This window comes from Absiella sp. AM29-15 (assembly GCF_003434225.1).
Lineage (GTDB): Bacteria > Bacillota_I > Bacilli_A > Erysipelotrichales > Erysipelotrichaceae > Hoskinsella > Hoskinsella hominis.
The window spans coordinates 1-115,343 of the sequence record NZ_QVFL01000005.1 but is presented as its reverse complement, the minus strand read 5'-3'; the positions used below and the strand labels follow the sequence as shown (position 1 = coordinate 115,343).

Here is a 115,343-nt window from a genome sequence, read left to right as displayed (position 1 = left end):
AGTTCTAGCAAAAAGTCAAATACTTTTTCTTCTTCATAAAAATTGAACACATCCGAATCAAATGACACTTTATCTAAAATCAACCTTGCAAATTCAAATCCTAATTCTCTTTTTAATATTTCAACCTGATTTCGTAAATCACCATTTAATAATTTAGATAAATTTCCTAAATTACAAATATTTTTCCAATATGGATTTAATGCCTGTACTTCAAGGTTTTCAATACAAACTTTATGTATACAATCACTAATCTCAATATCTTTATTTTGTAAATATTGCTGCACATCTTCTTTCAAAGCGAATTTCTCTTCGTGGTAAGATTTATCTGATTTTTTTATACGATAGTCACTTGGTTTCTCTTTATATTTCTGTACAAAAGCCTTTGTAAATGATGTCACATTAGGAAAGCCATTATCAAGAGCAATTTTTATAATTGTATGATCTGTATTTAATAAATCTTCATGCGCACTTTCTATTTTCACTTCATTTAAATACTTTAAAAACGATACTTTAAATGTTTCTTTAAAATATTTTGAAAAATACTGGGGCGTTAATCCAAAATATTCTGAAACATCAACTAAAGAAATATTATTCTGATAATTCATTTTTATATAATTCTCTATTTGATCTTTACGATTTTCTTCTCCTGTTAAACGTATTATATATTCTGTGAAATCCGTTGATAATAATGCTAATAAATCATAAGCATATTTTTCAAAGAATAGTTTTTCATAATTTTCTTCAAAGGAAGCATTAATCAAAGAATCTAAAAGCTTTCTTAATCTGTCAAAATTATCATATTTATTTTTCATTGTATTACAACGTATTTTATGCATTTGACTGGATGTAAGTTTTAAATAATCCCTTTCGTTTATTTCAATTCTTGCCATAATTACATGATTGCCAGATATTTTATACCTTTGTGATTTGTTCAAAACGATGATATCTTGCTTCTCCATTATAAAAGATTCATTTTGAATGGATATATTGACTTTTCCTTTTAATAAGTAAAAAAGAGTCATCACTTTTGCTTGTTCTGCTTCTTCTATACTACTAAAAAACCTTAGATTTATAATTGACATAGAATTCATCCTTCTCTCTTAATATTAAGGTATCAAAGTAATTCTTATTCGTCAATTCATAATTATAAAACTAGTATTATTTCCTACTCCCTTACCCAATTCATCTATCATCTATGATAAAATAGAAGAAAGAACATGACAGGAGGGAAATCAATGGATTTAAAAGAAAGCTGGATAGAGGAACAGGCAGTCAATGCGAGTGCCTTAAAGAATGGTAAAGCTATCTATCAAAGCGGAAAGTTTATAAAGCTGTATCATAGTCCGGATGATACATTTTATATGGGAGAATGCAGTGGCAGTGGTAGTAAAAACTACATAACATCTGCGGATTTTCAGGATGCCTCACATCCTGTTTTTCGCTGTAACTGCCCTAGCCGACAGTTTCCATGTAAACACAGTATTGGCCTTTTATACGCTATCATGAAAAGTAAAGATTTTGAGGTATGTGAAATACCTGAGGATATCATAAAGAAAAGAGAACGCTTGAATAAACGTAATCAGCCAAAGGATGAAGAAGAAAACAAAGCAGCTAAACCAAAAAAAGTAAATAAAACAGCGAATAAAAAACGCTGGAACAAGCAGCTGGAGGGTCTTGGAATGTGTGAAACCATGCTGCAGGATATCACAAGAATGGGAATTGCGGCATTTACCAACAGCAATTTAAAAGATTATGAAGCAATCGCAAAACAGATGAATGATTACTATCTGCCAGGTATACAGCGCCAGATTCTCATGTTGATTTATGAAGCCCACTGTGCCCAGCAGCAAAATGCTGTATATGATGGTGTCATCGCCCAACTGGTACAGTTACATCAAATTGTAAAGAAAGCGAAATCCTATTTAAATAAGAAAATCAATGAAGAAGAAATCACACAGGATGATAAAATCATGGAAGAATTGATTGGCCATGTATGGAATCTGAATGAATTGAAAGAACAGGGTTTTTATGTGGAAAACCAAGAACTGATTCAACTTGGTTTTCGTGCTGAATACAACGAAGCTTTACAAGAGTTTGTGGAAGAAGGCTTTTGGTATGTGCATCCTTTACAAGAGCTTCATAAAACTATCAATATCCGTCCTAAAAAAGCCGCAAAATATATCAAAGAAGAGGATAGTTTCTTAGAAAAAGTAATTGTGCCAACCTTATACTTATATCCACAAAGCGGTAATGGCCGGATTCGTTATGATGAAGCCTTTACCACAGAAGAGATACAACCACAGGACTATCTCAATATCATGAATATCGCAAAAAATGATTATGAACAAATCATGAAAGAAGTGAAAAACCAGCTAAAAAATCCGCTTGCTCATAAAGAACTTGCCATGGTAATTCGCTATGAGGAAATCCGCCAGCATAAAGATGATTTTGTGATGGTAGATGCGAGTGGCAATATGTTGACGTTATCCTCTATGAAGGGCAGTTCTTTACATGCTTTTACCAGCCTTCCTGAAGAAGGTCTGCTTCATCATCAATGTGCTCTTGTGATTTTTTCCTATGATCATAAAACACATCAGCTATTGGCAAAACCAATGAGTATCATCAGCAGCGAACATATCGTTCGCCTATTGTATTAGGAGGTGGACAAGCATGTTGAAACAAATTTTATTAGAATTACAAACTCGTTTACAAACTGGATTAATTGCTGGTAGTAATATATTATTAAGTGATGAGCGATTATCCACCATCTTACAAAAGGTAGATACACTGGCCGCAAAATCACCTGTCTTTCAAAAATTGTCTGCTTTATGTAAAGCCATCTTTGAAGATCAAGCACATTTAGAAGCTAACATTTTAGAAGCGCTGTCCTTCTTGGATGCCTTGTTAATTACACAGGCAGACTGGAAATATGAAGAAGAAACCCAAAGCATTTCTATCCTTACGGAAAAAGCTTATACCAATATCAAATACTCACAATTGAAACCATTGATTCAGGCATTATCCACTACCGGCAGTGGCCGTTATGATATTGTACATTCTACATGGCTTCGTCATCCTGAATTATTTCAGGACTATCGTTTACTTCCCTATGTGATTCAAGACTTAGGTGATACCTATGCTGAGCTTGCGGATTTAAATGAAGAAATTTTAAAATACTGTGGAAAGAAAATTGTCCCACTATTGAAAGATGGATTCGATCCAACTGGTAAAAAAGAAATGTTGAGAAGAATCAAATTAATCGTACAGCTTGGTGGTAAAGAGGAAAATGCATTCTATTTAGAAATGTATCCATTGGCACAGCCTGCCATTCAAAAAGAAATCGTGATGGGCTTATCCTGTGATGATAGTAATCGTGATTATCTGATGCATATCGCAGATAGTGAAAAAGGTAAATTAAAAGAAGCTGCATTACATGCCCTTAGCCGTATTCGTGATGATGCGGTAGATGAATATCTACTCACAAAAACCAAGAAAAACAAGAAATTCTTAAACTATGCTTTATATTCTAATCATGAAGAAATCATACAAAGCCTATGTATAACTGTAAAAGAACAACTGGAATATCTCATGAAGAATCCACAACTCACTACATATGATGAAGAGGATGCATTAGAAGAGTTGCTTTCCCTTCTGGCCTACAAAACCGGGGATACCATCATGGAGCTACTTACCTGGATCATGGATCATGACCAGCCATTATGGGAAATCAGAGATTCGCATAAACATCTTTTCAAAATCACCCGTAACTTTGAAAATATTCACCCAATCAACTTTATGCACCCGATTGTGACACCTTTAAAAATATCAGAATATGTTATGGAAACTTTATTTCACACCTATCTGAAATATCGAAGTGAAGATATTATTTCTATGATTGAAGCCTTATATAAACAATATCCACTCATCGCCACACCTGTATATGCACGTATGTTATTCTTAGAAGATTATGCACACGCTTATGATCGTCTGACACAATGCATCGATGTCAAAAAAGCAAGAGAATTATATGCAGATATATGGAAGTATGTTGTGTATGATGAGGATAAGAAACAATATGTATTTAAAGTAAAGCTTTTAAGTGATGCCTTAAAACAGGATACGATAGAAATTCTATTAGGTGATACCTTAGATATGCGCTGGATAGAGTTATTATTGGATAAAAAGACTGTCACAAAAGGTATTTTCAAGAAGAATGAAGAAATCGTTTATGGTCGTGAACTGCCTTTATGCAGCCGCATTATGGTTCAGCTCGCAAATCTTGATGATATGGAATTAAAAGATATCATACTTCCATACTTTGAAAAAAATAAGCATACCATCTGCCATATTTATGTCAAAAAATTATATGGTCTTCCTATCGCCAATGATCTTACCACATATCTAAAAGGTGCGAAATGCAATCAATATGAAATCGTAGCCATTACAGAAAGTTTCTGTACAGCAGAAGAGGCTTTTCATGTATTACACGCCCTGTTATCCCATTTGAAAAGTAAAAATGCCAACAACCGGGAGTATTATTATATCGAAAGTGCCATTCACGGTATTGAAGAAAGTGAGGAATATTAATCCATGGATAAACAAGAATTTCAACGCCTGAGCGCAGAGATGCTTTACCAATTAGAATTAGATACTTTAATCGCCAATGAAAAATACCCCATTCCGCAAGGATGGAAGATGTCACCACGTTCTGTATTCACGTATATATGTGGTGGAAAAAGCGGTGGTATGAAAATCACGCCAAAATATATTGGTAATGATCGCTTAGTAGAAATTGCGATTGCGACTCTGGTCACTGATCGTGCTTTATTGTTGATCGGAGAACCTGGTACTGCCAAATCATGGCTAAGTGAACATTTATGTGCTGCCATCAATGGTGATTCTACCAAAGTCATTCAGGGTACTGCTGGTACCAGTGAGGAAGCTATCCGTTATTCATGGAACTATGCCATGTTAATTGCGAAAGGTCCAAGTGAGGAAGCATTAGTAAAAAGTCCTTTACTACATGCAATGGAAACTGGTAGTATTGTGCGTTTTGAAGAAATCAGCCGTTGTGCCAGTGAGGTACAGGATGCATTAATCTCAATCTTATCTGAAAAACGTGTATCTATCCCGGAATTAAATATGGAAATCCCAGCAAAAAAAGGATTCTCCGTAATTGCCACTGCTAATACTAGAGATAAAGGTGTTAATGAGATGTCCGCCGCATTAAAACGTCGTTTTAATATCGTTGTCTTACCAGCGCCAAAAGATTTAAAAACAGAAATGGAAATCGTTGAACAGCGTGTTTCACAATTATCTGAATCGTTAGGTCTTATGGCAAAAGTACCTGATCAGGATATCATTGAACGTGTTGTCACAATCTTTCGTGAACTTAGAAATGGTACTACTTTAGATGGAAAGCATAAAGTAAAAACAACCTCCGGTGTACTGTCTGCCGCAGAAGCAATTTCACTTTTAGCAAACAGTATGGCACTTGCCGCAAGCTTTGGTGATGGAAAAATACGCGCACAAGATGTTGCCGCAGGACTTCAGGGTGCTATCGTTAAGGATGAATCCAAAGATGCCCTAGCATGGAAAGAATATCTGGAAAACATATTAAAGAAAAAAGGAATATCCTATTATGAACTCTATCATGCATGTATGGAGTTAAATAAATAATGGCGCATATCTTTGGTATACGACATTTATCACCTGCGTCCTCCCTTCATTTATGTGCATATCTTGAACAGATCCATCCTGCATATATCTTGATAGAAGGACCAAGTGACTGTAACGATATGATAGAGGATATCACACAGGATCAATTACAACCGCCATTTGCGATTATGGCATATACAACAAGCTCTCCGATTCATTCTATTCTATATCCATATGCGAAATATTCCCCTGAATACGTCGCCATGAAATGGGCAAAAGCCCACAATATACCTTGTGCTTTTATGGATCTTCCAACATCTGCATTTCTTTCACTCGATACAAAAGATGACACAAGGCAGGATTATGTAATTGATCTGGATATGGATGCCAATGATCAATGGGAACGTATCTTTGAACATGAAACAAACAGTGATGCTTTCCAAAAAGCCGTTACATTATTCGCACATAATTTACGTGAAATAAAACCTGCGGATGAATTTACTTTATTACGTGAAGCATACATGAACACAACCATCCAAAAGCTGGTCAAACAGGGAATCCATGAAGATGATATTGTTGTAGTGTGTGGAGCTTTTCATATAGAAGGAATCATGGAAGCAAAAGTATTACCAGATGCACAATATGAAAAACTACAAAAGGATATCTCTAATACCACACTGATGCCCTATTCTTACTTTCGATTATCATCCTTATCTGGATATGGTGCTGGTAATAAAGCCCCTGCGTATTATGAATTATTATGGGATTATGCGAAAGATGGACACATGGAGCAATGTGCCTATGCTTATTTATCCAAGCTTTCCCTGTATCAAAGGGAGCATGGATTTAACTGTTCTACAGCACAAGTTATAGAAGCTTTACAATTAGCGCAAAGCTTATCAGCTATGCATCAGGAACAGATTCCTTCCCTTCAAGATTTAAAAGATGCGGCGATTACCTGCATGGGATATGGAAATCAGGCTGAACTTATGGAAGCCTTTATGGCATGTGAGATTGGCACCACGATGGGTTATCTTCCCAAAGGTATGTCAAAGACAGCCATTCAAAATGATTTTTATACACAGTTAAAAACTTTGAAACTGGAGCGTTTCAATACCATGAATGCCAATACACTAGCATTAGACTTACGTGAAAATACAAGCGTCAAATCAGAAGCGTCTGCCTTTCTAGATTTACGCCGTTCCTGTTTCTTACATCAATTGCGCTTTCTAAACATTCCATTTTGTGTGCTGCAGCCAAATACCCAGCAATCCGCTGACTGGAAGGAAATCTGGGAATTAAAATGGAGTAGTGAAGCAGAAATTACATTGATTGAAAATTCTTTGTATGGAGAAAGTGTCGCCTATGCGGCTCAGTTTTCCATCAAACAAAAGCTGGCAGATGCCACTAGTATGAATGCATGCGCTACTTTAATGGAAGAAGCATTCCTGTGCGGCCTTAATGATAGTATGTCACATGCCTTAGAAGCAATACAAAAACTTGCGATAGATTCCTCATCCTTTGAAGATATCGTAAAAACCGCAAAACGATTAAGTTATATCATGCGTTTTCATACCTTACGCCGTATGGAAAATGATGCCATAGAGCCATTATTTCATCAATTATTCTATCGTGCCATTTTATTATGTGTAAGCAGCTGTCAATGTGACGATAAAGTATCGCATAATATCATGGAAGGTTTAAAAACCATCAATGATTTATCTATCCAGCATGATCACTACATGGAAGAGGAATGGATTCAGGTATTAAATGAATTATCCCTTCGTGATGATATCAATCAACTGCTCAGTGGCTATGCGACGGCTATCCTTTTAGAACGTGGCCTTCTAAAAGAAGATGAATTCCAGCGTATTGTGATTTATCATGTATCCCATGGTGTTCCTGTAGATATCGCAGCGAACTGGTTTGAAGGCTTTATGATGAAAAACCACTATGCGCTCATTGCCCGTTCTTTTATCTGGAAGCAATTAGATGATTACATCCAAGAACTAGAGGATGATGATTTTTTACGTGCTTTGTTGTATTTAAGAAGAGCTTTCAGCACGTATAGTGCTAAAGAAAAACATGAAATTGCGCAAAACCTGGGAAGCTTATGGCATCTTGACCAGGACAGTGTTGCGGAAATATTAAATACAGAATTAAAGAAAGAGGAACAAGATCTTTTAAATGAATTAGAAGATTTTGATTTTGGTGATTTCTAATGGAACAAAATAAAGAACTAACCCGCTGGAGAATGATTCTTGGCGAAGATACCCAGCAAGATTTTGAAAGTATGCAGGAAGGCTTTTCTTTAACCGATCGTGATATTATGATGGATACAGCACTTGCGGCAATCTATGGTGGAGAAGGAAGCCAAAACCAAATGGGTGGTGCTGGAAAAGGTGCCAGCAGTCCGCACATCACAAAATGGATGAAGGATATCCGTACCCTCTTTGATCCAGAGCTTGTGAAAGTTATCCAACAGGATGCCATTGAACGTAAAGGCTGGAAACAATTATTGATGGAACCAGAATTACTCGAACAATTAGAGCCGGATATCGAAATGGCAAGTATGTTGTTAACACTAAAAGATATGATTCCATCCAAATCTAAAGATCAGGCAAGAGCATATATCCAGAAAATTGTGGATATCATAAACAATCAGATCTCCTCAGACTTAAAACGCAGTGTACACGCAGCCCTTCAGAAAAAAGAGCATTCTCCTTTACCAAGTGCTGCTGCCATCGACTTTCCCTATACAATACGAAAGAACCTAAAACACTATTCCAGTGATCTACAAACCATTATCCCTGAACGTGTCTACTTCTTTGATCGTAAACAAAAAAGTAATCACTGGCATGTTATTCTGGATATTGACCAAAGTGGTTCTATGTCTAGTTCTATCATGTATTCTTCTGTGACTGCCTGTATTCTTGCGAGTATGAATGCTGTAAAAACAAACGTTGTGGCCTTTGATACGACCATTATGGATCTCAGTGACTTATGTAATGATCCAGTTGATTTATTATATGGCTTTCAATTAGGTGGTGGTACTGATATTCATAAATCCGTGAAGTATTGTGAACAGCTAATCGAAGAACCAGATAAGACGATTTTCTTCTTGATTTCCGATCTTGAAGAAGGTGGCAATCATGCAGGATTATTACATCGTATGCAGGATATAAAAGACTCTGGTGTTCTGGTTGTATGTTTATTGGCCATTCAGGATGGTGGAAAACCATACTATAGTCAAGATATGGCGCAAAAAGTTGCCAATCTTGGCATCCCATGTTTCGCCTGTGCACCAGAAAAACTGCCAGAACTATTACATGCAGTTTTACAGAAGCAGGACTTATCCCAATTTATGAAAAATTAGGAATTAAAATGACAAAGGAAGATATACAGATTATAGTTTTACTAGCATAGGAGAATTTCAAGTGTTATTTTAGAGAAATTATACGAGGAGAAAATTATGGAAAAAATTGTTACAGTAAAAAATTTGTCTAAATCTTATGGAAAACAACTTGTTTTAGATGATATTTCTTTTGAAATATATAAAGGCGAGATTGTTGGCTTCATAGGGCCTAACGGTGCTGGTAAAAGTACTTTGATGAAATGTATGTGTAATCTGATTAATATTGATGCCGGCTCCATTAATATATGTGGATATGATTTAGTGAAAGATAGAAAAAACGCTCTGAAAAAGCAAGCCTCATTGATCGAAGGACCTGGCCTTTTTCTTACTATGACCGGGTTACAAAACATAAAATTATTTGCCAGCCTGCATGATGTATCTAAACAAAGATTACAAGAAATGATTGATTATAGCAGATTAGGAAAACATATAAACAAAAAAGTATCAGAATATTCATTAGGGATGAAGCAGCGTTTAGCCTTAGCTATTGCTTTGTTAAGCGAACCAAATTTTCTTATGCTAGATGAACCAATGAATGGTTTGGATCCAACAGGTATATTTGAGTTGAGAGAAGAATTAAGAAATATGGTGAATAAATATAACATGGCGCTTTTAATATCCTCACACCAATTAAATGAGATTGAGAAAATTGCGGATAGAATTATCTATTTAGACCATGGAAAAATAAATGAAGTAGAGAAAAATTCTACGACAACCAAATATATTATCAAATTAGATAAGGCATTAACAAATTATAATAATGATTATGAGTGTATGGCAATTGATAATCTATCCTATCAATTTACGATTAAGGATGAAAAAGAATTATCTCAATTAATTCAAAATTTGGTTTTACAAAAGCTGAATATTTTGGATGTGATAAAAATAGAGGATGATTTAGAAGATGAATATTCCAAAATCTATGAGGTAACAAAATGACACAGCTATTTAAATATGAATTAAAAAAGTTTATTTATAACAAAAAAAATATTGTTGTGGTGCTTGCTACTTTACTATTTCTTGGTATGTTCATTGCATATAATGATTACCAAGATCAGCAATACCCAAATAAAATGTACACTGAAATGACAAATGCAAGTGTATATTCCTCCAAAATGGTTAAGAATATAGAAACTTCAATGAAATATATGGAGGAAGGAACGAAAAAAGAAGAGTTTAAACAACAAAAAAAATTTTGGGATAATCTATCTACATCCTCTCTGATTTTATCATCAGGATACATGAAAAAGGACTACAAAAATGAAGATTTTGTTAAGGAACAAATCGAATGGTATCATCTGGTTTTAGATGGAAGAAAGAAAAATTATGATTTAGATCCAATTAGTAGATTAACAATCAGGACGATAAAAGAGCAAATACAGAAAGACCAATACATTGTGGATAATCATATAGAAATAATGAATAGTCCATATTCATGTAATTCATTAAATCTATTTAATCTTTTATTTTCTGATTATGTTGGACTATTCATAGCTTTTCCATTTCTCTTATTAGTTTTTGACATAGTAGCAATAGAATTTGAAAATAGTAGCTATAAATCACTATATACTTCAAATTATTCACGTTCAACTATCCTAATTTCTAAAACTATTTTTATTGGTTTATTAATCATCGCATATATTGCAATGATTAGTAGTGTCTTTTTCATATCCGGATTTAAATTTGGATTTGGAAATACTATTTATCCATATGCCGTTTATCCAGAAATTTATCCTTTCTATCAAGCTGTATTTCTTATGTTAGCTATATTTGTTATGGCACTGATGTCATTATCTGCAATAACAATCTTCATATCATATTGGACTTTCTCTTCTTCTGTCACGTTAGTTACTATATTATCATGTTATATGATGGTAATTGTCTTTCAACAAATATTAGATTATCGTTGGTTATATCCATATATTCCACTTTGTTATCCATTTAATAAAGATATCATCCAATATCATGGAACAATACAAAGTATTATAATAGGATTAGCCATGTCATTTGTGTTCATAGAAATAAGTATAAGATCCTTAAAAAGGAAAGATATTACTGTATAATCATAAAAATGAGTAATTACTGATATCCAAAATGGTAGAATTAAAAAAAGCATCTGTTATCACTTTAAGTAAACTGCAGAAGCTAATGGAGGGTAAGAAATGAGGGAATTTATTAAATTTGAAATATTGCGTAATATGAAAAGAAAAGAAGTTAAGTTAATCATATTTATCTTATTTATGTGTGAACTTATACTAATGATAACATTGTACAATAAATCTTCTAATGAAGATGTTTACAGTGCTTCATCGGATTGGGTTGCAACAGAATCGTATTTTGTTTTAAATGCTTCTCCAGATTTATTAAAACAAGGGAAAAAAGACGTTCAGAAATTATCAGAAAGTCTTTTGTTATATTCTAAATATGAACAAGATAAAGATTGGCAGAATATGTATCTAAAAGCAATGGAATATAATAGTTACTATGGACAAGTTTTTTCTTATTATCCTACAGATTTTAGCGAGTATTATATAAATTCAGATCGTCTTGAACAAATAAGAGCAAAATATGATTTTCCATCAATTAAATCTTATGGTAAAATTTTAGATCCATACGCAAATGCAGCAGAAATGTTTTCTTGGCCACTTCATGAATTAACTTATTTTACTGAACTATATGAAAAAAATCTAGTTCCTATGACTTATTCTTATGTGGATAGTACTACAGTCTTTTTACAGATCTTACGAAACATATTAGTTTATGCCACACCAATTTTAATTATATTATTATTTTATAATGATCGAAAAGAATATCATGATATGGGAATTGATAAAACTATGATGGTAATTCCAAAAGCAAGAAACAGATTTATTTTTGGGAAAGTTGTTGCTAATTCATTGATTATAATGATGATAATATTTGGGCCTATATTGTGTTTTACTTTAGTTTTAGGCATATTTGATCATTTCCAAAATTTATCTTATCCTTTATTCGCAAATAAAGCAGGTATATCAAATATACATTATTCTTTCTTTCCAAATTTATATAATTTAGGAACTTTACAAGAATCTATTGAATCAGGTGTAATGACGAACTTTGGATTGACATATACAAGTATAAATATGCTGTTTAATCCATACATGGATTTCATTCCCTTATGGCAAGGAATTTTATTAACGCTTATTTTATATATTGCTTTGATATTTTTGTATGTTCAAATCAATATGTTTATCACAAGATTAATTAAGAATCCAAACTTAGCTTTAACGATTAATATAGCATTAATTCTAGCATTGATATTTATATCGCCATTAACTTCAATGGAATTCATAAATTCTTTTAATCCATTGACATATAGAGATCCGGGTATGAATGTTATGGGAACGAGCTATTATCCATGGTCATTAGGTATGCTTGTCATCTTCAGCTATAATATCATTTTATATTTAGGTAATAGAATAGTTTTTGCTAAAAAGTATTATGGATAATCATTAGAGATTATAAAGTAGAAAATTAAGTCCTCTCGCCTATTGTTCACAATGATCAATGCACTAAAGTTTCGATAATGATTTCCTTAATTTCTTATCTATGAGATATATTATTTCAAATTGGATGTAGAAAAAAATCCTCAAATCGAGGATTTTTTTATAAACCACAAGCATATCTTCAAAGAAAAAAAGTTTTCCACATTTCTTTTTCTGTCATATCTTAATCTTCCTTATTTATAATATAATACATATTCCTCAAAAGCTTTTTTAAACTCTGTACATCTTTTCTGTGATAACGGAAGAATAGATCCATTGGCTATGATAATCTCTTTATTTCTTATTGCTTGGCTTCATTGCGCTTTACATGGAAACAACACACACATCATACTGCGCTTTATATATAAATTTGTTATATTTTACTTTGCGTTTTATATATAAAATAACCGTTTTTATATTGCGTTTTACCTCATGAAGATATATAATCAACTTGAGGTGATAGCTGTGCTATTTAAAAGAAAGATATATCAGAAATTAATTGATTGGAAAAATAATGCTGCTGGAGAGAAAGCTCTGATGATAGAAGGTGCTCGTAGAATTGGAAAATCCACAATTGTGGAAGAATTTGCGAAAAATGAATATAAAAGCTATTTATTGATTGATTTTAATGACGCAAGTGATGCTGTTAAGAATGCTTTTTCTCTTTATTTAAATGATTTAGATACTTTTTTCATGATATTAAGTGTAGAATATAATGTTCAATTATATCCAAAGGAGTCCATCATTATTTTTGACGAAGTACAACAATTTCCTAAAGCACGTCAATCTATAAAAAAACTTGTAAAAGATGGCCGTTATGACTATATAGAAACTGGATCGCTCATATCTATAAAAGAAAATGTTAAGGATATCACGATTCCTTCTGAAGAACGAAAATTGAAGATGTATCCTTTAGATTTTGAAGAATTTTGTTGGGCATTGAATGAAACAATGCTAGTTGAATATATAAAAAAATGTTATCAAGACCTCAAGCCTTTAGATGATACTTTGCATCATAAAGCTATGCTTCTTTTTAAGCAGTATATGCTGGTTGGTGGTATGCCAATGAGTTTATCTAAATACTTAGAAAATAATAGAAGTTTTATAAGTTCAGATGAAGAAAAACGGGATATTCTAGCATTATATCGAGATGACATAAACAAAATTCAAGCGAAATATCGTACAAAAGTTTTGTCCATTTATGATCAAATACCATCATTTCTATCACAACATGAAAAACGAGTACGCTTATCTAATATCGAATTGAACTCCGCTTTTCCTATGTATCAGGATACATTTTACTGGTTAGGTAATTCCATGATTGCCAATGAGTGTTTTAATTGTAACGATCCTAATGTTGGTTTAGCTTTAAATGAAGATCGTACCTATGTTAAATGTTATATGGGTGATACTGGTTTACTTGTATCTCATGCATTTAATGAAAAAGAAATATCCGATGGTCAATTATACAAGCAGATATTAAATGATAATTTATCCATCAATGAAGGTATGTTATTTGAAAATGCAATTGCACAATGTTTAGTAGCGAACAACTATCCTTTATTCTTTTACACAAAGTATAACAAAGAAAAGCATAGGAATGATATCGAGATAGATTTTATTATTTCTAATGGTTCTAAGACAAAACCAAAAATTCATCCTATAGAAGTAAAATCTAACAAAAAATATACAACAACATCTCTTGAAAAATTTGTTGAATTATATTCAAAGAGAATTGGTACTGCTTATATTATTCATACCAAAAACTTATCTGTGAAAAATTCAAAAATCGTTTGTATTCCAGCATATATGACATTTTGTTTATAGACTTAGCCTATAGAAATATAGGATTGGTTAGTATTAGATGAATATAGTGAAAAACCTTACTACATACAATCCTATAGAAACAATCCCAATTCACAAAAAAGTCCTTCACAATCATAGTGAAGGACAATACTTTCAACCCAACCATTTATATACCACATATCGGTCAGTGGTAAACTTTTACACTCTCTAAATTTTGTCTGCCTTTTTCTATTTACGATATTGATCCAACAAATCTTTTAAATCCTTCCCTTCCTCATGCAGCTGATCCATGGTTGTATCTCCTACTAGACTTCCTCCATCAATCACAATACAGCGATCCGCAATTGTTTCAATTTCTTCAATGTTATGTGTAGAAATTAAAATGATGGTATCTTCATGTAATTGTTCAATCAATAATTTAATCGTATCTTCTTTTGCGTATACATCCAATCCATTAAAAGGTTCATCTAAAACAATCAGTTTCGCATTCATCGCAAATCCTGCTGCAATCTCTGTTTTCATTTGTTGACCCTTTGAAAACTCTTTTATTTTTCCACCATCGGATATTTCAAACTTTGTTAATAGTTCATCATATTTGTTTTGATCAAAATGAATATAGTAATCCTTTAAAAAACTTCCATATTCCTTTGCGGACATATTCGGCATAAAACTACCTTCTTCACTGATGAAAGCCACATCCTGATATTGATCATAAACAGGTTTCTCATTCCATGAAATGCTACCGTTATCAATTTGAATCAAATCTAATATAGATTTCAACATAGTAGTTTTTCCACTACCATTTCTTCCAAGAATTCCAGTGATTTCTCCCTCCTGAAACTGTATGGATAAATTTTTTATACCTTTTCCATTTGTATATGTCTTACTCACATTATCTAATATTAGCATTATTTTTCCTCCAATTTCTCAAATGTTCCAAAATCCATCAAGCCATTCATATACGCAATTGACATATCGTAAGGGATGATGATATCTGTTTGATATAAGCAGGTATTACCTTCATATACAGCTAGTCGCCATCCTTGTTCATTTGGCAGTAGACCATTCACATATAATTTTCCATTCCATAACAGAATATCATGTACTTTGTTTACATCAAAATTAATATCATATAAAATTTCTAAATCATCTGCATCAATCAATACCAGCTTATCTCCTGTGGACATATACAGAACGTTATCCTTTTTTTGTATATATGTGCTTTGATCAAATGCTGTTAACCTTCCTTTCACGGAGATTTCTTTTATCAATGTTCCATCTGTTTGATACATTCCCAAATATATATTTTGCTTATCATGACTTGCGATATATAAGATATCATCTATAAACTGATTGGTATCATAAATTCTGTTTACAGGCAGTTTTGTTAGTTTTTTGACTTTCTTTTCACCTTTATTATAAGTGATATCATAAATATAATTATCACCTTTCATTGCTTCATTGGTAATTGGCGCAAAGATATAAGATTCTTCATTGATCTGATATAAAACATCCTGTCGAACTAGTTGAAGGTCATATGTTTCTTCCCCCTGATCCATCGCAAGATGCTCACGCTTCCATTCTCCAGCAGAATACATAATCATATAATTTTCATTACTGTAATCGGTTAAGTCAGTGAAAAATTTATAATCATTCGCATTTCTTTGCCATTCATAACCTACCAATGCTTCACTCAGACATTGTTGTGTAGGATTACATCTTTCTCCTTGATAAGTTTTTCCTTTATCACTTTGATATAATATATAAGCATCTAAATCTTCATATAAACGCTTCCTTGTATAGTCATAATGATTAGAAAATTTTTGGCTTTCTTTGTGATGTGTGGTATTTATTCTACCATTTTTTAATGTGAATTCCGTCATATTTTTTCCTATTTTATAAGAGGCATGGAAGCTTACTGGTGCTAATTCCTCACGATTTCCTTGTTCATTTTGAAACTCTAATGTCAAACTATGCGTCATATAGGAAGATGAACATAAATAAACCAATAATCCAATGGCAATAATACCAGAAAATACAACTGTTTTTTTCATGATTTCACTTCCTTTTTCTGCCTGAATATTTGTTTTAAAGTGATATAAGAATAACCCCAAGCAGCGATATAAAACATCATATGAAAGATCACAGAATAATCTGAATATTGCCAACAAAATTGAATTTGACAAAAATCTAAGATGATCACAGGGATTACGAATATAAATTTTTTCAACTTAAAACTAATCGTAAATACATAGCACTGTATTCCGATATTCATCCATAACATGAGATTTCCGATTAAATTTAAACGTTCATATGGAAGCATCGATTTAAAAATCACATTATCCCAGCTAGTAAGTACAATTTGATTGACACTGTGTATACCACTGATCATCAAATATAATAACCAGCTAAAATAAAATACTAGAAACAATCCAATAAAGGTAATCATATGAAATATTAACTCACTCCACATATAGGCTTTCTTTTCTGGCAACAATAAAATACGTTGATAAGTTTCTGTTTTAAATTGTTTAGATATCCGTCGTATTTGTATGATCCATAATGCAACCACACTTACCACTACAAGCATCAAATAGGTATAACTGTAAACCTGTTGCGTAAAACCAAGTGCCATCATACCCATGGCAACGATAATATAAAAGATAGAAATCGCTTTGATACTATGCCTGCTTGTCTGTTCCATAATCGTAAATATCTGTTTCATATGAACACCTTCTTCCACATGTTTCCTCTGCCTTAACGATATCACAGTTTATCTAAATACAGTAGTCAATTTTCAAATTTATTCCTTAGTTTAAAAACTTTCCATGTTCTTTTATTTTGCTTATCGTATGATCCATTCGATAAGGCACTTTGATTTCCCCTTTATAAACACATGCACTGCCCTGATATGCCTGTAGATACCAGCTTTCTTCCTCACTGCCTTTGGTCAAGAGATATAGTGTATCATTTACATATGTTAGATCATACATTTCCTGTTCAATCGTTATGGCATCTGTAGTTTTCATATGATCCATATCAATCACTCGATACTTCGTTCCCATTTTCCAAATCACATGATGATTTCTTACATACATTTCTGTAAGTGTATCGCCTTTGTGATATTGATAATCTATCTTCATTTCTTTCACCAGCGTACCATCTGTTTGATATACTGTGATATACAAATGGGTATCATCGTGTGAAAATACATATAATTCATTATCTGAAATCTCCATGGTTTCATATAAACGATTTTTAGGAAGTTTTGTGATGGCAGTGACTTTATTTTCTTGGTTTTCTTTCAAATTGATTTCATAAATCTCATTTTGTCCAGTGGCATGCTGGTCCATTGGCGGCATGAAATATATCGTATCTTTTCTTTGATAAACACCACGTCCTCTATCTTCTTTATTATCTTGAAAATACAAACCACGATGAATGTCTTTTATCTTATCTTTTTCTATACGATAACCCTTTGTCACAGAATCATTCACTTTACAGGTTGCCATATATTTTTTCAGTTGATATTCATCATTGCTGTTATCAGAAATACTTGTTGTTACAATTGCCTTTTGTTTATCATTGGGATCAATAAGTGAAACATCTAAGCGATATGATAATGGGTATGATGCTATATTTTCATCCTGAATATCACAATTTTGATAAGTATCTCTCCAATTATCACTTAATAAATAACTTTGATCATCCTTCATTTCATAGGATTTATCTCCAATGACTTCATTTTTACCATTATATAGGTTTTCATAAATGGTGGAATCTGTGGTTTGAATATGATACTGAAATTTACTGCCTGATGCTTGGATATCAATATCGCGCTGTCCAATTTGATAGGCTATTTGATAATTCAGAGAATCTAAAACTTTACGATTGCCTTCTAAATCATTCAATTCCATTTCAAATTGTTTAACTTGTGTACCTGATAACCACATACAACATAGAAACATAATTAAAGATATTAAAATAAATGCAACATATCCGGCCTTTTTCATTCTGACACCCTCTTTCGATTCAGGTTCATGAATTTTCTCATATGATAGAAATCATATAAAATTACGCCTGTAATAAATACTATAATAACAAAAAACATAGTTTCATCCACCGTATTCATATTGAATATCATCTCATATGATACAAAGATTGTTGGAAATACTGAAATCGTATTTTCTTTCAAAGCGATAGATAAGGAAGTCGCAAGGGTCTGGAATGCGAATAGCATGACATAAACAATCATCAAAGCAATATTCCAAATATTATCCATAAACAGAAATGAAATGGAAATCGTGGACCATGTCGCAATAATGAATTCATTACTGTTTGTAATACCCAATATCATATATGCATAAACAAACCAGGAAAAATAAAGACATACGAATAAAAACATATAGGATGCTAGACAAAACAATAATTCACTCACAACAAATGCATAGGATTTCACTGGCAACAAGCGTAATCTTACAATAGCACCATCTTTCATCAATTCATTGATTCGATTAAAATGCACCTTCATAATGATCAATAATCCTGCCATCAAAATGATATCAAACAGCAATTGATTATCTGCGAATAAGGCGATTGACATGATAACCACAACGCAAAAGATTGGATAAATCAAGCATAATTGTTTCATACTTTTTGCGCAATTCTGTTCCATCATAAACAGTATATCTTTCATTTTTCCACCCGCTTTCTTTACGCATACATGCGTTTTGGATACCAGATATTTTTCATGTATATACAATACGTGATACACAATAGTGCTGAAATCCCCAACATAGTAAAATGGTGGTAACATAATACCAATGGAAATATGGTAATACAAACTAGAATATCTTCTATCCGTTGTTTATGAAGCAGTCTGGATACCGCAAACACATGGCACCACATCGAAGTCGCAAGCAGCCATAGTAACATTTCCCCAGAATGACGCAAATTCATTACCAATATTTGAGCGATATAGCCATTCGATGATACAGCTTCCTGATAAAACATCTCCAGTTGTGCTGGTGTTACTTTCGTCTGATATTGTTCAATGGTAGATATTAAATTCAGCTTTAATATATAATGTATAAAGACGTAACAGCATACCAGCAACAGGAATACCACAATTGTATCTGCGATAAACCATGCATACTGATGTTTCCTTAAAAACATAAAGCGTTTCTTTCCACTATCATAGTCACGATACAACAAATATGCGAACGTTACGATATTTGAGATCATCACAAACAACAGATAAATGATCGATTTTGTGGTAAATGCGATGCTTTCTATTTCATTTATTGGCTGATCCTGCATATATGGCTTTAGTGTCCATTCTAATAGCACTGTTTTTTGTAGTACACAAATGACACCAATTACGACTCCCCATACCAGAAACATGATCCAATCTGTTTTTATTCGATGTACTATCGCTTTCCACATGTGTATCCCCTCCTTCATCTTTTAAAATCCATCCTAAAGCCTAAATTTTGATCATATGTATATCCACCACCATCTAATTTGTATAATTCCCATTCATAGATGCTTCCAACATACAATAATTTGCTTTTCTCATATACATAAATTCTCGCATCTGTTTCCTTTTCCTTGATGTTTTGATACCTTCCTAGCAAATAAAGTTTTCCATCTTTATAATACATATCCTGAATATAGCTTAATTCGTCTTGAAATGAATCAACGATTTTTCCACGATCTGCGTCAATCACATATATCGTTTCATCGATTTTTATATTAATATATTGATTGTTTTGCCTTAAGCTAATAAAAGATAAATCATCATAATCACAATTCTCTATACTTTCTATTTTTAATTCATATTGCTTATTCCCTTGTAAATCATAACCAGTGAAATACCAGTTTGGCTTATCATAGGAAACAACAATCAATAAATCTTTATTTCTTAATAATACAGAATCATTTCGCTGTGGCAGTTTCACAAACTTTTCAGCTTTAAAATCTTTGATTCGATAGATATAATTCTGTCCACTTCGATGATTATTTATTTCTGGCATAAAGTAATACGCACCATCCGACATAGGAATCGCAACACATACATCAAAATCATAATGATCTGTTGAATCATTTTCCTTTGCATATGTTTGATCATCTCTACCATCTTTTCTCTTTAAATATAAACTCAAGCTATCATCACTGTGCTCTACAATATCTGTACGAATTTCAGTTACTTTCTGACCATTCATATAATATACAAGTTGCGCTTCATCAATTTTTTGTTGATAAGATGTACTTCCATCAGCATTTGTTTCTAGCCATGGATTCGATGTTTCTTTGCCAATTCTATCTATATCCACACCTTTTATATCATCATAAAGCCTTGGATTCAGTACATCATAAGTAGGACTTTCCTTTACAATCTTTGTGGAAACATGTGCATCCTTTATACTAGCTTTTAAATAAGATTGTTCACCAGCATGTGTATATTCGATTTCCATATTCTTTAATACATCACGATTCCCTTGGATATCTTTTATTTGAAAATCTGCAGTTTGACTTTGATAGTAGAAATATCCCAATGAAAAACATCCACCTAATAAACCAACACATAGAAAGCTGATTAATTTTTTCATCGTTTCCACCATCCTTTTCCACCTAATAATGTATTCAAAAGATATAAGCTAATCCCAAATGCCAGTAAGATGATAAACCATACATATGATTGATCTATAAAAAACCACATCACTACAAATATCAATATAATAAGTGCAGGCAAGACATATTCCTTTTTCACAAACGCAATACAAACGGTTGTAGATTGAAGGCTGAGAAATAACCAATAGCCTATTATTGTACATAGCTGAATAAAATCAGAAGAAAACACATAATATAACAACTGATTATCTAATGCGGAAGATAAGTAAAATATTTCTCTATGATTGGCTATATTTAATGGGTATATCTGGTAAATGATTATCCAGCTAATGAGTTCTCCAATTATTAACAATCCAAAAGATGCGAGCATAAACAAGCATTCACTTTTGACAATGGTACTTCTTTGTTTAGGAAGAAGGAATATACGATTCCAGGAACCATGCGCATAGGAACGTTTCATTCTACGATATTGAATATAAATCAAACAAATACATGCCAATATCATAAATTTCTTAAAGTAAAGTGAATTCATAAGATTGTAATATTTAGAAAAATATGAATATATCAAGTTCGTTATCATCAATATCATACTGATTATAATGGTTGGTATCATGCTTTTTTCACATGTTTCCTTCATGATTGCCATGATTTGTTTCATCGAAATCCCTCCTTTTTTTATTTATGAATCTAGAAACTCAATGTCATGAAGTCCTCCTTTGGACATATCATTGATTGCTTGTATTACTCCATGATAGACTTCTTTATCATGTTCATAGACTTTAATATCAAGTACCTTACTTGTTAAATTGATTGCATAAAATCTGCCATTTTGATATGCTGTTTTTATCAGATTTTGTCGATTTATAACCTTACATTCATCTACAACTTTCATGGCTTTACAATCAAATGCATAATATGTTGTATCATCATTTAAAACGATGTAATGATCTATGAGCTGATTATTAATACTATAAATATTCTTGGTTGGAAGCTTTGTTTTTTGATTAATAGCGCTATTTTCATCAAATGACAGCATATACATTTCTTTGGTTTTCTTTTCAGATGCTAACACAAACAATTGTTGGTTCATAACATAATAGTTCATATATTCATATTGATCATCCAGCTTCGCAACTTTTTCTGCAATCAGCTTATCATCCTTCGTCATCACTTTATATAAATAAACATCTCCACTGACATTACCTGAGTTATTTGGGATAAAATAATATTCATGGTCTTTTATTTTCTTTAATGTGAATGTGAAGTGTTCATATGCATTTGGACGTATGATTGATAAATTTGTTGTATCGTTGTTTATGATCGTTTTTTCTTGATAGATTTGATATCCTTTTTTTGATACATCCTTTAAACCTGTTTCTAAAATAAATGAATGAAATGAAGAACCGCTTCCTGAAATTCGGTAGTTTATATTTACTTCATCTATATCTCTTCGATATAATTTACAATCATCCTCTGAACAAGCAAAGGTATCATCCTTGACTTCTTTCCATCCATCATTATTTTTATCATCATAAACTGGTTCTTGGTCTGCGTAAAGGATTTCCTCATGATCGTTATAATTTACAATTTGATAAGTCACTTCTTGATTCTTATAAAGAACATCTATTGCTTTAGGTGTATTGAAAGTAACCTTCATTGTAATATCATTTAATACATCTGGATTCCCACTCATCGTATGAATTTTAAAGTCTGCATGCGTGTATACATATTGTAAAGAAGCATATCCCAGCAACAATAATACAATGGATGAAATGATAAAGTATTTTGTTTTTTTCATCATGCATTCCTCCTAACTCTTAGCCATTTTGCCAAGAAGTAATAATTCATACATATAAACAAGAAACACATCATAATCATTACCCAGTTTTGAAACTGAAGAACACACAACACTGCGATGATACCCATTCCCAAATTTAATAACGCAATCCCAGTTTTAGACCAGGCATGTGAGCAAAATGTATAAAATACGATAAGCATTGCCAGCATGTTTAAAACGATTAGCATTGCTAGAAATCCCTGTATTTGAATAGGCGCCAATACAGAAAGCAAAGGACTATTTATCACAGTAAAGAATAAGGCATTTACAGAATATGCTGATTCAAAAATCCACATAGAACAAATCCATGATAAATAACAGGTCACAATCAACATGAATAATGATGATGACACAAATATTAATTCACTCCATAACAAGCTATAACGCTTGATTGGTAATATTCTCATTCTTTGATATGCCCCATCTGCCACAATGCTTTTCATTCGTTTATCGTGTATGATCAAAATGACTGCGAGCATTATCACGATAAGTATCGTCCATAGAAATTCATCCATATCCAAAAGGAATGTTCCTAATATGAATCCTATTATATAAGTGATACATAATGGTTTTAGTGATTTTGCACATGTTTGTTCAATTAATTGGAATGTTTGTTTCATATGGGTGCCCTCCTTTCTTTTTATTCTAAATTTGCAGATACATCCACATAAGAATGGTTTGTATATACTTGTGAATCTGTTTTACTCTCTAGCTTCATAAGTCCTCTATATAATTCTTTATTTCCTTTTATTGCGATGATTTCCATATTTGTATAGGATACATTCGTTTCTTCCACATAGCCATATATTTTTGCCACAAAATAGAATGTGTTATCTTTATATAAGATATCTTCATATCTAAATCTTACATTTTTATTATTATCTGATTTTTCAACCGTTTCTAGACTACATTGATCTAAGATCTTCATTGTATCCATATCCACAATATAACAATTATCTTCATCCATAATACTGATGATATGATTATGGATAAATATATAATTAATCCTCTTGTCAGATAATTTTACTTCCTTAAGGAAGTTTCCTTTTTCATCATACTTTTGAAAATAATAATCACCTTGCTTTTTCACAATCATATATAGCTTATGATTGTATGTGTAAAGTTTTAATTCCTTTTGATGTTCAGGCAGGCTCGCTAGTTCTTCATAATACGCTTTTTCATCTTGTATATAAATACGATAAATATGACTGGTTCCTTTGGTATACGCATCACGATATGGCACAAAGTAGTAATCATCCTGATCTTGTACGATAAGATTAGTATCGTTATTTGAATAAGCATATATATTATTTTGATCATGTAAGTCCTGAAGCCTATAAATAGAATTTGTACTTTCATCATATAATTCTTCTATGATTTCATAATCATCATTGGAATACATTGTAAGTTCAGGATTGATGGTTATGTTCATAGGATGATAATTTTGATTATTATAAACAGCCAATCCAGTAGGTAAAAAGATTGTATAAACCATGTCTGCTTGTGAAACTGTTCTGTTTTTATATTTATCTTGTTTCTTCCATTCACTATTGGCTTTTGCGTTTTTGTAATCTATATATACACTTACAGAATCATCAAAACTGAGATCTTTCATCATCTTTATATTGCTTTTTTTATCAATATTGGTATGCATATTTCCCTTTTCAAATGTAAGACTCGCATGTGATGAATTTTCATATCTTTGTGTATTAATTTTCATATTCACTTTAATATTCTGTAAAGCAGATACATCCCCATGAATTGTTTGATATTCCAAATCAGGTTGATGATAAAGTATCGCAAATGTAATTGTACTCATTAAAATCAATACAACTGAAACAATCATAAACACTCTTACTTTTTTCATTTTGATTGCCTCCTTACGCCAAAGGCTGATTTCAATAATTGATAAGCGATAAACCCTATCATCATATAAATAAGCATTAAGATAAAGCTTCCAAACAAATATTCCATAAAAGTAACAATGACAAGAATAAATAATAAGATAACAGAAATACCACAGTTTTTACTATCCAAGGCGATTGAAACATGAAGAAATGTAAATACAATCGTTATGATACATACAACAATGATCATCATCACCAAGTGTGTTAAAGAAAATGGCATAAAGAAGAATGCTGCTTGATGATCTAACAAATAAAACCAGAATGTATTCCCCTGGAAGTAAATATGATCTTTGATAGGAAGATATAAAACTGATATTACCAGCTGTTGTACAACAATCAATAACGCATAGGATACACCAGTAAAAAGTAATTCACTGTGTAAGAAAGATTTTCGATTCATAGGAATTAACCGTATACGATTGATTGCGCCATCTTTGATTAAACTATTCAGACGATGTACATGGATACGATTTACAGCTATAAATCCAATAGCCATCAGAAAATAATAAACCAAAGCATCTGAATCAGGATTCATTAATCCTAGAGTGCATTGCACAATAAATAAAATGATATAGATAATACATAAATGCTTGACACTTTGATCACAAGTATTTTCCATATATTTAAACGTTTCTTTCATAATTTCCCCTTTCTGTATTACATCCATAATACACCTCATATACAAAAAAATTAATCTTCCCAATACTTTGTCAGTAATGCGATCACTTGTTGGAAGTTCATTCCACTATTTTTACAGTTTTGTATAAACTCTTTAATATCTGATTCTACAAATTCATTTCGTATCTGGTTTATAATTTCATCATTGACCACAATCACGCTTTTTACATTGCTGATGGTACGAATAATACCTTCTTCTTCTAGCATTTTATAGGCTTTTTGAACAGTATTTGGATTGATGGATAACTGTGTAGCAAGTTCTCGACGACTTGGTAATTCCTCATGATCTTTAATTTCATTCATCAGGATGCGCTGTTTCATGTAACGACATATCTGAATATACACTGGCTCCTTCTTATGTAGTTCCATTGAGTGAAAGGATATCATCATACCACCTCCTTCAACTGTATTATGGCACTAATACACTTAACTGTCAATAAAATTATAAAAATAAAAGATTTTTATATTTTTTCTTGCATGAGATGCGTATGTTTTGGATAAATCATAATGAAAAGTTCTTAAAGTTTTCATTAAAGAATTAAATCTAATATAACATTTATTATCCATTTTTTACATAAGTTATAATCTGACGTAAATCTTCTTCATTACAACATTGATCTGTGATATATAACCCAATGTTTAAAAAAGACTTTTTCACATTTAATACGAGTACAAGCTCATGTTCATTTATAACAATTGATTTTTTTCTATTAATTTCTAATATTCCTTTGCTTTGTAAATCAATATTATTTTCGTTTAAATTTATGATAGCGCTTTTATCATTGTATTTTTTAAATGAAACAATTGCATATAAATAATGTGCCATGACTATTATGATCAAACACACAAATATAAAAATGAAATTAGAATCTTTCATGACTCTACTGAAATATGAAGAAAATAATATATGAAATATTAGATAAATAAAACATAAGATTTTTACAACCTTAAGAAACGGTAAGCAAGAATCAAAAAAGAGTTTAGAAAATGGTATTAATTCCTTGAAGTTTTTATATACTAATTTAATTTTCATAATAACCTCCTATATAATATAATCTGCATGTTAATTATATTCCTAAATTATATATTTTTCTATAAACAAAAAAAGCTGTTTTCACAGCTTTTTTACTATCCAATAGAATTAATGATGGCTCTTGATAACAATGGCACAATCTGATTTTTTCTAGATAAGATATCTTCTTGGAAACTATGCGTTTCCCCATCTTTATCAGGGAATGCTTCCACAACTGTTTTTTCAAGTTCTCCGGATGCATAGAAGATAGAACCATTTTCAAGGATACTTGTAAATGCCACAACTAATAAATCTAATGCTTTCGCATTCACAAAATCATGCATGGCTGCTTTTAATTCTGTTTCTATTTCTCTTGCTTCAGATACCTGATAAGCAATAATCTGAGCGATAGCCACAGCTTTCCCGTCAATTTCAAAGCGTTTGATATCCTGATTTAATAGCTCATCCATTGATTTATTGGAAATGTTGCTGCTGACTTTAAAGATTTCTTTCGCAAATACATCAATATCAAGTTCTGCGATATCTGCCAGAACTTTTGCCATTCCCATATCTTTTTCTGTTGTGGTTGGCGATTTAAATTTCAATGTATCTGAAATGATAGCCCCTAGTAGCAGACCAGCTGTTTCTTTTGGAATACTCATCTGATTTTCCATATACATAGAAGTAATAATGGCAGCTGTACTTCCAATAATTTCATTACGGAAGAAAATAGGACGGTTTGTCGCAATATCACTAACACGATGATGATCAATGACCTCTAATAAATCAGCTTTCTCAATACTTTTTACAGATTGGGAATATTCATTATGGTCAACTAAGATTACCTGCTTATTGTGCTGATTCAGGATATGATAACGAGAAACATAACCGCAAAGCTTGTTGTCATCATCTACGACTGGATAACTGCGATATCTTGATTTCAACATTTTCTTTCCAACTTCATCCACAAATTCGTTGATATTGAAGCTGACAAGATCCGTTTTCATAATCAGTTTCACAGGTGGTGCAAAGAACAGATAACGTGTTGTATTCATTGTTCCATGCCCTGATCGAACAATTGGACAATGGAACTGTTTTGCCATTTCTAATACTTCATCGGCAATTTCTTCTGTCCACACAACCACTAACATTCCTGCGCCTTTCGCAATGGCAGTAATCTGTGCATCCTGATCATTTCCTACAATTACCATACGATCTTTTAATTCATAATTACGAAGGCGTGTTTCCGCAATCGCAATGATACTGACTTTTCCATTAAAATGACGCTTAGGATCATCATATATCACAGAACCATTAATTGTTTTCGCAATATATTCTGTCGGCGTTTCTTTCAATAATTTAATAGACAATGCGGTATCGCCCAAACCAATGGTTGCGACATCAGAACGAGTAACCATACCCATCAATTTCCCTTGTGTGTTCACAACACCAAATGACTGCTTATTCTCGGATGTCATAAGCTCTAATGCTTCTTTGATGGTCGTTGTTGGCGAAATCGTTAATGGATCATCAATTTCTATTTCATCAAGTGTAGCTCTGGCATCTTCAAACAGCATTGGTTTTTCAATATGGAATCGATCTAATAAATATTGTGTTTCCGCATTGATATCTCCTAAACGACATGGAATTGCATGAACGCCTTTGCGTTCTTTAAACTGTGCATAAGCAATCGCAGAAACAATTGAATCTGTATCTGGATGGCGATGTCCAGTTATATAGACAGTTTTATTTTTTTTCATGGCATCTACCCCTTTTAGTACGTTTTAATTATAGCGAAGATGATAAAAAAAGCAATTCATATTACTAAGAAGTTTTTCAAATTTGTCATGAATGAAAGATATCCTCCATTTCATATCAAATGAACTTCCATATTTTGATAATTTTACTATGATCACACAAGCATGATTCATTATAAAAAGGATTGAATTGACATCAATCCCACTAATCTTAAAACCAATAATCTTCTGGACGTTCTCTACAAGGTGTCCTTCCACTTACTGAACATACATTGGCTAGACCACGATCACCGCTCCATCCACAGCCCCATGAGAAATCTGCGCCGGAAGTATTAAAATAATTAATTGCATCCGCTACACTCATTTTCCCAAGATTAAACAACTCCACATGCGCATGTGGACCACTTACATTTCCACTTGCCCCTGTTCTGCCAAGCAGCTGTCCTTGTTTAACCTCTTGTCCTGCATGAACCATAAAATCTTCATGTGCCATATGTGCAAAACTAACAGCATAAGTTGTGCCATTAACCTGTGTAAGGAACATAATCGTATTCGCTCCACCTAATGGCCAGCCAATCATATGATTCAGATACCCATCGTATGTTCCATAAGGGTTTGCGGCAAACAAGATGATTCCATCCGCAGGTGCCACAATGGCTGAACCTACACCAACGCCAAAATCAACGCCTAAATGTACACCGCCGCCAAAGCTTGCAGGATAATACCAGGTACCGGCAGATAAGCCCCCATTAATTGGACTCATCAAGCCATTGCTTGTATGATGAATTGTTCCACCACTTCCACTATTCGTGGAATTTTCTTTATTATAATCAATTTTCTGTGCTACAGATGTATTAATATGTATCATATTATTCTGTAAAACTGATGCATCCGCCTTCACATTACGTACTTTTTCATATAAATCCGCTTCCTGTTTACGATATTGATTTAACAGTTTCTCACGACTTGCTTTTAATTTTTCCTGACTTTTCTTATTCTTTTCATTTTCAACTTTCGCATCTTCTTCATTCTGTTTCAAACGTTGTTTTTCGTTCTTATCTAAATTTAATTCCTCTTTTTCTTTCTGAATTTTTTGAATCTCAATCTGATCATTATCCGTGATCTTTTGAAGTCCTTCTACCTTACGAATCAAATCCATTAAATCCTTTGCGCCCATTAATATTTCAATATTTTCATTCGTTCCAACATGTACCTGATCATTTACCATTCTGCTTTTGATCAGCTTATCTCGTTCCTCAATATTCTTTTCTTTTATTGCGATATCTTTATCAAGTTTCACAATCTGACCAGCAATCTTTGAAATTGTCGCTTCATTTGCTGCGACTTGCTTATCTAAATCTTTTATGATATCACTTTGTTGATTTACCAGTTTTTCTAATTCATCAATATTATCTACAACTTTTGCACTCTGATTTTCTAATTTACCAATTTCATTTTCTACATCGGATTGCAATCCCTGGTAATATTTTTTAAACGCTTTACAAGCTTGTGCCTCTTCCTGTGTTTCCTGGGAAATAGAACATTTACTTAACCATTCATCTTCATTTCCAGCAAAATCATAAGCATATATATGTGATGTACCCAAACATACAAACAAACTTAATCCTGTCATAACACAAAAAAACTTTTTCTTCATCAAAACACTCCTTTCTAATTTATGTATTTCTTTTCTTCTTTATTATATCACTAAGAAAAAATATAAAAAGACTACAATTTCTGTAGTCCTTTACCTTATAAATTCAACATCCTTTGTAGACAGGAAAATACATGCTTATCATGCAGGGTCTTTTCAATACGGATACACCCACGACGATAAGATTGTATCTGTTTCTTACGGTTTGCAACCATGAACACGGGTAGAAATGTTGGATTACAATATTTCAATTTCCTTGCTTCTACGCCATCATGTATTGGTGTGCCACCTACAATTCGACATGCATAAACGTATTGTTTATCATTCATGGAGGGTCGTAAAAATTCACCAATCAAATAGTCAATTTCTACATCACATCCAGTTTCTTCCTTAACTTCACGCAAAACACATTCTTCCAATGTTTCCCCCTTTGCCTGACGCCCTCCTGGTAAATCCCACAAAGGAAAATCTTTTCTTTTCACAAGTAAAATATCGTGTTTTTCATCTTCTATCACCGCAAAACATCCAACTGTATTTCTCATATCACATCACCCGGCTATTAGTTTAACACTTGTGAAGTGCCTCTTTCTTAAGTTTATATTACGAAATATGAACAGTTTTGAAATATTATGCGAATGAAAATTAAAGATATAAAAATAAACTTATGTATATCGTCTTTAAGATAGGATATTTTATATATGATCGTATAATCTTATACATCCATTTAATAATATAAATATGATACATATGAAGGATATAGTAAAAAACATAAACTATGAAAATTCACAATCAAATAATCAAAAATTAACTTTTCACTATTTAGAAAACAGATTGAAACATTTCTTCATCACTTTTTTCCAATAGTTTTCCCATTTTATACAAACTTTTAAAATAATTTGATTAGTTTCTCTATTTTATACAAACTTTTGAAATTATTATCTTACTTTATGTATACCACCTATTCTACAGATAATGAAATCATTGATTATACCATTCAATATTTAAACTCACCAAATTATCAATTGAATTATATTCGTACAAGATGAAATAACTTATCAAAAAATCATGCTTATCATAAGTGTGATTTTTTTATTTGATAAATAAGCATTGCTTATTCAAACTCATATATTATAATAGAAGTATAAGAAGGTGATTCATATGTTAACGTATATCATCATTATAACAATCGTTTTTCTCTGCGGAATTTTCTTTCATTTTGAATACATAAGCGCCTACTACATGCTCGCTTCTTTCTTTTATTTATATTATCAAATTGACCATGATCGTTATACTTTCAAAGAGTATCTTACATATATGGTGCCATTCACGATTATCGCATTTTTGCTGTATGTTATCGCTATACAAATTACACATACCGTACAGTTCAATACAACGATTTCAGCCTTGTCCATGCAGTTGTTTTTTATGATCAGCAGCATTCTTTTGAAAAGACAATTTCGAATGTAAATGAAATGCCAGCTGATATATCATATAAAAAATCACGATAGAATAATCTTCTCATATCGTGATTTTTTTATAATCAATACGATTACACCTATCGTATTTTATTTCATCATCGTTATATAAACTTAGTCCTTTTTCAGTACTAAAATATATTTTTGCTTACTGCTTCTTGGTTTATCTGGAATTGTCATTTCTAAAATCCCCTGTTTAATCAAAGCATTTAAATGCTTAGAAGCAAAATTTTTTGCGTCCTTAAAGCCACAATATGCAGCTATTTCTTTTCTACTATGTGGAACTCTGCAATATGAAATAATTTTTTCTCTCAACTCAACTTGGGGGTTGACTTGGGGGTTGACTTGGGGGCGGAGTTGGGTGTCATTCTTCATATTTTTTTATATATCCCTCATCTTCTTTATATTGTGTTGCAATATATTTTTGATTACTACTATTTGGTTTATCAGATATAGTCATTAACAAAATACCTTGATTTACCAATGGTTTTAAATGATTAATAGCAAAACTTTTTATATCTTTAAAGCCACAATATGCAGCTATTTCTTTTTTACTATGTGGAACACTGCAGTATGAAATGATTTTTTCTCTCAGTTCAACTTGGGGGTCAACTTTGGGGGTATCTTGGGGGGTATCTTGGGGGGTATCTTGGGGGTATCTTGGGGGTATCTTGGGGGTATCTTGGGGAGAAACTATAAATATCTCCCCAAGATACATTAAACAGTATTCACCAAAATATTATGCTTACCTTATCCAATACTATATTTCACTTAATCCCCTCTTTTCTAATGACACACGCATTTTCCTGTTATAAAATATATAATGTAAAACCAAAACGGCATATCGGCAAACTTTTTTCCTTAATTGCCGGAATGCTACGGTAAATCATAACAAGCTACTGAAAGCGCTTTGATGCTATAATGCAAGAGGAAACAAGGAGAGGAGGATAACACTTCGTTTCATTTCAGTATACAACCTATGGGGGGACAAAGATAACGATCGTATCTACCTAAATGAAAAAGAAAGGTGTGTCAAAACATGAAAAAGGCTTTAATTATTTGTGCTGCTGGTATGTCATCTAGTATGATGGCCGCAAAAACTACAGACTGGTTTAAAACAAACAACAAAGATTATGAAATGGATGCTGTCAGTGTGACAGAAGGTCAAAAGATGATTGAAACAAGCGATTTCGATTTATTCTTAATCAGTCCACAGACAAAGATGTATCTAAAAAAATTCCAGGCAACTGGTGAGAAAGTAGGAAAAAAAGTTGTTCCTATTCCACCACAAGCATATGTGCCAATTCCTTCAGGAGTGAAGAATTTAGCTGAATTTGTCTTGAAAGAAATGCCTGAATAGTGACCTCGTGAAAGAAAAAGAACAAAATCTACTGTTACAGCTTTTTGAAAATCAGGATCATTTCACGACAAGCAAAGAGCTATCTGAAATCTTATCTCTATCTGAACGAACGGTGCGCACATATATTCATAACCTGGAATCCATTGTAAAAGAAAATGGTGCTGAAATCATCGCCAAGCAGGGCTATGGCTACAAGCTTCAAATGATACGCCCCATGCAATTTGAAATGTTTCTGAATAAACATCAAATACAGCATGTTGGTGAAAATGAAAAGAAGGCAGAACTGGAAACATCTTTAGATCGACAAAACTATATCTTAAACAAAATGCTCATCGAAGATGAACACGTCTTTTTAGAGATGCTTGCGGATACCCTTTATATCTCACGTTCTACTCTTACAAAGGATATGAATGTCATTAAGAAGATGCTGGAGCCTTATGGGTTGAGTATTGTCAGTAAACCAAATTATGGTACATGGATACAGGGAGAAGAAAACGATAAACGCTGTTTTATTATGAATTATTTCTTTAAAGGATCACGATTTAATTCCATTCAGGAATATATGGATCACACGAATTATTTTGATGATATTCCAACGGAAAGCTTCATTTTAGTCATACTAGATGAATGCCGAAAAAATCATATTAAGTTATCTGATGTGATGATTCAGAATGTATTAATGCATTTAACATTAAGCATCAAAAGAATAGAAAAAGGATTACAATTAAATACATTCACACTAGATACAGAGTTTATAAACAGCATTGAATATCATACTGCCACAAATATTATTCACCGCCTAGAAGACGATTTTAAGATTCAGTTTCCAGAAGAAGAAATTGCATATCTTACCTTACATCTTGGCGCAAAAAACAATCATCCGCTACATGAACCAAATGTTGTCATGGAAAAGGTGGAACAACAATTAGATACAATACTTAATCAAATGGAAGAAGAATTGGGAATCTTTCTGACAGATGATATGTTGTTGAAAAATTGTTTGATGGAACACCTTCGTCCAATGTTGATTCGTGTACATCAGGGAATTGTTTTAAAAAATCCATTATTAAATGAAATCATGTCTGAACACAGGGATGTTTTTGATGATACCAAAATGTATCTTTCTACGATGCCATGTCTTGAAGGATGTGAAGTATCGGATGATGAATGGGCGTATTTGACATTACATTTCATGGCTGCAATCGAGCGTTTACAAGAAAGAAATAAGCTTCAGGTATTAGTCATTTGTTCAACTGGTTATGGTAGTGCGCAACTATTAAAATGCAGGATTGAAAAAGAATTTAGTGAACATATCCATGTCGTTACAGAAATGGGCTATTTTGAGATGAACGAAAAAGCTTTACAAGGAATTGATTTGATTATTTCATCTGTCAATCTGGATTCAGTAATCTTTGGCATACCATTTTTACATGTATCCGTATTCTTAAGTGATCAGGATAAAGCTGCAATTCGCAAGTTTATTGATGATACATTATCTAAAAGAAAACATATCGAAGAAAGTTATGGTAAAGAACTTTCTATCAAAGAGAAAAAAGAAGTCTTTGATACCTATATTCATAAAGAATATTTTCAAGTATTTCAAGGCGATATCACATTTGAAAGCATTGTATCCACATTAATCAAACGTTTGAGCTATCAGGAAAAAGAAAGCTATACCAAACATATGCTGGATCAAATCAAATTAAGAGAAAACATGGGTTCTATTATATTCAGTGAAACCATTGCAGTACCACATCCTGCAATACCAGTAGGACGTATTGCCTCTATTGCTGTTGGCTTAGTGCCAGATGGTGTAGCATGGAGTAAAGATGTACCCAATATCAAAATTGTATTTTTACTTTCTCCATCCTATCTAGGAAATCAAGGAGTAAAAACTATGACCAAAGCAATTATTCGATTGATTGATATGCCAGAGGTACAAAAAGAACTTCTGGAATGTCCAAAATTTGAAGAATTCAGAAAAATATTTTTAAATCTTATGTAAGAAAAGGAGGGATATCATGGCAGTAATGGAGGAATCCCAATCACAGCTGGTTGCTTTTAATATCATATTACACAGTGGTTCTGCACGTACTAGTATTCATGAAGCCTTGGCTTGTATGCGAGAAGGTAAGTTTGCAGAAGCAGAAGAAAAACTGGAAGAAGCAGATAAAGAATTGGTCTTAGCCCATCAGGCACAAACAGATTTATTACAGGAATTCAGCCGTGGCACTACCATTGAAATACAGATCATCATGGTGCATGCTCAAGATCATCTGATGACAACCATGACCTTGCTGGAAGTCGCTAAGGAAATGGAACATTTATATAAACGAGTATAAGAAAGGTGAGAACGATGTCAAAAAATAAAAAGGTAAATCAAACATCCATAGAAACACAAAAGAAATTAAGCAGCTTAAAGAATATGTATTTTAACCGCTACCTCATGGTACGCTACTTTCTGGCTGTCTTTGTATTCTCTAATTTCTACTGGGCGCTGTACACACAGGGGCAATGGATTATGGCGCTTCCCTGTACAATGTTGTTATTGGCAGTGAAACCATGTTTTGATGTAATTCGTTCCTATGGGGAAACAAATATCGATATGAAATGGAGTACCATCTATTTCCGTACACAACTGGGAGTAAATATTGTAGCGGGGATTTTGATGTGGACAGGGATGTTTCATGATTTATTTCCTTTTTTAAGTGACATCATGACTTCACGTATCATTGCATCTACGATTTTATTGATTGGTGGTATCATGGCATTTAGCTGTATCAAACGATTAGATAAAATCGAGCGTAATGAAGATAAACAATATCAACGAATAATGCAGTATGAAAAAGCATTAAAACTGCATCTATAGTAAAAAGGAGAAAACATTATGTCAAAAGTATTTGATTTTTTAAAGAAATATCTGATGGGACCAATGGGTAAATTATCAACGTTCCAGTTTGTACGTGCCATCATGGCAGCTGGTATGGCATCTATACCATTTACCATTGTTGGATCTATGTTCTTAGTATTAAGTGTTATACCACAGGCATTCCCTGTTTTACAAGGAATCTGGGATGCTTCCTTTGTGAAATTTAACGATTTATATATGATAGCAAATCACTTTACCATGGGTGTGCTTGCGATATATTTCTGTATCATCATGGGGTATGAATTAACTAAGATCAAAGCAAAAGAAAACGATTTAAATCTTGACCCTTTAAATGGTGCAATGTTAAGTTTAATGGCATTCTTATTCACAATTCCTGAGCTTACCATTGATGGTGGTATGATGAAGCTTGTACAAAGTATCACAGATTCTGAACATGTATTCAATGGTATCCGTTTAGGTGACTTCGCTACACGTTTAGGTACAGAAGGTATCTTTACCGGTATCCTGATGGCAGCCTTAGCTGTATGGTTGTATTCTTTATGTGTGAAAAAGAACTGGACAATTCGTATGCCAGAAGCTGTACCTGCTGGTGTTAGTAAATCATTTACCGCATTGATTCCAGCTTTCGTTGTTGCATTTGTGGTATTAATCATCAATGCATTATTGGTATTAACTGGCTATGATATTTATAAAATCATTCAGATTCCATTTAGTTTCGTAACCAATGTCACAAATACCTGGTATGGTATGATTATCATTTACTTCTTAATTGGTGCATTATGGTGTGTTGGTATCCATGGTGCTACTATCATCACTTCTTTCACAAATCCTATCGTTTTAGCAAATATGGCACACAACTTCGATGCTGTACAATCTGGCAGCGGACAGATTTATGCATATGCTGGTGAATTCAATAACTGTTATGTTACGATCGGTGGTTCAGGCGCAACTCTTGGACTGGTTATCTTCATGGTATTTATGGCAAAATCTGAACAGTTAAAAGTATTAGGAAGAGCTTCTATTGTACCTGCATTCTTCAATATCAACGAACCAATCATCTTTGGTACACCAATGATTTATAACCCAAGTTTATTGATTCCATTTATCCTTGCGCCAATCGTTAGTTCTTTGATTGCATTCTTCGCAATCGATACAGGACTTGTCGCTCCAATGATTGCACAGGTACCTTGGCCAACACCTGTTGGTATCGGCGCATTCTTAGGTACGGCTGGTGATTTCAAAGCAGTCATTCTTGCCTTAGTTTGTATTACAGTCGCTACCATCATTTACTTCCCATTCTTCAAAGCTTATGATAAGAAGCTATATAAAGAAGAACAGGGACAAATAAGTGCTGAATAAATAATATCAGGAGGATAGCATATATCCTCCTATCAAAGTAAAATAAAGGAGAAAATTGTATGTTACATAAAAACTTAAAACCATTTCCGCAAACCTTTCTGTGGGGTGCCAGCACTTCTGCCTATCAGGTAGAAGGTGCCAATCTGATTGATGGCAAGGGTCCATCTTGTCAGGATATCAAACAAGTACCAGAAGGCACATCCGATTTAACCGTATGTGCTGATCATTACCATCGTTATAAAGAAGATATCGCTTTAATGGCTGAAATGGGATTTAAAGCTTATCGTTTCTCTATCTCATGGTCAAGAATTCTTCCAGAAGGTACAGGTGATGTGAATCCAAAAGGAATAGAATTCTATAATAACCTGATTAATGAATGTTTATCTCATAACATCCAGCCAATTATTACAATGTTTCATTTTGATATGCCTGCGAAACTTGACGAACGTGGCTCTTGGTCAAATCGTGAATCCGTGGATTGGTTCGTGAATTTTGCGAGAATCTTATTTGAAAATTATGGCGATCGCGTAAAATACTGGTTAACCATCAATGAACAAAACGTTTTAACATTATCAGGTCCTGTGATTGGAACACTTCATATTCCGGAAGGATGTACAAATGAGCTAAAAGAAATCTATCAACAGAATCATCACATGTTAGTGGCACAGGCAAAAGCAATGGCATTATGTCATGAATTATTGCCAGATGCGAAAATCGGACCTGCGCCAAATATTTCACTTGTCTATCCAGCAAGCTGTAAACCAGAAGATGTACAGGCTGCCCAAAACTTTAATGCCTTAAGAAACTGGTTGTATCTGGATATGTCTGTATATGGTGTATATAATAATCTGGTTTGGGCTTATTTAGAAGAACATGATGCATGTCCAGAATTTATGCCAGGTGATGAAGAAGCACTAAAGAGTGGACACCCAGATTTTATTGGTTTTAATTACTATAACACGGCAACAGTCGCTGCTAGTGATGGCACAGAAATCAGTGATGTACATGCCGATCAGCAAAATGCGCAGGGTATCGCTGGACTATATCGCGCCTTCCGTAATCCAAATCTTCCAAAAACAGAATTCGGATGGGAAATTGATCCTATGGGCTTCCGTGCAACGATTCGTGAAATGTATTCCCGCTATCGTCTGCCTATGATCGTTACAGAAAATGGTCTAGGTGCTTATGATAAATTAACAGAAGATGGCAAAGTACATGATTCTTATCGTATCAAATATTTAAGAGATCACATTGAACAAGTACAGTTAGCAATTACTGATGGCTGTGAAATGTTAGGTTATTGTCCATGGTCTGCATTAGATTTAATTTCTACACACGAAGGTATGGTGAAACGTTATGGTTTCATCTATGTTGATCGTGATGAATTTGATTTAAAAACATTAGATCGTTATCGTAAAGATTCTTTCTACTGGTATAAGAAAGTTATCGCCAGCAATGGTTCTGATTTAAGTGATTAGTTTATAAAATGCCAATCTGCATAAGGTTGGCATTTTTTTTATATTTATATTTTAATATTTTTATTGGCTAAGATATATACCTCTAAATCCTTTAATGCTTTCTTCATTTCGTTATTTGAAATACGTACTTTATAATAATCCATATCTATTTTCTCTACTATTGTTAAGTAGCCTAAATGGATAAATAATGTCCAAAACGTTTGATCCTTCATCTCCTCAAGATATGAAGTTTCTAAATCTGTATGCACATGAATACTGCCCTTTGTGATTAATGTTTCATTATCAGCCCTAACATATTCTGTACAAGCATTCATTAGCTTATTTATTGTTGTGTCACTTATTGTATTTATCCAATAAGAAGTCAACACCCTGTCGTTTACGTATTTACTAATGGACAATGGATTATATACATCATATCCACCAATTCTATAACCACCATACATTTCTTTTACTTCCTTTGTGAGTTGTAGATTGTAATATGCTAATAAAGCTTTTGTTTCTGATTCAACAAAACCAAAATACTGTCCATATAATTTTTTATCAACGCCATATACACTAATATTATTCAATCCTCCAAAAATATTTGCTCTTGGAATTCCTTGTATACCCGTTAGAAATGCTTTGTCTAAATACTTATTTCCTTTTAGTGCAGTGGATAATAAGGTAGATAAAGCATTGTGTATATCCTCATAATATCCTTGACTGTTTGCTTCCATAAATGGTGTGTCTTATTCATCGATAAACAAGATAACTCTTTTACCAAAATAGTCATATAATAATTGGCATAGTAATTGAATAGAATCATTGATTCCAATGAGATTTTCATCCGTTGTTTTCTTTAATTCCTTTATTGTAAATTCAATAGTTGATTTATCCAGCTTATTCAATTGTTCGATTATAAAATAGTACTTGCGATATTCTTCTAATATTGTTTTTTTCAACATTCTTACAAAATTCTTTTTACTACCTTTTACATCTTTGAAACTTATAAAAATCACAGGAATTTTGTTTATAAGCTCTGCTTTATCTGATCTCATAATATTTGTGTCTTTGAATATATTCTTACTATCTTTTGTGATATCTAAAAATTCTGCCATCATGGACATATTTAAGGTTTTCCCAAAGCATCTTGGACGAGTGATTAATGTGACTTTATCGCCATCATCAAGAAAATCTTTGATCAATAATGTTTTATCTATATAATAGTGATTTTTTTCTATGAAGTTACGATAATCTTCAATATCTAATTCCTATTGTTTTTTCCATCTAATCCCTGACTTTCTTTATCTTTATATAGCTATTATAACATACATCACTCTTAAAAAGTTGAACAGTGTAGTATTTTCTCTTATAAAAATTACCTGATAAGCTATGTCAATACGGCAAATTTATATAACCAAATCCCCTATTTTCAACATTATACTTATCCTATAGAAACGAGAGGGATTAGGATGAAGAAATATATAGTAATTATGTTTGGATTCATAATTGTAGGATTTGGATGTGCATTAACAATAAAAGCAAACGTTGGTATGGGCGCATGGGATGCTATGGGGAAATCTATTGCGAATATCATGAATATTGAAATTGGTACTGCTGGTATCCTATGCAACTGTATATGCGTATTTGGACAGTTATGTATATTAAGGAAAGACTTTACACTTCGTCATCTCTTACAGGTTCCTTTCTGTATGTTACTAGGCCTTATCGTGAATTTTGCGACAGATATAGTCTTTACATTTGAAACATCTTCCTTGCTTGGTGGAATCGTTTTATATCTTATCGCAAACACGATATGTGCTCTAGGAGTCTCTATGGTCATGTTAGTAAACAAAGTGACCATGGCATTAGAAGGATTATGCATGGTGGTATCTCGTATTTTTCCAATTGAATTCCATAAGTTAAGACAACTTGTAGATGTGCTAAGTATTCTTATAGTTTTTTTACTTACTTTCATATGCCATATACCTTTATCTGTTGGTTTGGGGACTATCATCGGTATGATTATTTTTGGCCCTACACTTGGTGTATTCATGAAGATTCTTCATCCTATATTTTTGCATTATGATCTGATAGACAAAGTTGTGGAAAGGCAATTTGAGACAACTTAATAGCGGACTTTGGGTTTAATTTTAAATAATAAATTTTTTTAAATATATGGTTTCTTTTTACACTATAAAACGTTATAATAAGCAAAAGGGAGTTGATTATATGGATATAGAAAATCTAATTGGTGAAGTCACAACTTATGATAAAAAACAGGCAGTTGAAAAAAGAAAAGTAAAAAGTTGGCTGAAAAGTGTAAGTGCTTTTGCGAATACATTGGGAGGAATACTAATCTTTGGAATTGATGATGAAGACCAAGTAATTGGCTTGGAAAATGTGAAAAAAGATTCAGAGTTTATTAGTCAAAAAATCAAAGAACGAATTGATCCAATACCACAAACTAACATGCATATAAAACAAATAAATGATAAAAACATCTTATTATTAGAAGTATTTAAAGGTGAGGAAACTCCATATTATTATGCAGGTGATAATGTCATGGAAGCCTATCTTCGTATTGGCAATGAAAGTGTTGTGGCGAATGCCACAGAATTGAAAAGACTCGTATTAAGAGGAAAAAACAGCTCTTTTGATTCCTTAAGTTCTGTTTATAGATTTGATGATTTTGCATTTTCAAAACTTAAAGAACGGTTTAAACAGTGGACACAAAAAAGTTTTGAAGACAAAATGTTTTATTCCTTTCATATTGTGGATGCAAATGGTTATTTGACAAATGCAGGTGCCATCATCGCAGATGAATCTCCAATCTATCAAAACAGATTGTTTTGTACAAGATGGAATGGTCTTACAAAAGCTGACGGGATCATTGATGCATTCGATAGTGATGAATATCATGGCAGCATCATCTCTTTACTTCGTGATGGTGAAGATTTTATCAAAAGAAACACAAAAACCATGTGGAAAAAATCTCCTTTTTCCCGTATTGAAATGCCTGAATACGTATACCAAAGTACATCTGAAGCTCTTGTGAACGCACTAATCCATCGTGACTACATGACAATTGGAAGTGAAGTACATGTGGATATTTTTGATGATCGCATGGAGATTTACTCCCCTGGTGGAATGTTAAATGGAAGTTCTATTCAGGATTTAGATATTCGCTATATTGCTTCTGAAAGAAGAAATCCTGTACTTGCGGATATTTTTAATCGTCTTGGATTTATGGAACGTCAAGGAAGTGGATTAAGCAAAATCATTCACGAATATGAGCATCAGAAAAACTTCAAAGAAGAAAAAAGACCTGTTTTCTATTCTGATCGTACACAGTTTCGTGTTATCTTACCAAATCTAAATTACCAAGATATGATACAATATGAAGAATATCATTATCCTGATATTGATACAAAGATTCATGAACATGACTTTGGTATCAAATTTGATACCAATTGTGATACCAATGATACCAATCAACATTTAACCCAAAATGAATATCATATTTTGAAATTGATAATTGAAAATCCTCATATTACGCAAAAACAACTTGCGGATATTACCTGTTTATCCATAGCGACAGTGAAACGTAACACAAAAGCTCTTGCAGATAAAGGTTATATCAAAAGAATTGGTAGTACAAAAGGATATTGGTTGATTTTAGAATCATAGCAATAACAATCTAGACGTTAAAAAGATCGTTCCCTATAGAAACGATCTTTTATAATATGCATATATATAATTAGTGTTTAAAGTGACGGCATCCTGTGTAGACCATGGCAATTCCGTGTTCATTACATACATCAATAGACAACTGATCTTTGATAGATCCACCTGGCTGAATGATGGCAGTCACACCTGCTTTTACAGCTTCTTCCACTGTATCTGGCATTGGGAAGAATGCATCAGATGACATCACAGAACCTTTGGCTTTTTCGCCAGCCTGTTCGATAGCGATTCTTGCGGCTCCTACACGATTCATCTGTCCTGCGCCAACACCAATAGTCATATTGTCTTTCGCAAGTACGATAGCATTAGATTTTACATGTTTTACGACTTTCCATGCGAATAATAACTGTTCCATTTCTTCAGCTGTAGGTTTACGGTTTGTGACACAACGCAATTCTTCTTCACTTATTTTCTTATCATCGATATCTTGTACAAGCAATCCATCATTTACATTTGTAAATTTATATGTTGTATCTACTGGAAGTGTTGTATCTAACGTCATTAAACGAATGTTTTTCTTCTTTGACAAAATATCAAATGCATCCGTATCAAAGCTTGGCGCAATGATGATTTCTAAGAAGATGTTCGCAAGTTTTTCTGCGACAGCTTTATTGACTGGTTCGTTGAATGCGACAATACCACCAAAGATAGAAACTGGATCAGCTTCATACGCTTTATCCCATGCTTCTTCAATTGTTTCACCAATGCCTACTCCACATGGATTCATGTGTTTTAATCCTACTGCGGCTGGTTTTCCTTCAAAGTCTTTCAAGATTTCGATAGCGGCATTGCCATCCTGAATGTTATTATAGGAAAGTTCTTTCCCATGAAGCTGTTTTGCATTTGCTAATGAATATTGTGGGTGCATTCCCTTATAGAAAGCAGCACTCTGGTGAGGATTTTCTCCATAACGAAGCTCCTGTACCTTATCAAATGTTAACGTTAATTTTTCAGGATATTTTTCGCCTGTTCTTTCTGTTAGATAATTGGCGATCATTGCGTCATACTGTGCTGTGTGACGGAATACTTTTGCGGCTAATAATTCACGAGTCTTTAAACTTGTTTCCCCGTTTTCCTTGATTTCATTTAAAACTGCATCATAATCATTAGGATCACAGATGACAGGAATAAATTTATAGTTTTTAGAAGCACTACGTAACATACTTGGTCCGCCAATATCGATATTCTCAATGATTTCTTCATGGCTGACACCTGGTTTCTGTACCGTTTGTTTGAATGGGTATAAGTTTACACATACCAAATCGATGTATTCAATACCTAATTCTTTGATCTGTCTTACATGATCAGGATTGTCACGTACACATAACAATGCACCATGCACCTTTGGATGTAATGTTTTTACACGCCCATCCATAATTTCAGGGAAACCTGTGACATCAGAAATACCGATGGTTTTAATTCCAGCAGCTTCCAGTGTCTTTTTTGTACCCCCTGTAGAAATAATTTCATAGCCTAAATCAACTAAGCCGGAAACGAATTCCACAAGATTGGTTTTATCTGATACACTTACCAATGCTCTTTTCACTTTACATTACCTCTTTCTCTTTGTTTAAGTTTTCTGTAATCTGCGCAATGACTTTAGGGAATAATTGATATTCCATGCCATGTACATGTTCTTCCAGTGTTTCTAATGACCATGCAGGATCAATCATAATTTTTTCCTGTGCGATGATTTCTCCAGTATCTACGCCTTCATCTACATAATGTACGGTAACACCTGTAAATTCTGCTTTTGCTTCATATGCATCTAAGATGCCATGTGCTCCTGGGAAATTTGGAAGATAAGCAGGGTGAATATTGATGATGCGGTTTGGATAGTTTGTAAGTAACACTTCACCAATAAAACGCATATATCCGGCTAAAACTATCAGTTCTACATGATTTTCCTTTAAGGTTTTCATGATTTCTGTTTCGTATCCAGCTTTTCCACCATATGCTTTTGGATCTACATAACGATAAGGAATTCCAAGTTTTTTTGCTCGTTCAATGGCATATGCCTGTGGTTTATCCACAATCAGAATGGCACAGTTTGTATCTTTGATTGTGCCATTTTGAATTGCATTGACGATATTTTCAAAATTGGAACCATTTCCACTAGCGAAGATGGCAATATTTACCATTTCACTTCTACCTTTCCACTGTTTGTGACTTCACCAATCACATAGCTTGGTTCATTGATTTCTGCTAATAAGCTTTGAACTTTTTCTACATCAGCTTTATCAACTGCCATCATGAAACCAATACCCATGTTGAATACGTTACACATTTCTTCCATTGGTACTTCACCATATTTTGCGATCATATCAAAGATTGGTTTTCTAGGATAAGCGTTGGTATCAATCACAACACCCTGTCCTTCCTTCAACATACGTGGAACGTTCTCATAGAAGCCTCCACCAGTGATATGTGACATACCTTTGATATCTACTTTATCTAATAAGTGTTTGATTGCTTTTACATAGATTTTTGTAGGTGTTAATAAAACGTTACCTAATTTTTCTCCACCGATTTCATCGTATTCTTTGTGAAGATCAAGTTTTGCGTCTTTTAATAAGATTTTACGAATCAATGAGAAACCATTAGAGTGAACACCTGAACTAGGTAAACCAATTAATACGTTGCCTGCTTCAATTTTCTGTCCATCTAATAATTTGCTTTTTTCAACAGCACCAACACAGAAGCCTGCGATATCATAGTGTTTTACATCATACATATCTGGCATTTCTGCTGTTTCTCCACCAATTAATGCACATTCTGATTGAACACATCCATCCGCAACACCTTTGACAAGCTGTTCGATTTTTGTTGGTTCATTTTTTCCTACTGCAAGGTAGTCAAGGAAGAAGATTGGCGCAGCACCCTGTACTAATACATCGTTGACACACATAGCGACAGCATCAATACCAACTGTATCGTGTTTATCCATTTCAAATGCGATCATTAATTTAGTTCCTACACCATCGGTACCACTTACCAATACTGGTTCTTTCATACCTAATGTAGATAAGTCAAACATTCCTCCGAATGCACCAATGGAATCCATTGCACCTTTGATTTTTGTTCTTGCGACATGGCTTTTGATCAGACGTACGGATTCGTATCCGGCTTCCAGATTGACACCGGCTTCTCTATATTTATCACTCATGTTATTTTATATTCTCCTTTTCAAACTATTTTTCCCAAGAAAGTTTTTCATCTTTCACAGGTTCTGGTTGTTTTTCAGGCTCTTTCTTTAGAGGCTGAGGTTTTACAATCGTTTTCGGTTTTGTTTCTTTTGCTTTTTCTGGTGTGACATACACATTGGTTTCGTTGTTTGGAATACCAGAAAGATTTACATTTCTTGTGACTTTGGCATCATACGTATTTGCTTTTACGATTTCACCTAAATCAATGCCGGTTGTTTCTTTCATGGATTCAAACAATTTCATCATCACGCCCGGTACATTGCCTGCGACTGGATCTATGGCATTTCCTTCGTTGCCGCCAATCACGGTAATCTTATCGATCTTCGATAATGGTTCTGCGATTTTACCAGCAACATCTGGCAATACTTTGATTAACATTTCCGCTACTGCAGCGCCGGTATATTTCTGATATGCTTCGGCTTTTTTATCCATTGCTTCAGCTTCCGCAACACCTTTTGCACGAATAGCTTCCGCTTCGGCTTCACCGACGAGCTGAATACCTTGTGCTTCACGTTCACGGCTGTAACGATCAGCATCGGCTTTGGCTTTTTGTGCTTCCGCTTCTTGCTGAATTTCAAATTTCTTAGCTTCTGCTTCTTTTTGGCGGGTATACAATTCTGCATCCGCTCTTTGCTGTTTCGCAAATTTTTCCGCTTCGGCCTGCTTCTTTACTTCTGCTTCCAGTGCTTTTTCCTTAACTTCTACTTCCTTCGCTTTTAATAGAACTTCACGTTCCTGTTTTGCGATATCCGCATCGGCTGTGGTAACTTCAATGGTTTTACGCTGGTTTTCTTTTTCAATCTGATAAGCAGCATCGGCTGTTGCCTGTTTCATATCTGCGATACGTTTTAATTCTGCTTTCTGCATTGCTAAATCGTTGTTTTTGATAGCAATTTCACGCTCTGCGATAACTCTTGCATCATTTGCCTGACGATCGGCATCGGCTTTCGCAACTGCGATTTCTTTATCAGCTTCTGCTTTGGCAATGGCAGCTTTTTTCTTGATCTGTGATATATTATCAATACCAAGATCATCAATAACGCCATTGGCATCTGTGAAATTCTGTACATTGAAACTAACGATATTTAAACCCATTGCGGCTAAATCCGGCATGGCATTTTCTTTTACCAGCTCTGCAAATTTCTGACGATCAGAAACCATTTCTTCTAGGCGCATACGTCCAACAATTTCACGCATGTTACCTTCTAAAACTTCTCTTGCCACACGTGCCATATAATCAGGTGTCTGATTTAAGAAGTTTTGTGCCGCAAGCTCTAACTTATCGCCATCCGTGCCAACTTTTACATTGACTGCGGCATCTACCTGAATATTGATATAATCAGCGGTTGGTACCATACTGCTTGTTTTTACATCAATCGGAATCAGCTTTAAGCTTAATTTATCCAAACGTTCTAAGAATGGAATTTTAATACTGGCTTTTCCCACAATAATTTTTTTACGAAGACCGGATATGATATAGGCTGTATCAGGTGGTGCCTTTACATATCCGATCGTAATAATCAAAATCAATAGGATCAGCACAATTGCGCCAGCAATATATGGCAATAATGCTTGTAAATCCATAAGAATTTACCTCCTTATTTTTTGAAGTAATCTACACCGTTCTTGAAGATATTCTGAAGTTTTTCACCTTCGATGTTTTTAAACAATCCCTCTTCATAACGTTCGCTGTGTCCCATCTTACCAAAGATTCGTCCATCAGGACTTGTGATACCTTCGATTGCATAAGAACTACCATTTAAGTTATATGCGCCATTCATAGTAGGATCACCATCTAAGTCAACATACTGTGTTGCGACCTGACCATTTTCAAACAGTTTTGCGATCACTTCATCACTTGCGACAAACTTACCTTCTCCATGAGATACCGCAATACTGTGGCAATCTCCTGGTTTAAAGCTTGATAACCAAGGTGATTTATTGCTTGTGACTTTTGTAGTTGCGATGTGTGATACGTGACGGTTAATATTGTTTCTGAATAATGTTGGAGAATCTGCATTCAGGCTTTCGATATCACCATATGGTAATAAACCAGATTTAATCAATGCCTGGAATCCATTACAGATACCTAAGATCAATCCATCATTTTTAAGCAGTGTCTGTACGGCGTTGTTCACTTTTGGATTGCTTAATACATTTGCGATAAACTTACCACTGCCATCTGGTTCATCTCCACTAGAGAATCCACCAACGATCATCAAGATCTGTGCTGTGGCAATCTTTTCACTTAATACATTCAAAGAATGTTCAATGCTTTCTACATTCAGGTTATTGAATACAACGATTTCTACTTCAGCGCCTGCACGTTCAAATTGTTGTTTTGTGTCGTATTCACAGTTTTGCCCAGGGAATACAGGAATGATAACTTTTGGCTTATCATATGTTTGATGAGCTTTCGCATGTGTTTCACTATTGTATTCAGGTGTTGTGATTTTTTCACCATCCTGATCTACAGTCATTGGATAAATCTTGTTGTAACGTTCACACCATACATGGATTGCTTCATCAATATCAATCGTTTCTTCATTAATATGGATATTGTGATCTGCAGTAGTTTTTCCTAACAGAATGAAATCAGCATCTTCAATTGGCGCACTTGTTTCCACGATAATAGAACCAATAGAGATGGAGAACATATCCTCATCACTTGTGACATCTACACCAATTTTATTACCGAAGCTCATCTTACATAACGCTTCAGCGATACCACCAAACTTCACAGTTGCAGCAGATACGATATCCTTATTCAGGATGTGTGCACGTACTTTATTGAAGTTGTTTTTCAACTGTTCATAATCTGGCACCATATTTTCTTTTGGTGTATGTTTTACCAAATACATATAGTTGCCTTCACCCTTTAATTCTGAAGAAATAATATTCTCTGTCTTATCGGTTGTGACTGCAAACGTAATCAATGTTGGAGGTACACAAATTTCATTGAAGGTACCTGACATAGAGTCTTTTCCACCAATGGCTGGTGTTTCAAATGCCATTTCTGCTTCAATCAATCCCAACAATGCCTGCATAGGTTTACCCCATTTTTCAGGATCTGTATGTAAACGTTCAAAGTATTCCTGGTTTGTTAAACGACAAGTTGCCCAGTTTCCACCCAATGCAGTAACTCTGGCAAGTGCTTCTACTACAGAATAAGCAGCCCCTAAATAAGGAGAATATAAAGATACTTCAGGGTTATATCCATGTGTCATGATAGAACATGTATTTGTAAAGCCAAAGACTGGAAGTTTCTGTACACTACCTTCTGTTTCTGTTAACTGATATTTACCACCAAATGGCATCAATACCGTTGATTTACCAATTGATGCATCAAACATTTCAGCTAAACCAATCTGTGAAGCAACATTTGGCTGTTTCAAATCATCTTTGATATTGTTCACGTTTGATTTAAATGGGTTATTATCCACAAGGCCTTCTTTCACAAGAACATCCTGTAAACCACGAACACCATTGGTATTTAAGAAATCACGTGAGATATTCACGATTTCTTCTCCATGGAAACTCATAACCAAACGGTTTTCATCAGTTACTTCCGCTACGATTACACTATCTAAGTTTTCTTCATATGCCAATTGTTTGAATTCTTCAAATTTATCTGCTTCAATCAACACTGCCATACGTTCTTGAGATTCAGAAATCGCAAGCTCTGTACCTGATAACCCATTGTATTTTACAGGTACTTTATCTAAGTCAATTTTTAATCCATCCGCAAGCTCACCAACAGCAACGCTGACACCACCTGCACCAAAGTCATTTGCCTTTTTGATCAGGCGAGTAGCCTCTGGATTACGGAATAAACGCTGTAATCTTCTTTCCATAGGTGCATTACCTTTCTGCACCTCACTAGAACATTTTGTTAAAGATGTATCATTGTGTTCTTTACTAGAACCAGTCGCTCCACCAACACCATCACGTCCTGTAGCGCCACCAATCAATACAACGATATCGCCTTTTTCAGGAGATTTACGGATAACATTTTCTTTTGGAGCGGCACCAACAACAGCACCAACCTCCATACGTTTTGCGACATATCCATCATTATAAATTTCTTTTACATAAGTTGTTGCCAAACCTATCTGGTTACCATAAGAAGAATAACCGGCAGCAGCACCTTTTGAAATTCTTGATTGAGGCAATTTGTTAGGAAGTGCATCCTTGATATCTTTTGTGATATCGCCTGCACCAGTGATACGCATTGCCTGATAAACATAACTACGACCTGACAATGGGTCACGGATTGCGCCACCAATACAAGTGCTGGCACCACCAAATGGTTCAATTTCAGTAGGGTGATTGTGTGTTTCATTCTTAAACATCAATAACCATGTCTGATCTTCACCATCAACATCGACTGTGATTTCGATAGAACAAGCATTGATTTCATCACTGACTTCCATATCATCCAGTTTTCCATTTTTACGCAGGTATTTACCAGCAATGGTTGCCATATCCATCAATGTCATGACTTTCTTTCCACCATGTACATCATTTCTTAATTTCAAATATAAATCATATGATTTCTGAATGGTTTCCTGTAAAGAACCAGCTTCAAACTTCACATTTTGTAAGATGGTTTCAAATGTTGTATGACGGCAGTGATCAGACCAGTATGTATCCAATACTTTTAATTCTGTCATTGTTAAATCACGTTTTTCTTCATTCTTGAAGTAATTTTGTACGTGCTTTAAATCAGCCAGTGTCATTGCAAGGCCTTCTTTATCCATCAATGCCTGTAATGCTGCATCATCCATATCACAGAAACCTGTAATGACAGGAACTGCTTCAATTTCAACATCTTCTTCATAACCTAAGATATTTAAATCTTTTTCACGCATCTCCACAGGGTTAATCAGATATTTTTTAATACCAATGATTTCTTCTTCACTTACATTACCCTCAAGAATAACGATACGTCCACTCTTAATCACTACGTCCTGCTTGTTATTTAACAGCATTAAACACTGTTGTGCACTATCTGCACGCTGATCATATTGACCTGGTAAACATTCATAAGCAATATAAGTTTTACCTGTTAAATCAACATCATCATAAACTTCATCGGTAACAACTTCACTTAATACTTTTTCCTTCAACAATGCCATATCATGATCATCCCCATGGAATACATCATACACATTGTACAGTTCTACACCTGTTAATCCATTCAGATTCAGGTTCTGTTTTAATTCATGAAATAAAGACTTTGCTTCAACACGGAAGGCTTCTTTTTTCTTTACAAATACACGATAGTCCATCTTTTTCACCTTTCTATATATATTGGATATATATTATTCAACTTCAATTACAGAATCAGCTTTTACTTTATCTGCCATAGATTTTTTGAATGCATCTAGTTTTTCAGCCAATGTTTCATCACTTAATGTAATCATCTGGGCAGCAAGAATTGCGGCATTTTTAGCCCCAGCTTTACCAATCGCAACAGTTGCGACAGGAATTCCACCAGGCATCTGTACGGTAGATAATAATGAATCCATACCACCTAAAGCACTTGTCTGAATAGGAACACCAATAACTGGAAGTGTTGTAGAACTAGCTAATACACCACCTAAGTGAGCAGCACCACCTGCAGCTGCGATGATCACCTTGATCCCACGTTCTTTCGCACCTTCACTTAATTTAATGACTTCATCTGGTGTACGGTGTGCACTTAATGCATGTGCTTCAAATGGAATATCAAATTCCTTTAACTGATTGAAGCAAGCTTCCATTGTAGGTAAGTCACTACGACTTCCCATGACGATACTGACGATTGGTTTTCTGTTTTCGCTCATTTGCTTTTCCTCCTATAAAATAAAAAATACATATTGCCTATCTTACCAATATGTACACTAAAAACAGTTATTTAATTGTATTAATATAGCGCATCTTCTTAAGACCATAAGTAAGACCTCCTATAATAATAAAGACGTATTTGCCTGCATACGCAAACAAATACGCCTTCGAACAAAAAGAAAGAGTAATTGTTTGCTTGTAGCCCGCAGATTTACGGTTAGCGGCTAGAAACTTGCCGTCCATATTACGGCATATATACAAGCTAATAGTCAATACATAAGTATTGTACTAAACTTCCTCTTTTATTACAAGCATAAAAGTTACATTTCTTTGGAATTTCTCTATTCTTTTTCTGTTCTTTTCTATTTTTACAACTTTTCCTTATATATTATCGTTTTTTTCAATCATACAAGTACAATTTTCATCTTTTCATCAAAAATTATATTTACCAATAAACATCCTTCTCGCCAATTCGTTGTATCACTTCTTAAAAAATATCATATCCAAAAAAAGGCATATAAATATAAAATTAATTTTCTACATGCAAGTATACATTGCCTCAGTCATTGAAAAGGGTTACAATAATAAAAAGATATATGTAAGGAGGAGTTAAAATGAAATATGCTTATATCAATGGAATTATCCTGGATGGCAGCGAAGATATGGTACCTCAAAAAGGAAAAGTCATTCTTACAGAAAATGATAAAATATTGGGAATTGTAGATAAAGATACTGATCTAAACACCTATCAGAAAATCGATTTAAAAGGTAAATATATCATGCCTGGATTAATTAATTTGCATGTACACTTACCTGGCAGTGGTAAACCTGTAAAAGAAGGTGTAGATAATGGAGAACGTATCAAAAAACTTGCGAAAAATCCAATCGTATTAATTGCTATCAAAAAAATCTGTGAAAAATATGCCAAAATGGAATTGATGAGTGGCGTCACAACCATTCGTACTGTAGGTGGCGCAAAGAATTATGATACAGAAATCAGAAATAAAATCAACGCTGGTAAAATGATTGGTCCTCGTGTATTGGCAAGTAATTATGCGATATCCGTACCTGATGGTCATATGGCTGGTTCTTTGGCCTATATCGCAAATAGCGCTGATGAAGCTGTACAATATGTTAGAAAAATAGCAGAGGATCATCCTGATCTAATCAAATTAATGATCACCGGTGGTGTTTTGGATGCGAAAGCAAAAGGTGAACCTGGCGAATTAAAAATGCCAGCAGAATATGTAAAGGCTGCCTGTGAAGAAGCGCATCATCTTGGTTTAAAGGTCGCCGCCCACGTCGAAAGCCCTGAAGGGGTACGTGTTGCATTAGAAAATGGTGTTGATACCATCGAACATGGTGCACAGCCAGATGAAACAATTCTTTCCTTGTTTAAAGAACGCCACGCATGTCAGGTCGCAACCTTATCACCTGCCTTGCCTTATGCATTATTCGATCGTTCTATTTCTCATGCTACAGAGATGGAACAATATAATGGAAATATTGTATTTGAGGGTATCATCAACTGTGCAAAGGCATGTTTGGAAAATGATATTCCTGTAGGATTAGGTACAGATACTGGATGTCCTTACGTTACGCATTATGATATGTGGAGAGAACTATATTACTTCCATAAATATTGTGATGTATCGAATACATTTGCGTTATATACTGCCACAAAACGAAACGCACAGATTGCGGGCATAGGAAATATAACTGGCTCTATTGAACCAGGTAAGTGTGCTGATTTTGTTGTAACAGCAAACAATCCGTTAGATGATTTATCAGCTTTAAGAGATATTGAAATGGTTGTGACGCAAGGCAAGATTATTGATCAGCCAAAAGTTAAGAAAGACCCTGTAATCGAACAGGAATTGGATAAGTTTTTATAGGAGAACGGTGAATGCCGTTCTTTTTCTATTTTATATATTTCATCATAAACTGTTCAGAATTTTTACCTTTTTAGGATAGACCAATATGGAAAAAATATAACCGGTTATAATTAATTTGCGATTAATTTGATTTTTTTTAGGATTTTTACCTTCTTTTTACGTATGTATATAGTAGAGGGATTATTTACATTTCTCTGGAAAAATTAGAATCTAAAAAAAAACGTAATATTCTTCTGAATATTTTAGATTCTAAATAAAAACATGCTATAATTAGCAAAGGAGGACAATATGAGTAAAACAAATTTAGAAAATTCTTTTATTGAGTTTAAGGAGTATGATAAAAGTTTTAAAAAAGATTTAAAGAAAATTGGTAATACAATCAGTGCTGCTTTAAATTCCATGCACCCAAATCAAACATTCCATTTGTTTATTGGTATTGAAGATGAAACATTTAAAATCACAGGTATAAGTCCAGAAGATATTATTTCATTACGTGATATGATCAATCATAGTTTCCCAAGATCACTTCATCACATAACATTTCATGAAATTAAAGAAAATGAAAAACAGTATCTTAGAATTGATATTACTGGTGATGATTATCCAGTTCCATATAAATCTAATTACTATAAACGATATATGGATGAAACCGTTTTAATGACACCTAATGAAGTAGCTAATTTATATTCGCAAAAGAACAAAAATATTTTAAGATATATGGACATCCCTTTTTCTCCACAAGATTTTAATGCTTTATTTGATAGTTGTGATGATCCAATACTTTTAGAACAAAAACTCAGAAGTAACTTACATATCAAAAAAAACTATATTTCCTCTGATTTATATTATTTAAGCGATCATTTTATTCATCGTATTCATATCTATAATGATATAAATAAAGATGATATCATTATGGACGGATGTTTCATTTCTGTGATTGATGATACACTTGATTATTTTTCTAGTTGTGTTTTTAAATTATCAAAAACTCTTGGTGGCAAAAGAATAAAAATCTTTGATTTGGATATTGAAACAATAAGAGAAATAATTATTAACAGTTTTGTACATAACATCAATTTCCCTGATACAACACCTAGAATTGAAATATACTCCAGTCATATCATTTTTTCATCAGATGGTGAGATTAATAAAAATATAATTGTTTCAGCATATGAGCATGAGTTACCTATTTCCTTTAGAAAAGTAAATAGAAATTTTATCAATATTTTGGCATGTACACAATATATGGAAGCTGCTGGAAGAGGATTTCAGACGTTAATCAAAAAAGCTCATCCTGATTTAGATTTTACTATTTATTGTAAAAATGATATAACTAAAGTGGTCATATATAATAAAAAAATTAGATACAATGAATATATAAAATTAATTGAATTGATAAAGCAATCAAATTCAATAGATATTCAAGAAATAAATGAAGAACTTACTGGTATCATGACTACAGAAAAAATAATGAGTGGCATCTACCTATTAAAACAATTAAAATGGTTAATTATAGATGAGAAAGGACGTGTCATAAGAAATGAGTAAAGTTGATACTACACAGGTTTTTACAACAATACTTCCACTAAAGAATCTAATAGAGGATATTGTGCAAGGAACATGTGACTTAGATGCAAATTATCATCGCCCATATTGTTGGACACCTGCTATGGTTGAAGAATTCCTTCAAGCCCTTTTACAAGGCTTATCTTTCAATCTTTTTATCACTTATCATGAAGATGATCATTATGAAATCATCGATGGCTATCAACGTTTAAAAACTTTATTCATGTTTTATAATGATGAAATCAAATTAAGAAATATCACTTCTAAAAAAATCATTTTGACATATTTAGACGAGTTTAAACATAGTGAAAAAAATGCATGTAAAAAAATTTACAGTAGATATATACAAAGCAATGTAGTTACTAGACTTACATTTTCTTTATTGCCAGAAACTGTCATTGCCAAGTTAAACGCTACTCAAGTTCCTGTTCTCAAAATCAATAGTCACAATCAAGAATCCGCAACATATTTTTATCGACAATATAATGCTTACCAAAAAGAATGCGCACATTTATTATTAAGCCTATCAACCTTTCAAATTTTCAATCAGCCTTTAGAATCTTATGCTGACGTAATCACACCGTTTTGTGAAAAAATACATATCCACTTGCAGATGAAAGATTTCTTTATCATTTTATTCCAAATAATTGGTATTTATGATAACTCTACATTGCGTCTTGGCTGTAAAAACGATGATGTTATCGCCTATATCAATAATCTTAATCAATCAGATCAAACATATATTGCAACACGATTATTTGAAAAAGTTCTTAAAAACATAAAATTAGTAAATCAATCCGATATTAAGGATATTAATCTGAGAAAATCAGGCTTAAAGCTTGTTTTTCTCTATATTATAAAAAAAGACCTTACTTCCTTCGATATAAGTAAAGTCCTAATGAATATTCAAAAAGTACAGAATCAAGCGAAGTACTTCAATACCTCTAAAAACATTGACTTGCATGATGTTTTAAAAACATCTGATGAAAGAAAAATCAACGATATACGCTCTTTATGTTCTTTGTTTAAAGGAATGCATAAAAAACAAGTAGTTGATAACATTTTTCAAAACACCTGTTATTTAATTGACGAATAGAATAAGAGCATGTTTGTTAGCGTTATTTACAAGCATGCTCTTATTTACATTATAAATCTTTTCCGTTTGTTTGAATGACTTGCTGATACCAATAGAAAGAATCTTTTGGCATTCTCTCATAAGAACCTGTACCATCATCATGTTTATCTACATAGATAAAACCATAACGTTTTTTCATTTCACCTGTTGTTGCACTAACTAAATCAATTGGTCCCCACATAAGGTATCCGATACAGTTAACATCATCTTCTATCACTGCTTTTTTCAAAGCTGACAAATGCTGTTTTAAATAATCTATACGATAATCATCATGTACCTTGCCATCCTCACTAACAACATCTACAGCACCTAGCCCATTTTCTGTAATCATGATAGGAAGTTGATATCTTCTATCAATAAAATTTAATAAATAACGAAGTCCAGTAGGATCAATCGACCATCCCCAGTCACTATCTTTTAGATATGGATTTTTCACACCACCAAAGAACGCTTTTTCCATACCTTCTTTTTCTTTGGCAATGCTGACTTCAGATGCATAATAATTAATACCAAGGAAGTCTAAAACACCTTCTTTAAATGCCATTTTATCATCTTCTGTTACATCTAGCTGTATACCTAAACGCTGATATTCACGCAATTTATATTCCGGAAATTTTCCATAACACATCGCATCTATCTGATACAAATCACGTGTCATTCGTTTAAATGATAACATCACATCTTCAGGGTTACAGGAGTATGGATAATTAGGTGTTAATCCAAACACACACCCGATTTTATTGTCTGCATCAATATCACGAGCTAGTTTTACCGCTTTGACACTTGCTACTGTCATATAGTAAGCACATGTCGCAAGTGTTTGCGGTGCATTTTCTAATTCAGAATATTTAATACCTGCCACAAAATATGTAAAGAAATCTGATAATGCCATTTGTGAATCAATATGATTCATTTCATTAAATGTTACCCAATAGTGTACTTTGCCTTTTAATGCTTCAAACATCGTCTTACAATAACGTAAATATAAATCAATGGTTTTACGATTTGTCCAAGAGCCATACTTTCTCACAATCGCAAGTGGCATTTCAAAATGATATAATGTCACAATTGGTTCAATATCATTCTCCAATAATGTATCTACAACGTTTTGATAATATTGGATACCTTTCTCATTAGGCTGTTCATCGTCCCCGTTTGGATAGATTCTTGACCAGTCCACAGATATTCGCAATGTTTTAAATCCCATTTCTTTAAATAACGCAATATCTTCTTTATAGCGATGATAAAAATCAATACCTGTTTCTGATGGATATGTGTATCCAGGGAGTTTTTCATCATGAATCAAACGGTCATGGTGTACATCACCTGATGTCGCAACATCCATCATGGCCAAGCCTTTGCCATCTTCATTCCATGCGCCTTCACATTGATGAGCCGCAATACTGCCACCCCATAAAAAATTTTCATTTAATTCCATATGATTCACCTCTATACAATCACTGTTAAACAGTTTTCCTTTCCTGTAAATATCGTTTCAGTAGATGGTAACACATCCAGATAATCCGCTGTATTTGTGATAACCATAATCACCGTTGTATCATAACCTTCTTTTGTAATTGCTTCAAAATCCGCTTTAATTAATGGTTCTCCAACCTTTACATGATCTCCTTGTTTTACCATTCCTTCAAAATATTTTCCTTCTAATTCTACAGTATCAATACCAATATGAATCAGTACTTCTATCCCATAAGATGTCTTGATACCGATGGCATGGTTTGTAGGAAATAAGCTGACTACTTCTCCTTCTACTGGTGAATGAATGATATTTTCTTCTGGTTGAATGGCAATGCCTTTACCTAATGCGCCTGTGGAGAATGCTTTATCATTTACCTGTGCCAATGCAACCGCTCTGCCTTTGACAGGTACACCAATTTCAGTTTTTGTGAATGTAGAGTTCATTCGTTTTGGTTCTTCTTGCACATGTTCTTCTTGTGGAATACCCAATAGATAAGCAGCAATAAATGCCCCAATAAAGCCAATAATTACTGCCCCTACTGCACAATAGAAATTCATATATTCATTGTTTCCAATAAAAGAAGTAATCCCAAATAATGTTACTGGTGCATAGGATTTGACGCCCATTAATCCACCAAATAATCCTCCAAGACCACCACCAATCATGACAGCAACAAATGGTCTTCTATATTTCACAAATACTCCATAAACAGCAGGTTCTGTAATTCCCATGAATGCACTAAAAGCTGTCGTTCCAAATAATTGTTTTTGTTTTGCATCTTTTGCTTTGAAAAAATATCCAAGTACAGCACCACACACTGCAATATCTGATACAATCCATGCCAAAGTAAATATTGGATCAAATCCTTGCGTTGCATAGAAATTCATATAGATCGGTATGATAAAGTTTCCAGCGCCCATCATAATCAAGAATGGCTGGCATGCGGCATATAACATGACTGCGCTCCAATTTCCAAATGTATTCATCAAGAACTGGAATACCAAATTCAATAAGTCACTCAACCATGTGCCAATAGGTCCAAATAAAGCCAAAGTAATAGGTAGACAAATAACAAGTGTTAAAACTGGATTAAAGAAATATTGTAAGGCTTGTGGCATCAATTTTTCTAATGCTTTTGTTACATATCCCATAAACCATACGCCAAGCAATATTGGAAAGAATGAATTAGAATATGTAATTGTTGGAAGATTTATACCAAATACATTTAACCCTTCAACACCATTGATACCAACTGATAATAAGGTAACAGCAATTGTTACTGCCAAATAAGGACTTGCATGTAATCTTTTTGCGAAAGCCATTGCCATATAAACAGGCAAGAAATAGAATACAGCTTGTCTAAGTGTATCATAAATGAAGTAGGTAGAACTTTCTGGAGAAATTAACCCAGTTAAAGAAACAATAGAAAGTAGTCCTGCAATAATACCTGCGGCCATCATAGGTTCAAGAATTGGATTCATACATTCTGATAATACATCAAGTACAGCTTTAACAGGATTCTTTTTTACCTTCTTTTCTACGCTTGTTTCCAGTCCTAATAATTGTAATAATTCTTCATGAATCTGTGCTACTTGTGTTCCTATGATAATCTGATAAGCTACTTCATTGGATACAACATCAATGACATCTTTCAATGCTTTGATATCATCTGTTTTTGCTTTATTTCTGTCTTTTAATGTAAAACGTAAACGTGTCATACAGTGGACAACTGCTTCAATATTATTTTTTCCACCAACCAATTCAATAATCTGTTCACAAAATTCTTTATATTTCATATAAATTAATTCCTTTCTTCTCTTTGGGTTACACGATGAATATGAAGCATAAGATATGTTTCTTCATCATTTGTTAATTCACTTTGAAATGCATCGCGTACATAAACTCTGATTTTGTTTACACAACTGTACGCTTCTGGATATAAACTTCTGATTTGATTATTTAATTCTTGTTCATCTGAATCATATACATCATGTTTTAACAACCTTGTCACAAAGTATTGTAAGTGTGTGACTAAGCGTATATAATTCATAGAATCTTCATCGAAGTTTATATGAAAATGATACTTGATAATTGCCAGAATATCTCTTACTGTTTCCATTGCTTTTATCTGATGATTTGCGTTGTTTGTGTCATTCTGCAGATTGATGAAATGAAGCGCAATTGCGACAGCTTCATCTGTAGGACAGTCAATATCCATCGTTTTCTGAATAATGGATACTGCATATAAACCAATTTGATAATGCTCTGGATAAAACTTTTTAACTTCCCAGCTAAGCGGACTTTTAATAAACTGATTCTTTTTGATACGCTTAATTGTGAAATCTAAATGATCCAATAATGTTAGGTAAAGATAATCAGATACACATGTTTTGAGTTTTTCTTCTCCAAAGGCAATGATTTGATTTACCATTTGCAAGTACTCATCTTTGGTATTGGATAAAAGAAAGCTAAAGTGTTCTAGTTTATCGTGAGAATCCAGTACATAGGTTTTCTGTATTTCTTCGCTGGTAATTTCCTGTCCTGGTTTCTTTTTAAATGCAACACCTTTGGAATACACAATAATCTCATTTGATCCTCTCTTTACGATAGCAACATTATTGTTCAATATCTGGCTGATTTTCATATTGCAGCTCCTCCTTTCCAGAAAAAAACTCAAATTACATAGGAAAAGCCATTCCAAGTAATTTGAGTTCTGCCTGCATATCAGTAACATACTCAATCTATAGCAGCTTGCTATAGAAGTTTTTTTCTAAATCCATTATATCAAACAAAAGCTCTATTTCAAGCGCTTACATAATTAATTTACCATTTACCATGGTATTTTTAAATAAATCGTGATAGAAAAAAGACCAGTTATATCATAAATATAATTGGTCTTATCAATCACTCTCTAATCTAAAACTTCACCATTCGTTTCAATAACTTTCTTATACCAGTTAAATGATTTTTTCTTATATCTTTTTAAAGTACCGTTACCTTGATCATCTTTATCAACATAGATGAATCCATAACGTTTTTTCATTTCCCCTGTTGTAGCTGAAATTAAATCTATTGGTGACCATACAAAATAGCCTATACAATTTACATTGTCTTCTAATATAGCTTTTTCTAATTGTATCACATGCTCTTTTATATACTCTATTCGGTAGTCATCTTCAACTGTACCGTTTTTTAAAATATCAGCAGCACCAAAGCCATTTTCTGTGATAATAATAGGTTTCCCATAACGGCGATCAAGATAATTCAATGCGTATCGTATTCCAATTGGATCTGTTTCCCATCCCCACTCATTTGATTTTAAGTATGGATTTTTATACCCACCATAAAAGGCTTGTTCAAGTCCTTTTCCATCAAACGAACTAATGCCTGTCATATAATAATTAAGTCCGTAAAAATCTATTGTTCCTAGTTTGAATATTTCTTGATCTTCATCATTAACATGAATTTTAAATCCTTTTTTCTTATATTCTTTCATTTTATAGTCTGGAAACTTTCCATTGCAAAGAGTATCGGCCATAAACAAATCACGATCGCTATCATGTAAAACTTGTAAAGCATCTTCTGGACGACACGTTCCAGCATAAGTAGGTATAAATGCTAAAACACACCCAATTTGATAATCTTTACATATAGAGTGTCCTAATATAATTGCTTTAGAACTAGCAAGTAACATGTTATAGCATATATTTGCAATATCCTCTTCGGGATTTTTTAAATCTTTATGTTCTAGACCACTTACCATATATGATAAAATACTGGACATTTCACTTTTTTGATATGTATGATTTAATTCATAAAATGTCATCCAATATTTTACTTTACCTTTAAATTCAGTAAATAAAGTTTTACAATATTTCAAATAGAAGTTGATCATCTCCTTATTTAACCACGATTGATATTGATTAACTAAATGCATAGGCATTTCAAAATGGCATAAAGTTATCATTGGTTCAATTTTATACTTCAATAATTCATCAATTACACTATGGTAATATTTTAAACCTTTCTCGTTTGGTTTTTCTTCAACTCCAGTAGGATAGATACGGCTCCAATCAATTGATAATCTCAAACTTTTGATGCCTAGTTCAGCAAATAATTTTATATCTTCCTTATAATTGTGATAAAAATCGATTCCCTCATGAGATGGAAAATACTTATCTTTTGGAAGATCTTTCATATCTTTATAAACCTTCCTTGCTTCCTTATTCGTTCCATTACTGACATAATCCATTATTCCAGGACCTTTTCCATCCACATCCCAGGCTCCTTCAAGTTGATGCGCAGCTATTGTTGCACCCCAATAAAAATTCTCATTTAATTTCATATGTATTCTCCTCGTTTAATAGATAATTGCAAAGCAATTGTCTGTTATCGCTAATTGTTTTTTGTTTTCAAGAACTATATCTAAATAATCATTTGAATTCGTTACGACAATTATTACCGTTGGATCATAGCCGGAATCTTTTATGAAATTGAAATCAACTTCACCCAATATATCACCTGTCTTTACAAAATCGCCTTGTTTCACTTTAATATCGAATCCTTTTCCATCTAGCTCAACAGTATCAATCCCAATATGAATTAATATTTCTACGCCATCTTCAGATCTAATCCCTATTGCATGGCTTGTTGGAAATACGGTCACAACTTCTCCTGAAATAGGTGCATATATTGTATGATCCTCTGGAATGATACCGCAGCCTTTACCTAAAGCTTCACTTGAAAAGGCCTTATCATTTAAATCTTTTAATGCAATTATCTTTCCTTTTACAGGGGTTTTTACCATTTCCTTTTGCATTAATGAAATTCCTTCCTCACTATTATGAATTGCTGCATCCTTTTCTACATTATTTTCTGATGGAATGCCTAGTAGATAGGCACTTATTGCTGCACCTATAAATGAAATAGCAACTGCACCAATCATAGCATAGAAATTTCCATAACCGCTATCAGTAATATAGGTAGGTAATCCAAATAATCCACTTGCCATTACATAACTCTTAACATTCATTAAACCTGCAAATAATCCCCCAAGTCCACCACCAATAATTACAGCGATAAAAGGTCGACGATACTTTATAAATGCTCCAAAAACTGCTGGTTCTGTACATCCTAATACAGCACTAAAACAAGTTCCTCCAAATAACTGTTTTTGTTTCGTATCTTTTGTGCGAAAGAAATATCCCAGCATTGCTCCACCAACGGCGATGTCTGAAATTGTAAAAGCTGCCATGAAAATAGGATCGTATCCCATAGTTGTAAAGAAATTCATTACAACAGGGACAACAAAATTACCTGCTCCCATCATGATTAAGAATGGCTGAATTGCTGCATATAGAGCAATCACACTCCAATTGCCAAATGTATTCATAAAGAAATCACAAACTAGGGCGATTCCATCACCAATCCATGTTCCAATTGGTCCAAATAGGAATAATGTAACAGGAAGACATATCGCTAAAACTGTAACAGGTACTAAAAAGAAATGTAAAAACTCAGGAATTACCTTTTTAGTGAATTTCTGAACATATCCCATAAACCATGTTGCTAAAATGATTGGGAAAAATGATGTTGAATAAGTAATAGCAGGAAGGTTTAATCCAAATAGACTTAAATTTTCCATTCCATTAATATTTGACGAAACAAGTATACAGGCAAGAGCTACTGCAAGATATGGGTTTGCATTTAATCTCTTTGCACAAGACATTGCCATGAAAATCGGCAAGAAAAAGAAAACAGCACTTCTAATAGTATCAAAAATCAAATATGTAGGACTTTCTGTTGATATAAGTCCACATAATGTCAGTATTGCAAGAATACCAGCCATCATACCAGCAGCAAGAATCGGTTCAAGTAAAGGTGTCATTGATTCAGATAATAAGTCTAAAATCGCTTTTACAACATTCTTTTTTATTTTCACTTCATTTGTACTATCCATGCCAAGCATACTTAATAACTCCGCATGTACATCATTGACATGTGTACCAATAATGATTTGATAGGATACTTTGTTGTTGACAACATCAATCACCCCATCCATTGCTTTAATATCTTCACTTTTCGCAAGTTTTGGATCTTTTAAAGTAAATCTTAATCGTGTCATGCAGTGAACAACTGCCTGGATATTTTCTTTTCCTCCAACATATTGAATAATTTTTTCATTAAACTCTTTATACTTCATGTTTATTTTCCTCCTGAATCCGTACGATTCGTAACACGTTGCACATGCAGCATTAAGTATGTTTCTTCATCTATTGATAAATCAAAATCGAAATTATCTTTTACATATCTTCTTATTTTTAAAACACACGCATATGCTTTGGGATACATTTCACGTATGTTGGAATTTAATGCTTCATCATTATCTGTATAAGATGAATTTGATTGTATCCTTTGGATAAAGTATTGTAAATGTGTTACAAGCCGCATATAATTTAATGAATTTTCATCTAATTGTATACGGTAATGATACTGAATGATAGATAACATATCTCTTAAAATTTTCATTGCCTGAATTGTATCATCCAATGTTGTTTGTTCGTTTTGTGCATTTACAAAGTGTAATGCAATAGATACTGCTTCATCTTCTGGAAATTCCACATCAAATTGATCTTTTAATAACTTCAAAGCATATTTTCCCACCTGGAAATGATCAGCATAATATTTCTTAACGTCCCATGCCAATGGACTTTTAATGAATTGCCCTTTAGATGCACGTATTAGTGCATAACTCACATGATCTAGTAAGGTCAGATTCAAATAATCATTTATTTTGATATTTAATGATTTCTCACCATATGAAATCACTTCATTTACCAATGCAATAATTTTTTCATCTGTGTTTGCTAAAAGATAACTGAAATGTTCTAACATATCGGAAGAGTCTAATACATATGTTTTTTCAATCTCATCTTCTGCAATTGTTTGCCCAACTTTTTTTCTGAAAGATATTCCTTTTGAATAAACAATAATCTCGTTTTTCCCTCGCTGAACCAATGCAACATTATTGTTTAAAATCTGACTTACTTTCATAAATTCCATCTCCTTTCCAGAAAAAAACTCAAACTGCATAAAAAAGGACAATTTATGCAATTTGAGTTCTGCCTGATCATCAGTAACATACTCTTTCTTGTAGCAACCATTTGCTATAGAAGTTTTTTTCTAAATCCATTATATCAAACAAAAGTGCTATTTCAAGCGCTCACATAATTAATTTACCATTTACTATGGTATTTTTATGGATATAAAACACTAAAAGAAAGGCTAATCATACAATTAATATATCATTAGCCTTCACAATCTTGTTTTAAGATTTTTTCATTTTTTTACTTTTTCTAATACCTTTGATCACAACAAATCCTGTTACACATGTTAAGAAAGAGAAGAAAACAACATGACTATGATCGCCTGTATCAACGGAAGATGAATTTTTATCTTCTGTTTTTTTATCATTCTTTTGTTCCTTATCCACAACCGCATTTGCTTCTTGTTTTTGAAGTTGCTTGATTGCCTGTCGTAAATTAGTAATAGCTGTTTTTACCTCAGCATCATTTGTTTTATTATTTTGAGATATTAAGATAGCTTGTGATAATGCATTCTGTAATTCTTTTAAAGATTTTTCTGTATAAACAGAAGGGTTCTTGATAAGCTCTTGTGCCTGTTGAATGATTGTATTCAATTCATGTTTATCTGTATCTGGCTTAAGCTCCTTTACTTTCAGGTTTTCTTTCGCATCAAATAGTCTTTGATAAGCAGTATTGATTTCATCTAACGTTGCTTTATCTGATTGTAGAATGCCATCTAACTGTGTTTTTGCTTCTTCTAGTGCCTTCCAGCTATCCACTGTGTATTGATTTTTCACAAGAGAAGATAATGATGCCAATAGCTCTTGAGCCTGTGTTTTTGCCTGTTGAATCAATAGTTGTGAGCGAGCCTGTTGTAGCTGTTTGTATAAATCAGATACTGCCTGTTCGCTAGCATTTTCTGGATTTGCGCTCAATTGATATGCTGATGTAATCATTGTATTTATTGCTTCATCTTTTGATTGATTTAAATCTTTTACTTCTTTTGTGATCTGTCCAAGCTTTGATAAGCTATTTGATGATGATCGTTTTTCTAACTGATCCATAGCTTGTAGAAGTTTTTCAACAGCATCATCTATGACTTTTTGTTCAACCTCTGTTGTTTGAAGCAGCGCATCCGCTTCCTCATATGCTTTCTTATAAGGCTCCCAGCTCATCTTTGTGACACTGTTTTTTGTATAACCCTGGGCTTCTTTTTCAAGTGCGGATTGTAGTGCTTTTTGTAATTTTGTTTTATCAAGAACTGGTGTATGTTTCGGTTCAAGTAATGTTTTTGCCTTCTGCAGGCTTGTTAATGTATCATTGATCAATGTTTGATCTGCCTGTTCATTTTTCAATACACCCTGTGCAGTTTCAAGTATTTTTTTAAATTCTATCCAGCTGTCTGGTGTATAATCATCTTCTTGAAGCTTCATGCCTTCCGCAATTTCCGCAGCCAGTTTTGTTTTATCAATCACTAACTGTAGTGCATTTTTTGCCTTTTCCAGTAAAGATGTTGCATCATCAATTTGTTGTTGTGTATCTGCGATTTCATAAATTTTAGAGGCATTTTGGAATGCTGCTTGATATGCCTTTACACTTTCTTCTTGATAAGCATCAAGATTCATATTCAAATACGTTTCCATTTCTTTCTTCAATGCATCATAACTTAATGCTTTTTGTGGTTCTGTCGTAATCTCATAATAATCAAATGATACTTTTGGTTTACTGCCTTCAGGAGCATCACTTGGACAATCTTTCACAACCACTTCTACTTTATGTTTCTCATTAGATAATGGCTTACTTTCAAACACTTTACTTTTTGGTTCACTGCCACTGACTTTGGTAAAGGTAGAGAATGTTCCTTGATTTACCCCATCTATGATGACATCGATATTCGCACCAGCATAACCACCTGATGCTTCTAATTTCATGAAATATAAGGCAAGTTTATTTCCCGTAAATTCAAATGAGAAGCTGCTGCCTTTTTGGATTGTTTCACTGATTGTGCCAAACTCATGTTTTCCTTCATCCCATGTTGTCCAGCCATCAGAATATGTAATACTTTGATCACGATCATCTACTTTTACACAATTCTGTGGCATAACGATTTCTATCGTTTTCTGTGCATATAAATAATGCTCTTTATCTTCCGCTTTGACAATAATTGTTCCTGGATGTGTACATGTTAATACTCCCTTTTCATCGATGGTTGCGATATTGCTAGGTAGTTTTAAATCATTTTCCACAGACCAGGTGATATCCCCTGCACTTGTTCCTGATGGTGTTGTCATTACGCTTAATGGGATACTTGTTTGTTTTGATAGATCTATTTGATCATCACTTATGATACTCATATTTGTTGGGTTTCCTTGACGGAGTATTTCAAATGCATCTAAGGAAATCTTCGCTTTTGTGACTATAAGCTGTGCATGATGAATGCCTTCTGGAAGATTTTTTACTTCATAAAACACTTGTTGTCGCAATGTTTCTGTACTATTGGTATCTATGTTTTCTCCTACTTTTTTACCATCGATATATAAGTCAAACGTATGGGTATTCCCTGCTTTCATGCCTATGACTTTTAAACCATTTCCTGAGAAATAGAAATCTAAAGAGCTTCCATCCTGGTCTGTATATTTTTCTGTGGACATATACTGTCCACCATCTGTCCAGTCACCCCAGCCAGAGGAATAATTTATCATTGGATCACGATCATCCATTTTTACGATATGATAGATATCCTCTGGTTTTATTTCTTTGCTTAATGTACCACTTCTACCATCAGTATCCACAGCAGCGACTTTATAAAAGCCACTGTTTCCATCCATTTGATATGGTGTATGTGCTGTTTCACCAATTTTTTTATATTGTTCGTTCTCATCTTTTTGATAAATATCATAACGTGTTGCGGATGGCATTTCATCAAAGTCAATGAGTATTTTATTTCCATCTGTATAAGCTTTTACATTTTCCACAGCTTTTAAAGGTCGATCAGGAATATTTTCGATAGTATATGTTTCATTTGCGACTGTTTGGAAACTGATTTTTCCATCTTTTTGTGTTGTTTTTACGATATCTCCATTATGTTTTACCACTGCCTGATCAATATTTGGATATGCAATTGTACATTCGTTTCCACTCTTTGATAAGATGGAAGCACTATACAGATTGGAAGATTTCCAATCCATACTTACTTCAAAATTGCCACGAGCAACTAATCCATCCACATGTCCATCCTGCCATTCATCAGCTAATGCAGGCAATAAATTGATATATCCCATATTGCTTTGTATGAGCATCTCTGCTACACCAGAAGTATAGCCAAAGTTTCCATCAATCTGAAATGGTGGATGTGCATCCCAAAGATTTGGATATGCGCCTGCTTTAAAGAATGCTTTGATAATTTCATATGCATGATTACCATCACCAACACGTGCCCATGAATTTAATCGTTGTCCCATTCCCCAGCCAGTCGCATCATCACCTCTTGATGTTAAAGAAACAATGGCAGCATCCAAGTACTTTTCATTATCTACATTGATCAAATCTCCAGGAAATAAGCCTAATAGATGTGACATATGACGGTGGTGTAAATCCGTATTAGGAACACTTCCCAGTGTTGTTTCACTATACCATTCTTTAATTTGTCCACTATCGCCGATTTCGATTGGGTTTAATTTTGACTGGATATCTTTCCATTCTTTTACTAAATCCTGATCAACATCCAATGCCTCTGCGGCTTCAATGCTGTCTTTATATAATTGCCAGATCAGTGATTGTTCATAGGTATTTCCTGCTGTATATGGACCTTGTTCAGGTGAATACGCTGGTACTGTCACAAGTCTGCCTGTTTCAGGATCTTCCCGTAATATTTGTTTATATAATGTAGCTTCTTCTTTCAACATTGGATAAATTTCATTATGTAAGAATTCTTTATCCTGCGTGTATTCGTAGTATTCGTAACAATTTTGAAGAATCCAAGGAACTGCCGCTGGTGACCATCCCCAGCTGAATGCCCAGCCCGGACATGTCCAGCCAAATGGTGTATTCTGGGTATGTGCACTAAATCCATTTTCCGGATGTTCTGCGTCACTTTTTACGCCAAAATAAGTTTCAGCCGTTACTCTACCTGGTTCACGAAGACTATCCACATATTTTATTAAAGGTATGCCACATTCTGCCATATTGGTAACATACGTTGGCCAATAATTCATTTGCAGATTTACATTCATATGATAATCAGAGCCCCATGGAACTTCGTTTTCATTTCCTACACGATCATTCCATACACCTTGTAAATTGGCAGGTAAATCATCTCCTCTGGATGAAGAAATCTGTAAATATCGGCCATATTGAAATAATAAAGTTTCTATATAACGGCGATTTCCTGCATCTGCATTTCCATTGTTGTAGGCAGTCAATAGTTCATCTGTAGTTAAATCTGGCATTGTCTGTCCTAAGTCAAGATGAACACGTTGGAATATATTCTGATAATCTTCTATTCCTGTTTGTTTGACTTGAGCATAGCCTTTTTTTACGGCTGCATCAATTACATTTTTTACACGTTGATTTAATTGATCATCACTTTCTCCTGTACGATATGCAGGATAATCGTTTTTATAGTCCGTTGATGCACTTACAAAAATCGTTGCTTCTGATGCATTTTTTACATATAATTGATCATCTGCTGCTTCTATACTTCCATCCTGTGTTGTTACAGCTAATTGTCCATTTAGCTTCAGCTGATTGTCTTTCATTTTTCCTTGAACGACAATGGTATTATCTTTCACTGTTGTGACAACATCTTTTTGTAAATTCTCGCTTGTTTCATTTTTTACAGGAAATGATACATGAAAGTTTAGTTTATCATTACCTTTTGCGCTTACTTTCATCGCAATTACATCATCTGGATAACTTGCCAGATATTCACGATGATAATCTGTGCCATTTAATGTAAAATCCACAGTTGCTAACGCATCATTTAAATCTAATGCACGTTCGTAATTAGATGGTGTCCCATTTAAACCGAAATCTAAATAGATATCGCCAAATGCCTGATAAGAGCCATATCCATCATGACTGCCAACGATTTTTCCACAAGCATTTGCAGCATCCGGGTCACCATTTAAAAACATATCCTGGACTTTTTTCACATAGTCTGCCATTGGCATTCCATCAACGGTTGTGACATTTCCACCATTGTAATCTTTGCGAGAATCACTTGGTCCTCCTGTCCACAATGTTTTTTGGTTAAATGTTAAGTGCTCTTTGCTAATTTCACCATACACATTGGCACCCATTCTGGAATTGCCAATCGGTAAAGATAACTGTTGCCATCGATCATTTTCCTCTGTTGTGTTAAAACCACCGCTTCTTCCGGGTATGAGTGTTCCCTCACTCACTGGTTCATCAAAATTGATTTTTAAATCCGGTGTAGTCTGATTATCTGTTGCAAGTATTCGCATACTGCTTACTGGTATACATGTGCATACCATGGCACAAGCCAATAAAAAACTTGGCGCTGCTTTTTTTACATATCTTGTTATACCTTTCATTATGTTCTCCTCTCTTAAATGTAACCGTTCTCAAATCGGATTATAACAAATGAAAGAATACTTGTATGTATTTCTGATATGATTAAGCAATCCATATGTAAAATAAAACTATATCTCTAAAATATTAATATTATTTTTTATATATATTTATCGCGCAATATAACAATATATTATAAAAATCCCAGCCTTCTATGTATCTAAAGCAGACTACATATAAAGCCAGGATTCATCTTAAGATTTATATATTATCTCTAAAATATGTTTTGGTACTGCGTGATCATCACAATGTCCAATCACATTCCCTGCGGCTTTCTTCGCGGCATCACTTGCATTTTCTGTTGCGTACGCATGGGTAAATCTACTTAACATTTCAAAGTCATTTCCACCATCACCATAAACAGCAACTTCATCTTCTGCGACATTCAAAAGTTGGGCAAGCTTTGCGACTGCTTCGCCTTTATTTACACTTTTATCTGTGATTTCAAAAATTTCATCCTGAAAAGGTGCGTTGACGACGATATCGCTATGTGCTTGGATAAATGCAGTTAAATCATGATGCAACGCTTCATCCTCTACCCGACAATTGATTTTCATAATCCCCTGTTTTAAGATTTCCTCATCACTTTGTTCATATAAACAATCTTTCATAAATTCATGAATATCTGTTTTACGTAACACCTTTTTCCAGATACTGCGCTTCTCGAATTCTTTTATATGTTGGTCCTTGGAGATTCTAAGAAATGTATGATCTTTTCCGATACACTCAAAATCAATGGTAGGAAATGTCTTTAATATCTTTGCTAGAAAATCCTGATTGAGATAATTTTCATAAATAGAGTTTCCTTTTGGATCAAATATCAATGCCCCATTCATACAAATCGTATATACCCCTCGATGATACATCCCTAACTTTTCTTTCTGATTTCCATGCATATGACGACCTGTCGCAATCGCAAAATAGCGGTTATTTTTTATAACTTGATCCACAGCATCCAAAATCACTTCATCTGTTTCATGATATTTATTTAGTAAAGTGCCATCTAAATCGCACGCAAAAAGCTTTACCATAACATCCTTCCTCCTTTTCATTCAGAGCAATTATATCACTTTTCTATATAATATTATTTTCAAAAGGAAGAAAATTCCATACAAAAAAAACGTATTAGTATGATACCAATACGTTTTCTGTATGCTTATTTACAAGTCATTCCCTGTTTTTCTGATAATTCGATTGTTTTATCAAATGGTGCATCTTTAGAATCACCAAAGCCTAATGTACTAAGTGTAGAACCTTCTACCGTTGCCATATCAATTTTAACAACTACTTTTAAATCTTTTCCATTTGCTTTATATTCTGCGCTAACACCTTTTTTACCATCAACGCCCATTCTGCTTAACATTGCTTTTCCTTCTTTATCCAGATCTTCCTGTGTCATTTGAGAAGCATCTTTTTGTGATACACTTTCTGGAACATCGTATACCAATTCCATTGCGGTAATTTTGTTATCTGTTGCATCAAGTTTGATACTTGCTTTCATTCCATAAACTTCCATAGAACAGGTTTTTGATTCTTTTTTAGGTTCTGATGAGCATCCTGCCAATAATAAAGCAGCACATGCGATTGCGAATAATTTTTTCATAGTTTTCTCTCCTCATTTATTTACAAGTAAATTTAATACCTTCCTGACCCTTTTCTGCGTTTTCTACCGTTTCACTAAGTTTTACATTTTTCGTATTTCCTGTGATGCTGAATTTATTTAACACTTTAGAATCAGCTTTCATCAAATCGACATGGATATCCATTTTCATGCCGGTACCATCAACTTTCACGGTTGCTTTAACGCCTTCTTCATCACCGCTTAAGCCTAACTGTGTCATCACGGTATCTTCCATCACTTTTAACTGGTCTTTATCTACTTTGGAAGCATCAAAACCAAGCATTTCTTCTGAATAAAGATATTGGATATCCATTGTTTTAATGACATCATCTTCCGCATTCATTTTCATAGACATGCGCATGCCCTGATATTCGGTTGTACATGTTTTAGTTTCTTTTTTTACTTCTTTTGAGCTAGAACCACAACCGGTTAATAAAACTGCCGCAAAAAGAAATGCCATTATTTGTTTATGTTTCATTATGTATTTCTCCATCTTCTAAATATAATATTTTTCATTTATAATCATGAAACTTATTTACATGTAGCGCCGTCTGCTTCTCCACTTTTAACTGTTTCACTTAACTTAATATTTTTTGTGTTGCCTTCCATCTTGAATTGTTTCTTCAAAATATCAGTATCTGCTTTTGTTAGGTCAATATTGATTGTCGCTTTCAAATCTTTTCCATCAGCTTTGAATACTGCGGCAATACCTTCACCTTCCTTAATGCCTAATTGAGATAATACAGCATCTCCCATTGTTTTTAAATCATCTTCTTTTAATTTAGAAGCATCTCCATTAAACATAGATCCAGGGAAAACATAAGACATTTCCATCTTTTTAATTACATCATCTTCTGCATCCATCTTAATAGACATTTTCATTCCTGCTTCTTCCATGGAACATGTTTTTGTTTCTTTTTTTGGTTCAGATGAACCACAACCTGCTAATAAAACTGCTGCACATGCGAATGCTAAAAACTTTTTCATAACCATCCCTCTGACAGTATTTTAATCTGTCCCTTTCTATACACATTTATTATACCAAAGGGCTCTTGAAATATCTTCAAAATTGTCGAAAATTGGAAATCCATATCAAAAAGTGGTAAAAAACACTGTCACATATACGTCTTTTCTATTTTTTTCTATAAATTAAATGCCTTTTGTGTCACGTTTTTATTACCTCTAATAGTAATATGGTCCTCTTCTGTTAAATGTCCTAATAAAACACTGCTATGTTCATCATGCAATTTGATTCTCTCTTTAATTGATTTTGCATCATAATTGGCGTAACAATATAAACACTCATGAGGACAACAATTATAATCCCCAATATCTACACTAGCAATACAGCCACAGACTTGTTCTCTGACACCTTTTCCTTTTGGCTTTTCAAATGAATGTCCGATTGCCTGGGTAATATCTTCCATATTCATACACGGTCTTGCTTCAATGCCATACATGGATAAATCTACTTTTTCTGCACAGCTTTGTATATGCATATGATACTTTTGGGCAATTTCCCCAAAAGCCTTTCCAATCATCTTCATCTGTGATTCTTCTAATGGCTGAAGCTTCATTTTAGCCATGTTCTTACGCGTATTTTTATACATATCCACAAAGGAGATAATCACCGTTTCTACATAGCCTTCTAATTGTTTACACAACCGTTCAAATGCACGGCAATGATACTCTATGGTATATACATCGTTTAATAAGATGGGATCATATCTGACGATTACACGTTTAGAACCCAGCTGACTTGACATCTTCTTTATCCCTTCGATAATCGCTTTTTTATCAGGTACTGCCTGTTCAATATCCTTATGATATCCAGTTAATGTGACATGAAATATATAGGGAAAAGGGATTTCTTTTAATCTTGGCAACATAGGCAAAGGATTCTTTGTACAGAAAATAATGACATCAATATTGGCTTCATTCAATATGATTCTAGATATCTGATGTGGATTAAATGGGTTTCTTACATCCACATAGCCTTCTTTTAAACGGTTAAAAAACCAGTTACTAAAATATGCTGGGATGTCACATCGCCCACTTACAAATAAAATCATATCATCACCTCTGGTATTACTATACAAAAGTTTGATACAGAATACAAATGATTGGATTATAAAAAAGAGAAAAGCACTCCGAAAGAGTGCTGAAAGAGAGAGCCTTATAATATGTTTATTTTATAATGAGAAGGGATATCTGGCAGGTGTATCCCTTTTATAAATCACTCATGCTTTTGAAATGTCAGATAAGAAAATGCCTTTACTGCCTCATCATCGGATAGAGGACTGGAAATTCCAATAAAAGTGTTGGTATCTTTTACTTTTTGGATAAAGAATACCTTATCTCCATCAGAATTTGCGTTAAAACGAATAGATGGTACTTCATCTTTAGAATGATCCTCTTTAATGGTTACGCCCTCCATATTTAATGCACGATCACGAAAATTTTCATAATCCGATTGCCTCATAAAATTTCCCTTTAATAACGTTTTATCATCTTTTTTGATAAAGAACTCACCGTCTTTTTGGCTTATTTTATGTCCATCTGACGTATTCAATGTGACATCAACTTTATCACCATTATCGATGTTAAACGTATAACAAAAACTTGTTGTCACATCACATGCACTTAGTCCTGCCAGAATAAGCATACAGAAAAATAAATTCTTAAAAACTCTTTTCATTTAGGTTCCTCTCTTTCTTTACTACGTATGCATTATACCATAAATAGTTTTAGAATGCGTATCACATATCAGTTAGAGGAAACTTTGTAAAAAGGGTCTAAAAACTGTACAATTCGTACCATTTTTAGAGCCAATTTCTATTTTATAATGAATTAAGAATATCTTTCATGCGTTTCGCAAGACCTTTTGTCTTATCAACGCTTAAGGAGCATACCGCAACACGAATACCTTTATTGACTTTTACAGTATAAATATGCTGTGCCATCAATGCTTCATGATAACGATCACGTAATGCATTATCTTCAATCTTCACGGTAACAAAGAATCCTTCCTTATAAGGATAATACGCCAGTCCACAAGCATCTGCTTCTGATGTAAAGATATCACTTCTTTGTTTCAGTAAGTCCACATAATATGCTTTTTCCTTCATATACGTATCATAGTTTTCTGTTGTGACATATGTGAAGTTATCCATAGCAGCATTTGGAACATTACTCCATGTTGCACGAGCTGCTTTTTCAAATACGATTTCTACACCTCTGACAATTTCCTGAGTTTTTCCCAACAATACTGCCGCACCACAACGCAAACCATAAGATGTTAACGCCTTACTACAACTAAACGCAATGACTGCCATTACATTTTCGCTAAATGCATCAAATGTTGCCATATAATCTCTTGAATGAGGTAAATCATATGCATAATCGATATATGCGATATCATTTAATAATACCACTGGTACCTGTTTTCCACATTCATTTAAGAATGCCACAACTTCTTTCCATTCCTCTATCGTGAGTGAATACCCTGTAGGATTGTGACATGGATCATTGATGATCATTAAAAGTTTCTTCTGTGTTTTCATGACTTCCTGACAAGTTTCTTTAAAGCTTGTCAGATTAAAATGATCTCCTTCAAATAATGAATAAGTTTTTACATTCAGATTATCCATGGTTGCCATTAATTTATAAGAACCCCATGCGATTTCTGGAAGGATTACGGTTTCTCCTTCATCCAGAATTTCACTCAACGTGATTGCGACAGCACCAGTTCCTCCAGGTGTTGCGATGACACTATGTGCTAAGCTGCATCCACTAGGTTTTACCACCCAGTTATATACCTGATCACGGAAACTATCATTTCCTACAAAACTGCCGGCATATGCGGCTTTAGTTTCTTTTGGAATATTGTTGTATGGTGTAAATACACTGTCAAATGCAACAATTGTTCCTTCTTCGTTATATAAAGAACCAATGGTCGCATCCACTACATTTTCAGCTCCTACGGCTGCTTTTGCTTCTTTCGCTTTTTTCACAATCGCAAATACTGTATCCTCGATTGGTGTTGTGTTTACCTTACTTTTCACAAAACTCATTTTTCATCCCTGCTTTCTTTTGTATATGCGCCTAATAATTTAACATCTTCACAAACTTCATTCATTTCCATCAACAGCTCCACTACTTTCGTATCCTGTAAATTGCCGTCAATTTCCACATAGAAATAATAAGCCCATGGCTTGTTTTTGATGGATCTGGATTTGATGCTTTCCATATTGAATCCATGTTTGGAAATCACTTCCATTGCCTTTACAAGTGCACCGGCTTCATGCTTTGCGGTAAAGATCATAGAGAAACGATTTCCCTCTTTCACAAGTTTTTTTCCGATAATAATAAACCTTGTTGTATTTTGTTCACTGGTATTGATATCCTCAGCTAATATATCCAGCCCATATAATTCCGCATTTTCTTTAGCGGCGATCGCTGCTTTGGTTTTATCATTTTGCTTTGCGACATATTCTGCCGCAAGTGCTGTGTTTGGATATGGAATCAACTCATATCCACGTCCCTCTAAAAACTGTTTAGACTGGTAAATTGCCTGATCTTTAGAATATACTTGTTTGATATCCTGCAAGGTAGCCCCTTTGACACCCAATAGATTTTGCGATATTTTCAAATCATAGATCTGTTGGATATACACATCATAACGAAGTAAAAGATCCAGCACTTCCCCAACCTCTCCGGTAAATGAATTTTCAAAAGGAATGACACCATAAGCTATTTCATTTTGACATACTGCCTGAAATACATCTTCAAAAGACGCAAAATTTCTTTTCTTTCGATAAGGAAATACTTTTTCACTGGCGATATGGGAAAATGCTCCCTGTACGCCCTGATATCCTACTGTATCATGGTAGATGACAGATTTTTGATAATCCTTACTGATCTTCAGCATATCCTCCATGAACGCTAAATAACTATCCTTATATTTATCTTGTTTGATCAGGCTCATATTACGCTTTAATACATCTTTTTCTCTGCCTGTATCCAGAACATCCATTTGATGCTCCACTTTATATCGTATGACATCTTCTACAGCCTGCATCCGCTGTTCAAAAAGATCAGCCATTTGCGCATCTACTTCATTGATTCGCTTTCTAGCATCATCCAGAAGGCTCATTATACTTCACTCCCTTTTTTCCACCCTATTATACAATAATTCCATGGGTATTCATACAATTTTCAGAAAATTTATGAAAAATATATTTGATAAATTTCAATGGCTTGTAAACACATAGGATATGTGTAGTTGATATTTACCTTTTACGATTCTAAAAAACTATTTCCCGATGATCTGAGAAATAGTTTTTCGTTATACTTCTTTTACATTAATGAAATGATAATATCTTTTCCGCTATCTTGCTATCTGTAATCAAATAGTTAATATAACCGCCTACCAAAGCCGCATGAATCGCCCTTGCTTTATCTACGCCACCAGCAATTGCAATCACATTCTGATTTTTTCGTATCTGGTCAAGCTGGATACCAATGATATTTTTCTCAAGATGATCGTCAATTGGGTTGCCTGCCACATCGAAGAAATGTCCACACATATAGCCAATCGCACCTTTTTTAATCATCGCTTCTTTTGATTGATCATTTAGAAAACCTGCCCATGTTCCAGATAACTCTTTTGCACGGATACTAGCAATTCCGGTAATGATATAATTTAAATGATTAATTTCCTTAAATGCTTGACGTATGATAGGCTCTTTCATCAGTTCTTCTCTTACGATATCGCTTTCTACATATAATGGGGCATACAACATCGTCTGGGTACCGTTATATTTTTCTGTCATCTTACGTACCAGATTGGCGGTATCTAATCCATTATGATATCCCTCCGCAGAACCTCCAGTTAATTGTACAAATCTTACCTTTTTACTGGTTTTAGGTTTCATCTGCTGCACCATCTGATTCAATGTTCTTCCCCAGGAAATACCTACAGAATCACCATCTTTAATCAATCCATCTATGTATTTAGCAGCCTGTTCTCCTAAACGCTTGATAATAAAATCTTTATTTTCATCATTGGATGAATCTGTAATGACAATGGCATCTTTCAGCTGATATTTCTCTTTCAGCATCGTTTCCAGTGTGGTGGATTGTTTCAAAGGATAATTAATTTGTATCTCAACAATCTTTAATTCCTTTGCTTTTTGTAAATAGCGGCACACTTTTGATTTAGAAAAAAACATACGTTTCGCAATGGTTGTTTGTGGCAGATTTTCTTCATAATACATACGTGCAACTTCCGCAATCATGTTCATTTCACTTTCTGAATATTTCTCTTTCATAATGATTTCCCCTTTGGTTATATTGTAACATAACGAGCACAAAAAGAGGCAGCTGCCTCTCATTGAATAAAATCTTCTTCTCGTTTGCTTTTTGGATCAATACAAGCCGGCTGATTGACCTGCCACACTTTTTCCCATTTATCTTCTGTTAATGGCAGTGCCATATCGCCAGTTTCCTTTCGCCATGTTTCCAGTTTTTGTTTCATCATTTGATAAACTTCCTGATATTCTTTTTCCTGTATTACATTGTGTTGCTCCAGTGGATCTTTTGCTAAATCATATAATGCCAGCATACATTTCTCCTTATCCAACATGCCATGCTCCATATAATACTGTTTGGTTGGAGAATTATCGATATTTGATCTATTAATTTTTTCATAATCTCCATAGTAACAAATCAGCTTATAATCTTTTGTACGAACACATCTTGCTGGTTCATAGGATGTATGGAAGTTGATTTCCGCAAACACTGCTTCATCCATTTCTTCATGTAGATTGGAAAATACTTTCGCAAAACTTTTCCCATGATAGCCATCATCTTTTTCTATTCCTAATAAATCACATATCGTTGGCGCAACATCAATTTGAGATACCAATCCCTTTACATGTACGCCTTTGACTACAGCTTTAGGATCTCGCATTATCAAAGCCACATGAATACCTGAATCAAACAGTGTACATTTTGCGAATGGATAAGGTACCCCATGATCAGTGGTAAACATAATCAATGTATCATCATAATGACCAGTTTCTTTCAACATATGAATGATTTTCCCAAAGTTTTGATCAAACATTTCCACTGAACGCATATGTCCTGCATAATCTTTCCTTACTTCCATGGTATCCTTTAAAAACTCTGGTAGATGAAGTGCTCGTAGTTCTTCTTCACTCATATCTATATCCGGATATTCACGATGTGTACTAAAGAAACCCATGGACACAAAGAATGGTTCATTTCTTTCTGTTTTCAGCCATTGGCATAAGGCATCTGTATTATGGGCATCCCATTCCACCAGATCTTTATCTTTATATTCGCTGCAGCTGGTTGTGATATTTTCCTGATAACCAATTTTATCTGCACCTAATTGATGATCTTTATAACGGCCGTATTCATGCTGGATACCACACAACACTGTATGATATCCTTCATGATTTAAACGTTGTACGATATGATTTCCATAATCGTGTATCTCAAATCCTCTATTTCCAAGCCCCAGCATACCATTGGTATGCGGATATCGACCAGTCAATAAAGAAGCACGACTTGGAGAACATGTTGGGGAGCAGCAATATGCTTCATCAAAGCACACGGCATCTTTCGCAAAGGCATCTAAGTTTGGTGTATGGATATGGATATCATAGGGTTGAAAATAGATACCGCTGTCATGTGTATGAATGTATAGGACATTCTTTCTCATTCACTAATTCCTAATGCTTGTATTTTCTCTTTTAATTCTGTTTTTGAAAGAAGATTTTTTAAACCGACAACTTTGGTCTTTTCACGTACTTTAAAGTTTTTAACAAATGCTTCACTGATGATAATCAAATCAAAATCATTTGCGATTGATTGAGCTTCATCAAGACTTGTGTGATGAATCGTTGCCTGTATACCTAATTCTTTTAATACCTGTTGTGCTCTTGTTTTCATAATCTGACTTGTTCCCATACCACAGCCACACGCTACCATAACTTTTAACATATGTTTATTCCTCCTCTACTTCTAAATCAAAGTAATGTTCTTTATTTTTTCTATATTGAATTTGTGGAATTGCCAGCATCAATACGACGCCTAAGATCAATCCTGGAACTGCTAAATATTTCATTAAGATACCAAGTGCAGGCCATAAGGTTGCCCAGTCAAGATTTCCTACATAACCACCGAATTTTGCCATATCGAATAGATATAAAGCTCCGGCACTTCCTAAGATCTGAAGTAATCCAGATCCTACACAAAGGATGATCAACGCTTTGTATCCACCCTTCATATTCGCATATAAACCAATCGTTGCATTGTCATAGAATAATGGAACGAAGCCTGGAATAATCATCAATGGAGATTTAAAGATCAATAGTCCTGCGATGGCAATCATCTGTCCAACTGCACCAAATAAGAAGCCTAATACAACAGCATTTGGTGAACCGAATGCATATGTGGCAGCACAATCGACTGCTGGTAAAGAACCTTTTAATACTGAATTTGAGATACCATTGAATGATTCAATCATTTCACCAACGAACATTCTGACACCTGTACGAAGGATAACCAGATTGACTGCGAAGGATGCACATTTTTCAAAGATATACACAATGAAGGAAATATTAGCCGGGAATGCGGCAGTATCTACACTTCTCAATAAAGGCTCGCCAATGATACATAGAATGATGCCAAAGAAGATCAACATCAACAGTGTTGTGGATACAACATAATCTTCTAAAATCTTTAAGGCGCCTCCCATATTCATACTGTCAACGCCTTTATTTTTATCACCCAGTTTTGCGCCAAATTTATGTGCAATCCAGATACCAAGCATCTGCTGGTGACCTACGGCAAATCCTGCATTTTCGGTTAATTCCTGTGTTGCTTCGACTGTCATATTAGAGAATACTGCCCAATATGTACCAATCAATAAGCCAACTGCGACAATACCCACAAAGTTTTGCAGAGATGGAATTAGATAATATACAATCCATGTTGCTACTGCAGTTTGTGTAACCATAATGTGTCCGGTTGTGAATAGTGTTCTGACTTTTGTGAATTTACGGAAGAATACCAGAACGATATTCCAGATAAATGCGACAAGCAATGTCAACATTGCGAATGATGTAACGACTCCAATACTTTCTAATGCGCTGTTTGCGGCAATATATGCGATATTAGGATCTATAACGGCTGCTTTTAGTTCAAATTTTTGTTGAATTCCTGTAAGAATTGGTGTAATGGTTCCTGCAAGTGCTTTTGCTCCAACTTGAAGGATCATATATCCAACAACTGCCTTAATGAAACCTGCCAGCACCTCATACCATTTCCTCTTTAACAGAATGTATCCTATCATGACGATCAATCCGATAAAGATTGCCGGGCGAGATAAGATGTTGTTAAAAATAACCACCCAGATTTGATTTACGATATCTAACATAGATATTTCTCCTTTCAATATTGTAAGCGCTTATCTGATTCTAATTATAAAATTTAATTCAAATAAAGCAATATTTTTATAATTTTTGCAATTAATTTCATTTTCTGTTTTTATTATCGTGAAATTTTTCTTATATTGGATATATAACTGCAAATATTCCCATTTATAAAGAAGGATATATCTATAGGAAATTGAATTTTTTATCTGGCACATCCTGGTTAGATGGCACTAAAAAAGACCAGTTTATGCAACTGATCTTCTCGCTTTTATAAACGTTTTCCTAATTCGTATGCCTGTGCTGGATAATTTGATGCTTCTATATCTTCACGCAAATACATGCCCAATGCATAAACACTGCCAATTTGTGTCCAGTGCAGATATTTCCATATCGCTTCAAAGTGATGCTTCAATGCACCAAAGGTATCATCATCCGTATCCCCACAAGATGCTAAAACAATTACTTTCTTAGGCATTTCTCTAAGTTTGGTATTATTGGCATAGAAACGATCGATAACGGCTTTGATTTGTGTACTCATTCCAAAGTAGTATAATGGTGTCACAAATACGATAATATCTGATTGAAACAACATGGGATTTAATTTCTCCATTCCATCTTTGAATACACATCCATCATTTCCTTTTCGACATGCATCACATGCAATACATGGATGCACCAGTTCCTCTGCTGCATCATATACGTTGATTTCGTGGCCTGCTTCCTTCGCACCTTGCATAAATTTTTCCATCATTAAGGCGGTGGTGCCCATTTTATGAGGGCTGCCATTTATCATTAATATTTTCATAAGTATCACTTACCTTTCTTCTTAATTTTATCATAACATTTTTTAGTTCCTTTACAAGGTATCTCTTTTATTTTCTGAAATAGATTGTTATACTTAAAATTAGAATAGGAGAGATCATGATGAATATAAATATTATAATTGAATATCATCAAGATGGCTGCATGATATTTTTAGAGGATTTTACAGGTGCATTTACAAGAGGGAAATATGTTGCGGAGGCTTTACAAAAAGTAGAAAAAGAACTTAATACTTATCTATTGTGGAGAGATCATCAACAATTAACTGAATCTATCCAAATGAAAAATATTATTGTTACACAAAAAGAAAAAAGTAATGCAAAAGTCTGTGATGGTGACACTGAAATATTATTCCATAAGGAATTAGAACCATTGACATATGCAGAATATGAATATATGAAAGAGCTAGTACTTCGTTCCGCAAAAGATTTTCAAACATTATATGAAAGCATTCCTGACAAAAATTATTATCGTAATCCTATAAGGAAAACATTTTATGGATTAGTCCCAAGAACTGCAAAAGAAATGTATGAACATACAAATGGTGTCACAAATTTTTATTTGAATGGATTGTATTTACAAATTGATGATCAACATGATCTGTATACCAATCGTGTTCTAGCAATGAAACTATTAGATGAAAATTTTAAATCTTACAATGGAATCGTCAAAACAGTTCGTGGTGAAGCATGGACCATATCTAAAATATTAAGAAGATTTATATGGCATGATCGAATCCATGCCAAGGCTTTGTATAAATTAGGTTGTTTGAAATGGGAAAATCAAATAGAAAATCCATTTTTCTTTGAAAATCTATTAAACAGAAAATAAACAATCGCATTATCAGTGCATATTTTTATAGTAAATAAAAGGCACTTCAAATTGTGCCTTTCATTTGATTGATATAACTTTCATAATGTTTAAACTTTCTTTATTTCTGTATCTTCTATGATATTTCCTTTTTCTATATTTGGTTCAATAAAATGTTGTAAAGAATATTCCCAAAGTGTTTGAGAACCATCTGCCGTATTGCTGTTTCTATTTAATATCTGGCTTAAATGCACACCTTTTTCTTTCCAGGACTTGCCATTCGTTGCAGCATTTAACATGGTAGGTTGAATATTATCCATGGTATGTGCAAACTTTGCTTCCGGTGTAGTACCTTCCTCAAATTCATCCCAAAGTGCTCTTAACTTATCTCCTTGATCACTTGGCAATAAACCAAAAATACGATCAGCCGCCATTAATTCACGTTCTCGCTGTGTTTTCTTTGCTTCTTCATCATATGCAAAGGTATCACCTGCATCAATTTCCACTAAGTCATGAATCAATAACATACTGATGGTTTTTAATACATCAATTTTTTCATTTGCATATTCGCTTAATAACAGTGTCATGATTGCCATATGCCATGCATGCTCCGCATCGTTTTCTTTACGTTTTGCGCCAGTCAAATACGTTTGACGACCAATAAATTTTTCTTTATCAATTTCTCTACAAAATGCAAATTGTTTCTCTATTCTTTCTTTATCCATGAGATACACTCCTTTTTACTGTTAGTTTGATTATAGGCGACATTTCCCACATAATCAAGAAGGAATTGTTTATATACTTGATACAGGCACAACTTGTATATCTCTGTTTAAAGGATAGCTTTTTAGTGTATTACATACAATCACTCGATTTTCAATTGGATACATAGAACCCTCTAATTGTTTAAAGCCTTTCACACTTCCCAGATGAAATGATACACCTTGTTTAATTTCTATTAAAGACATTTTCCCTTCATATAGTAATACTAGATCAACTTCATTTTGATTATTATCACGATAGTAATACGCCTGGAATGGTTGCTTATTATTCAAAAATGTTTTTCTTATTTCATTGACCACAAACGTTTCAAAAAAAGCCCCTGATAAATTTGAAATACGTAGAGTTTCAGGATGGTTCATTTTAATCAAAAAAGTTGCTAAACCTGTATCACTAAAATACATCTTACTCGTTCTTACAATTCTTTTTGCGATAGAATGATCATTATATGGCTGTAAAAAATATATAAGTCCTGTAGCCTCCAAGATGGATAACCAATTCTGAATTGTTTTACCACTGATTCCAAGTCTTCTTCCCAAATCAGCAGCATTAACCTGCTGGGATGTCATTGCGGCTAAATATTCAAGAAAATCGTGGAATTTTATTTTATCTTTGACATTGATGAATTCCGTAATATCACGATCCACATAAGTTGAGATATAATTCTCATAATAATCATTGATTACTTTTTCACTTCGATATAATTCAGGATACATCCCCTTGCATATCAATTGAAAGATTTCTTTTACGTCTAAAGGATTATCATTTTGATATAAACATGCCCTATTTTGTGTTGGAATGTAAATTTCTGTTTTTCTTTGCATTATTTCATCTAGCCCTAATGGCTCCATTTGTATAATACTAGCGCGACCTGCTAAAGATTGTGTTACATTTTTCATAAGGTGGAATGCTTGTGAACCTGTTAGTAAAAACATTCCATTTGCTTCGCCTGTTTCTAATCTTTTCATGTTGACGATTTCTTCAATCACTTCAAATAATATTGGAGCATATTGGACCTCGTCAATGATCAATGGAAAATGGAATTGTTATATTTAAAAATAGCATAAAAATCTAGTTATCCGCATAAAAACTGGACTTATCACACTTTATCAAGGTCAAAACCACTCAATTTACTACTAATTTACTACTTATGAATGAGCTTTGATACGACGATTTATCCTTGAAAAGTGAAGATATAAAGATACTTCCAATAAAATTTGAATATTTAATAGGTAGACACTTCAAAAAATGAGGTGTCTATTTTTTTACCCGATTTTGAAAGGAAGTGAACTTATGAAAACAAAAAATCAAGAATCAAAAGGTCGTTCCCCACTCTTTAAGACCATCAAACATTCATTCAGCCAATAAAAAAGAAAGGATAGGTAAAAATATGGAACTTAAATTTGTGATTCCCAACATGGAAAAAACATTCGGCAATTTAGAATTTGCTGGCGAGGATAAAGTCGTTCAGCGAAGAATCAACGGACGGCTAACTGTCTTATCAAGAAGCTATAATCTCTATTCTGATGTTCAAAGAGCAGATGATATTGTGGTGGTGCTTCCTGCTGAAGCTGGCGAAAAACATTTCGGCTTTGAGGAACGTGTGAAGTTAGTCAATCCACGTATTACCGCAGAGGGCTACAAAATCGGCACTCGTGGTTTTACAAATTACCTTTTACATGCTGACGACATGATAAAAGAATAAAGAAAGAGAGGAAAAATGATGAGATTAGCAAATGGCATTGTATTAGATAAAGACACGACTTTTGGAGAATTGAAATTCTCTGCTCTACGTCGTGAAGTGAGAATCCAAAATGAAGACGGGTCGGTTTCAGATGAAATCAAGGAACGTACCTATGACTTAAAATCCAAAGGACAAGGACGCATGATTCAAGTAAGTATTCCTGCCAGCGTGCCTTTGAAAGAGTTTGATTATAACGCACGGGTGGAACTTATCAATCCCATTGCGGACACCGTTGCTACTGCCACCTATCAAGGAGCAGATGTTGACTGGTATATCAAGGCAGACGATATTGTGCTGACAAAGGATTCTAGTTCATTCAAAGCTCAACCACAAGCAAAGAAAGAACCGACACAAGACAAATAGTCGCTAGGTAGAAAGGAGACTTTTTCGCATGAAACAGCGTGGTAAAAGGATTCGCCCATCTGGTAAAGATTTAGTCTTTCATTTTACGATAGCGTCACTCCTGCCTGTTTTCCTGCTGGTTGTCGGACTGTTTCATGTGAAGACAATCCAGCAGATCAACTGGCAGGATTTTAACCTATCACAAGCAGATAAGATTGACATTCCCTATTTAATTATCAGTTTCAGTGTCGCAATTCTTATCTGCTTGCTGGTAGCGTTTGTATTCAAACGGGTTCGCTATGATACGGTTAAACAACTTTACCACCGTCAAAAACTGGCAAAGATGATACTTGAAAACAAGTGGTATGAATCTGAACAGGTCAAAACAGAGGGTTTCTTTAAAGATAGTGCTGGTCGTACAAAGGAAAAGATAACCTACTTCCCTAAAATGTATTATCGACTTAAAAATGGCTTGATACAGATACGGGTGGAAATCACGCTGGGAAAATATCAAGACCAACTCTTACACTTGGAAAAGAAATTAGAGAGTGGCTTGTACTGTGAGCTGACGGATAAAGAGTTAAAGGATTCCTATGTGGAATATACTTTGCTCTATGACACCATAGCCAGTCGTATTTCTATTGATGAAGTAGAAGCTAAAGATGGTAAACTTCGCTTAATGAAAAACGTATGGTGGGAATATGATAAGCTCCCTCATATGTTGATTGCTGGTGGTACAGGTGGCGGTAAAACTTACTTTATACTGACACTGATTGAAGCCTTGCTTCATACAGATTCAAAACTGTATATTCTTGACCCGAAAAATGCTGACCTTGCGGACTTAGGTTCTGTGATGGCAAATGTCTACTATAGAAAAGAAGACTTGCTTTCTTGCATTGAAACATTCTATGAAGAAATGATGAAACGTAGTGAGGAAATGAAGCAGATGAAGAACTATAAGACTGGCAAAAATTATGCTTACTTAGGTCTCCCGGCACACTTCTTAATCTTTGATGAATACGTCGCTTTCATGGAAATGCTGGGAACAAAAGAAAACACCGCAGTTATGAATAAGCTGAAACAGATTGTCATGTTAGGTCGTCAAGCTGGCTTCTTTCTAATACTGGCTTGTCAACGTCCAGACGCAAAATATTTAGGCGACGGAATCCGTGATCAGTTTAATTTCAGAGTGGCTTTAGGTCGTATGTCTGAAATGGGCTATGGCATGATGTTTGGCAGTGACGTACAAAAGGATTTCTTCTTAAAGCGAATCAAAGGTCGTGGCTATGTTGATGTAGGAACAAGTGTCATATCAGAGTTTTATACTCCCCTTGTACCAAAAGGATATGATTTCTTGGAGGAAATTAAAAAGTTATCCAACAGCAGACAGTCCACGCAGGCGACGTGCGAAGCGGAAGTCGCAGGTGTGGACTGATCTTGCTGGCTGGTGTGGCAATAGCCACGCCAGCACTTAACCCCCCGTATCTAACAGGGGGGTACAAATCGACAGGAAACAGTCAAAAAAACATTAGAAAATCCTTTGGTTACAAGGGATTTACAAAATTTCAGCGTATGTCAAATGGGCTTTAAAAGTTGACATACGCCTTTTTGATTGGAGGGATTTTTACTGAATGAACAAACTTGGTTACAGCATTTAAAAGAAAAACGCTTGGCTTATGGACTATCTCAAAACCGTTTAGCTGTTGCGACTGGTATTACAAGGCAGTATCTAAGCGATATTGAAACAGGAAAAGTCAAGCCATCAGAGGATTTACAGCAGTCCCTTTGGGAAGCTCTGGAACGCTTCAATCCCGACGCTCCCCTTGAAATGCTGTTTGATTATGTAAGGATTCGCTTTCCGACAACAGACGTACAGCAGGTGGTCGAAAACATCTTACAACTGAAACTGTCCTATTTTCTTCATGAGGACTATGGTTTCTATTCTTATTCAGAGCATTATGCTTTAGGCGACATATTCGTCCTTTGCTCCCATGAACTGGACAAAGGAGTTCTGGTGGAATTGAAAGGTCGTGGGTGCAGACAATTTGAAAGCTATCTTCTGGCACAACAAAGAAGCTGGTATGAGTTCTTTATGGACGTTTTGGTGGCTGGCGGTGTGATGAAACGCCTTGACCTTGCCATTAACGATAAGACAGGGATTTTGAATATCCCTGTACTCACTGAAAAGTGCCAACAGGAAGAATGTATCTCCGTCTTCCGCAGTTTTAAAAGCTATCGCAGTGGCGAACTGGTACGCAAAGAGGAAAAGGAATGTATGGGAAACACCCTCTATATCGGTTCATTACAAAGTGAAGTTTATTTCTGTATCTATGAAAAGGACTACGAGCAGTACAAGAAAAATGATATTCCCATTGAAGACGCAGAAGTAAAAAACCGTTTTGAGATTCGATTGAAAAATGAGCGTGCCTATTATGCAGTCCGTGATTTACTCGTCTATGACAATCCAGAGCATACCGCCTTTAAAATTATCAATCGGTATATCCGTTTTGTAGATAAAGACGATTCCAAACCTCGTTCTGATTGGAAACTGAATGAAGAATGGGCTTGGTTTATTGGGAACAATCGTGAACGATTAAAACTAACCACAAAACCAGAGCCTTACTCCTTCCAAAGGACGCTGAACTGGCTATCTCATCAAGTTGCCCCGACCTTAAAGGTTGCGATTAAACTTGATGAAATCAACCAGACGCAGGTTGTAAAAGACATTCTCGACCATGCGAAACTGACAGACCGACACAAGCAGATTTTGAAGCAACAGTCAGTAAAAGAACAGGACGTGATAACAACAAAAAAATAACTCAAATACAAATTCATTGAATATAGAGAGGAGAACATTTTTATGAATTTTGGACAAAACCTTTATAACTGGTTTCTATCAAACGCTCAATCACTGGTGCTTTTAGCAATCGTTGTGATTGGCTTGTATCTTGGCTTCAAGCGTGAGTTTAGCAAACTGATTGGCTTTTTAATTATTGCGATTATTGCGGTTGGCTTAGTCTTCAACGCTGCTGGAGTAAAAGACATTTTACTAGAGCTATTCAATCGCATTATTGGTGCTTAAATAAAACCGTTCTTTTGTGGAATATAAGTGGTTTTCTTATGTTCCGCAAAGGAATGGTACACCAAACGAAGTGCGGTAGGGATTTTTGAATCTCTACAAAGAAAGGACGTGAATATATGGACGATATGCAAGTCTATATTGCGAATTTAGGCAAATACAATGAGGGCGAATTGGTCGGTGCGTGGTTTACCTTTCCCATTGACTTTGAGGAAGTCAAAGAGAAAATCGGCTTGAATGATGAATATGAGGAATACGCCATTCATGACTACGAGTTACCCTTTACGGTTGACGAATACACTTCCATTGGCGAACTCAATCGACTATGGGAAATGGTATCGGAATTACCCGAAGAATTACAATCGGAGCTATCTGCTCTGCTCACTCATTTTTCAAGCATTGAAGAACTAAGCGAACATCAAGAGGATATTATCATTCATTCCGATTGTGATGATATGTATGACGTGGCACGCTACTACATTGAAGAAACGGGTGCTTTAGGCGAAGTACCAGCTAGTCTTCAAAACTATATTGATTATCAAGCCTATGGTCGGGATTTAGACCTTTCAGGAACGTTTATCTCAACCAATCATGGGATTTTTGAAATCGTCTATTAAATCTGTCGGTACATTACTACTGGCAGATTTTCTATTTTACGGGGTGGCTCAATCAGCTACCCCTATTTTTTATGAAAGGATTGATTACATGAAGAAAATACGAAGCTATACCAGTATCTGGTCTGTGGAAAAGGTACTGTATTCTATCAATGATTTTAGACTTCCGTTTCCCATAACCTTTACGCAAATGACATGGTTTGTCGTGTCACTCTTTGCAGTGATGATACTTGGCAACTTGCCCCCTCTTTCCATGATAGAGGGAGCATTTCTCAAATACTTTGGGATTCCTGTGGCTTTCACATGGTTTATGTCTACAAAAACTTTTGATGGTAAAAAGCCTTATGGATTTTTGAAGTCTGTCATTGCTTATGCACTGCGACCAAAGCTGACCTATGCAGGAAAAAAAGTAACGCTTGGCAGAAACCAGCCACAAGAAGCCATTACAGCAGTTAGGAGTGAATTTTATGGCATATCCAATTAAATACATTGAAAACAATCTCGTCTGGAATAAAGACGGGGAATGTTATGCTTACTATGAGCTTGTTCCTTACAATTACTCATTTCTAAGTCCAGAACAGAAAATACAAGTGCATGATTCTTTCAGACAGCTTATCGCACAAAATCGTGATGGCAAAATTCATGCTTTACAAATCAGTACAGAATCCAGCATACGTTCTGCACAAGAGCGTTCCAAAAATGAAGTCACTGGCAAGCTCAAAGCGGTTGCCTATGACAAAATCGACCAACAGACAGACGCTTTAATATCCATGATTGGCGAAAATCAAGTGAACTACCGTTTCTTTATCGGCTTTAAGTTGCTTCTCAACGATCAGGAGTTTTCTATGAAAAGTCTTACCGTTGAAGCAAAAAATGCTTTGTCTGATTTTGTCTATGATGTGAACCATAAGCTGATGGGCGATTTTGTTAGTATGAGTAATGATGAAATCCTGCGTTTTCAGAAGATGGAAAAGCTCTTAGAAAATAAAATCTCTCGTCGTTTCAAAATCCGCAGGTTAGATAAGGACGACTTCGGCTATCTGATTGAACACCTTTACGGACAGACAGGCACTGCCTATGAAGAGTATGAGTACCATCTATCAAAGAAAAAGCTGGATAATGAAACGCTGATTAAATACTATGACTTGATTAAGCCTACTCGCTGTTTGGTGGAAGAAAAACAGCGATATTTGAAAATCCAGCAGGAAGATGAAACCGTCTATGTAGCTTACTTTACCATTAACAGCATTGTCGGAGAACTGGACTTCCCGTCCTCTGAAATCTTCTACTACCAGCAACAGCAATTTACATTCCCGATTGATACGTCAATGAATGTGGAAATTGTAGCGAATCGTAAAGCCCTATCTACTGTCCGCAATAAAAAGAAAGAACTGAAAGACTTGGATAACCACGCTTGGCAAAGTGATAATGAAACCAGCTCCAATGTGGCGGAAGCTCTGGAAAGTGTGAATGAGCTGGAAACCAATTTAGACCAAAGCAAGGAATCTATGTACAAGCTGTCTTATGTGGTAAGGGTATCAGCAAATGATCTTGACGAACTCAAACGTCGTTGTAATGAAGTGAAAGATTTTTATGACGATTTAAGCGTAAAACTGGTACGACCATTTGGGGATATGCTCGGCTTACATGAAGAATTTTTACCTGCCAGCAAGCGTTATATGAATGATTATATTCAATACGTGACCTCTGATTTCCTCGCTGGTTTAGGTTTTGGTGCTACTCAAATGCTGGGGGAAAATGAGGGGATTTATGTTGGCTACAGCTTAGATACTGGACGCAATGTCTATCTGAAACCTGCTCTTGCCAGTCAAGGGGTTAAGGGTTCAGTAACCAATGCGTTAGCGTCGGCTTTTGTTGGTTCGCTGGGTGGTGGTAAATCCTTTGCGAATAACCTTATCGTCTATTATGCGGTGCTTTATGGGGCACAAGCAGTGATTGTAGACCCAAAAGCAGAACGTGGCAGATGGAAAGAAACCTTGCCAGAGATTTCCCATGAAATCAATATCGTCACTCTGACTTCTGATGAGAAAAACAAAGGCTTACTTGACCCTTATGTGATTATGAAAAATCCCAAAGATTCTGAATCACTGGCTATTGATATTCTGACATTCCTTACGGGGATTTCCTCTCGTGATGGGGAACGCTTCCCAATCCTTAGAAAAGCCATTCGTGCAGTAACCAATAGTGAAGTACGAGGGTTGATGAAAGTGATTGAGGAATTACGGGTTGAGAATACGCCACTAAGTACCAGTATAGCCGACCATATCGAAAGTTTTACAGACTATGACTTTGCACATTTATTATTCAGTAATGGTTATGTGGAGCAGTCTATCAGCTTAGAAAAACAACTGAACATTATACAGGTTGCGGACTTGGTACTTCCCGACAAGGAAACTTCCTTTGAGGAATATACCACTATGGAGCTTTTATCCGTTGCTATGCTGATTGTCATTAGTACCTTTGCTTTAGACTTTATCCATACAGACCGAAGCATTTTCAAGATTGTAGATTTAGACGAAGCATGGAGCTTTTTACAGGTAGCACAAGGAAAAACACTATCTATGAAGCTGGTTCGGGCTGGTCGTGCTATGAACGCTGGGGTATATTTCGTGACCCAAAATACAGACGACCTCTTAGATGAAAAACTGAAAAATAACCTCGGCTTAAAATTTGCATTTCGTTCCACTGACCTTAACGAGATTAAAAAGACCTTAGCCTTTTTTGGTGTAGACCCAGAGGACGAAAACAATCAGAAGCGATTGCGTGATTTGGAAAACGGGCAATGCCTTATCAGTGATTTATATGGTCGTGTCGGTGTGATACAGTTCCACCCTGTATTTGAAGAACTGCTCCATGCCTTTGATACCAGACCACCTGTGCGAAAAGAGGTGTAAATGTGAAACCATCAATAGTAAACAGAATAAAATCAAACTGGACGCTGAAACGTCTAGGTAAAGTGGCAATGACAGTGGCTTTCACACTTGTGATTGCCATTTTTCTTTTAGCCATGCTGGGAACGGTGGTTCAAGCTGCGGGCTTGGTAGATGATACGGTCAATGTGGCAAATGAATACAGCCGATACCCACTTGAAAACTATCAACTGGATTTTTATGTGGATAATAGCTGGGGCTGGCTTCCGTGGAACTGGTCGGACGGGATTGGAAAACAGGTCATGTATGGACTATATGCCATTACCAATTTTATTTGGACAATCAGTTTGTATGTTTCCAATGCGACAGGTTACTTAGTACAGGAAGCCTATTCCTTAGACTTCATTTCCGCTACAGCAGATTCCATTGGTAAGAATATGCAGACCTTAGCTGGTGTGAGTGCAAACGGATTTTCAACAGAGGGTTTCTATGTTGGATTCCTCTTACTCTTGATTTTGGTTCTTGGGGTTTATGTTGCCTATACGGGACTGATAAAGAGAGAAACCACAAAGGCAATTCATGCCATTATGAATTTTGTGCTGGTGTTTATCCTATCGGCTTCCTTTATTGCCTACGCTCCCGACTACATTAAAAAAATCAATGACTTTTCATCAGACATCAGTAATGCCAGTTTATCACTTGGCACGAAGATTGTCATGCCCCATTCCGATAGTCAAGGCAAGGACAGCGTGGACTTAATCAGAGATAGCCTGTTTTCCATACAGGTTCAGCAACCGTGGCTACTGCTTCAATACAACAGTTCAGACATTGAAAGTATCGGTATTGACCGTGTGGAAAGCCTGCTCTCCACCAGCCCAGATTCCAACAATGGCGAAGACAGAGAAAAAATTGTTGCGGAAGAAATTGAAGACAGAAGCAATACCAATCTAACCATTACAAAGACCATTAACCGTTTAGGTACAGTCTTCTTCCTATTTGTCTTCAATATTGGGATTTCCATATTTGTATTCCTATTAACAGGAATCATGATTTTCTCGCAGGTACTTTTTATCATCTATGCTATGTTTCTGCCTGTGAGCTTTATTTTAAGCATGATTCCATCATTTGATGGTATGTCAAAACGAGCCATAACAAAGCTCTTTAATACCATTTTGACACGAGCTGGAATCACATTGATTATTACGACAGCATTTAGTATTTCAACCATGCTCTATACCTTATCGGCTGGTTATCCGTTCTTTTTGATTGCTTTTCTACAGATTGTGACCTTTGCAGGAATCTACTTCAAGCTGGGCGATTTAATGAGTATGTTTTCTCTACAGAGTAACGATTCTCAAAGTGTGGGAAGTCGTGTGATGAGAAAACCTCGTATGCTTATGCACGCTCACATGCACCGTCTACAGCGGAAACTTGGACGTTCCATGACTACTCTAGGGGCTGGGTCTGCCATTGTTACAGGTAAAAAAGGACAGTCGGGTTCGGGGAGTTCTGCAAGGACACAAGCAGATCACTCCCGACCAGACGGAAAGGAAAAATCAACACTTGGAAAACGTATCGGTCAAACCATCGGTACAGTAGCTGATACCAAAGACAGAATGGTAGACACTGCTAGTGGTTTGAAAGAACAGGTTAAAGATTTGCCGACCAATGCAAGATATGCAGTATATCAAGGAAAATCCAAAGTAAAAGAGAATGTCCGTGATTTAACCAGTAGTATTTCTCAAACCAAAGCGGACAGAGCCAGTGGACGCAAGGAACAGCAGGAACAAAGGCGAAAAACCATTGCGAAGCGTCGCTCTGAAATGGAACAGGTCAAACAGAAAAAACAGCCTGCTTCTTCTGTTCATGAAAGACCGACTACAAGACAAGAACAATATCATGATGAACAGACCTCAAAACAGTCTAATATTCAGACTTCATATAAGGAATCTCAACAAGCCAAACAAGAGCGTCCAGCAGTTAAGTCCGATTTTTCAAGTCCAAAAGTGGAACGCCAAGGCAATACCGTTCAAGAAAAAACCGTTCAAAAGCCAGCAACTTCAACCACTACAGCAGATAGAACTTCACAACGTCCAATCACAAAAGAACGTCCGTCTACTGTTCAAAGAGTACCACTACAAAATACAAGAAGTAGACCACCAATCAAAACCGCCACCATTAAGAAAGTCGGTAAGAAACCATGAAGTTGAAAACTTTAGTGATTGGTGGTTCTGGATTATTCTTGATGGTCTTCTCACTGCTTCTGTTTGTTGCCATTTTATTTTCAGATGAACAGGACAGCGGAATTTCCAATATTCATTATGGAGGTGTGAATGTTTCCGCAGAAGTGCTGGCTCATAAGCCTATGGTAGAAAAATATGCCAAAGAATATGGCGTTGAAGAATATGTCAACATACTTCTTGCGATTATACAGGTGGAATCGGGCGGTACTGCGGAAGATGTTATGCAGTCCTCGGAATCCCTCGGTCTTCCACCTAATTCATTGAGTACAGAAGAATCCATTAAGCAAGGTGTGAAGTATTTCAGTGAATTATTAGCCAGTAGCGAAAGGCTCAGTGTAGATTTAGAATCGGTTATCCAGTCCTACAATTATGGTGGTGGTTTCTTAGGGTATGTGGCTAATCGTGGAAATAAATATACCTTTGAACTGGCTCAAAGTTTCTCAAAAGAGTATTCAGGTGGCGAAAAAGTGTCTTACCCCAATCCCATAGCCATACCTATCAATGGGGGCTGGCGATACAACTATGGCAATATGTTTTATGTGCAACTGGTAACGCAGTATCTTGTCACAACAGAGTTTGATGATGATACGGTACAAGCCATCATGGACGAAGCACTGAAATATGAGGGCTGGCGATACGTTTACGGTGGAGCTTCCCCGACTACTTCTTTTGATTGTAGCGGACTGACACAATGGACGTATGGAAAAGCTGGAATTAACTTACCACGAACCGCACAACAGCAATATGATGTGACCCAGCATATCCCACTATCGGAAGCACAAGCTGGCGATTTGGTTTTCTTTCATTCTACCTATAACGCTGGCTCTTATATTACTCATGTTGGGATATACCTTGGCAATAACCGTATGTTTCATGCAGGCGACCCAATCGGTTATGCCGACTTAACAAGCCCCTACTGGCAACAGCATTTAGTGGGAGCAGGACGAATCAAACAATGAGAAAGGAAGATTTAATGATGAAATTTAGAAAAAATCAGAATAAAGAAAAACAGATACCAAAGGAAAAGAAACCTCGTGTCTATAAGGTCAATCCTCATAAAAAGGTTGTGATTGCCTTGTGGGTACTTTTAGGGCTTAGTTTCAGCTTTGCGATATTCAAGCACTTTACAGCTATAGATACTCATACTATTCACGAAACAACTATCATAGAAAAGGAATACGTTGATACTCATCATGTAGAAAATTTTGTAGAGAACTTTGCGAAAGTCTACTATTCATGGGAGCAATCCGATAAGTCCATTGATAATCGAATGGAAAGTCTAAAAGGCTATCTGACAGATGAACTTCAAGCTCTCAATGTTGATACAGTACGCAAAGATATTCCTGTATCGTCTTCTGTAAGAGGATTTCAGATATGGACGGTAGAGCCAACTGGCGACAATGAGTTTAATGTAACCTACAGTGTAGACCAGCTCATTACAGAGGGAGAAAATACAAAGACCGTCCACTCTGCTTATATAGTGAGTGTCTATGTAGATGGTTCTGGAAATATGGTACTGGTTAAGAATCCGACCATTACCAACATACCTAAGAAATCAAGTTATAAACCAAAAGCCATTGAAAGTGAGGGGACGGTTGATTCCATTACAACCAATGAAATCAATGAGTTTTTAACGACGTTCTTCAAGCTCTATCCTACAGCGACAGCCAGTGAACTTTCCTACTATGTGAATGACGGGATATTAAAACCAATCGGAAAAGAGTACATCTTTCAAGAACTGGTAAATCCTATTCACAATCGTAAGGATAATCAAGTCACGGTATCGCTGACAGTGGAGTATATCGACCAGCAGACCAAAGCAACGCAGGTATCTCAATTTGATTTGGTACTTGAAAAGAACGGGAGTAATTGGAAGATTATAGAATAACAAATATTGGTACATTATTACAGCTATTTTGTAATCACGTACTCTCTTTGATAAAAAATTGGAGATTCCTTTACAAATATGCTCTTACGTGCTATTATTTAAGTATCTATTTAAAAGGAGTTAATAAATATGCGGCAAGGTATTCTTAAATAAACTGTCAATTTGATAGTGGGAACAAATAATTGGATGTCCTTTTTTAGGAGGGCTTAGTTTTTTGTACCCAGTTTAAGAATACCTTTATCATGTGATTCTAAAGTATCCGGAGAATATCTGTATGCTTTTATGCCCTTTTGGGTTTTTGAATGGAGGAAAATCACATGAAAATTATTAATATTGGAGTTTTAGCTCATGTTGATGCAGGAAAAACTACCTTAACAGAAAGCTTATTATATAACAGTGGAGCGATTACAGAATTAGGAAGCGTGGACAAAGGTACAACGAGGACGGATAATACGCTTTTAGAACGTCAGAGAGGAATTACAATTCAGACAGGAATAACCTCTTTTCAGTGGGAAAATACGAAGGTGAACATCATAGACACGCCAGGACATATGGATTTCTTAGCAGAAGTATATCGTTCATTATCAGTTTTAGATGGGGCAATTCTACTGATTTCTGCAAAAGATGGCGTACAAGCACAAACTCGTATATTATTTCATGCACTTAGGAAAATGGGGATTCCCACAATCTTTTTTATCAATAAGATTGACCAAAATGGAATTGATTTATCAACGGTTTATCAGGATATTAAAGAGAAACTTTCTGCCGAAATTGTAATCAAACAGAAGGTAGAACTGTATCCTAATATGTGTGTGACGAACTTTACCGAATCTGAACAATGGGATACGGTAATAGAGGGAAACGATGACCTTTTAGAGAAATATATGTCCGGTAAATCATTAGAAGCATTGGAACTCGAACAAGAGGAAAGCATAAGATTTCATAATTGTTCCCTGTTCCCTGTTTATCACGGAAGTGCAAAAAACAATATAGGGATTGATAACCTTATAGAAGTGATTACGAATAAATTTTATTCATCAACACATCGAGGTCAGTCTGAACTTTGCGGAAAAGTTTTCAAAATTGAGTATTCGGAAAAAAGACAGCGTCTTGCATATATACGTCTTTATAGTGGCGTACTGCATTTACGAGATTCGGTTAGAGTATCAGAAAAAGAAAAAATAAAAGTTACAGAAATGTATACTTCAATAAATGGTGAATTATGTAAGATTGATAGAGCTTATTCTGGAGAAATTGTTATTTTGCAAAATGAGTTTTTGAAGTTAAATAGTGTTCTTGGAGATACAAAACTATTGCCACAGAGAAAAAAGATTGAAAATCCGCACCCTCTACTACAAACAACTGTTGAACCGAGTAAACCTGAACAGAGAGAAATGTTGCTTGATGCCCTTTTGGAAATCTCAGATAGTGATCCGCTTCTACGATATTACGTGGATTCTACGACACATGAAATTATACTTTCTTTCTTAGGGAAAGTACAAATGGAAGTGATTAGTGCACTGTTGCAAGAAAAGTATCATGTGGAGATAGAACTAAAAGAGCCTACAGTCATTTATATGGAGAGACCGTTAAAAAATGCAGAATATACCATTCACATCGAAGTGCCGCCAAATCCTTTCTGGGCTTCCATTGGTTTATCTGTATCACCGCTTCCGTTGGGAAGTGGAATGCAGTATGAGAGCTCGGTTTCTCTTGGATACTTAAATCAATCGTTTCAAAATGCAGTTATGGAGGGGATACGCTATGGCTGTGAACAAGGATTGTATGGTTGGAATGTGACGGACTGTAAAATCTGTTTTAAGTATGGCTTATACTATAGCCCTGTTAGTACCCCAGCAGATTTTCGGATGCTTGCTCCTATTGTATTGGAACAAGTCTTAAAAAAAGCTGGAACAGAATTGTTAGAGCCATATCTTAGTTTTAAAATTTATGCGCCACAGGAATATCTTTCACGAGCATACAACGATGCTCCTAAATATTGTGCGAACATCGTAGACACTCAATTGAAAAATAATGAGGTCATTCTTAGTGGAGAAATCCCTGCTCGGTGTATTCAAGAATATCGTAGTGATTTAACTTTCTTTACAAATGGACGTAGTGTTTGTTTAACAGAGTTAAAAGGGTACCATGTTACTACCGGTGAACCTGTTTGCCAGCCCCGTCGTCCAAATAGTCGGATAGATAAAGTACGATATATGTTCAATAAAATAACTTAGTGTATTTTATGTTGTTATATAAATATGGTTTCTTGTTAAATAAGATGAAATATTTTTTAATAAAGATTTGAATTAAAGTGTAAAGGAGGAGATAGTTATTATAAACTACAAGTGGATATTGTGTCCTGTATGTGGAAATAAAACACGATTAAAGATAAGGGAAGATACTGAATTAAAAAAATTCCCCCTCTATTGTCCGAAATGCAGACAAGAAAATTTAATTGAAATAAAGCAGTTCAAAGTAACTGTGATTACAGAGCCAGACGCAAAGACGCAGAGCCGATAAAATGAGATTAATACAATCTCATTTTATCGGCTCTTTCCGTTATGTATGGATTCTTTTAATTAGTCTTCGATGTTTCTTGCTTCGTTGATACCGCTGGCTAAAGATTCCATTAAGGATAGTTCTTTGTCTGTAAAGCTATCCATGTATTTCTCTATCTGTAATCGTCGGGTGCTTTTTACCAAGTTATTAGCAGGTAAGAAAAATTCATCAACGGAAACATGAAGTAACGATACAAGGTCATAAAGAACTTGTATGCTGGGGTGTTGCCCTTTATTTTCAATATTAGTTAAGTACCGTGGGTCAATTTCAATCAATGCTCCCACTTGTTCACGAGTTAAACCTCGTTTCAATCGAGCTTCTTTAATGGCTAAACCAAAGGCTCTAAAATCATATTTATCTTCTTTTTTACGCATAGTAGACCACCTCTATACATTTTATTGTTCCTACTGAATTAAAAACAGGTATAGAAAAACGTGTTATATGGTTTATAGGTTTATATTTAATAAAAAGCACTACTAAACGCCAATAAAAAAAACCGTTATATGGTAGTGCTATTTACGCTGTTAAAATATTGTATATTACTTCCAAATGGCGGTTTGTTGGAGGTCAACGTCGCCATGAAGTACATCATATACAATAAATTTCCTTACATTGGGTTCTTGTCAAAAAAAGTCGTCTATCTGCAATAGATAAGTACGTCCACCAATGTGGTTTTATAAATCATATAGATAGAATAACAGAAGCATGTAAACAGAGAAATAAATCTGTTTATATGCTTTTTTGGCTATTCAGAACTTTTTTACAAAGTTTATTTATCAGTAATGCAACAAATCCCCCTTTCACATTGGGACTAAGAGTGAAAGGAGATAAACGAGCAAGGCTCACTTCCTTTCCTAGACAGAAAGGGGGTGAGAAACATGAAACCATCTTCTTTTCAGACCACAATAGAAAATCAGTTTGACTATATCTGTAAACGTGCTATGGAAGACGAGCGAAAGAATTATATGCTTTATCTTTCAAGGATTGCAAAGCGTGAGGTGTCCTTTTCGGATGTTGGCGATTATCTTGTTAGCCAGTTTGCGACAACAGATAACTATTCAACTGACTTTCAGATTTTTACACTCAATGGGTTATCAGTAGGCGTTGAAAATGATTTGTTGAGTGAAGCATTACGTGAGTTGCCAGACAAGAAACGTGAAATTCTACTGCTGTTTTACTTTATGGACATGAGCGATTCAGAAATTGCAGACCTGTTGAAATTGAACCGTTCTACTGTCTATCGGCATAGAACCAGTGGACTAGCCTTAATTAAAAAGTTTATGGAGGAATTTGAAGAATGAAAACACAATATCCTATGATTCCCTTTCCTCTCATTGTAAAGGCAACAGATGGCGATACCGAAGCGATTAACCAGATTCTACATCATTACAGAGGGTACATAACGAAGCGTTCCCTACGACTTATGAAAGATGAATATGGCAATCAAAGTATGGTCGTTGATGAAGTCTTACGTGGAAGAATGGAAACCAGACTGATTACAAAGATTTTGTCATTTGAAATTAAGTAATATCCTCTCTCCTTTCGTGGAAGCGTGCTAAACCATTCCACGCTTCCCGAACAGGGAGGTTTGTTATTCCACCAAAGCATATTGAGCTTTCAATGTGTTTTGATAGGCTAACGAGCCATTGTTCTTTGAAAACTGAATAAAAGTAATCGAATACGTTTCGATAAGAAAAGAGCCAACGGAACTAACCGCCATGACCTATCTTATAAAGATAGCGAGCGATTCATGTTAGTGATCCGAGAAGCAATCTTTAGCAGGATTGCCTGCAACGACATTCTTATCGTGATAATGATACTCCCATACAGTCAATAGTCCGAGCGTGATAAAACCGTCGCAGGCAATGAGTATGGCTACATGAGAACCATGCAGGGGTGGAACTCCCGTGAGCTTTGCTAAAGCTGTTCGATTGCTGGTAAAACAACTTTTATGAAATCCAAATAAGTGATTTGGAAAGGAGGATTTTATGAAGCAGACTGACATTCCTATTTGGGAACGTTATACCCTAACCATTGAAGAAGCGTCAAAATATTTTCGTATTGGCGAAAACAAGCTACGACGCTTGGCAGAGGAAAATAAAAATGCAAATTGGCTGATTATGAATGGCAATCGTATTCAGATTAAACGAAAACAATTTGAAAAAATTATAGATACATTGGACGCAATCTAGCGTCGCCAAAGGGTCTTGTATATGATAAAATAGTATTAAGTCGTATCAAGGCTCTTTCCATAAAGGAAAGGAGCAAATGCCATGTCAGAAAAAAGACGTGACAATAAAGGTCGAATCTTAAAGACTGGAGAGAGCCAACGAAAAGACGGAAGATACTTATACAAATATATAGATTCATTTGGAGAACCGCAATTTGTTTACTCGTGGAAACTTGTGGCTACAGACCGAGTACCAGCAGGAAAGCGTGATTGTATCTCACTTAGAGAGAAAATCGCAGAGTTAGAGAAAGACATTCATGATGGTATTGATGTTGTAGGAAAGAAAATGACACTCTGCCAGCTTTACGCAAAACAGAACGCTCAAAGACCAAAGGTTAGAAAAAACACTGAAACTGGACGCAAATATCTTATGGATATTTTGAAGAAAGACAAGTTAGGTGTAAGAAGTATTGACAGTATTAAGCCATCAGACGCTAAAGAATGGGCTATTAGAATGAGTGAAAATGGTTATGCTTATCAAACCATCAATAACTACAAACGTTCTTTAAAGGCTTCATTCTATATTGCTATACAAGATGATTGTGTTCGGAAGAATCCATTTGACTTTCAACTGAAAGCAGTTCTTGATGATGATACTGTCCCTAAGACCGTACTAACAGAAGAACAGGAAGAAAAACTGTTAGCCTTTGCAAAAGCTGATAAAACCTACAGCAAAAATTATGATGAAATTCTGATACTCTTAAAAACAGGTCTTCGTATTTCAGAGTTTGGTGGTTTGACACTTCCAGATTTAGATTTTGAGAATCGTCTTGTCAATATAGACCATCAGCTATTGAGAGATACTGAAATTGGGTACTACATTGAAACACCAAAGACCAAAAGTGGCGAACGTCAAGTTCCTATGGTTGAAGAAGCCTATCAAGCATTTAAGCGAGTGTTAGCGAATCGAAAGAATGATAAGCGTGTTGAGATTGATGGATATAGTGATTTCCTCTTTCTTAATAGAAAGAACTATCCAAAAGTGGCAAGTGATTACAACGGCATGATGAAAGGTCTTGTTAAGAAATACAATAAGTATAACGAGGATAAATTGCCACACATCACTCCACATAGTTTGCGACATACATTCTGTACCAACTATGCAAATGCAGGAATGAATCCAAAGGCATTACAGTACATTATGGGACATGCTAATATAGCCATGACGCTGAACTATTACGCACATGCAACATTCGATTCTGCAATGGCAGAAATGAAACGCTTGAATAAAGAGAAGCAACAGGAGCGTCTTGTTGCTTAGTAGTACAAATGAATTTACTACTTATTTACCACTTCTGACAGCTAAGACATGAGGAAATATGCAAAGAAACGTGAAGTATCTTCCTACAGTAAAAATACTCGAAAGCACATAGAATAAGGCTTTACGAGCATTTAAGAAAATATAAAAAGATAATTAGAAATTTATACTTTGTTTGTAAGAAATATTTAGGATCTTTTATCGCTATTTTTCTTTGATCAATGTTATCTAATGATACATAATCGAAGTTTTTTTCTTTTACAAATTCATATGCAAGAGTTGACTTTCCAACTTGTCTTGCTCCTGTAATAATGACAACAGGATAATTATTTAATGCAATTTCTACCTGTTTTTTTATAGCTCTTTGATACATAAAAAGCGCCTCCTTTTTCATACAATTATGAAGTGCAACTTCATTTTAACACTTTATTAGGTCTTTGTATACTAATATTTTCTTCCAAAAAAAGTCACACACTTTTATTTCATGATTCATCGTGATAAGATAAAAATTCAATTTTAATTACCTGCCAAAAAAAGTGCTTTAGTTAAAAAATAAGCACTTTTTGTATATTGAAAATTTTCTATCCCTTATTTCGCCATCATATAAATCTTTTCCATATCTTCAATGGTTAGCACTTTAAACTTTCCAATTGTACGATTTTCTTCAAAACTACATTTATATGAAAGCTCTTTGATTTCCTTATCAGTAATATCTCTATTTAAAAGTTCATGAAGATTAATTGGCATGTCAATTTCTTTAAAGAATTTTTCGGTAGCATCAATTCCAGCCAAAGCAGCCTTTATATCATCAGCTTCATGAATATCCCAAACATTTCTAGCGTATCTAGCAAATCGTTCAGGTTTTTCTTGATATACATATCTTGCCCAACTTACCCAAATTGCTGCTAATCCTGCTCCATGTGCAACCTGGAACATCCCACCTAATTCATGTTCCAATTGATGACAAGCCCAATCGCCATATGTCCTGCTGCCTGTTATGTCATTATGAGATAAACTTGCAGCCCACATTACCTCAGCTCGTGCATCATAATCATTAGGATGATCTTTCAGTATTTTAGCATTCATAATGACTACTCGCATCAAACTTTCTGCAAATTGATCATTTAATTCTAATGTTTTCACTTTATTAAAATATCTTTCCATTGTATGCATCAGAATATCGGTACAACCACTTTCTGTTTGATAATTAGGTAATGTGTATGTCAATTCTGGATTAAGTATAGCAAACTTGCAAATACCTAATTCATGGTTTAATGCACGTTTATAGCCACCTTCTTCATTTGTGATCACACTAGAATTACTCATTTCACTTCCTGTTGCAGCTATAGTTAATACAACACCAACAGGTAAACATGCTTTTGGCTCTTTCTTGCCTAAATAATAATCCCATACATCCCCTTCATTCATAACGCCATATCCAATTGCTTTAGCGGAATCAAGAACACTTCCTCCACCTACAGCTAGAATAAAATCAATATTTTCTTCCTTACATATTGAAATACCTTCTCTTACTTTAGATAATACTGGATTGGATACAACTCCTCCTAACGTAACATAATCAACGTTGTGTTCTTTTAATGAATTACATACAATGTCTAATAAACCACTTTTTTTAGCACTATTACCTCCATAATGTACTAGTACTTTTTTATAACAACTTTTTTCTAATATTTTTCCTACTTTTGTTTCTTGTTTCTTTCCAAAATACACTTTAGTAGGAGCGTAGAATTCAAATCTATCCATATTTTATCCTCAATTACCAATAAAGTTTTGCCTTATCAATGGAACTGAATAATTCCATTTTTTGTGCTATAACCTTTTTGGCTTCTTGAATGGCTGGATCTAATACTTTTGCAGGCACAAATCCTCCTGTTGTATCCAAAACCTCTCTTACTTTAGCAAAATATGCACTCTTAAAATCGCTTGAAATATTAATTTTAGAAATACCGATTCTACAAGATTCAGCAATTTCATCATCAGGATTATTACTTCCACCATGTAATACCAATGGTACAGGCGCAACTTTCTTAATTTCTTTCAATAATTCTAATTGTAATTTTGGAACATATCCTTTTGGATAAATGCCATGTGCAGTTCCAATGGCAATTGCTAAACAATCAACGCCTGTTTTTGTGACAAAATCTACAACTTCATTTGGATCAGTATATGTAATGTTATCTACGCCACCTTCATCTGAATTTCCAATTGCTCCGATTGTTCCGATTTCACCTTCAACAGTAACATTTGCTGCATGAGCTAATTCTGTTACTTTTTTACTTAATGCTACATTTTCTTCATATGTCAACATAGATCCATCAATCATTACAGATGTAAAACCTGCTTTAATAGCTCTCATGATTTCCTCTAATGTTTTTCCATGATCTAAATGTAAGGCAAATGGTACTTTACTGTTCGCTAAACGCATTCTCACATATTCATAAAATTCAGGTGTAGCAAAATTAAATTCACCTGGTGAAACTTGAATAATAGCTGGTGCATTTAAACGTTCTGCTTCCTCTACAACCGCGCGAAACAAACAGCTTTCTGTTGCATTATATGCTCCTACTGCAAAACCATTTTCATGTGCTACATCTAGTAATTCTTTCATTGTTAATAACATATCATCTTCTCCTTCACGATTCTTCCCGTTATCTATCCATTAAATATTTTCAATCTTTATTTCATCATCATTAATATCTGTATTCGCACCAAAATCAATATCGTTTAAATCAGCGATTTCATCTTCTTCAGTTACAGGTTTTTTAATTAATGATAAAATAACACCAGTAATTATAGAACCAATAGCTAATGCCACACAGAACATCATAGGATTCGTAAATAAAGGAACTGTTAACATTCCACCATGTGGAATTGGAGATCCTGTACCCCAAACCATGCATAATCCACCAGCTACAGCTGAACCGCAAACGCATGCAAATACTACGCGGAATAAATCACGAGCTGCAATAGGTATAACACCTTCAGTAATCATACAAATGCCCATTGGAACTGCTGCTTTTAATTGTTCTTTTTCTGCTTTTGTATATTTATTTCTTGTTAATAAGCATGAAATTGCAATACCAAATGGTGGAATCATTGAACCAACGAATTTAACTGATTCAGGGCCAATAACACCATCAATCATCAAACCATTAACGAACGTTGACATTGTTTTGTTCACAGGGCCTCCAAAATCGAAACAAGCCATACCACCTAAAACAGCACCGAATACAAATTTACTTCCTGATTGTAAACCAGTAATCCACTCAGTTAAGACATTCATTAACCAAACAAATGGTTGTCCTAACAATGTATACATTAAGATTGCACTAACTGCAGTTACTAAAACAGGAATAATCATAATTGGCATTAATCCCTGAATAGCTTTTGGTACGCGAATATATTTTTTACATGCTAATACCAAATAACCCACTAAGAAACCGCCAACTAAACCACCAATAAATCCTGCTTTAATTGCTGAACAGATAAAACCAATAATCAAACCTGGAGCAATTCCTGGTCTATCACCAATGGAATAAGCTACACCTGCTGTAATTACTGGAACTACAGCTGACATACCAAAGCTACCAGCTTGATACAAATAATACCCAATACCTGCAGTTGAATTACGAACATCTGAATCGATAACCTGCCCTAATGCCATACAAAGACCGGCTGCTACTACCAATGGAATCATGTAGCTGATTCCTGTTAGAATATGCTTTTTAATCTCAAATTTTTTTCTTGTCTTTTCCATATTTCTTCCTCTCCCGCTTTATTTTTTAGCTAAAGCTTTCTCCACTTTTTCAATTAAACCTACTGGATTTTTCAAAACAGTATTTGTACCTACTCTGATAAGGGGCTTTCCTTTAAACCGTTCCTCACCTGAAATTTTCACATCTACTGCTAAAATCACAACATCTGCATTTCTAATGTCTTCTTCTGTTAACTCGTCTTCTATACCTATTGTTCCCTGAGTTTCAACTTTCACTTCATGCCCACGGGCCTTTGCTCCTTTCATAAGTTTTTCTTTGGCCATGTAAGTATGCGCAATTCCTGCAGTACATGCTGCTACACCAACAATCTTCATCTTGGCACCTCCCTTCCTATTTAAATAAATCTATTACTTCACTAGGACTTTCTGTTACAAATAATTTTTTTGTAACATTTTCATCACATAGTGCAATAGCTATTTGTGAAAGCAGTGATACTAACTCTGATTTATCTGTATCTTTAACTGCCATCATAACGAATACTTTAATTGGTTTATCATCAAGAGACTCCCATTCAATTGGCGTTTGTGATCTTCCAATAGCGATACATGTTTTCTCAACACCTTTAGACTTTCCATGTGGTATAGCTAAGCCATCACCCATTCCAGTTACACCCTCAGATTCTCTAAAGTAAACATCTTTTTTAAATTGTTCTCTATCACACAAAACGCCGCTTCTGTCAAATAAATCAACCATTTCTTCAATGATTTCATCTTTTGTTTTCCCTTTTAGTTTTAAATCAATCCTTGATTCGTCCATTACATCTGAAATTTTCATACTACCCATTCCTCCTATTGAATCAGGCACTTATAAAAGTCCATAGGACTTTGTAGTGCTACAAGATTTTCAACACGTTCTCTTGTATCTACCAGCTCTAAAAATGACTTATAAAACGAACGCATTTTTCTGATTTCTATATCACAATCAGCTTTTAAGACTAAGACTGCAATAAAATCTACTTTTTCTTTAACATCCCATTGGATGGGAGTCTCTAATGTCACAAAACATACTTTTGAAATATAAATTTCAGTTTGTGAACCATGTGGTATAGCGACTCCATTCCCTATAGAAGTTGGAGTTTTTTCTTCTCTGTCTAATAAAGTCATTAAGAAGTTCTCTTTCGCATATCCTTTTTTCACTAATTGCTTATGTACTTGTCGTAATACTTCTTTTTTACTTTTTCCTTTGACGCGAGTAAATATTAAATCTGGATCAAATAATTGATGACAAATTTTATCAAAATGAACTTGTTCTTCTTTTTTTCTATTAATTTCTAATAACTTTGTATTAATAGCTTTCATACTACTTTCTGATAATAATCCATCAATTTCTACAGCTCTGCTTTCGTTTTCAAGATTTGAAAGAGTCAAGATCATCTCAACATTTTTATATTTTTTAAATCGAAACTCATGAACAGTAATAATATCTATGATGTTAATTTTAGGAAATGTTCGCATAATTTTTTCTTTTAACATCATATTGATTCCAAAACCACTAGAAGAAACCAAAACTGTATTGATATTTTCAGCATTTCTATCTATCGCCGCCTGAATATAAATTACAATGTAACTCAATTCATCTTCAGTAATTTTCAAATCGAAATATTCCTCTATCAACATACTTACAATCCATACCACACGGAATGTATCAGGAAATTCTTTTTTCAGATATGCTGTCATCCGGGATCCAGATTCACGTTTATATTTCAATCGAAATAAACATGGTTTTAAATGTAATTTTAATGCTGTAAATAATGTTTCATCTTTCATTAAATCCATATCCAAAACATCGCTTAAGACTTCCATAATCTTATGTACAAAATCTTCAACTTTTGTATTAAACTCAAAGAAGAACTTTTGTGTGTCTGTAATATCTCCAATATCTGTTAATCTAGAACATAATAATTGTATAGTAAGAAAAGCAATATCCTCCTCTATAGCAACTTGATGAAAATGTGTAAATACACTATCCAATACATATTTTGCGAATTCATATTCTGTATGTTCTTGCAATTGCTCTATGTCGTGTTGCTTGAATACTGGCATAGATTGAAATGCATTTCGATGAAGGGCTAAGGAAATATATATTGCTACATCTTGGAATGAGTCTTCAGCAAATTCAAAATTCCATTTACGTTCACTTTGCAAAATAATCTCTGTTATCACAGTTACATCAATTCCAGGGCAAATAAATGTTAGTTCTTCTTGATAATTTGCTGCAGCATATTTTGAAATAAAGTTTCTAACTGCCAATCGATAATCAACCTCTTCAAAAGCTAAGGTTAATCCTAAATTGCGATTACTAATCATACGAACATGGTATTTAGATAGCCATTCTTTAACTTCTTGAACAACTTTTAGAGTAGTTGGTAAACTCAAATATAATCGATCAGATAAAGCCTTTGTACTAATATAAGCTTTATCCGCATTTTTCAAAAGAACTCTTAATACATTGTATACACGTTGATCTTTACCTACTTTCGTCTCTACATCTTGATCTTTTTGTATAATTTGATGTATTTGAAACCTTTGTTCTTCATTTGCTTCTAACCAAATACCGAAATGTCTTTTTTTCTGAATCGTGCCTAAACCATTTTCTTGTAAGAATACATCTACAATATCGATTTTCGTTCTAACGCTTTTTTCGGAGATCCCTATTTCCTGAGATAACCATGCCACTGTTACCGTTTCAGTATTAAGAAGTAACTCCAAAATTTTTCTGTTATTACTATCAACTTTCTGTGTCATGTTTTACCTCCTGACTATATTTTATAGTAATTGTAAGTTTTACAAATAAAAACATGTGGTATTTAATAACGGTACTTTTTTATTCCATATATCCACCTTTCATAGGCGAAACTGCATGTTTAGAATACAATGATATAACACCTGTTGTATATTTTGGTTTTTTAGGTATCCAAAGTTCTTTCCTTCTTTTAAGTTCTTTTTTAACTTCTTCATCGCTTTTTTCTTCACCTTTAAAGCCAATGATATTAATTTCTCTTTTTTCTATATCAAACCGTATTAAATCGCCTTCTTCAATTAATGCGATTGGTCCACCCTCAGCTGCTTCTGGTGAAACATGTCCAATCGCTGGTCCTTTACTAGCTCCTGAGAAACGCCCATCTGTAATTAGAGCAATTGATTTATTTAATTCTTCATCAGAAGAAATTGCTTCCGTTGTGTAAAACATTTCAGGCATTCCACTTCCTTTTGGTCCTTCATAACGAATGATTACTGCATCATTGGGATGTATTTCATGATGTAAAATAGCATATATTGCATCTTCTTCACAATCAAACGGTTTTGCATATAGTGTCGCATGAAACATCTCTTTTGCCACAGCTGAATGTTTTACCACTGCCCCTTCAGGTGCTAAATTTCCCTTTAATATTGCAATAGTTCCATTTTTACCAATTGGATTATCAAATGGACGAATCACATCAATCGCTTTTATTCCCCATTTATCTAAATAAGACTCAGATTTTTCATAAAATCCTGAAGCTTTTAAGTCATCTAAATTTTCTCCAATTGTTTTACCAGTAACTGTTTTTTCGTCTAAATAAAGCATAGATCTAATTTCTTCCATTACCCTAGGTACACCACCTGCATAATAGAAAAATTGTGCTGGCCATTTCCCCGCTGGACGAATATCCAATAAATAATGAGCATTTCGATGAATTCGATCAAAATCATCTGCTTCTAACTGAATCCCAAATTCCTTTGCTATTGAAGGTAAATGCAGTAATGAATTAGTTGATCCTGAGATTGCTGCATGCACCATTATCGCATTTTCAAAACTTCTTTTTGTTACAATATCGCTTGCTTTCATGCCTTTTTTCGCTAATTCTACTGCAAGCATACCTGCTTTATGAGCCATATCTTTTAATTCATGACTTGTTGCAGGCATTAATGCACTACCCGGTATCATAAGTCCTAATGCTTCAGCCATGATTTGCATAGTACTTGCTGTTCCCATAAATGAGCATGCACCACATGTAGGACAAGCATGGTGTTTATAATAATCTAATTGTTCTTTCGTTATCTCATTTCTTTCATATTGAGCGCTATACATGCCTATTTGTTCTAACGTTAATAAATTAGGCCCAGCTTCCATAACGCCCCCTGTTATCACGATACTTGGAATATTTAGCCTTCCAATTCCCATCAAAATTGCTGGCATACTTTTATCACAACTTGCAATAAAAACCCCTGCATCAAAAGTTGTCGCATTTCCATGTATTTCTATCATATTCGCTATCATGTCACGACTTGGTAAAGAATAATTGATGCCATCATGTCCTTGTGCCATTCCATCGCAAATATCTGTTACATAATATCGTGCTTCTTTTCCGCCATTTTCTTTGATTCCTGATGCCGCTTCTTCTACGAACCAATTTAGATGTGCACTTCCGGGATGACTTTGTCCATATGTGCTTTCTATCATAATCTGTGGTTTATCTAAATCTTCCAGTGTCCACCCCATTCCAATTCTCAATGGATCCATTTCAGGGGCAATTGCCCTTATTGTTTGACTTTTAAATTGCATATTACTTTTTTCTCCTTTCGCTTTACGCTTCTTTATTTCAAACATATCATTAAGGAAACCAGTTGTCAACATTTAAAATACAACATGTTTTATTTTAAATTCACTATTGACATTTAAACATGTATGCATTATCCTTGTTTTTGAAAACAACATGTTGGTTTTTAAAGTGGATATCAAAACAGGAGGATATATTATGTTTGAATTAGTTAACAACCGTCAACTTATTTTTGGAGAAAATAAGATCAATGAAGTAGGAAAACTTATAAAATGGTATGGGTGTAAAAAAGCGTTTTGTGCTGTTTATCCAGAAGGTGAGCATGTATATAACAAAGTCAAATCATTGCTTGAAGAAGAAGGTATTGCATCAATTAGTTTTTATAAAGTAGGTAAAGAACCTGATATGCATATCATTCATGAAGGTCGTGATCTTTTTAAACTTGAAAATTGTGATTGTACCATTGCTATCGGTGGAGGTAGCGTAATTGACACTGCTAAAACTGTTGGTATGCTGGCAGTAAATGAAGGTAATGTTGATGATTATCAGATGCATGGTAAAGAAGTAAAAAAAGAACCACCTTTATTTATTGCCATTCCTACAACTTCTGGAACAGGTGCAGAAGCAACAAAAACAAGTGTTGTTACAAATAATGATAATGGTTTGAAAAAAAGTTTATATCACACATCAATGATTGCCGATATCGTCATATTAGATCCAAATTTAACTTTAGGTCTACCAAAAAGACTAACAGCAGCAACAGGTATGGATGCCTTAAGCCACGCTATTGAATCCTATGTATCATTGAATGCATCTCCAATGACTGAAATGTTTGGTTTAAAATCAATTGAACTGATTAATCAGTATTTGGAAAAAGCATATCACAAACCAGATAATTTAGAAGCACGCGGTGGAATGATGCTTGCCAGCTATTTAGGGGGATGTGCTATAACAGCTGGTATAGGCATCGCTCATATTATGGCTCAGCCACTTGGCGCTATTTATCATATTCCTCATGGGGATGCTTGTTCTATTTTCTTACCTATTGCAATGGAACTTAATTTACCTTATGCAACAAAGAAATATGCCAAAATAGCAGAGGCCCTTCATGTTTATGATTCTACTGCATCTAATCAAAAAAATGCAATGAACGCTATTCAACGCGTAAAAGAGATTCGTGCCGCCATTGATGCACCTAATTGTTTAACACCTTATATAAAGAACAGTCCTACAATAGATGAAATCATTGACATAGTGAAACGTACAACTGGTCATATTACATGTAATCCTAAACCTTTGAACGAACAATTAATCTTTGATGCCTTCCGTATGGCTTGTGATAAAAGCAAGTAATTGTTTAGGACAAAAAAGCGTGATATAATGTAAAAGCAAAAAGCAAGGGGGGATTTTATGCCTAAAAAGGTATTTCTTTACGATATGACGGCAAAAAAACTCAAAGAAAAAATTTTTGATGGCACCTATCCACCAGGAAGTCTACTTCCTTCAGAGCGAGAAATAGGTGAAACTTACAATGTTGATAGAACAACTGTAAGAAAAGCGCTACAGGTTCTGGTAAATGAAAGCTTAGTTGAAAAAAAAGCTGGAAAGGGAACTGTTGTAAAAGACTTAAATGATACAACCATATTTCCTACAAAAGAATCAGAAAATATACCAGATCCTTTACCAAAAACAAGCATATATGATAAAGAAATTGCATTTTTTCTTCCCCGTAATGCTCAAAACAGTGATCGAATACGGCAGCCTTTTTATTCTCAATTATTCTATGTTATTCAAGAAGAATGTCAAAAGTTGGGTTTTTCACTCATCTATTTAACTTTAGATGAAGATGACGATTTAGAGAAAATACTAAGTAGCAGAAGGTTTTCTGGTGTTTTCTTTGTAAGTAATGTAAGCAAACAGCATCTTTCCTATGCAATAGAGAAGAAAATACCTGCTGTTTTAATTAACTCTTTTCATCCTGAAATGCCTTCTGTATTATCAGATAATTTTCAAGGAGCATATCAAGCATGTAAAGAATTGATAAAAAAAGGACATAAAAAAATCGCAATTATTAAAGGTGAAGAAAATTACACAACAAATAAAGAACGACTAAGAGGAAGTCTTTCTGCATTAAGAGAATTTAATATTCCAATTCAATCATCCTATATTCTAGGTGAAAACTCATGGGAATTTGACGATGGTTTTAAAGTTATGAAAAACTTTTTACAAACAGCAAATCAACTTCCTACTGCTGTCTTTGCATTTAATGATCGATTAGCTTTAGGGGCTATGCAAGCTATTCAGCAAGCTGGCTTAAATGTTCCTAAAGATATAAGTATCATAGGTTATGATAATTCAGAGCAATCTAAATTAATCTATCCTAGATTATCTTCAATAGAAATTAATGTATCAATTATGGGATCCGCTTCCGTCTTTACATTACTTCAACAAATGAATTATTATCAATCTTTACCAATTAAAATATTAATTCCTATTCAATTAATTGAAAGAGAGTCTATTATAGAAATAAATTAACTAAAAAGCCACATTAACTAATATGTTACTGTGGCTTTTTATCAAACTTTCTTAGTTTTTAGAATTTGTTTCTCCTATTATTATCGTTGCACTCTACCTGAACCATCTCCACTTGTAAGTGTTTCTACTTCTTTTACACTGACACGATTATAATCACCTTCAATACTGTGTTTTAAACAGCTAGCCGCGACCGCAAATTCAATTGTATCCTGTGGCTGTTTCTTCATTAACATGCTATAGATTAAGCCTGCGCCAAAGGAATCTCCACAACCAACACGATCAACAATATGTACAGGATATTTCTTTGAGAAGCAAGCTTGATCATTTGTATACAACATCGCTGCCCAATTGTTATCGGATGCGGAAATGCTTTCACGTAAGGTGATGGCTACTGCTTTACATCCAAAACGTGTCGTTAATTGTTTTGCGACATCGATATATCCTTCATGATTTAACTGACCACTTGTGATATCTGTATTGTTTGCCTTGATACCAAATACTTTTTCAGCATCTTCTTCATTCGCGATACATACATCGACATACTGCATTAGTTCTCCCATGATTTCTCCAGCTTTTTCACTTGTCCACAATTTTTTACGGAAGTTTAGATCACAAGAAATCATAACGCCTTCTTCTTTGGCGGCTTTACATGCTTCTAATGTGATTTTAGCAACAGTATCACTTAATGCTGGTGTGATCCCTGTAAAGTGAAACCAATCCACACCTTCAAAAATCTTTGACCAGTTAAAATCTTCTGGTATTGCTTCTGCGATGGCAGAATGTGCACGATCATAAATGACTTGTGATGCACGTTGGCTGGCACCTTTCTCTAAATAATAGATACCAACACGATCCCCACCACGGGTAATCATAGAAGTATCAACACCATATTTTCTTAGATCATTAATAGCACACTGCCCGACATCATGCGCAGGCAGTTTTGTGACAAAAGCCACATCCAGTCCAAAATTGGCAAGTGATACTGCGACATTGGCTTCTCCACCACCAAAGCTTGCCTCAAAGTCGTTTGCCTGGGTAAAACGATAATAGCCATGCGGTGCTAATCGCAACATGATTTCTCCAAATGTGATAACTTTCATAGTACTACTCCTCCTTTAAAACAATATGATATTTATCATTTACATAATCTTTGAATGCTATTCCCATATTTGCTAAGTGATATAACGCTCTATCGATGGATGGTGTTGTAATCTTTAAATATTTTTTATCATTTGATAAACCTTTTATTTGAAGATTTAACATCGTAAAAACTGCTTTTTTTGTACAATCTTCTATTGCTTTAAAATCACCATTTTTTATCCATTCTTTCTTCACCATCCATGTTCCACCACACGCCAATACCCGCTTACATTTCATATAATCTAGTAAGCTTTTTTCTGATACTCCCCCTGTAGGTAAAAATTTCACATCAACATAGGGCGCTCCTAATGCTTGAATTGCTTTTACCCCGCCATTTATTTCAGAAGGAAAAAATTTCACATTTGATAGTCCCATGGACAACGCTTTTTCGATATCACTTGGTGTTGCTGTTCCTGGAATCACTGGCACTCCTTTTTTTATACAATAAGCTACAACTGAGGGGTTAAAGCCAGGTGAAACTATAAACTCTGCACCAGCATCAATCGCAGAATCAACTTGCTCAATACTTAAAACAGTTCCTGCTCCTACCAACATATCTGGTTTTACTTTTTTCATTTCTTGGATGACATCATGAGCATAAGCTGTACGATAAGTTACTTCAGCCGCTGGAAGTCCTCCTTCACATAAAGCAATCGCCAAAGGTGCTGCATCTTTTACATCATCTAAAACGACAACCGGCAGTATACCTAATCGATGTATTTTTTCAAAAATATCCATAATCAATCCCTTTCATAACGTTATTTTAATAACATTATTTATTCCTTTCCATCTTTAACTTATCATTTTAATAGTGCTTGTAGCTAAAAGAAACTGGTTCTTTTTATTGGTAAATTTTTAATTTATTATTGTTTTAAAAATTTACCAGATTTTAATGCCATAGTTAATATATTCTACTTCAAATATAAATGATAAACTTTAGGTATAAAAGGAGCTGATTTTATGAAAATGACTTTTTAAAGTGTACCCTTTGTCAAGGACAATTAAAAAAAAACCAGTGTAAATCTT

102 protein-coding genes, 1 pseudogene and 1 riboswitch (1 of these 104 running past the window's edge) are annotated in these 115,343 nt (G+C 34.5%); of the genes and pseudogenes, 42 read left to right on the top strand and 61 right to left on the bottom strand.

Annotated features, from left to right (window positions below; all coding sequences use genetic code 11):
• On the bottom strand, nt 1-1,082 hold the beginning of the coding sequence (locus DW761_RS06830) for a GH39 family glycosyl hydrolase (protein WP_158553760.1). The gene continues 1,162 nt to the left of window position 1, outside the view; only the first 1,082 of its 2,244 coding nucleotides appear in the window; the start codon lies at nt 1,080-1,082; its stop codon lies off the left edge, out of view.
• A gap of 153 nt (nt 1,083-1,235) precedes the next feature.
• Here DW761_RS06830 and DW761_RS06825 point away from each other — a divergent pair, with 153 nt between their 5' ends.
• The 9 genes from DW761_RS06825 to DW761_RS06785 all read left to right on the top strand — a co-directional run bounded on the left by DW761_RS06825 (nt 1,236) and on the right by DW761_RS06785 (nt 14,424).
• On the top strand, nt 1,236-2,657 hold the full coding sequence (locus DW761_RS06825; protein WP_117517030.1) for an SWIM zinc finger family protein: 1,422 nt from the start codon (nt 1,236-1,238) through the stop codon (nt 2,655-2,657).
• A gap of 13 nt (nt 2,658-2,670) precedes the next feature.
• Nucleotides 2,671-4,587, top strand: coding sequence for a hypothetical protein (locus DW761_RS06820; protein WP_117517028.1), 1,917 nt, complete (start codon nt 2,671-2,673; stop codon nt 4,585-4,587).
• Nucleotides 4,588-4,590: 3 nt separating this feature from the next.
• Nucleotides 4,591-5,679: an ATP-binding protein gene (locus tag DW761_RS06815; protein WP_117455045.1), complete on the top strand. Its 1,089-nt coding sequence runs from the start codon at nt 4,591-4,593 to the stop codon at nt 5,677-5,679.
• Nucleotides 5,679-7,880, top strand: a complete 2,202-nt coding sequence (locus DW761_RS06810; protein WP_117517026.1) for a DUF5682 family protein — start codon at nt 5,679-5,681, stop codon at nt 7,878-7,880. Before DW761_RS06815 ends, DW761_RS06810 begins: the two co-directional genes overlap by 1 nt.
• The gene (locus DW761_RS06805) at nt 7,880-9,034 is read left to right on the top strand and encodes a VWA domain-containing protein (RefSeq protein WP_117517024.1); all 1,155 of its coding nucleotides are present in this window, start codon (nt 7,880-7,882) and stop codon (nt 9,032-9,034) included. Before DW761_RS06810 ends, DW761_RS06805 begins: the two co-directional genes overlap by 1 nt.
• Before the next feature lie 96 nt (nt 9,035-9,130).
• A complete protein-coding gene (locus DW761_RS06800; RefSeq protein ID WP_117517022.1) occupies nt 9,131-10,012 on the top strand; it encodes an ABC transporter ATP-binding protein in 882 nt (293 codons plus the stop codon).
• Nucleotides 10,009-11,136 carry an ABC transporter permease subunit gene (locus DW761_RS06795; RefSeq protein WP_117517020.1) on the top strand — a complete coding sequence of 376 codons (1,128 nt, stop codon included), beginning with the start codon at nt 10,009-10,011 and terminating at the stop codon, nt 11,134-11,136. Before DW761_RS06800 ends, DW761_RS06795 begins: the two co-directional genes overlap by 4 nt.
• Before the next feature lie 99 nt (nt 11,137-11,235).
• Nucleotides 11,236-12,561 (top strand): hypothetical protein, encoded by a 1,326-nt coding sequence (locus tag DW761_RS06790; RefSeq protein ID WP_117517018.1) that lies wholly within the window; start codon nt 11,236-11,238, stop codon nt 12,559-12,561.
• A 501-nt stretch (nt 12,562-13,062) separates the two neighbouring features.
• On the top strand, nt 13,063-14,424 hold the full coding sequence (locus DW761_RS06785; RefSeq protein ID WP_117517016.1) for an ATP-binding protein: 1,362 nt from the start codon (nt 13,063-13,065) through the stop codon (nt 14,422-14,424).
• 207 nt (nt 14,425-14,631) lie between these two features.
• Here the strand turns inward: DW761_RS06785 and DW761_RS06780 are convergent, their stop codons facing one another.
• The 17 genes from DW761_RS06780 to DW761_RS06700 form a co-directional block, all read right to left on the bottom strand.
• Nucleotides 14,632-15,312 carry an ABC transporter ATP-binding protein gene (locus DW761_RS06780; RefSeq protein ID WP_117517015.1) on the bottom strand — a complete coding sequence of 227 codons (681 nt, stop codon included), beginning with the start codon at nt 15,310-15,312 and terminating at the stop codon, nt 14,632-14,634.
• Nucleotides 15,312-16,457 (bottom strand): hypothetical protein, encoded by a 1,146-nt coding sequence (locus tag DW761_RS06775; protein WP_117517013.1) that lies wholly within the window; start codon nt 16,455-16,457, stop codon nt 15,312-15,314. The genes DW761_RS06780 and DW761_RS06775 overlap by 1 nt, the downstream gene beginning before the upstream one ends.
• Nucleotides 16,454-17,128 carry a hypothetical protein gene (locus DW761_RS06770; protein WP_117517011.1) on the bottom strand — a complete coding sequence of 225 codons (675 nt, stop codon included), beginning with the start codon at nt 17,126-17,128 and terminating at the stop codon, nt 16,454-16,456. The genes DW761_RS06775 and DW761_RS06770 overlap by 4 nt, the downstream gene beginning before the upstream one ends.
• An 85-nt stretch (nt 17,129-17,213) precedes the next feature.
• Nucleotides 17,214-18,416, bottom strand: a complete 1,203-nt coding sequence (locus DW761_RS06765) for a hypothetical protein (RefSeq protein WP_117517009.1) — start codon at nt 18,414-18,416, stop codon at nt 17,214-17,216.
• Nucleotides 18,413-19,099, bottom strand: a complete 687-nt coding sequence (locus DW761_RS06760) for a hypothetical protein (RefSeq protein ID WP_117517007.1) — start codon at nt 19,097-19,099, stop codon at nt 18,413-18,415. The genes DW761_RS06765 and DW761_RS06760 overlap by 4 nt, the downstream gene beginning before the upstream one ends.
• Before the next feature lie 17 nt (nt 19,100-19,116).
• Entirely contained in the window at nt 19,117-19,848 is a 732-nt protein-coding gene (locus tag DW761_RS06755; protein ID WP_117517005.1) for a hypothetical protein, read from the bottom strand.
• A gap of 14 nt (nt 19,849-19,862) precedes the next feature.
• The gene (locus DW761_RS06750) at nt 19,863-21,014 is read right to left on the bottom strand and encodes a hypothetical protein (protein WP_147323313.1); all 1,152 of its coding nucleotides are present in this window, start codon (nt 21,012-21,014) and stop codon (nt 19,863-19,865) included.
• Nucleotides 21,011-21,694 (bottom strand): hypothetical protein, encoded by a 684-nt coding sequence (locus DW761_RS06745; RefSeq protein WP_117517001.1) that lies wholly within the window; start codon nt 21,692-21,694, stop codon nt 21,011-21,013. The genes DW761_RS06750 and DW761_RS06745 overlap by 4 nt, the downstream gene beginning before the upstream one ends.
• Before the next feature lie 21 nt (nt 21,695-21,715).
• On the bottom strand, nt 21,716-22,834 hold the full coding sequence (locus DW761_RS06740) for a hypothetical protein (protein ID WP_147323312.1): 1,119 nt from the start codon (nt 22,832-22,834) through the stop codon (nt 21,716-21,718).
• Entirely contained in the window at nt 22,834-23,493 is a 660-nt protein-coding gene (locus tag DW761_RS06735) for a hypothetical protein (protein WP_117516997.1), read from the bottom strand. Before DW761_RS06735 ends, DW761_RS06740 begins: the two co-directional genes overlap by 1 nt.
• A 20-nt stretch (nt 23,494-23,513) precedes the next feature.
• Nucleotides 23,514-24,740 carry a hypothetical protein gene (locus tag DW761_RS06730; RefSeq protein ID WP_117516995.1) on the bottom strand — a complete coding sequence of 409 codons (1,227 nt, stop codon included), beginning with the start codon at nt 24,738-24,740 and terminating at the stop codon, nt 23,514-23,516.
• Nucleotides 24,737-25,447 carry a hypothetical protein gene (locus DW761_RS06725; RefSeq protein ID WP_117516993.1) on the bottom strand — a complete coding sequence of 237 codons (711 nt, stop codon included), beginning with the start codon at nt 25,445-25,447 and terminating at the stop codon, nt 24,737-24,739. The genes DW761_RS06730 and DW761_RS06725 overlap by 4 nt, the downstream gene beginning before the upstream one ends.
• Nucleotides 25,448-25,470: 23 nt before the next feature.
• Complete coding sequence (locus tag DW761_RS06720; protein ID WP_233513045.1) at nt 25,471-25,827, bottom strand: GntR family transcriptional regulator; 357 nt, start codon at nt 25,825-25,827, stop codon at nt 25,471-25,473.
• A gap of 190 nt (nt 25,828-26,017) precedes the next feature.
• A complete protein-coding gene (locus tag DW761_RS06715) occupies nt 26,018-26,491 on the bottom strand; it encodes a hypothetical protein (RefSeq protein WP_117516991.1) in 474 nt (157 codons plus the stop codon).
• Between the two features lie 95 nt (nt 26,492-26,586).
• On the bottom strand, nt 26,587-28,230 hold the full coding sequence (locus DW761_RS06710; protein WP_117516989.1) for a putative manganese-dependent inorganic diphosphatase: 1,644 nt from the start codon (nt 28,228-28,230) through the stop codon (nt 26,587-26,589).
• Nucleotides 28,231-28,438: 208 nt separating this feature from the next.
• Entirely contained in the window at nt 28,439-29,884 is a 1,446-nt protein-coding gene (locus DW761_RS06705) for a murein hydrolase activator EnvC family protein (protein WP_117516987.1), read from the bottom strand.
• Nucleotides 29,885-29,979: 95 nt separating this feature from the next.
• On the bottom strand, nt 29,980-30,423 hold the full coding sequence (locus DW761_RS06700; RefSeq protein ID WP_117516985.1) for an NUDIX hydrolase: 444 nt from the start codon (nt 30,421-30,423) through the stop codon (nt 29,980-29,982).
• A gap of 616 nt (nt 30,424-31,039) precedes the next feature.
• On the opposite strand from DW761_RS06700, the gene DW761_RS06695 reads away from it, so the two are divergent.
• The gene (locus tag DW761_RS06695) at nt 31,040-31,348 is read left to right on the top strand and encodes a hypothetical protein (protein ID WP_117516983.1); all 309 of its coding nucleotides are present in this window, start codon (nt 31,040-31,042) and stop codon (nt 31,346-31,348) included.
• 122 nt (nt 31,349-31,470) lie between these two features.
• Here the strand turns inward: DW761_RS06695 and DW761_RS06690 are convergent, their stop codons facing one another.
• Together DW761_RS06690 and DW761_RS06685 are read right to left on the bottom strand one after the other, a co-directional pair.
• Nucleotides 31,471-31,731, bottom strand: a complete 261-nt coding sequence (locus tag DW761_RS06690) for a Fic family protein (RefSeq protein WP_117516981.1) — start codon at nt 31,729-31,731, stop codon at nt 31,471-31,473.
• Nucleotides 31,721-32,074 (bottom strand): Fic family protein, encoded by a 354-nt coding sequence (locus DW761_RS06685; RefSeq protein WP_117516979.1) that lies wholly within the window; start codon nt 32,072-32,074, stop codon nt 31,721-31,723. Before DW761_RS06685 ends, DW761_RS06690 begins: the two co-directional genes overlap by 11 nt.
• A 321-nt stretch (nt 32,075-32,395) precedes the next feature.
• On the opposite strand from DW761_RS06685, the gene DW761_RS06680 reads away from it, so the two are divergent.
• From DW761_RS06680 to DW761_RS06655, 6 genes are read left to right on the top strand one after another with little or no spacing between them, the layout of a single operon-like run.
• Nucleotides 32,396-32,716 carry a PTS cellobiose transporter subunit IIB gene (locus tag DW761_RS06680; protein WP_117516977.1) on the top strand — a complete coding sequence of 107 codons (321 nt, stop codon included), beginning with the start codon at nt 32,396-32,398 and terminating at the stop codon, nt 32,714-32,716.
• Between the two features lie 7 nt (nt 32,717-32,723).
• Nucleotides 32,724-34,721 (top strand): BglG family transcription antiterminator, encoded by a 1,998-nt coding sequence (locus tag DW761_RS06675; protein ID WP_117516975.1) that lies wholly within the window; start codon nt 32,724-32,726, stop codon nt 34,719-34,721.
• 16 nt (nt 34,722-34,737) lie between these two features.
• Nucleotides 34,738-35,058 carry a PTS cellobiose transporter subunit IIA gene (locus tag DW761_RS06670; RefSeq protein WP_199483599.1) on the top strand — a complete coding sequence of 107 codons (321 nt, stop codon included), beginning with the start codon at nt 34,738-34,740 and terminating at the stop codon, nt 35,056-35,058.
• A 14-nt stretch (nt 35,059-35,072) separates the two neighbouring features.
• On the top strand, nt 35,073-35,585 hold the full coding sequence (locus tag DW761_RS06665) for a hypothetical protein (protein WP_117454359.1): 513 nt from the start codon (nt 35,073-35,075) through the stop codon (nt 35,583-35,585).
• An 18-nt stretch (nt 35,586-35,603) separates the two neighbouring features.
• Nucleotides 35,604-36,965, top strand: coding sequence for a PTS cellobiose transporter subunit IIC (celB, locus tag DW761_RS06660; protein ID WP_117516973.1), 1,362 nt, complete (start codon nt 35,604-35,606; stop codon nt 36,963-36,965).
• Between the two features lie 59 nt (nt 36,966-37,024).
• The gene (locus DW761_RS06655) at nt 37,025-38,443 is read left to right on the top strand and encodes a glycoside hydrolase family 1 protein (protein ID WP_117516971.1); all 1,419 of its coding nucleotides are present in this window, start codon (nt 37,025-37,027) and stop codon (nt 38,441-38,443) included.
• 44 nt (nt 38,444-38,487) lie between these two features.
• Here DW761_RS06655 and DW761_RS21385 read toward each other — a convergent pair.
• A pseudogene (locus tag DW761_RS21385) lies at nt 38,488-39,684 on the bottom strand (AAA family ATPase).
• Between the two features lie 210 nt (nt 39,685-39,894).
• Here DW761_RS21385 and DW761_RS06640 point away from each other — a divergent pair.
• Complete coding sequence (locus DW761_RS06640; RefSeq protein ID WP_117454353.1) at nt 39,895-40,554, top strand: YczE/YyaS/YitT family protein; 660 nt, start codon at nt 39,895-39,897, stop codon at nt 40,552-40,554.
• A 100-nt stretch (nt 40,555-40,654) separates the two neighbouring features.
• Nucleotides 40,655-42,112 carry an ATP-binding protein gene (locus tag DW761_RS06635; RefSeq protein ID WP_117516965.1) on the top strand — a complete coding sequence of 486 codons (1,458 nt, stop codon included), beginning with the start codon at nt 40,655-40,657 and terminating at the stop codon, nt 42,110-42,112.
• A 70-nt stretch (nt 42,113-42,182) separates the two neighbouring features.
• On the opposite strand, the gene purH is transcribed toward DW761_RS06635, so the two are convergent.
• The 6 genes from purH to purE are packed head-to-tail and all read right to left on the bottom strand — an operon-like array spanning nt 42,183 to nt 51,203.
• The gene (gene purH / locus DW761_RS06630) at nt 42,183-43,715 is read right to left on the bottom strand and encodes a bifunctional phosphoribosylaminoimidazolecarboxamide formyltransferase/IMP cyclohydrolase (protein ID WP_117516963.1); all 1,533 of its coding nucleotides are present in this window, start codon (nt 43,713-43,715) and stop codon (nt 42,183-42,185) included.
• 1 nt (nt 43,716) lies between these two features.
• Nucleotides 43,717-44,310, bottom strand: coding sequence for a phosphoribosylglycinamide formyltransferase (gene purN / locus DW761_RS06625; protein WP_117454350.1), 594 nt, complete (start codon nt 44,308-44,310; stop codon nt 43,717-43,719).
• Complete coding sequence (purM, locus tag DW761_RS06620) at nt 44,304-45,335, bottom strand: phosphoribosylformylglycinamidine cyclo-ligase (protein WP_117454349.1); 1,032 nt, start codon at nt 45,333-45,335, stop codon at nt 44,304-44,306. The genes purN and purM overlap by 7 nt, the downstream gene beginning before the upstream one ends.
• A gap of 25 nt (nt 45,336-45,360) precedes the next feature.
• Entirely contained in the window at nt 45,361-46,959 is a 1,599-nt protein-coding gene (locus tag DW761_RS06615) for a flotillin family protein (protein WP_117454348.1), read from the bottom strand.
• A gap of 14 nt (nt 46,960-46,973) precedes the next feature.
• Nucleotides 46,974-50,666 (bottom strand): phosphoribosylformylglycinamidine synthase, encoded by a 3,693-nt coding sequence (locus tag DW761_RS06610; RefSeq protein WP_117516961.1) that lies wholly within the window; start codon nt 50,664-50,666, stop codon nt 46,974-46,976.
• Between the two features lie 33 nt (nt 50,667-50,699).
• A complete protein-coding gene (gene purE / locus DW761_RS06605; protein WP_117516959.1) occupies nt 50,700-51,203 on the bottom strand; it encodes a 5-(carboxyamino)imidazole ribonucleotide mutase in 504 nt (167 codons plus the stop codon).
• Between the two features lie 180 nt (nt 51,204-51,383).
• A riboswitch (purine riboswitch) is annotated at nt 51,384-51,485 on the bottom strand.
• 333 nt (nt 51,486-51,818) lie between these two features.
• On the opposite strand from purE, the gene DW761_RS06600 reads away from it, so the two are divergent.
• The 3 genes from DW761_RS06600 (at nt 51,819) to DW761_RS06590 (ending at nt 55,761) form a co-directional block, all read left to right on the top strand.
• Entirely contained in the window at nt 51,819-53,099 is a 1,281-nt protein-coding gene (locus tag DW761_RS06600) for an amidohydrolase family protein (protein ID WP_117516957.1), read from the top strand.
• 288 nt (nt 53,100-53,387) lie between these two features.
• Nucleotides 53,388-54,647 (top strand): helix-turn-helix domain-containing protein, encoded by a 1,260-nt coding sequence (locus DW761_RS06595; RefSeq protein ID WP_117516955.1) that lies wholly within the window; start codon nt 53,388-53,390, stop codon nt 54,645-54,647.
• Nucleotides 54,640-55,761 carry a DUF262 domain-containing protein gene (locus DW761_RS06590; protein WP_117516953.1) on the top strand — a complete coding sequence of 374 codons (1,122 nt, stop codon included), beginning with the start codon at nt 54,640-54,642 and terminating at the stop codon, nt 55,759-55,761. Before DW761_RS06595 ends, DW761_RS06590 begins: the two co-directional genes overlap by 8 nt.
• 49 nt (nt 55,762-55,810) lie before the next feature.
• On the opposite strand, the gene DW761_RS06585 is transcribed toward DW761_RS06590, so the two are convergent.
• The 20 genes from DW761_RS06585 to DW761_RS06490 all read right to left on the bottom strand — a co-directional run bounded on the left by DW761_RS06585 (nt 55,811) and on the right by DW761_RS06490 (nt 81,847).
• Nucleotides 55,811-57,238, bottom strand: coding sequence for a glycoside hydrolase family 1 protein (locus DW761_RS06585; RefSeq protein WP_117516951.1), 1,428 nt, complete (start codon nt 57,236-57,238; stop codon nt 55,811-55,813).
• A gap of 11 nt (nt 57,239-57,249) precedes the next feature.
• Nucleotides 57,250-59,073, bottom strand: a complete 1,824-nt coding sequence (locus DW761_RS06580) for a beta-glucoside-specific PTS transporter subunit IIABC (protein WP_117516949.1) — start codon at nt 59,071-59,073, stop codon at nt 57,250-57,252.
• A gap of 5 nt (nt 59,074-59,078) precedes the next feature.
• The gene (locus DW761_RS06575) at nt 59,079-59,921 is read right to left on the bottom strand and encodes a PRD domain-containing protein (RefSeq protein ID WP_117516947.1); all 843 of its coding nucleotides are present in this window, start codon (nt 59,919-59,921) and stop codon (nt 59,079-59,081) included.
• Nucleotides 59,922-60,188: 267 nt separating this feature from the next.
• Nucleotides 60,189-61,622 carry a glycoside hydrolase family 1 protein gene (locus DW761_RS06570; protein WP_117516945.1) on the bottom strand — a complete coding sequence of 478 codons (1,434 nt, stop codon included), beginning with the start codon at nt 61,620-61,622 and terminating at the stop codon, nt 60,189-60,191.
• 15 nt (nt 61,623-61,637) lie between these two features.
• Entirely contained in the window at nt 61,638-63,479 is a 1,842-nt protein-coding gene (locus DW761_RS06565; RefSeq protein WP_117516943.1) for a beta-glucoside-specific PTS transporter subunit IIABC, read from the bottom strand.
• Nucleotides 63,480-63,481: 2 nt separating this feature from the next.
• Complete coding sequence (locus tag DW761_RS06560; RefSeq protein WP_117516940.1) at nt 63,482-64,330, bottom strand: PRD domain-containing protein; 849 nt, start codon at nt 64,328-64,330, stop codon at nt 63,482-63,484.
• A 274-nt stretch (nt 64,331-64,604) separates the two neighbouring features.
• Complete coding sequence (locus DW761_RS06555; protein WP_117516938.1) at nt 64,605-69,917, bottom strand: glycosyl hydrolase family 95 catalytic domain-containing protein; 5,313 nt, start codon at nt 69,915-69,917, stop codon at nt 64,605-64,607.
• A gap of 231 nt (nt 69,918-70,148) precedes the next feature.
• Complete coding sequence (locus DW761_RS06550; protein ID WP_158553759.1) at nt 70,149-70,985, bottom strand: Cof-type HAD-IIB family hydrolase; 837 nt, start codon at nt 70,983-70,985, stop codon at nt 70,149-70,151.
• A 125-nt stretch (nt 70,986-71,110) separates the two neighbouring features.
• Nucleotides 71,111-71,557, bottom strand: a complete 447-nt coding sequence (locus DW761_RS06545; RefSeq protein ID WP_117454337.1) for a hypothetical protein — start codon at nt 71,555-71,557, stop codon at nt 71,111-71,113.
• Between the two features lie 16 nt (nt 71,558-71,573).
• On the bottom strand, nt 71,574-72,053 hold the full coding sequence (locus DW761_RS06540) for a hypothetical protein (RefSeq protein ID WP_117454336.1): 480 nt from the start codon (nt 72,051-72,053) through the stop codon (nt 71,574-71,576).
• A gap of 53 nt (nt 72,054-72,106) precedes the next feature.
• A complete protein-coding gene (locus DW761_RS06535; RefSeq protein WP_158553758.1) occupies nt 72,107-72,562 on the bottom strand; it encodes a DUF1307 domain-containing protein in 456 nt (151 codons plus the stop codon).
• A gap of 155 nt (nt 72,563-72,717) precedes the next feature.
• Nucleotides 72,718-73,647, bottom strand: coding sequence for a DUF1848 domain-containing protein (locus DW761_RS06530; RefSeq protein WP_117516933.1), 930 nt, complete (start codon nt 73,645-73,647; stop codon nt 72,718-72,720).
• A gap of 164 nt (nt 73,648-73,811) precedes the next feature.
• On the bottom strand, nt 73,812-74,273 hold the full coding sequence (locus DW761_RS06525) for a hypothetical protein (protein ID WP_117516931.1): 462 nt from the start codon (nt 74,271-74,273) through the stop codon (nt 73,812-73,814).
• Between the two features lie 142 nt (nt 74,274-74,415).
• Nucleotides 74,416-75,648 carry a pyridoxal phosphate-dependent aminotransferase gene (locus DW761_RS06520; protein ID WP_117516929.1) on the bottom strand — a complete coding sequence of 411 codons (1,233 nt, stop codon included), beginning with the start codon at nt 75,646-75,648 and terminating at the stop codon, nt 74,416-74,418.
• Nucleotides 75,645-76,730 (bottom strand): bifunctional chorismate mutase/prephenate dehydratase, encoded by a 1,086-nt coding sequence (locus DW761_RS06515; protein ID WP_117516927.1) that lies wholly within the window; start codon nt 76,728-76,730, stop codon nt 75,645-75,647. Before DW761_RS06515 ends, DW761_RS06520 begins: the two co-directional genes overlap by 4 nt.
• 208 nt (nt 76,731-76,938) lie before the next feature.
• Nucleotides 76,939-77,907: a sugar-binding transcriptional regulator gene (locus tag DW761_RS06510; RefSeq protein ID WP_158552282.1), complete on the bottom strand. Its 969-nt coding sequence runs from the start codon at nt 77,905-77,907 to the stop codon at nt 76,939-76,941.
• 59 nt (nt 77,908-77,966) lie between these two features.
• A complete protein-coding gene (locus DW761_RS06505) occupies nt 77,967-79,325 on the bottom strand; it encodes a sulfatase (protein ID WP_117516925.1) in 1,359 nt (452 codons plus the stop codon).
• Complete coding sequence (locus tag DW761_RS06500; protein WP_117454328.1) at nt 79,322-79,606, bottom strand: PTS sugar transporter subunit IIB; 285 nt, start codon at nt 79,604-79,606, stop codon at nt 79,322-79,324. The genes DW761_RS06505 and DW761_RS06500 overlap by 4 nt, the downstream gene beginning before the upstream one ends.
• Before the next feature lie 4 nt (nt 79,607-79,610).
• Complete coding sequence (locus tag DW761_RS06495; RefSeq protein WP_117454327.1) at nt 79,611-81,044, bottom strand: PTS ascorbate transporter subunit IIC; 1,434 nt, start codon at nt 81,042-81,044, stop codon at nt 79,611-79,613.
• 266 nt (nt 81,045-81,310) lie between these two features.
• Complete coding sequence (locus tag DW761_RS06490) at nt 81,311-81,847, bottom strand: flavodoxin family protein (protein ID WP_117516923.1); 537 nt, start codon at nt 81,845-81,847, stop codon at nt 81,311-81,313.
• Nucleotides 81,848-81,963: 116 nt separating this feature from the next.
• Here DW761_RS06490 and DW761_RS06485 point away from each other — a divergent pair, with 116 nt between their 5' ends.
• The gene (locus DW761_RS06485; protein WP_147323311.1) at nt 81,964-82,695 is read left to right on the top strand and encodes a hypothetical protein; all 732 of its coding nucleotides are present in this window, start codon (nt 81,964-81,966) and stop codon (nt 82,693-82,695) included.
• An 89-nt stretch (nt 82,696-82,784) separates the two neighbouring features.
• Here DW761_RS06485 and DW761_RS06480 read toward each other — a convergent pair whose 3' ends face one another.
• Nucleotides 82,785-83,399, bottom strand: a complete 615-nt coding sequence (locus DW761_RS06480; protein ID WP_117516919.1) for an HD domain-containing protein — start codon at nt 83,397-83,399, stop codon at nt 82,785-82,787.
• 69 nt (nt 83,400-83,468) lie between these two features.
• On the bottom strand, nt 83,469-84,485 hold the full coding sequence (locus DW761_RS06475; RefSeq protein WP_255412373.1) for an ATP-binding protein: 1,017 nt from the start codon (nt 84,483-84,485) through the stop codon (nt 83,469-83,471).
• A 359-nt stretch (nt 84,486-84,844) separates the two neighbouring features.
• Between DW761_RS06475 and DW761_RS06465 the strand changes: the two genes are divergently transcribed.
• The 14 genes from DW761_RS06465 (at nt 84,845) to DW761_RS06400 (ending at nt 98,778) form a co-directional block, all read left to right on the top strand.
• A complete protein-coding gene (locus tag DW761_RS06465) occupies nt 84,845-85,159 on the top strand; it encodes a YdcP family protein (RefSeq protein ID WP_000420682.1) in 315 nt (104 codons plus the stop codon).
• Nucleotides 85,160-85,174: 15 nt separating this feature from the next.
• Nucleotides 85,175-85,561: a YdcP family protein gene (locus DW761_RS06460; RefSeq protein ID WP_000985015.1), complete on the top strand. Its 387-nt coding sequence runs from the start codon at nt 85,175-85,177 to the stop codon at nt 85,559-85,561.
• Nucleotides 85,562-85,589: 28 nt separating this feature from the next.
• A complete protein-coding gene (locus DW761_RS06455) occupies nt 85,590-86,975 on the top strand; it encodes an FtsK/SpoIIIE domain-containing protein (protein ID WP_000813488.1) in 1,386 nt (461 codons plus the stop codon).
• A gap of 2 nt (nt 86,976-86,977) precedes the next feature.
• The gene (locus DW761_RS06450; protein ID WP_000879507.1) at nt 86,978-87,130 is read left to right on the top strand and encodes a hypothetical protein; all 153 of its coding nucleotides are present in this window, start codon (nt 86,978-86,980) and stop codon (nt 87,128-87,130) included.
• 22 nt (nt 87,131-87,152) lie between these two features.
• A complete protein-coding gene (mobT, locus tag DW761_RS06445) occupies nt 87,153-88,358 on the top strand; it encodes a MobT family relaxase (protein WP_000398284.1) in 1,206 nt (401 codons plus the stop codon).
• A gap of 42 nt (nt 88,359-88,400) precedes the next feature.
• A complete protein-coding gene (locus tag DW761_RS06440) occupies nt 88,401-88,622 on the top strand; it encodes a hypothetical protein (RefSeq protein ID WP_001009056.1) in 222 nt (73 codons plus the stop codon).
• 116 nt (nt 88,623-88,738) lie between these two features.
• Nucleotides 88,739-89,236 carry an antirestriction protein ArdA gene (locus DW761_RS06435; protein ID WP_000342539.1) on the top strand — a complete coding sequence of 166 codons (498 nt, stop codon included), beginning with the start codon at nt 88,739-88,741 and terminating at the stop codon, nt 89,234-89,236.
• Nucleotides 89,237-89,324: 88 nt separating this feature from the next.
• Entirely contained in the window at nt 89,325-89,717 is a 393-nt protein-coding gene (locus tag DW761_RS06430) for a conjugal transfer protein (RefSeq protein ID WP_000723888.1), read from the top strand.
• Nucleotides 89,701-92,148 (top strand): ATP-binding protein, encoded by a 2,448-nt coding sequence (locus DW761_RS06425; RefSeq protein ID WP_000331160.1) that lies wholly within the window; start codon nt 89,701-89,703, stop codon nt 92,146-92,148. The genes DW761_RS06430 and DW761_RS06425 overlap by 17 nt, the downstream gene beginning before the upstream one ends.
• 2 nt (nt 92,149-92,150) lie before the next feature.
• A complete protein-coding gene (locus tag DW761_RS06420) occupies nt 92,151-94,328 on the top strand; it encodes a CD3337/EF1877 family mobilome membrane protein (RefSeq protein WP_000804748.1) in 2,178 nt (725 codons plus the stop codon).
• Nucleotides 94,325-95,326: a lysozyme family protein gene (locus DW761_RS06415; protein ID WP_000769868.1), complete on the top strand. Its 1,002-nt coding sequence runs from the start codon at nt 94,325-94,327 to the stop codon at nt 95,324-95,326. The genes DW761_RS06420 and DW761_RS06415 overlap by 4 nt, the downstream gene beginning before the upstream one ends.
• The gene (locus DW761_RS06410; RefSeq protein ID WP_001224318.1) at nt 95,323-96,255 is read left to right on the top strand and encodes a conjugal transfer protein; all 933 of its coding nucleotides are present in this window, start codon (nt 95,323-95,325) and stop codon (nt 96,253-96,255) included. The genes DW761_RS06415 and DW761_RS06410 overlap by 4 nt, the downstream gene beginning before the upstream one ends.
• Before the next feature lie 317 nt (nt 96,256-96,572).
• Nucleotides 96,573-98,492, top strand: a complete 1,920-nt coding sequence (tet(M), locus tag DW761_RS06405; protein ID WP_117516917.1) for a tetracycline resistance ribosomal protection protein Tet(M) — start codon at nt 96,573-96,575, stop codon at nt 98,490-98,492.
• A gap of 118 nt (nt 98,493-98,610) precedes the next feature.
• Nucleotides 98,611-98,778: a cysteine-rich KTR domain-containing protein gene (locus DW761_RS06400; protein WP_000336323.1), complete on the top strand. Its 168-nt coding sequence runs from the start codon at nt 98,611-98,613 to the stop codon at nt 98,776-98,778.
• 59 nt (nt 98,779-98,837) lie between these two features.
• Here DW761_RS06400 and DW761_RS06395 read toward each other — a convergent pair whose 3' ends face one another.
• Nucleotides 98,838-99,191 (bottom strand): helix-turn-helix transcriptional regulator, encoded by a 354-nt coding sequence (locus DW761_RS06395; protein WP_001227347.1) that lies wholly within the window; start codon nt 99,189-99,191, stop codon nt 98,838-98,840.
• A gap of 504 nt (nt 99,192-99,695) precedes the next feature.
• Between DW761_RS06395 and DW761_RS06385 the strand changes: the two genes are divergently transcribed.
• Together DW761_RS06385 and DW761_RS06380 are read left to right on the top strand one after the other, a co-directional pair.
• Nucleotides 99,696-100,118 (top strand): sigma-70 family RNA polymerase sigma factor, encoded by a 423-nt coding sequence (locus DW761_RS06385; RefSeq protein ID WP_000804885.1) that lies wholly within the window; start codon nt 99,696-99,698, stop codon nt 100,116-100,118.
• Complete coding sequence (locus DW761_RS06380; RefSeq protein ID WP_000857133.1) at nt 100,115-100,345, top strand: helix-turn-helix domain-containing protein; 231 nt, start codon at nt 100,115-100,117, stop codon at nt 100,343-100,345. Before DW761_RS06385 ends, DW761_RS06380 begins: the two co-directional genes overlap by 4 nt.
• 225 nt (nt 100,346-100,570) lie before the next feature.
• On the opposite strand, the gene DW761_RS21380 is transcribed toward DW761_RS06380, so the two are convergent.
• Nucleotides 100,571-100,822 (bottom strand): hypothetical protein, encoded by a 252-nt coding sequence (locus tag DW761_RS21380; protein WP_001845478.1) that lies wholly within the window; start codon nt 100,820-100,822, stop codon nt 100,571-100,573.
• Between DW761_RS21380 and DW761_RS06370 the strand changes: the two genes are divergently transcribed.
• Both DW761_RS06370 and DW761_RS06365 read left to right on the top strand, forming a co-directional pair.
• Nucleotides 100,806-101,009 (top strand): excisionase, encoded by a 204-nt coding sequence (locus tag DW761_RS06370; RefSeq protein WP_000814511.1) that lies wholly within the window; start codon nt 100,806-100,808, stop codon nt 101,007-101,009. The genes DW761_RS21380 and DW761_RS06370 overlap by 17 nt on opposite strands.
• Before the next feature lie 81 nt (nt 101,010-101,090).
• Entirely contained in the window at nt 101,091-102,308 is a 1,218-nt protein-coding gene (locus DW761_RS06365; RefSeq protein WP_117516915.1) for a tyrosine-type recombinase/integrase, read from the top strand.
• Nucleotides 102,309-102,429: 121 nt separating this feature from the next.
• Here the strand turns inward: DW761_RS06365 and DW761_RS06360 are convergent, their stop codons facing one another.
• The 8 genes from DW761_RS06360 to ilvD all read right to left on the bottom strand — a co-directional run bounded on the left by DW761_RS06360 (nt 102,430) and on the right by ilvD (nt 110,647).
• A complete protein-coding gene (locus DW761_RS06360) occupies nt 102,430-102,678 on the bottom strand; it encodes an AAA family ATPase (protein WP_117516913.1) in 249 nt (82 codons plus the stop codon).
• A gap of 215 nt (nt 102,679-102,893) precedes the next feature.
• On the bottom strand, nt 102,894-104,069 hold the full coding sequence (locus tag DW761_RS06355; RefSeq protein ID WP_117516911.1) for an iron-containing alcohol dehydrogenase: 1,176 nt from the start codon (nt 104,067-104,069) through the stop codon (nt 102,894-102,896).
• 13 nt (nt 104,070-104,082) lie between these two features.
• On the bottom strand, nt 104,083-104,946 hold the full coding sequence (locus tag DW761_RS06350; RefSeq protein WP_117516909.1) for a ketose-bisphosphate aldolase: 864 nt from the start codon (nt 104,944-104,946) through the stop codon (nt 104,083-104,085).
• Nucleotides 104,947-104,985: 39 nt separating this feature from the next.
• Nucleotides 104,986-106,083: a PTS fructose transporter subunit IIC gene (locus DW761_RS06345; RefSeq protein WP_117454320.1), complete on the bottom strand. Its 1,098-nt coding sequence runs from the start codon at nt 106,081-106,083 to the stop codon at nt 104,986-104,988.
• An 18-nt stretch (nt 106,084-106,101) separates the two neighbouring features.
• Nucleotides 106,102-106,416, bottom strand: coding sequence for a PTS fructose transporter subunit IIB (locus DW761_RS06340; protein ID WP_117454319.1), 315 nt, complete (start codon nt 106,414-106,416; stop codon nt 106,102-106,104).
• A 16-nt stretch (nt 106,417-106,432) separates the two neighbouring features.
• Nucleotides 106,433-106,876, bottom strand: a complete 444-nt coding sequence (locus tag DW761_RS06335) for a PTS sugar transporter subunit IIA (RefSeq protein WP_199485601.1) — start codon at nt 106,874-106,876, stop codon at nt 106,433-106,435.
• A 14-nt stretch (nt 106,877-106,890) separates the two neighbouring features.
• Nucleotides 106,891-108,846, bottom strand: a complete 1,956-nt coding sequence (locus DW761_RS06330) for a BglG family transcription antiterminator (RefSeq protein WP_117516905.1) — start codon at nt 108,844-108,846, stop codon at nt 106,891-106,893.
• A 79-nt stretch (nt 108,847-108,925) separates the two neighbouring features.
• The gene (gene ilvD, locus DW761_RS06325; protein WP_117454394.1) at nt 108,926-110,647 is read right to left on the bottom strand and encodes a dihydroxy-acid dehydratase; all 1,722 of its coding nucleotides are present in this window, start codon (nt 110,645-110,647) and stop codon (nt 108,926-108,928) included.
• 193 nt (nt 110,648-110,840) lie between these two features.
• Between ilvD and DW761_RS06320 the strand changes: the two genes are divergently transcribed.
• Together DW761_RS06320 and DW761_RS06315 are read left to right on the top strand one after the other, a co-directional pair.
• The gene (locus DW761_RS06320) at nt 110,841-111,995 is read left to right on the top strand and encodes an iron-containing alcohol dehydrogenase (protein ID WP_117454316.1); all 1,155 of its coding nucleotides are present in this window, start codon (nt 110,841-110,843) and stop codon (nt 111,993-111,995) included.
• 57 nt (nt 111,996-112,052) lie between these two features.
• Nucleotides 112,053-113,177 carry a GntR family transcriptional regulator gene (locus DW761_RS06315; RefSeq protein ID WP_117454315.1) on the top strand — a complete coding sequence of 375 codons (1,125 nt, stop codon included), beginning with the start codon at nt 112,053-112,055 and terminating at the stop codon, nt 113,175-113,177.
• A gap of 80 nt (nt 113,178-113,257) precedes the next feature.
• Here DW761_RS06315 and DW761_RS06310 read toward each other — a convergent pair whose 3' ends face one another.
• Nucleotides 113,258-114,277, bottom strand: a complete 1,020-nt coding sequence (locus tag DW761_RS06310; protein ID WP_117516903.1) for a sugar kinase — start codon at nt 114,275-114,277, stop codon at nt 113,258-113,260.
• A 4-nt stretch (nt 114,278-114,281) separates the two neighbouring features.
• Entirely contained in the window at nt 114,282-115,055 is a 774-nt protein-coding gene (locus DW761_RS06305; RefSeq protein ID WP_199483692.1) for a bifunctional 4-hydroxy-2-oxoglutarate aldolase/2-dehydro-3-deoxy-phosphogluconate aldolase, read from the bottom strand.
• Between the last annotated feature and the right edge of the window lie 288 nt (nt 115,056-115,343).

Bases quoted from the DNA above. Each gene is read 5' to 3' on its own strand.
- DW761_RS06825 (WP_117517030.1), top strand. From the start codon at position 1,236: ATGGATTTAAAAGAAAGCTGGATAGAGGAACAGGCAGTCAATGCGAGT.
- DW761_RS06820 (WP_117517028.1), top strand. From the start codon at position 2,671: ATGTTGAAACAAATTTTATTAGAATTACAAACTCGTTTACAAACTGGA.
- DW761_RS06815 (WP_117455045.1), top strand. From the start codon at position 4,591: ATGGATAAACAAGAATTTCAACGCCTGAGCGCAGAGATGCTTTACCAA.
- DW761_RS06810 (WP_117517026.1), top strand. From the start codon at position 5,679: ATGGCGCATATCTTTGGTATACGACATTTATCACCTGCGTCCTCCCTT.
- DW761_RS06805 (WP_117517024.1), top strand. From the start codon at position 7,880: ATGGAACAAAATAAAGAACTAACCCGCTGGAGAATGATTCTTGGCGAA.
- DW761_RS06800 (WP_117517022.1), top strand. From the start codon at position 9,131: ATGGAAAAAATTGTTACAGTAAAAAATTTGTCTAAATCTTATGGAAAA.
- DW761_RS06795 (WP_117517020.1), top strand. From the start codon at position 10,009: ATGACACAGCTATTTAAATATGAATTAAAAAAGTTTATTTATAACAAA.
- DW761_RS06790 (WP_117517018.1), top strand. From the start codon at position 11,236: ATGAGGGAATTTATTAAATTTGAAATATTGCGTAATATGAAAAGAAAA.
- DW761_RS06780 (WP_117517015.1), bottom strand. From the start codon at position 15,312: ATGCTAATATTAGATAATGTGAGTAAGACATATACAAATGGAAAAGGT.
- DW761_RS06775 (WP_117517013.1), bottom strand. From the start codon at position 16,457: ATGAAAAAAACAGTTGTATTTTCTGGTATTATTGCCATTGGATTATTG.
- DW761_RS06770 (WP_117517011.1), bottom strand. From the start codon at position 17,128: ATGAAACAGATATTTACGATTATGGAACAGACAAGCAGGCATAGTATC.
- DW761_RS06765 (WP_117517009.1), bottom strand. From the start codon at position 18,416: ATGAAAAAGGCCGGATATGTTGCATTTATTTTAATATCTTTAATTATG.
- DW761_RS06760 (WP_117517007.1), bottom strand. From the start codon at position 19,099: ATGAAAGATATACTGTTTATGATGGAACAGAATTGCGCAAAAAGTATG.
- DW761_RS06755 (WP_117517005.1), bottom strand. From the start codon at position 19,848: ATGTGGAAAGCGATAGTACATCGAATAAAAACAGATTGGATCATGTTT.
- DW761_RS06750 (WP_147323313.1), bottom strand. From the start codon at position 21,014: ATGAAAAAATTAATCAGCTTTCTATGTGTTGGTTTATTAGGTGGATGT.
- DW761_RS06745 (WP_117517001.1), bottom strand. From the start codon at position 21,694: ATGAAACAAATCATGGCAATCATGAAGGAAACATGTGAAAAAAGCATG.
- DW761_RS06740 (WP_147323312.1), bottom strand. From the start codon at position 22,834: ATGAAAAAAACAAAATACTTTATCATTTCATCCATTGTATTATTGTTG.
- DW761_RS06735 (WP_117516997.1), bottom strand. From the start codon at position 23,493: ATGAAACAAACATTCCAATTAATTGAACAAACATGTGCAAAATCACTA.
- DW761_RS06730 (WP_117516995.1), bottom strand. From the start codon at position 24,740: ATGAAAAAAGTAAGAGTGTTTATGATTGTTTCAGTTGTATTGATTTTA.
- DW761_RS06725 (WP_117516993.1), bottom strand. From the start codon at position 25,447: ATGGATGTAATACAGAAAGGGGAAATTATGAAAGAAACGTTTAAATAT.
- DW761_RS06720 (WP_233513045.1), bottom strand. From the start codon at position 25,827: ATGGAACTACATAAGAAGGAGCCAGTGTATATTCAGATATGTCGTTAC.
- DW761_RS06715 (WP_117516991.1), bottom strand. From the start codon at position 26,491: ATGAAAATTAAATTAGTATATAAAAACTTCAAGGAATTAATACCATTT.
- DW761_RS06710 (WP_117516989.1), bottom strand. From the start codon at position 28,230: ATGAAAAAAAATAAAACTGTCTATATAACTGGACATCGCCATCCAGAT.
- DW761_RS06705 (WP_117516987.1), bottom strand. From the start codon at position 29,884: ATGAAGAAAAAGTTTTTTTGTGTTATGACAGGATTAAGTTTGTTTGTA.
- DW761_RS06700 (WP_117516985.1), bottom strand. From the start codon at position 30,423: ATGAGAAATACAGTTGGATGTTTTGCGGTGATAGAAGATGAAAAACAC.
- DW761_RS06695 (WP_117516983.1), top strand. From the start codon at position 31,040: ATGTTAACGTATATCATCATTATAACAATCGTTTTTCTCTGCGGAATT.
- DW761_RS06690 (WP_117516981.1), bottom strand. From the start codon at position 31,731: ATGAAGAATGACACCCAACTCCGCCCCCAAGTCAACCCCCAAGTCAAC.
- DW761_RS06685 (WP_117516979.1), bottom strand. From the start codon at position 32,074: ATGTATCTTGGGGAGATATTTATAGTTTCTCCCCAAGATACCCCCAAG.
- DW761_RS06680 (WP_117516977.1), top strand. From the start codon at position 32,396: ATGAAAAAGGCTTTAATTATTTGTGCTGCTGGTATGTCATCTAGTATG.
- DW761_RS06670 (WP_199483599.1), top strand. From the start codon at position 34,738: ATGGCAGTAATGGAGGAATCCCAATCACAGCTGGTTGCTTTTAATATC.
- DW761_RS06665 (WP_117454359.1), top strand. From the start codon at position 35,073: ATGTCAAAAAATAAAAAGGTAAATCAAACATCCATAGAAACACAAAAG.
- celB (WP_117516973.1), top strand. From the start codon at position 35,604: ATGTCAAAAGTATTTGATTTTTTAAAGAAATATCTGATGGGACCAATG.
- DW761_RS06655 (WP_117516971.1), top strand. From the start codon at position 37,025: ATGTTACATAAAAACTTAAAACCATTTCCGCAAACCTTTCTGTGGGGT.
- DW761_RS06640 (WP_117454353.1), top strand. From the start codon at position 39,895: ATGAAGAAATATATAGTAATTATGTTTGGATTCATAATTGTAGGATTT.
- DW761_RS06635 (WP_117516965.1), top strand. From the start codon at position 40,655: ATGGATATAGAAAATCTAATTGGTGAAGTCACAACTTATGATAAAAAA.
- purN (WP_117454350.1), bottom strand. From the start codon at position 44,310: ATGGTAAATATTGCCATCTTCGCTAGTGGAAATGGTTCCAATTTTGAA.
- purM (WP_117454349.1), bottom strand. From the start codon at position 45,335: ATGAGTGATAAATATAGAGAAGCCGGTGTCAATCTGGAAGCCGGATAC.
- DW761_RS06615 (WP_117454348.1), bottom strand. From the start codon at position 46,959: ATGGATTTACAAGCATTATTGCCATATATTGCTGGCGCAATTGTGCTG.
- DW761_RS06610 (WP_117516961.1), bottom strand. From the start codon at position 50,666: ATGGACTATCGTGTATTTGTAAAGAAAAAAGAAGCCTTCCGTGTTGAA.
- purE (WP_117516959.1), bottom strand. From the start codon at position 51,203: ATGAGCGAAAACAGAAAACCAATCGTCAGTATCGTCATGGGAAGTCGT.
- DW761_RS06600 (WP_117516957.1), top strand. From the start codon at position 51,819: ATGAAATATGCTTATATCAATGGAATTATCCTGGATGGCAGCGAAGAT.
- DW761_RS06595 (WP_117516955.1), top strand. From the start codon at position 53,388: ATGAGTAAAACAAATTTAGAAAATTCTTTTATTGAGTTTAAGGAGTAT.
- DW761_RS06590 (WP_117516953.1), top strand. From the start codon at position 54,640: ATGAGTAAAGTTGATACTACACAGGTTTTTACAACAATACTTCCACTA.
- DW761_RS06585 (WP_117516951.1), bottom strand. From the start codon at position 57,238: ATGGAATTAAATGAAAATTTTTTATGGGGTGGCAGTATTGCGGCTCAT.
- DW761_RS06580 (WP_117516949.1), bottom strand. From the start codon at position 59,073: ATGAAATATAAAGAATTTTGTGAACAGATTATTGAATTGGTTGGTGGA.
- DW761_RS06575 (WP_117516947.1), bottom strand. From the start codon at position 59,921: ATGAAAATCAGCCAGATATTGAACAATAATGTTGCTATCGTAAAGAGA.
- DW761_RS06570 (WP_117516945.1), bottom strand. From the start codon at position 61,622: ATGAAATTAAATGAGAATTTTTATTGGGGTGCAACAATAGCTGCGCAT.
- DW761_RS06565 (WP_117516943.1), bottom strand. From the start codon at position 63,479: ATGAAGTATAAAGAGTTTAATGAAAAAATTATTCAATATGTTGGAGGA.
- DW761_RS06560 (WP_117516940.1), bottom strand. From the start codon at position 64,330: ATGAAAGTAAGTCAGATTTTAAACAATAATGTTGCATTGGTTCAGCGA.
- DW761_RS06555 (WP_117516938.1), bottom strand. From the start codon at position 69,917: ATGAAAGGTATAACAAGATATGTAAAAAAAGCAGCGCCAAGTTTTTTA.
- DW761_RS06550 (WP_158553759.1), bottom strand. From the start codon at position 70,985: ATGGTAAAGCTTTTTGCGTGCGATTTAGATGGCACTTTACTAAATAAA.
- DW761_RS06545 (WP_117454337.1), bottom strand. From the start codon at position 71,557: ATGAAAAAATTATTCGCAATCGCATGTGCTGCTTTATTATTGGCAGGA.
- DW761_RS06540 (WP_117454336.1), bottom strand. From the start codon at position 72,053: ATGAAACATAAACAAATAATGGCATTTCTTTTTGCGGCAGTTTTATTA.
- DW761_RS06535 (WP_158553758.1), bottom strand. From the start codon at position 72,562: ATGAAAAAGTTTTTAGCATTCGCATGTGCAGCAGTTTTATTAGCAGGT.
- DW761_RS06530 (WP_117516933.1), bottom strand. From the start codon at position 73,647: ATGATTTTATTTGTAAGTGGGCGATGTGACATCCCAGCATATTTTAGT.
- DW761_RS06525 (WP_117516931.1), bottom strand. From the start codon at position 74,273: ATGAAAAGAGTTTTTAAGAATTTATTTTTCTGTATGCTTATTCTGGCA.
- DW761_RS06520 (WP_117516929.1), bottom strand. From the start codon at position 75,648: ATGAGTTTTGTGAAAAGTAAGGTAAACACAACACCAATCGAGGATACA.
- DW761_RS06515 (WP_117516927.1), bottom strand. From the start codon at position 76,730: ATGAGCCTTCTGGATGATGCTAGAAAGCGAATCAATGAAGTAGATGCG.
- DW761_RS06510 (WP_158552282.1), bottom strand. From the start codon at position 77,907: ATGAAAGAGAAATATTCAGAAAGTGAAATGAACATGATTGCGGAAGTT.
- DW761_RS06505 (WP_117516925.1), bottom strand. From the start codon at position 79,325: ATGAGAAAGAATGTCCTATACATTCATACACATGACAGCGGTATCTAT.
- DW761_RS06500 (WP_117454328.1), bottom strand. From the start codon at position 79,606: ATGTTAAAAGTTATGGTAGCGTGTGGCTGTGGTATGGGAACAAGTCAG.
- DW761_RS06495 (WP_117454327.1), bottom strand. From the start codon at position 81,044: ATGTTAGATATCGTAAATCAAATCTGGGTGGTTATTTTTAACAACATC.
- DW761_RS06490 (WP_117516923.1), bottom strand. From the start codon at position 81,847: ATGAAAATATTAATGATAAATGGCAGCCCTCATAAAATGGGCACCACC.
- DW761_RS06485 (WP_147323311.1), top strand. From the start codon at position 81,964: ATGATGAATATAAATATTATAATTGAATATCATCAAGATGGCTGCATG.
- DW761_RS06480 (WP_117516919.1), bottom strand. From the start codon at position 83,399: ATGGATAAAGAAAGAATAGAGAAACAATTTGCATTTTGTAGAGAAATT.
- DW761_RS06465 (WP_000420682.1), top strand. From the start codon at position 84,845: ATGGAACTTAAATTTGTGATTCCCAACATGGAAAAAACATTCGGCAAT.
- DW761_RS06460 (WP_000985015.1), top strand. From the start codon at position 85,175: ATGATGAGATTAGCAAATGGCATTGTATTAGATAAAGACACGACTTTT.
- DW761_RS06455 (WP_000813488.1), top strand. From the start codon at position 85,590: ATGAAACAGCGTGGTAAAAGGATTCGCCCATCTGGTAAAGATTTAGTC.
- DW761_RS06440 (WP_001009056.1), top strand. From the start codon at position 88,401: ATGAATTTTGGACAAAACCTTTATAACTGGTTTCTATCAAACGCTCAA.
- DW761_RS06435 (WP_000342539.1), top strand. From the start codon at position 88,739: ATGGACGATATGCAAGTCTATATTGCGAATTTAGGCAAATACAATGAG.
- DW761_RS06430 (WP_000723888.1), top strand. From the start codon at position 89,325: ATGAAGAAAATACGAAGCTATACCAGTATCTGGTCTGTGGAAAAGGTA.
- DW761_RS06425 (WP_000331160.1), top strand. From the start codon at position 89,701: ATGGCATATCCAATTAAATACATTGAAAACAATCTCGTCTGGAATAAA.
- DW761_RS06415 (WP_000769868.1), top strand. From the start codon at position 94,325: ATGAAGTTGAAAACTTTAGTGATTGGTGGTTCTGGATTATTCTTGATG.
- DW761_RS06410 (WP_001224318.1), top strand. From the start codon at position 95,323: ATGAGAAAGGAAGATTTAATGATGAAATTTAGAAAAAATCAGAATAAA.
- DW761_RS06395 (WP_001227347.1), bottom strand. From the start codon at position 99,191: ATGCGTAAAAAAGAAGATAAATATGATTTTAGAGCCTTTGGTTTAGCC.
- DW761_RS06385 (WP_000804885.1), top strand. From the start codon at position 99,696: ATGAAACCATCTTCTTTTCAGACCACAATAGAAAATCAGTTTGACTAT.
- DW761_RS06380 (WP_000857133.1), top strand. From the start codon at position 100,115: ATGAAAACACAATATCCTATGATTCCCTTTCCTCTCATTGTAAAGGCA.
- DW761_RS06370 (WP_000814511.1), top strand. From the start codon at position 100,806: ATGAAGCAGACTGACATTCCTATTTGGGAACGTTATACCCTAACCATT.
- DW761_RS21380 (WP_001845478.1), bottom strand. From the start codon at position 100,822: ATGTCAGTCTGCTTCATAAAATCCTCCTTTCCAAATCACTTATTTGGA.
- DW761_RS06365 (WP_117516915.1), top strand. From the start codon at position 101,091: ATGTCAGAAAAAAGACGTGACAATAAAGGTCGAATCTTAAAGACTGGA.
- DW761_RS06360 (WP_117516913.1), bottom strand. From the start codon at position 102,678: ATGTATCAAAGAGCTATAAAAAAACAGGTAGAAATTGCATTAAATAAT.
- DW761_RS06355 (WP_117516911.1), bottom strand. From the start codon at position 104,069: ATGGATAGATTTGAATTCTACGCTCCTACTAAAGTGTATTTTGGAAAG.
- DW761_RS06350 (WP_117516909.1), bottom strand. From the start codon at position 104,946: ATGTTATTAACAATGAAAGAATTACTAGATGTAGCACATGAAAATGGT.
- DW761_RS06345 (WP_117454320.1), bottom strand. From the start codon at position 106,083: ATGGAAAAGACAAGAAAAAAATTTGAGATTAAAAAGCATATTCTAACA.
- DW761_RS06340 (WP_117454319.1), bottom strand. From the start codon at position 106,416: ATGAAGATTGTTGGTGTAGCAGCATGTACTGCAGGAATTGCGCATACT.
- DW761_RS06335 (WP_199485601.1), bottom strand. From the start codon at position 106,876: ATGAAAATTTCAGATGTAATGGACGAATCAAGGATTGATTTAAAACTA.
- DW761_RS06330 (WP_117516905.1), bottom strand. From the start codon at position 108,846: ATGACACAGAAAGTTGATAGTAATAACAGAAAAATTTTGGAGTTACTT.
- ilvD (WP_117454394.1), bottom strand. From the start codon at position 110,647: ATGCAATTTAAAAGTCAAACAATAAGGGCAATTGCCCCTGAAATGGAT.
- DW761_RS06320 (WP_117454316.1), top strand. From the start codon at position 110,841: ATGTTTGAATTAGTTAACAACCGTCAACTTATTTTTGGAGAAAATAAG.
- DW761_RS06315 (WP_117454315.1), top strand. From the start codon at position 112,053: ATGCCTAAAAAGGTATTTCTTTACGATATGACGGCAAAAAAACTCAAA.
- DW761_RS06310 (WP_117516903.1), bottom strand. From the start codon at position 114,277: ATGAAAGTTATCACATTTGGAGAAATCATGTTGCGATTAGCACCGCAT.
- DW761_RS06305 (WP_199483692.1), bottom strand. From the start codon at position 115,055: ATGGATATTTTTGAAAAAATACATCGATTAGGTATACTGCCGGTTGTC.